The 111059-nt window shown below is 66.7% G+C and carries 111 protein-coding genes, 4 tRNA genes, 1 other RNA gene and 2 pseudogenes; 49 read left to right on the top strand and 69 right to left on the bottom strand.

What is annotated here, in order from left to right:
• Positions 1-118: 118 nt before the first annotated feature.
• A complete protein-coding gene (locus tag G9E11_RS21030; protein ID WP_246468814.1) occupies positions 119-769 on the bottom strand; it encodes an FAD-dependent monooxygenase in 651 nt (216 codons plus the stop codon).
• Positions 770-954: 185 nt separating this feature from the next.
• Here G9E11_RS21030 and G9E11_RS07580 point away from each other — a divergent pair, with 185 nt between their 5' ends.
• On the top strand, positions 955-1863 hold the full coding sequence (locus G9E11_RS07580; protein ID WP_190604444.1) for an oxygenase MpaB family protein: 909 nt from the start codon (positions 955-957) through the stop codon (positions 1861-1863).
• 69 nt (positions 1864-1932) lie between these two features.
• On the opposite strand, the gene G9E11_RS07575 is transcribed toward G9E11_RS07580, so the two are convergent.
• Positions 1933-2020, bottom strand: a tRNA-Ser gene (locus tag G9E11_RS07575).
• Between the two features lie 76 nt (positions 2021-2096).
• Here G9E11_RS07575 and G9E11_RS07570 point away from each other — a divergent pair.
• The 5 genes from G9E11_RS07570 (at position 2097) to G9E11_RS07550 (ending at position 8461) form a co-directional block, all read left to right on the top strand.
• Positions 2097-2420 (top strand): YqfO family protein, encoded by a 324-nt coding sequence (locus G9E11_RS07570; RefSeq protein WP_190604442.1) that lies wholly within the window; start codon positions 2097-2099, stop codon positions 2418-2420.
• Between the two features lie 72 nt (positions 2421-2492).
• Positions 2493-2589, top strand: an RNA gene (ffs, locus tag G9E11_RS07565) — signal recognition particle sRNA small type.
• Positions 2590-2621: 32 nt separating this feature from the next.
• On the top strand, positions 2622-6257 hold the full coding sequence (locus tag G9E11_RS07560) for a DNA polymerase III subunit gamma and tau (protein ID WP_190604440.1): 3636 nt from the start codon (positions 2622-2624) through the stop codon (positions 6255-6257).
• A 130-nt stretch (positions 6258-6387) separates the two neighbouring features.
• On the top strand, positions 6388-6987 hold the full coding sequence (gene recR / locus G9E11_RS07555) for a recombination mediator RecR (protein ID WP_190604438.1): 600 nt from the start codon (positions 6388-6390) through the stop codon (positions 6985-6987).
• 115 nt (positions 6988-7102) lie between these two features.
• On the top strand, positions 7103-8461 hold the full coding sequence (locus G9E11_RS07550) for an aspartate kinase (protein ID WP_190604436.1): 1359 nt from the start codon (positions 7103-7105) through the stop codon (positions 8459-8461).
• Positions 8462-8552: 91 nt separating this feature from the next.
• On the opposite strand, the gene G9E11_RS07545 is transcribed toward G9E11_RS07550, so the two are convergent.
• Together G9E11_RS07545 and G9E11_RS07540 are read right to left on the bottom strand one after the other, a co-directional pair.
• Entirely contained in the window at positions 8553-8738 is a 186-nt protein-coding gene (locus G9E11_RS07545) for a hypothetical protein (protein WP_194717977.1), read from the bottom strand.
• Between the two features lie 176 nt (positions 8739-8914).
• Positions 8915-9109 (bottom strand): hypothetical protein, encoded by a 195-nt coding sequence (locus G9E11_RS07540; RefSeq protein ID WP_194718022.1) that lies wholly within the window; start codon positions 9107-9109, stop codon positions 8915-8917.
• 105 nt (positions 9110-9214) lie between these two features.
• On the opposite strand from G9E11_RS07540, the gene G9E11_RS07535 reads away from it, so the two are divergent.
• Positions 9215-9721, top strand: coding sequence for a MarR family winged helix-turn-helix transcriptional regulator (locus G9E11_RS07535; RefSeq protein ID WP_190604432.1), 507 nt, complete (start codon positions 9215-9217; stop codon positions 9719-9721).
• A 92-nt stretch (positions 9722-9813) separates the two neighbouring features.
• Here G9E11_RS07535 and G9E11_RS07530 read toward each other — a convergent pair whose 3' ends face one another.
• Positions 9814-12258: a S8 family serine peptidase gene (locus G9E11_RS07530; RefSeq protein WP_190604430.1), complete on the bottom strand. Its 2445-nt coding sequence runs from the start codon at positions 12256-12258 to the stop codon at positions 9814-9816.
• A 241-nt stretch (positions 12259-12499) separates the two neighbouring features.
• Between G9E11_RS07530 and G9E11_RS07525 the strand changes: the two genes are divergently transcribed.
• From G9E11_RS07525 to G9E11_RS07515, 3 genes are read left to right on the top strand one after another with little or no spacing between them, the layout of a single operon-like run.
• A complete protein-coding gene (locus G9E11_RS07525) occupies positions 12500-13138 on the top strand; it encodes an SSI family serine proteinase inhibitor (protein WP_190604428.1) in 639 nt (212 codons plus the stop codon).
• A gap of 19 nt (positions 13139-13157) precedes the next feature.
• Positions 13158-14099: a 3-methyladenine DNA glycosylase gene (locus tag G9E11_RS07520; protein ID WP_194717976.1), complete on the top strand. Its 942-nt coding sequence runs from the start codon at positions 13158-13160 to the stop codon at positions 14097-14099.
• Positions 14096-14500, top strand: coding sequence for a serine protease inhibitor (locus tag G9E11_RS07515; RefSeq protein WP_190604426.1), 405 nt, complete (start codon positions 14096-14098; stop codon positions 14498-14500). The genes G9E11_RS07520 and G9E11_RS07515 overlap by 4 nt, the downstream gene beginning before the upstream one ends.
• Positions 14501-14760: 260 nt before the next feature.
• Here G9E11_RS07515 and G9E11_RS07510 read toward each other — a convergent pair whose 3' ends face one another.
• Both G9E11_RS07510 and G9E11_RS07505 read right to left on the bottom strand, forming a co-directional pair.
• Positions 14761-17847, bottom strand: coding sequence for a S8 family serine peptidase (locus G9E11_RS07510; protein ID WP_246468812.1), 3087 nt, complete (start codon positions 17845-17847; stop codon positions 14761-14763).
• A gap of 339 nt (positions 17848-18186) precedes the next feature.
• On the bottom strand, positions 18187-18444 hold the full coding sequence (locus tag G9E11_RS07505; protein WP_190604424.1) for a hypothetical protein: 258 nt from the start codon (positions 18442-18444) through the stop codon (positions 18187-18189).
• Between the two features lie 255 nt (positions 18445-18699).
• Between G9E11_RS07505 and purS the strand changes: the two genes are divergently transcribed.
• From purS to purL, 3 genes are read left to right on the top strand one after another with little or no spacing between them, the layout of a single operon-like run.
• Positions 18700-18951, top strand: a complete 252-nt coding sequence (gene purS / locus G9E11_RS07500) for a phosphoribosylformylglycinamidine synthase subunit PurS (protein WP_003798434.1) — start codon at positions 18700-18702, stop codon at positions 18949-18951.
• 1 nt (position 18952) lies between these two features.
• The gene (gene purQ, locus G9E11_RS07495; protein ID WP_190604421.1) at positions 18953-19723 is read left to right on the top strand and encodes a phosphoribosylformylglycinamidine synthase subunit PurQ; all 771 of its coding nucleotides are present in this window, start codon (positions 18953-18955) and stop codon (positions 19721-19723) included.
• Entirely contained in the window at positions 19723-22050 is a 2328-nt protein-coding gene (purL, locus tag G9E11_RS07490; RefSeq protein WP_190604420.1) for a phosphoribosylformylglycinamidine synthase subunit PurL, read from the top strand. The genes purQ and purL overlap by 1 nt, the downstream gene beginning before the upstream one ends.
• A gap of 72 nt (positions 22051-22122) precedes the next feature.
• On the opposite strand, the gene G9E11_RS07485 is transcribed toward purL, so the two are convergent.
• From G9E11_RS07485 to G9E11_RS07460, 6 genes are all read right to left on the bottom strand, one after another.
• A complete protein-coding gene (locus G9E11_RS07485; RefSeq protein ID WP_246468810.1) occupies positions 22123-23064 on the bottom strand; it encodes a hypothetical protein in 942 nt (313 codons plus the stop codon).
• A 117-nt stretch (positions 23065-23181) separates the two neighbouring features.
• Entirely contained in the window at positions 23182-23475 is a 294-nt protein-coding gene (locus tag G9E11_RS07480) for a DUF503 domain-containing protein (RefSeq protein ID WP_190604417.1), read from the bottom strand.
• 43 nt (positions 23476-23518) lie between these two features.
• Positions 23519-23836: a putative quinol monooxygenase gene (locus tag G9E11_RS07475; RefSeq protein ID WP_190604415.1), complete on the bottom strand. Its 318-nt coding sequence runs from the start codon at positions 23834-23836 to the stop codon at positions 23519-23521.
• A 5-nt stretch (positions 23837-23841) separates the two neighbouring features.
• Positions 23842-24492: a tetratricopeptide repeat protein gene (locus G9E11_RS07470; protein ID WP_190604413.1), complete on the bottom strand. Its 651-nt coding sequence runs from the start codon at positions 24490-24492 to the stop codon at positions 23842-23844.
• A 13-nt stretch (positions 24493-24505) separates the two neighbouring features.
• Complete coding sequence (locus G9E11_RS07465) at positions 24506-25054, bottom strand: DUF1990 family protein (RefSeq protein ID WP_190604411.1); 549 nt, start codon at positions 25052-25054, stop codon at positions 24506-24508.
• Entirely contained in the window at positions 25047-25451 is a 405-nt protein-coding gene (locus G9E11_RS07460; protein WP_190604409.1) for an MmcQ/YjbR family DNA-binding protein, read from the bottom strand. Before G9E11_RS07460 ends, G9E11_RS07465 begins: the two co-directional genes overlap by 8 nt.
• Positions 25452-25496: 45 nt before the next feature.
• On the opposite strand from G9E11_RS07460, the gene G9E11_RS07455 reads away from it, so the two are divergent.
• The gene (locus G9E11_RS07455; protein WP_190604407.1) at positions 25497-26525 is read left to right on the top strand and encodes an isopenicillin N synthase family dioxygenase; all 1029 of its coding nucleotides are present in this window, start codon (positions 25497-25499) and stop codon (positions 26523-26525) included.
• Between the two features lie 17 nt (positions 26526-26542).
• Here G9E11_RS07455 and G9E11_RS07450 read toward each other — a convergent pair whose 3' ends face one another.
• Entirely contained in the window at positions 26543-26968 is a 426-nt protein-coding gene (locus tag G9E11_RS07450; RefSeq protein WP_190604405.1) for a CoA-binding protein, read from the bottom strand.
• A 504-nt stretch (positions 26969-27472) separates the two neighbouring features.
• On the opposite strand from G9E11_RS07450, the gene acs reads away from it, so the two are divergent.
• Genes acs through G9E11_RS07430 form a run of 4 tightly spaced genes read left to right on the top strand, consistent with a single transcriptional unit; the run spans position 27473 to position 32550 of the window.
• Positions 27473-29479, top strand: coding sequence for an acetate--CoA ligase (acs, locus tag G9E11_RS07445; protein WP_190605859.1), 2007 nt, complete (start codon positions 27473-27475; stop codon positions 29477-29479).
• Positions 29480-29489: 10 nt separating this feature from the next.
• Positions 29490-30707 carry a dimethylsulfone monooxygenase SfnG gene (gene sfnG, locus G9E11_RS07440; RefSeq protein ID WP_190604403.1) on the top strand — a complete coding sequence of 406 codons (1218 nt, stop codon included), beginning with the start codon at positions 29490-29492 and terminating at the stop codon, positions 30705-30707.
• Complete coding sequence (locus G9E11_RS07435) at positions 30707-32059, top strand: O-acetylhomoserine aminocarboxypropyltransferase/cysteine synthase family protein (protein WP_190604402.1); 1353 nt, start codon at positions 30707-30709, stop codon at positions 32057-32059. The genes sfnG and G9E11_RS07435 overlap by 1 nt, the downstream gene beginning before the upstream one ends.
• Positions 32056-32550 carry a CoA-binding protein gene (locus G9E11_RS07430; RefSeq protein ID WP_190604400.1) on the top strand — a complete coding sequence of 165 codons (495 nt, stop codon included), beginning with the start codon at positions 32056-32058 and terminating at the stop codon, positions 32548-32550. Before G9E11_RS07435 ends, G9E11_RS07430 begins: the two co-directional genes overlap by 4 nt.
• A gap of 172 nt (positions 32551-32722) precedes the next feature.
• Here G9E11_RS07430 and G9E11_RS07425 read toward each other — a convergent pair whose 3' ends face one another.
• From G9E11_RS07425 to G9E11_RS07410, 4 genes are all read right to left on the bottom strand, one after another.
• A complete protein-coding gene (locus tag G9E11_RS07425; RefSeq protein WP_190604398.1) occupies positions 32723-33484 on the bottom strand; it encodes a hypothetical protein in 762 nt (253 codons plus the stop codon).
• Positions 33481-34029, bottom strand: a complete 549-nt coding sequence (locus G9E11_RS07420; protein WP_190604396.1) for an RNA polymerase sigma factor — start codon at positions 34027-34029, stop codon at positions 33481-33483. The genes G9E11_RS07425 and G9E11_RS07420 overlap by 4 nt, the downstream gene beginning before the upstream one ends.
• A gap of 103 nt (positions 34030-34132) precedes the next feature.
• Positions 34133-34681, bottom strand: a complete 549-nt coding sequence (locus tag G9E11_RS07415) for a hypothetical protein (RefSeq protein WP_190604394.1) — start codon at positions 34679-34681, stop codon at positions 34133-34135.
• A gap of 239 nt (positions 34682-34920) precedes the next feature.
• On the bottom strand, positions 34921-36210 hold the full coding sequence (locus G9E11_RS07410; RefSeq protein ID WP_190604393.1) for an adenylosuccinate synthase: 1290 nt from the start codon (positions 36208-36210) through the stop codon (positions 34921-34923).
• 315 nt (positions 36211-36525) lie between these two features.
• Between G9E11_RS07410 and G9E11_RS07405 the strand changes: the two genes are divergently transcribed.
• Both G9E11_RS07405 and G9E11_RS07400 read left to right on the top strand, forming a co-directional pair.
• Positions 36526-37737: a cobalamin-independent methionine synthase II family protein gene (locus tag G9E11_RS07405; RefSeq protein ID WP_190604391.1), complete on the top strand. Its 1212-nt coding sequence runs from the start codon at positions 36526-36528 to the stop codon at positions 37735-37737.
• A gap of 219 nt (positions 37738-37956) precedes the next feature.
• Positions 37957-38589 (top strand): uracil-DNA glycosylase family protein, encoded by a 633-nt coding sequence (locus G9E11_RS07400; RefSeq protein WP_190604388.1) that lies wholly within the window; start codon positions 37957-37959, stop codon positions 38587-38589.
• 95 nt (positions 38590-38684) lie between these two features.
• Here the strand turns inward: G9E11_RS07400 and G9E11_RS07395 are convergent, their stop codons facing one another.
• The 3 genes from G9E11_RS07395 to G9E11_RS07385 form a co-directional block, all read right to left on the bottom strand.
• On the bottom strand, positions 38685-39110 hold the full coding sequence (locus G9E11_RS07395) for a DUF3151 domain-containing protein (RefSeq protein ID WP_190604385.1): 426 nt from the start codon (positions 39108-39110) through the stop codon (positions 38685-38687).
• Positions 39111-39112: 2 nt separating this feature from the next.
• Positions 39113-40132, bottom strand: a complete 1020-nt coding sequence (gene fbaA, locus G9E11_RS07390; RefSeq protein ID WP_190604383.1) for a class II fructose-bisphosphate aldolase — start codon at positions 40130-40132, stop codon at positions 39113-39115.
• Between the two features lie 173 nt (positions 40133-40305).
• On the bottom strand, positions 40306-40992 hold the full coding sequence (locus tag G9E11_RS07385; protein WP_190604381.1) for a TrmH family RNA methyltransferase: 687 nt from the start codon (positions 40990-40992) through the stop codon (positions 40306-40308).
• A gap of 52 nt (positions 40993-41044) precedes the next feature.
• Between G9E11_RS07385 and G9E11_RS07380 the strand changes: the two genes are divergently transcribed.
• Complete coding sequence (locus G9E11_RS07380; RefSeq protein ID WP_190604379.1) at positions 41045-41875, top strand: HAD-IIA family hydrolase; 831 nt, start codon at positions 41045-41047, stop codon at positions 41873-41875.
• Here the strand turns inward: G9E11_RS07380 and G9E11_RS07375 are convergent.
• From G9E11_RS07375 to G9E11_RS07365, 3 genes are all read right to left on the bottom strand, one after another.
• Positions 41872-42921 (bottom strand): thioesterase domain-containing protein, encoded by a 1050-nt coding sequence (locus G9E11_RS07375; RefSeq protein WP_190604377.1) that lies wholly within the window; start codon positions 42919-42921, stop codon positions 41872-41874. The two genes, G9E11_RS07380 and G9E11_RS07375, sit on opposite strands and share 4 nt — an antisense overlap.
• A 171-nt stretch (positions 42922-43092) precedes the next feature.
• Entirely contained in the window at positions 43093-43674 is a 582-nt protein-coding gene (gene pyrE, locus G9E11_RS07370; protein ID WP_190604375.1) for an orotate phosphoribosyltransferase, read from the bottom strand.
• A gap of 10 nt (positions 43675-43684) precedes the next feature.
• A complete protein-coding gene (locus G9E11_RS07365) occupies positions 43685-44947 on the bottom strand; it encodes an FAD-dependent oxidoreductase (protein WP_190604373.1) in 1263 nt (420 codons plus the stop codon).
• Positions 44948-45143: 196 nt separating this feature from the next.
• Here G9E11_RS07365 and nadE point away from each other — a divergent pair, with 196 nt between their 5' ends.
• Complete coding sequence (nadE, locus tag G9E11_RS07360; protein WP_190604371.1) at positions 45144-45998, top strand: ammonia-dependent NAD(+) synthetase; 855 nt, start codon at positions 45144-45146, stop codon at positions 45996-45998.
• A 20-nt stretch (positions 45999-46018) separates the two neighbouring features.
• On the opposite strand, the gene G9E11_RS07355 is transcribed toward nadE, so the two are convergent.
• From G9E11_RS07355 to G9E11_RS07345, 3 genes are all read right to left on the bottom strand, one after another.
• Positions 46019-46933, bottom strand: coding sequence for an NADP-dependent oxidoreductase (locus tag G9E11_RS07355; protein WP_190604369.1), 915 nt, complete (start codon positions 46931-46933; stop codon positions 46019-46021).
• A gap of 104 nt (positions 46934-47037) precedes the next feature.
• Positions 47038-47994: a cupredoxin domain-containing protein gene (locus tag G9E11_RS07350; RefSeq protein ID WP_190604367.1), complete on the bottom strand. Its 957-nt coding sequence runs from the start codon at positions 47992-47994 to the stop codon at positions 47038-47040.
• Between the two features lie 356 nt (positions 47995-48350).
• Positions 48351-49133, bottom strand: a complete 783-nt coding sequence (locus G9E11_RS07345) for an IclR family transcriptional regulator (protein WP_190604365.1) — start codon at positions 49131-49133, stop codon at positions 48351-48353.
• Positions 49134-49308: 175 nt separating this feature from the next.
• Between G9E11_RS07345 and G9E11_RS07340 the strand changes: the two genes are divergently transcribed.
• Together G9E11_RS07340 and G9E11_RS07335 are read left to right on the top strand one after the other, a co-directional pair.
• Positions 49309-50040: a CoA transferase subunit A gene (locus tag G9E11_RS07340; RefSeq protein ID WP_190604363.1), complete on the top strand. Its 732-nt coding sequence runs from the start codon at positions 49309-49311 to the stop codon at positions 50038-50040.
• A 13-nt stretch (positions 50041-50053) separates the two neighbouring features.
• Complete coding sequence (locus tag G9E11_RS07335; protein ID WP_311764316.1) at positions 50054-50728, top strand: CoA transferase subunit B; 675 nt, start codon at positions 50054-50056, stop codon at positions 50726-50728.
• 68 nt (positions 50729-50796) lie between these two features.
• On the opposite strand, the pseudogene G9E11_RS07330 reads toward G9E11_RS07335, so the two are convergent.
• Together G9E11_RS07330 and G9E11_RS07325 are read right to left on the bottom strand one after the other, a co-directional pair.
• Positions 50797-51012 (bottom strand): annotated as a pseudogene (locus tag G9E11_RS07330) (ankyrin repeat domain-containing protein); the annotation flags it as partial.
• 85 nt (positions 51013-51097) lie between these two features.
• The gene (locus tag G9E11_RS07325; RefSeq protein WP_190604361.1) at positions 51098-51679 is read right to left on the bottom strand and encodes a GlcG/HbpS family heme-binding protein; all 582 of its coding nucleotides are present in this window, start codon (positions 51677-51679) and stop codon (positions 51098-51100) included.
• A 221-nt stretch (positions 51680-51900) separates the two neighbouring features.
• Here G9E11_RS07325 and G9E11_RS07320 point away from each other — a divergent pair, with 221 nt between their 5' ends.
• The 5 genes from G9E11_RS07320 to G9E11_RS07300 all read left to right on the top strand — a co-directional run bounded on the left by G9E11_RS07320 (position 51901) and on the right by G9E11_RS07300 (position 55175).
• Positions 51901-53097: a sensor histidine kinase gene (locus tag G9E11_RS07320; protein ID WP_190604359.1), complete on the top strand. Its 1197-nt coding sequence runs from the start codon at positions 51901-51903 to the stop codon at positions 53095-53097.
• Positions 53094-53720 (top strand): response regulator, encoded by a 627-nt coding sequence (locus tag G9E11_RS07315; protein WP_190604357.1) that lies wholly within the window; start codon positions 53094-53096, stop codon positions 53718-53720. Before G9E11_RS07320 ends, G9E11_RS07315 begins: the two co-directional genes overlap by 4 nt.
• An 80-nt stretch (positions 53721-53800) precedes the next feature.
• Positions 53801-54121 carry a putative quinol monooxygenase gene (locus G9E11_RS07310; protein WP_190604355.1) on the top strand — a complete coding sequence of 107 codons (321 nt, stop codon included), beginning with the start codon at positions 53801-53803 and terminating at the stop codon, positions 54119-54121.
• Between the two features lie 184 nt (positions 54122-54305).
• Positions 54306-54509 (top strand): cold-shock protein, encoded by a 204-nt coding sequence (locus tag G9E11_RS07305; RefSeq protein ID WP_003799085.1) that lies wholly within the window; start codon positions 54306-54308, stop codon positions 54507-54509.
• Between the two features lie 78 nt (positions 54510-54587).
• Positions 54588-55175, top strand: a complete 588-nt coding sequence (locus G9E11_RS07300; protein WP_190604353.1) for a DinB family protein — start codon at positions 54588-54590, stop codon at positions 55173-55175.
• An 8-nt stretch (positions 55176-55183) separates the two neighbouring features.
• On the opposite strand, the gene G9E11_RS07295 is transcribed toward G9E11_RS07300, so the two are convergent.
• Complete coding sequence (locus G9E11_RS07295) at positions 55184-56317, bottom strand: acyl-CoA dehydrogenase family protein (protein WP_246468864.1); 1134 nt, start codon at positions 56315-56317, stop codon at positions 55184-55186.
• Positions 56318-56535: 218 nt separating this feature from the next.
• On the opposite strand from G9E11_RS07295, the gene G9E11_RS07290 reads away from it, so the two are divergent.
• Positions 56536-58356 (top strand): AMP-binding protein, encoded by a 1821-nt coding sequence (locus tag G9E11_RS07290; RefSeq protein ID WP_190604351.1) that lies wholly within the window; start codon positions 56536-56538, stop codon positions 58354-58356.
• A gap of 3 nt (positions 58357-58359) precedes the next feature.
• Complete coding sequence (locus G9E11_RS07285) at positions 58360-58866, top strand: MarR family winged helix-turn-helix transcriptional regulator (RefSeq protein WP_190604349.1); 507 nt, start codon at positions 58360-58362, stop codon at positions 58864-58866.
• A 6-nt stretch (positions 58867-58872) separates the two neighbouring features.
• Here G9E11_RS07285 and G9E11_RS07280 read toward each other — a convergent pair whose 3' ends face one another.
• Both G9E11_RS07280 and G9E11_RS07275 read right to left on the bottom strand, forming a co-directional pair.
• Complete coding sequence (locus G9E11_RS07280; RefSeq protein ID WP_190604347.1) at positions 58873-59562, bottom strand: PAS and ANTAR domain-containing protein; 690 nt, start codon at positions 59560-59562, stop codon at positions 58873-58875.
• A 17-nt stretch (positions 59563-59579) separates the two neighbouring features.
• A complete protein-coding gene (locus G9E11_RS07275) occupies positions 59580-59855 on the bottom strand; it encodes a YegP family protein (RefSeq protein WP_190604345.1) in 276 nt (91 codons plus the stop codon).
• Positions 59856-60188: 333 nt separating this feature from the next.
• Between G9E11_RS07275 and G9E11_RS07270 the strand changes: the two genes are divergently transcribed.
• Positions 60189-60602 carry an ArsR/SmtB family transcription factor gene (locus G9E11_RS07270; RefSeq protein WP_190604343.1) on the top strand — a complete coding sequence of 138 codons (414 nt, stop codon included), beginning with the start codon at positions 60189-60191 and terminating at the stop codon, positions 60600-60602.
• Here the strand turns inward: G9E11_RS07270 and G9E11_RS07265 are convergent.
• The 6 genes from G9E11_RS07265 to G9E11_RS07240 form a co-directional block, all read right to left on the bottom strand.
• A complete protein-coding gene (locus G9E11_RS07265) occupies positions 60599-60862 on the bottom strand; it encodes a hypothetical protein (protein WP_190604340.1) in 264 nt (87 codons plus the stop codon). The genes G9E11_RS07270 and G9E11_RS07265 overlap by 4 nt on opposite strands.
• Before the next feature lie 147 nt (positions 60863-61009).
• Complete coding sequence (locus G9E11_RS07260) at positions 61010-61831, bottom strand: CPBP family intramembrane metalloprotease (protein WP_190604338.1); 822 nt, start codon at positions 61829-61831, stop codon at positions 61010-61012.
• Positions 61828-62607: an enoyl-CoA hydratase gene (locus G9E11_RS07255; RefSeq protein WP_190604336.1), complete on the bottom strand. Its 780-nt coding sequence runs from the start codon at positions 62605-62607 to the stop codon at positions 61828-61830. The genes G9E11_RS07260 and G9E11_RS07255 overlap by 4 nt, the downstream gene beginning before the upstream one ends.
• Before the next feature lie 57 nt (positions 62608-62664).
• The gene (gene mmsB / locus G9E11_RS07250) at positions 62665-63585 is read right to left on the bottom strand and encodes a 3-hydroxyisobutyrate dehydrogenase (RefSeq protein ID WP_190604334.1); all 921 of its coding nucleotides are present in this window, start codon (positions 63583-63585) and stop codon (positions 62665-62667) included.
• Positions 63578-64636 (bottom strand): enoyl-CoA hydratase/isomerase family protein, encoded by a 1059-nt coding sequence (locus tag G9E11_RS07245; protein WP_190604332.1) that lies wholly within the window; start codon positions 64634-64636, stop codon positions 63578-63580. Before G9E11_RS07245 ends, mmsB begins: the two co-directional genes overlap by 8 nt.
• A complete protein-coding gene (locus tag G9E11_RS07240) occupies positions 64636-66135 on the bottom strand; it encodes a CoA-acylating methylmalonate-semialdehyde dehydrogenase (protein ID WP_190604330.1) in 1500 nt (499 codons plus the stop codon). Before G9E11_RS07240 ends, G9E11_RS07245 begins: the two co-directional genes overlap by 1 nt.
• Before the next feature lie 197 nt (positions 66136-66332).
• On the opposite strand from G9E11_RS07240, the gene G9E11_RS07235 reads away from it, so the two are divergent.
• Together G9E11_RS07235 and G9E11_RS07230 are read left to right on the top strand one after the other, a co-directional pair.
• The gene (locus G9E11_RS07235; protein ID WP_190604328.1) at positions 66333-67139 is read left to right on the top strand and encodes an exodeoxyribonuclease III; all 807 of its coding nucleotides are present in this window, start codon (positions 66333-66335) and stop codon (positions 67137-67139) included.
• A 33-nt stretch (positions 67140-67172) separates the two neighbouring features.
• Positions 67173-68072: a DUF8083 family protein gene (locus G9E11_RS07230; RefSeq protein ID WP_190604326.1), complete on the top strand. Its 900-nt coding sequence runs from the start codon at positions 67173-67175 to the stop codon at positions 68070-68072.
• Positions 68073-68091: 19 nt separating this feature from the next.
• Here G9E11_RS07230 and G9E11_RS07225 read toward each other — a convergent pair whose 3' ends face one another.
• The 5 genes from G9E11_RS07225 to G9E11_RS07205 form a co-directional block, all read right to left on the bottom strand.
• Complete coding sequence (locus tag G9E11_RS07225) at positions 68092-69147, bottom strand: LacI family DNA-binding transcriptional regulator (protein WP_190605854.1); 1056 nt, start codon at positions 69145-69147, stop codon at positions 68092-68094.
• Positions 69148-69222: 75 nt separating this feature from the next.
• Positions 69223-69486 (bottom strand): hypothetical protein, encoded by a 264-nt coding sequence (locus tag G9E11_RS07220; RefSeq protein WP_190604324.1) that lies wholly within the window; start codon positions 69484-69486, stop codon positions 69223-69225.
• Positions 69483-70382, bottom strand: coding sequence for a carbohydrate ABC transporter permease (locus G9E11_RS07215; protein ID WP_190604323.1), 900 nt, complete (start codon positions 70380-70382; stop codon positions 69483-69485). Before G9E11_RS07215 ends, G9E11_RS07220 begins: the two co-directional genes overlap by 4 nt.
• Positions 70379-71416: a carbohydrate ABC transporter permease gene (locus G9E11_RS07210; RefSeq protein ID WP_190604321.1), complete on the bottom strand. Its 1038-nt coding sequence runs from the start codon at positions 71414-71416 to the stop codon at positions 70379-70381. Before G9E11_RS07210 ends, G9E11_RS07215 begins: the two co-directional genes overlap by 4 nt.
• Positions 71417-71423: 7 nt before the next feature.
• Positions 71424-72719, bottom strand: a complete 1296-nt coding sequence (locus tag G9E11_RS07205) for an ABC transporter substrate-binding protein (protein WP_190604318.1) — start codon at positions 72717-72719, stop codon at positions 71424-71426.
• A 126-nt stretch (positions 72720-72845) separates the two neighbouring features.
• On the opposite strand from G9E11_RS07205, the gene G9E11_RS07200 reads away from it, so the two are divergent.
• Positions 72846-74678: a glycoside hydrolase family 13 protein gene (locus G9E11_RS07200; RefSeq protein WP_190604317.1), complete on the top strand. Its 1833-nt coding sequence runs from the start codon at positions 72846-72848 to the stop codon at positions 74676-74678.
• A gap of 60 nt (positions 74679-74738) precedes the next feature.
• Here the strand turns inward: G9E11_RS07200 and G9E11_RS07195 are convergent, their stop codons facing one another.
• The 10 genes from G9E11_RS07195 to G9E11_RS07150 all read right to left on the bottom strand — a co-directional run bounded on the left by G9E11_RS07195 (position 74739) and on the right by G9E11_RS07150 (position 80685).
• Positions 74739-75350, bottom strand: a complete 612-nt coding sequence (locus G9E11_RS07195) for a hypothetical protein (protein WP_190604315.1) — start codon at positions 75348-75350, stop codon at positions 74739-74741.
• Positions 75347-75997, bottom strand: coding sequence for a DUF6286 domain-containing protein (locus G9E11_RS07190; RefSeq protein ID WP_190604313.1), 651 nt, complete (start codon positions 75995-75997; stop codon positions 75347-75349). The genes G9E11_RS07195 and G9E11_RS07190 overlap by 4 nt, the downstream gene beginning before the upstream one ends.
• Complete coding sequence (locus G9E11_RS07185) at positions 75994-76395, bottom strand: hypothetical protein (RefSeq protein ID WP_190604311.1); 402 nt, start codon at positions 76393-76395, stop codon at positions 75994-75996. The genes G9E11_RS07190 and G9E11_RS07185 overlap by 4 nt, the downstream gene beginning before the upstream one ends.
• On the bottom strand, positions 76392-76583 hold the full coding sequence (locus G9E11_RS07180; protein ID WP_190604309.1) for a DUF2273 domain-containing protein: 192 nt from the start codon (positions 76581-76583) through the stop codon (positions 76392-76394). Before G9E11_RS07180 ends, G9E11_RS07185 begins: the two co-directional genes overlap by 4 nt.
• The gene (locus G9E11_RS07175) at positions 76580-77035 is read right to left on the bottom strand and encodes an Asp23/Gls24 family envelope stress response protein (protein ID WP_190604307.1); all 456 of its coding nucleotides are present in this window, start codon (positions 77033-77035) and stop codon (positions 76580-76582) included. The genes G9E11_RS07180 and G9E11_RS07175 overlap by 4 nt, the downstream gene beginning before the upstream one ends.
• Before the next feature lie 110 nt (positions 77036-77145).
• Positions 77146-77613 carry a hypothetical protein gene (locus G9E11_RS07170; RefSeq protein ID WP_194717973.1) on the bottom strand — a complete coding sequence of 156 codons (468 nt, stop codon included), beginning with the start codon at positions 77611-77613 and terminating at the stop codon, positions 77146-77148.
• A gap of 259 nt (positions 77614-77872) precedes the next feature.
• A complete protein-coding gene (locus G9E11_RS07165) occupies positions 77873-79468 on the bottom strand; it encodes a glycoside hydrolase family 68 protein (RefSeq protein ID WP_190604303.1) in 1596 nt (531 codons plus the stop codon).
• A gap of 855 nt (positions 79469-80323) precedes the next feature.
• Positions 80324-80396 (bottom strand) — tRNA-Phe (locus G9E11_RS07160).
• A 48-nt stretch (positions 80397-80444) separates the two neighbouring features.
• A tRNA-Asp gene (locus G9E11_RS07155) sits at positions 80445-80518 on the bottom strand.
• A gap of 94 nt (positions 80519-80612) precedes the next feature.
• Positions 80613-80685: transfer RNA gene (locus G9E11_RS07150), tRNA-Glu, on the bottom strand.
• A 379-nt stretch (positions 80686-81064) separates the two neighbouring features.
• Between G9E11_RS07150 and G9E11_RS07145 the strand changes: the two genes are divergently transcribed.
• From G9E11_RS07145 to G9E11_RS07135, 3 genes are read left to right on the top strand one after another with little or no spacing between them, the layout of a single operon-like run.
• Positions 81065-81925, top strand: a complete 861-nt coding sequence (locus tag G9E11_RS07145; RefSeq protein WP_246468807.1) for a DMT family transporter — start codon at positions 81065-81067, stop codon at positions 81923-81925.
• A gap of 9 nt (positions 81926-81934) precedes the next feature.
• On the top strand, positions 81935-82363 hold the full coding sequence (locus tag G9E11_RS07140) for a metallopeptidase family protein (protein ID WP_190604299.1): 429 nt from the start codon (positions 81935-81937) through the stop codon (positions 82361-82363).
• Positions 82364-82373: 10 nt separating this feature from the next.
• The gene (locus G9E11_RS07135; protein WP_190604297.1) at positions 82374-83294 is read left to right on the top strand and encodes a cation diffusion facilitator family transporter; all 921 of its coding nucleotides are present in this window, start codon (positions 82374-82376) and stop codon (positions 83292-83294) included.
• A gap of 158 nt (positions 83295-83452) precedes the next feature.
• Here G9E11_RS07135 and G9E11_RS21025 read toward each other — a convergent pair whose 3' ends face one another.
• Together G9E11_RS21025 and G9E11_RS21020 are read right to left on the bottom strand one after the other, a co-directional pair.
• Positions 83453-83749, bottom strand: a complete 297-nt coding sequence (locus G9E11_RS21025) for a hypothetical protein (protein ID WP_246468806.1) — start codon at positions 83747-83749, stop codon at positions 83453-83455.
• A gap of 72 nt (positions 83750-83821) precedes the next feature.
• On the bottom strand, positions 83822-84169 hold the full coding sequence (locus G9E11_RS21020) for a hypothetical protein (protein ID WP_246468805.1): 348 nt from the start codon (positions 84167-84169) through the stop codon (positions 83822-83824).
• Positions 84170-84555: 386 nt separating this feature from the next.
• Here G9E11_RS21020 and G9E11_RS21015 point away from each other — a divergent pair.
• From G9E11_RS21015 to radA, 3 genes and pseudogenes are all read left to right on the top strand, one after another.
• Positions 84556-84675: pseudogene (locus G9E11_RS21015) on the top strand (aldehyde dehydrogenase family protein); the annotation flags it as partial.
• A gap of 141 nt (positions 84676-84816) precedes the next feature.
• Entirely contained in the window at positions 84817-85941 is a 1125-nt protein-coding gene (locus tag G9E11_RS07125) for an FUSC family protein (RefSeq protein WP_190604293.1), read from the top strand.
• Positions 85942-86012: 71 nt separating this feature from the next.
• The gene (radA, locus tag G9E11_RS07120; RefSeq protein WP_190604291.1) at positions 86013-87392 is read left to right on the top strand and encodes a DNA repair protein RadA; all 1380 of its coding nucleotides are present in this window, start codon (positions 86013-86015) and stop codon (positions 87390-87392) included.
• Between the two features lie 108 nt (positions 87393-87500).
• Here the strand turns inward: radA and G9E11_RS07115 are convergent, their stop codons facing one another.
• Both G9E11_RS07115 and G9E11_RS07110 read right to left on the bottom strand, forming a co-directional pair.
• Positions 87501-88274, bottom strand: coding sequence for a YcnI family copper-binding membrane protein (locus tag G9E11_RS07115; protein WP_190604290.1), 774 nt, complete (start codon positions 88272-88274; stop codon positions 87501-87503).
• Positions 88275-88432: 158 nt separating this feature from the next.
• Positions 88433-89074: a hypothetical protein gene (locus G9E11_RS07110; RefSeq protein ID WP_190604288.1), complete on the bottom strand. Its 642-nt coding sequence runs from the start codon at positions 89072-89074 to the stop codon at positions 88433-88435.
• 213 nt (positions 89075-89287) lie between these two features.
• Here G9E11_RS07110 and G9E11_RS07105 point away from each other — a divergent pair, with 213 nt between their 5' ends.
• Positions 89288-89977 carry a hypothetical protein gene (locus tag G9E11_RS07105; RefSeq protein WP_190604286.1) on the top strand — a complete coding sequence of 230 codons (690 nt, stop codon included), beginning with the start codon at positions 89288-89290 and terminating at the stop codon, positions 89975-89977.
• A 116-nt stretch (positions 89978-90093) separates the two neighbouring features.
• Complete coding sequence (locus G9E11_RS07100; protein ID WP_190604284.1) at positions 90094-90909, top strand: YcnI family copper-binding membrane protein; 816 nt, start codon at positions 90094-90096, stop codon at positions 90907-90909.
• On the opposite strand, the gene G9E11_RS07095 is transcribed toward G9E11_RS07100, so the two are convergent.
• A complete protein-coding gene (locus G9E11_RS07095) occupies positions 90906-92090 on the bottom strand; it encodes a beta-ketoacyl-[acyl-carrier-protein] synthase family protein (RefSeq protein WP_194718012.1) in 1185 nt (394 codons plus the stop codon). The two genes, G9E11_RS07100 and G9E11_RS07095, sit on opposite strands and share 4 nt — an antisense overlap.
• 146 nt (positions 92091-92236) lie before the next feature.
• Positions 92237-93850 carry a peptide chain release factor 3 gene (locus G9E11_RS07090; protein ID WP_190604282.1) on the bottom strand — a complete coding sequence of 538 codons (1614 nt, stop codon included), beginning with the start codon at positions 93848-93850 and terminating at the stop codon, positions 92237-92239.
• A 328-nt stretch (positions 93851-94178) separates the two neighbouring features.
• Between G9E11_RS07090 and disA the strand changes: the two genes are divergently transcribed.
• A complete protein-coding gene (disA, locus tag G9E11_RS07085) occupies positions 94179-95255 on the top strand; it encodes a DNA integrity scanning diadenylate cyclase DisA (RefSeq protein ID WP_190604279.1) in 1077 nt (358 codons plus the stop codon).
• 129 nt (positions 95256-95384) lie between these two features.
• Here the strand turns inward: disA and G9E11_RS07080 are convergent, their stop codons facing one another.
• The gene (locus G9E11_RS07080; RefSeq protein ID WP_190604278.1) at positions 95385-96110 is read right to left on the bottom strand and encodes a hypothetical protein; all 726 of its coding nucleotides are present in this window, start codon (positions 96108-96110) and stop codon (positions 95385-95387) included.
• A 161-nt stretch (positions 96111-96271) separates the two neighbouring features.
• On the opposite strand from G9E11_RS07080, the gene G9E11_RS07075 reads away from it, so the two are divergent.
• The 3 genes from G9E11_RS07075 (at position 96272) to G9E11_RS07065 (ending at position 98362) form a co-directional block, all read left to right on the top strand.
• Complete coding sequence (locus tag G9E11_RS07075; RefSeq protein WP_190604276.1) at positions 96272-96718, top strand: hypothetical protein; 447 nt, start codon at positions 96272-96274, stop codon at positions 96716-96718.
• 166 nt (positions 96719-96884) lie between these two features.
• The gene (locus G9E11_RS07070; protein ID WP_311764315.1) at positions 96885-97721 is read left to right on the top strand and encodes an A/G-specific adenine glycosylase; all 837 of its coding nucleotides are present in this window, start codon (positions 96885-96887) and stop codon (positions 97719-97721) included.
• A 254-nt stretch (positions 97722-97975) separates the two neighbouring features.
• Positions 97976-98362, top strand: a complete 387-nt coding sequence (locus G9E11_RS07065; RefSeq protein WP_311764314.1) for a hypothetical protein — start codon at positions 97976-97978, stop codon at positions 98360-98362.
• A gap of 28 nt (positions 98363-98390) precedes the next feature.
• On the opposite strand, the gene dhaM is transcribed toward G9E11_RS07065, so the two are convergent.
• The 9 genes from dhaM to lysS form a co-directional block, all read right to left on the bottom strand.
• On the bottom strand, positions 98391-99134 hold the full coding sequence (gene dhaM, locus G9E11_RS07060; protein ID WP_190604273.1) for a dihydroxyacetone kinase phosphoryl donor subunit DhaM: 744 nt from the start codon (positions 99132-99134) through the stop codon (positions 98391-98393).
• Positions 99131-99757 (bottom strand): dihydroxyacetone kinase subunit DhaL, encoded by a 627-nt coding sequence (dhaL, locus tag G9E11_RS07055; RefSeq protein ID WP_190604271.1) that lies wholly within the window; start codon positions 99755-99757, stop codon positions 99131-99133. Before dhaL ends, dhaM begins: the two co-directional genes overlap by 4 nt.
• A gap of 2 nt (positions 99758-99759) precedes the next feature.
• Positions 99760-100761 carry a dihydroxyacetone kinase subunit DhaK gene (gene dhaK / locus G9E11_RS07050; RefSeq protein WP_190604268.1) on the bottom strand — a complete coding sequence of 334 codons (1002 nt, stop codon included), beginning with the start codon at positions 100759-100761 and terminating at the stop codon, positions 99760-99762.
• Between the two features lie 235 nt (positions 100762-100996).
• Complete coding sequence (locus G9E11_RS07045) at positions 100997-101515, bottom strand: amino-acid N-acetyltransferase (RefSeq protein ID WP_194717972.1); 519 nt, start codon at positions 101513-101515, stop codon at positions 100997-100999.
• Between the two features lie 37 nt (positions 101516-101552).
• On the bottom strand, positions 101553-103688 hold the full coding sequence (locus tag G9E11_RS07040) for a S9 family peptidase (RefSeq protein WP_190604266.1): 2136 nt from the start codon (positions 103686-103688) through the stop codon (positions 101553-101555).
• Between the two features lie 191 nt (positions 103689-103879).
• Positions 103880-106372 carry an ATP-dependent Clp protease ATP-binding subunit gene (locus G9E11_RS07035; RefSeq protein ID WP_190604264.1) on the bottom strand — a complete coding sequence of 831 codons (2493 nt, stop codon included), beginning with the start codon at positions 106370-106372 and terminating at the stop codon, positions 103880-103882.
• A 409-nt stretch (positions 106373-106781) separates the two neighbouring features.
• Complete coding sequence (locus G9E11_RS07030; protein ID WP_190604262.1) at positions 106782-107108, bottom strand: histone-like nucleoid-structuring protein Lsr2; 327 nt, start codon at positions 107106-107108, stop codon at positions 106782-106784.
• A 137-nt stretch (positions 107109-107245) separates the two neighbouring features.
• Complete coding sequence (locus G9E11_RS07025; RefSeq protein WP_190604261.1) at positions 107246-107431, bottom strand: hypothetical protein; 186 nt, start codon at positions 107429-107431, stop codon at positions 107246-107248.
• A 2-nt stretch (positions 107432-107433) separates the two neighbouring features.
• Complete coding sequence (lysS, locus tag G9E11_RS07020) at positions 107434-108972, bottom strand: lysine--tRNA ligase (protein WP_190604259.1); 1539 nt, start codon at positions 108970-108972, stop codon at positions 107434-107436.
• A 139-nt stretch (positions 108973-109111) separates the two neighbouring features.
• Between lysS and G9E11_RS07015 the strand changes: the two genes are divergently transcribed.
• The gene (locus G9E11_RS07015; RefSeq protein ID WP_190604258.1) at positions 109112-110077 is read left to right on the top strand and encodes an alpha/beta fold hydrolase; all 966 of its coding nucleotides are present in this window, start codon (positions 109112-109114) and stop codon (positions 110075-110077) included.
• Positions 110078-110137: 60 nt separating this feature from the next.
• Complete coding sequence (locus tag G9E11_RS07010; RefSeq protein ID WP_190604257.1) at positions 110138-110974, top strand: alpha/beta fold hydrolase; 837 nt, start codon at positions 110138-110140, stop codon at positions 110972-110974.
• The last annotated feature ends 85 nt before the right edge of the window (positions 110975-111059 follow it).

Raw genomic sequence — 111059 nt, 5'->3', positions numbered from 1 at the left:
TTCCTGCAGCGTCCCGACGCGCGCGTCCCCCGGCGTCGCCGCCTTATCCCTGTAGACAAGAAAGACTGCCACTTCACCGGAGCGGAGACCGTAGATGCCGGCCGATCAGCCGATGCTGTCAGTAAGGATGAATCGATTCCGAAAACGAGCGTTCAGCTCGGCATCGTAAACGAAAACGAGCGTTCAGCTCTGCATCGGAAACTATGTAAGCAGCAGCGCGCATGCCCAGGGGCCGCAGATAAGAGCGTTCCGGACCGAAAACGCTGTCACGTATCCCGGAGTGGATGCCATCGGCCCCGATGAGGACATCCGCGTCGAGTTGAGCACCGGGAGCGCCGTCGACTACGACGTGTCCGCCGCTGGTATCGGTCCAGGCGCCGGAAACGCGTACTCCGTATCGGACGTGCACGCGGCCTGGTGGCACGTCGCCGAGGGCTGCCAGTGCGGCGCGTTCCATGTCGGGGCGCAGGAGGGTCAGGACTTTTCCGCCGGCCAGGCGGGAAAACTTCTCATAATCGAGGTGTGCGGTCGTTTGTCCGGCCTCGTCGACGTACTCGGCTGCTTTGACGTGATAGGCGGCCGCTGCCAGGCGGGGGTAGAGGCCGATTTTCTCAGATGCTTCCACGCCCGGTCCGAAAAAGTCCATCATGTAACCATCAGGACGGGGACCCCGGGATCTTTCCAGAAGATCAACATCCCAGCCGGCGAGGCCCAACTGGCGCGCTGCGACAAGCCCTGCAATGCCTGCCCCCACAACGATGGCCTTCATGTCCGCCCTCTATCAGCGCCAGCCGCCCCCTGTTTGCTGCCAGTCCAGGACGGGCGCTTGTTGATGACATCGTCAATATAGCTGTCACGCTACTGGATACCCGGCCCCGGGCGCGCGCGGGGCCGGAGGGAAAATGAGGCGACTCCTCCACTTAACCAGCCCGCCTCGGCGCGCGAGAATGAAATATGCGGACTTTCCTGAGGAAATGGCAGGCGGAACTGAAGCGCACGCTCACCGGCAGCCCGGACGCGCTGCCGGACTGGTCCCGGAAGTTTGCCCATGGCGACGACCCCGGGTATTTCCTCCCCGGTTCTGCGGTCTGGGCCGTCCATGGCGGCGTGCCGACCATCGTCGGCGGCATCCGGTCCCTTTTGATGCAGACACTTCACCCCGCAGTCCTCGCCGGGGTGCACGACCATTCAAATTTCCGTGCTGATTCGTTGGGCCGGCTGGCCCGGACCACTGCGTGGATCCACGCCCTCACCTACGGGTCCACGGCTGAAGCCCGGGCGGCAACCGCGAGGGTGGTCCGGCTGCATGAATCCGTTAACGGCAAGTATGTCGACGGCGACGGCAGCGTCCAGAAGTACTCCGCCAACGATCCTGAGCTGCTCCGCTGGGTGCACATCACGTTCACGGACTCGTTTCTCCGCACTCATGAGCTGTGGGACGGCCCCATTCCGGGCGGCCCGGATGCCTACGTGCGTGAATGGGCGCAGGCGGGCAGGCTCATGGGAGTGGAGTCCCCGCCGGAGAGCAAGGCCGCCCTCGTCCGGGAGCTGGCTGAATGGTCTGCCGAAGGCACTCTCCGCTGTGATGAACGGGTCTCCGAGACAGTCGCGTTCATCAGGAACCCGCCACTGCACCCCCTGCTGAAACCGGGTTACCGAGTGCTGTTCGAGGCCGCCGTCCTGAGCTTGGACCCCGACTACCGCCGGCTCCTCGGGCTGCGGACTGCCCGGATCGGTCCCCTGCCGCTGCCGGTGAGCCTGGCCGCCCGGGCGACCCTCGCCGTCGTACGCCTCGCACTGGGTCCGGCCAGTCCCAGCCAGCTGGCCGCCCGTGAACGGCTCCGGAGGCTGGGCGTGGCGTAATTCCTTCCCGCAACCGGGGCGGGAAGCAGAAAAACCCGGTCCTGACGATGTCAGAACCGGGTTTCCCAATGGCGGAGAATGGGGGATTTGAACCCCCGAGGGCGTTAACCCAACACGCGTTCCAGGCGTGCGCCATAGGCCGCTAGGCGAATTCTCCAGCTGCTCTTGAACCAAAAGCAGATACTAGAATACCTGAACTTTCCGGCATCTCCCAATCGGCCGAAAATGGTGCCATGTCCCAGCTGCATGCGCTCGTGATTTACGTTCCCGATTCCCACGTCGAGGCGGTACTCACCGCCATTGGAGACGCCGGAGCCGGCCGGCTGGGCGACTACTCGCACTGCTCATTCACGTCGCCGGGTACGGGACGATTTACCCCCTTACCCGGAGCCCGGCCTTACATCGGCGCCCCTGGTAAGCCGGAGGAAGTTTCCGGGGCACGGATCGAGTGCATCGTGGAAGAGGACGTGCTCGACGCCGTCGTGCAGGGATTGCGGCAGGCCCACCCCTACGAGGAGCCGGCATTCATGAGCTGGCCAGTGAACGGCCACCGATAGGACGACGGCGGCGCCCGCCACTGCCCCGTCGGAGCCGATTCGGGCCACGCCCAAAGTTCGGGTAAAGTATCTGACGGCCCCTCATGTGGCGTCATCCTGTTGAACTCCCCCAGGACCGGAAGGTAGCAAGGGTAGATGGGCTCTGGCGGGTGCATGAGGGGTCTCTTATTTAATGTCAGTCCCTATAGGTAGGTTTTCCCTGTGACTGTTACAACTGCCCTTTACCGCAGGTACCGCCCGGACTCGTTCGCGGACGTTATCGGGCAGGAACACGTCACGGAGCCGCTCATGACGGCGCTGCGCAAGAACCGCGTGAACCACGCCTACCTTTTCTCCGGCCCGCGCGGCTGCGGCAAGACCACGTCTGCACGCATCCTGGCCCGCTGCCTCAACTGTGCGAAGGGCCCCACGGATACCCCGTGCGGCGTCTGCCCCAGCTGCGTCGAACTTGCCCGCGGCGGAGCCGGCTCCCTCGATGTCATCGAGATCGACGCTGCCAGCCACGGCGGCGTGGACGACGCCCGCGACCTCCGGGAACGAGCCACCTACGCTCCCGTGCGGGACCGCTACAAGATCTTCATCATTGACGAGGCCCACATGGTCACCTCGGCGGGCTTCAACGCCCTGCTGAAGATCGTCGAAGAGCCGCCGGAACACATCAAGTTCATCTTCGCCACCACAGAGCCGGACAAGGTCATCGGGACCATCCGCTCGCGAACTCACCACTACCCGTTCCGGCTGGTGCCGCCTGAACCGCTCATGGCCTACCTCGAGCAGCTCTGCCACCAGGAAAACGTCCCGGTGGCCCCCGGAGTGCTGTCGCTGGTGATCCGCGCCGGTGCGGGGTCCGTCCGGGACTCGCTGTCCGTGCTGGACCAGCTCATGGCAGGCGCCGGACCTAACGGCCTTGATTACGAGCTCGCGGTGGCACTTCTCGGTTACACGCACGCCTCGCTTCTGGACGACGTCGTCGAAGCAATCGCCGCTTCCGATGCCGCCACCGTCTTCCGCGCTGTGGACCGCGTCATCCAGACCGGCCACGATCCCCGCCGCTTCGTGGAGGACCTCCTGGAGCGCTTCCGCGACCTCATCATCGTGCAGGCCATGCCGGAAAGCGCCCAGGCCATCCTCCGCGGCATGCCGGCCGACCAGATCGCCCGGATGCAGAGCCAGGCACACAATCTCGGTGCGGCTGAGCTGTCTCGCGCGGCGGATGTCACCAACACCGCCCTGACGGAGATGACGGGTGCCACATCGCCGCGCCTGCACCTGGAACTGCTCTGCGCCCGCATCCTGCTGCCCAGTTCCGAGCAGACCGAACGCGGTATCGCCGCGAGGATCGACCGCGTGGAGCGGCGCCTGAACTACGCGGGGTCCGACGCCGGTGCTCCCGCCGCGGTTGCGGTCGCGCCAGCTCCCGCTGCGGTGGCAGCCACGCCTGTTCCCGCTGGGGCTGCTCCGGTTGCGGCTTCTCCGGTTGCACCGGCTCCGGCGGCAGCTTCGGCGTCAGTTCCTGCCGCTCCGGCCGAGGCAGCTCCTGCGTCCAGCGCGCCGCAGGTGGGCCCGCCCAGCATCCCAGTCGCACCCACGGGGCAGGACGCACCCGGACGCGAAGGATCGGCGGCACCGGACGCGCCCGGACGGGAAGCCCTGGCCGCACCACGGATCACCACCGGTGACTGGCCCATGGATGACGCCACCGCGCGCCACCGCCCGGCCCCGGACGCGCACGACGGCCAGGACCGGAACTCCGTCGCCCAGCGTCCCACGCCCTCACAGGCCCCGGAGTCCACCCCACGGCCTGACCAGGCCCAGCGCCACGAGGCCCCGCGGCAACAGGCCCGAGGCCCCGAGCCGGTTGCCGCGCAGGCGGCCCCGGCGGCTTCCGCACCGCAGTCTCACACCCAGCCCTCTTCCAGCGCAGCCTCTGCGGGTGCAGCTCCCTCCGGGGCAGCTTCCGCCGGCACGGCCCCCGCCGGGGCGCATGCCGACGTCGAGGTGCTGCGCCGCGCCTGGCCCGAGGTCTTGCAGACCGTGGCAAAAATCAAGCGGAGTACCTGGGCGCTCGTGGAGCCCAACGCCCAGGTTGGCCAGTTCGACGGCCAGGTCCTGACGCTCGTCTTCACCACCTCCGGGCTGGCCGGTGCATTCGGCCGGGCAGACCACTCCGAGAATCTGCGCCAGGCCATCCACAAGACGATCGGCATCGACTGCCAGATCACCGCGGTGGCAGGCGCCGGCAGTTCAGCGAGCTCTGAACCAAACCCAAAAGCGCCTACTAGCCGGGACGTTCCGGCTACCACCACGGACGCTGACTGGGGCCTGGCCCCTGGCTCAGGGGGCTCCGGAGAGCCGGAGCCCGCCCCTACCCGCCCTGCGGCATCTGGCTCGGCTCCGGCGCCGGGTTCGTCCACCGTACCCGCGGCCGGGCATGCCCCTGCGTCTTCGCCGGAGCCCTCTGCGGTGTCCGCGCCGCAGTGGTCAGGACCGACCATCACGGCATCCCGATCGGACACCGCGCCCCTCACCGGCGCCGGCAGCGCTGCGGGAGCATCCGGCAATGAACCGTCCGCACTCCCCCAGCAGCCTGACCCGCAGCCTGTTGCCACCCAGGTGCCCGCCACGCAGAGTGTCGCCACACAGCCGTCCGGCGCCCCGTCCGCTGCCGCGCCGCCCGTTGCCGCGCAGCCGTCCGGCGCCCCGTCCGTTGCCGCCCAGCAAGAGGCGGCACGCGGACCTCAGCAGCAGGCCGGCGATTACTCCTATCCGGATGACGACTGGGGCCCTCCACTCGACGAGGACGCACCTCCGCTGGACGAAGAGCCTCCCATGGACTGGGAGCCGTCGCGCCAAGAGCAGGGCAGCCCCGCGCCATCGACGGCGCCGGAGAAAAAGGCGCCGGCGGTAAACCAGCCTGCCGAGCCCGCACCCCCGGCCGCGCAAACCCGCGGAAAAACTGCAGCCCCGGCGCGGGCAGAGCGCCAGCCTGCTCCAGACACCTCGACTGATCCGTGGTCTCGTGCTGTCGAGCAGACGCCTGGCGTATGGGCTCTAAGTTCCGAAAGCAACGTGGGCAAAAAATCGGCCGCGGCTGACATCGACCACGACGAGGAGTCGACCGGCTCCGCTGCGCCGGTGTACCCGCCCGCCGCTGCCCAGTTGCCGCGTGCCGGCGGGGACGCCGCGGGAGGCCAGCTGTCCAGCACCCCGGGCGGGAGCGCCACAGGTGAAGGCGCCCCGGGTGTGAGTGGCCCAGCTGAAAACGCCGCTGCTGAGCGCGCGCCGGAAACAGCCGAGCGCGGTGTCCCCGAGTTCGAGCCTGCCTACGCCATGGCTTCCGCCCCGGCGGCTGCCAGCCAGGAGTACGGAGCACCCACCCCGGCCCAGGGTGTCCGCGCCCCCGCCGCCACCGCTGCCACCGACGCCGCCCCGGTCCGCGTTCCCGTATTCGCCTCCGGCCCGGCAGTGCAGGCAGGACCGGCAGTTTCGGCCGGCCCCTCAGCGCAGGCCGGACCAGCGGTACAGGCCCGCCCCTCAGTTGCCGCTGCCCGCACCGCAGCACCGGCGCCGGAGCCTGTAACCGAGACGCCCGCAAGGGGCAAGCTGAGCCTCTACCAGAGGCTCTCCAACAGCCCGGAGGCCGAGGCGGGCCGGGCCAAGGCGCCCGCGCGGAGCACCGAGGAACCGGCACCGTACGTGCAGGACATCCCCAGCGCCGATGACGAAACCATCGAGGAGTCGGGCGTCTTTGGCCGTGCCGCCGTCGAGCGTATTCTGGGCGGAAAGCTCATCGAAGAACGGTCGCTGGACGGCAGCCCCCTGGTGCCCCGGTACTAGGGGGCGGCACCCGGCCCTGAAGGAGCTCCTGCCCGGAGCGAGGACCAAGGGCCGGACAGCTCGCCCCGCGACGTACCGGTACCCCGTCTGGCGGTACCGGCCATCTTTCAACCAAGCAATCGAGGAAAAAGTGTACGAGGGTGCAGTTCAGGAGCTGATCGACGAGCTCGGACGTCTTCCCGGGGTGGGACCGAAGTCGGCGCAGCGCCTGGCGTTCCACATCCTGGAGGCAGACCCCCAGGACATGAAGCGGCTGGTGGAGGCCATCACCACCGTCAAGGAACGGGTCAAGTTCTGTGCCGCCTGCGGCAACGTGACCGAGCAGGAACTCTGCAACATTTGCCGCGACCCGCGGCGTGACCCCTCCGTCATCTGCGTCGTGGAGGAGTCCAAGGACGTGCTGGCCGTGGAGCGCACCCGCTCATTCCGGGGCCGCTACCACGTGCTCGGCGGTGCCATTAACCCAATCGCCGGCGTCGGCCCGGAGCAGCTCCGGATCCGCGAACTCCTCAACCGGCTCAGCGATGGCGCCGTCCAGGAGATCATCATTGCCACCGACCCGAACCTGGAGGGCGAGGCTACGGCCACCTACCTGGCGCGCATGCTGCAGTCCATCGGCATAGCAGTAACGCGGCTCGCTTCCGGGCTGCCCGTCGGCGGCGACCTCGAATACGCGGACGAAGTAACCCTGGGAAGGGCCTTCGAGGGCCGCCGGAACGCCCTCAGCTGACCGCAACGGTCACAATTCCACAGCGGGCGGACCACAGCGATAAACTGGGTATGCCGCCGTGCCGTAAGGCCACCTGGCCTCCAGAACTCCAATTTGATCCAGTGAGGGTGCACGCATGAGTATGCCCAGTACCGATGTGAAAACCGAACCGCGGCCGCAGGAGCTGCCCGCAGATGCCGCTGCCACCACGCAGCTCATTGTGCAGAAGTTCGGCGGCTCGTCGGTGGCTGACGCTGACGGCATCAAGCGCGTGGCCAGGCGCGTGGTCGACGCCCAGAAGGCCGGCAACGAAGTCGTCGTCGTCGTCTCCGCGATGGGTGACACCACCGACGAACTCCTTGACCTTGCCGGCCAGGTCACCGACTCAGCCCCAGCCCGGGAGATGGACATGCTCCTCTCCGCCGGTGAGCGCATCTCCATGGCCCTGCTGGCCATGGCCATCAACAAGTTTGGCGCGTCCGCGCAGTCCTTTACGGGTTCCCAGGCCGGCATGATCACGGACGGAATCCACGGCAAGGCCCGGATCATCGACGTCGACCCGCACCGCATCCGCACCGCCCTGGACAAGGGGCACATTGCCATCGTCGCCGGGTTCCAGGGCATGAGCCGCTCCACGAACGAGATCACCACCCTCGGCCGCGGCGGTTCGGACACGACGGCGGTGGCCCTCGCCGCCGCCCTCGAGGCTGACGTCTGCGAGATCTACACCGACGTTGACGGCATCTACACCGCGGACCCCCGCGTGGTGCCGTCAGCCCAGAAGATCGACCGCATCTCCAGCGAGGAGATGCTGGAACTGGCCGCGTCCGGCGCCAAGATCCTCCACCTCCGGTGCGTCGAATACGCCCGGCGGTTCGGCGTGCCGCTGCATGTCCGTTCCTCATTCAGCCAGAACGAAGGCACTTGGGTCCTGCCCGGCGCCGATGACAAGATCACGACTCAAGAGGGAGTTGCCTTGGAGCAGCCAATCATCTCCGGTGTTGCGCACGACCGCTCGGAAGCAAAGGTCACCGTTGTAGGTGTTCCGGACATCCCCGGCAAGGCAGCCGCGATCTTCCAGGTCATCGCGGACGCGCACTCGAACATCGACATGATCGTCCAGAACGTCTCCACGCACGGCACCGGCAGGACGGACATCTCCTTCACGCTGCCCATCGTCGAGGGCGCCGACGCCCTTGCCGCCCTCCGTGCTGCGCAGGCCGAGATCGGGTTTGAAAGCATTGAGTACAACGAGCAGATCGGCAAGCTGTCGCTGATCGGCGCCGGCATGCGCTCCCACCCGGGCGTTTCGGCCACCTTCTTCAAGGCCCTCTCCGCAGCGGGCATCAACATCAACATGATCTCCACCTCGGAAATCCGCATTTCCGTGGTGACCCATGCAGACCTGCTCGATGACGCAGTCCGCGCCATCCACAAGGCATTCGACCTGGACAGCGAAGCCGTTGCCACCGTCTACGGGGGCACCGGCCGCTAAAGGTCCCGGTCGGGCACTGCGATTCAGTGCAGACAGAAGCCCCGGTGCGCTCACGCGCACCGGGGCTTCTTCGCTTCATTAAAAGGCGTTGTCACTTATCCAGGTCGCCCTTGCGGACAGCGTAGTGGTGCCCCTCCGAGTCGGTCTCGACTTCGAACTGGGCCAGATCGCTTTCGGAAGCATGCTCATAATCGTCATGCAGGTGAACCACCGGCGTAGCTGAGTCGCCGACGGCGGCAGGGCCGAATACGAACCGTAGCCTGTCTGTCAGGTTCATAAAGCCACTGAGCACATGTGCCACAAGTCACACCCCCTTCCCTGCGTGAAGGCGGAGAGCGTCTGCCCTTCGACTGCCAGTGCCCTTATTTTACGCCGGGACCCCGAAAAAGAACCCCGGCAGGTGCAGTCTCGCCACTGGCTAGAGTCCGGCCGCCGGGCACGGCCCGGCGGCGGCTAGCGCAGGGACTTGTCGTCGGGGTTGCGGGGCACCACATACGTGCTGCCGTCCGGGCGCCGGACCGTTTCCCACTGCTGGGTCTCGGCCTCGCGCTGGGCGAGCAGTTTGCGGTTCTCCTCGGTCATGTCGTGCACCAGCGAACTCCTGTTGGCGGGGCCAAAAACCGCCCTGAGCTTGCCCGTTGCCCGCATGAACCTCTGCGCGCCGTTCTCTTTTGCCACGGTGTCCACTCCATTCCACGACTACTGCCAGAATCAAGGATACACTGATGATTAGTGCACTAACGATCGAAAGGGATGCCCATCGCCACCCGCCCGCAACCCCCTGCCGCCGGGACTGCCGGAACAGCCGCAGTGCCCGCTTCCGAGCAGGACGACCTCCTTCTGGAACGGCAACTGTGCTTCGCCCTGACCGTCGCCTCGCGCAGCGTAGTGGGCGCCTACAAGCCCGTGCTGGACAGGCTGGGGCTCACCCACCCCCAGTACTTGGTCATGCTGTGCCTTTGGGAGTCCAGTCCGCGCTCGGTCCGCGATATCAGCCAGGCCCTCCTGCACGAGCCTGCGACCATATCCCCCCTTCTGCGGCGCCTGGAAGCGGCCGGCCTCATCACGCGCAGGCGCGTGGCGGGGAACGAGCGTTCCCTGGCAGTGGACCTGACTTCGCAAGGGGCGGCCCTCCGCCAGCAGGCCACGGCAGTTCCCGGGACCATGATGGCCAAGCTGGGCCTCAGCCGGGACCAGGTGCAGAGCCTGCATAGCTCCATGATGGACGTGATTGCCGCCACGGGCTCCGCCCGTGGCTGATTTCCTCTTTGCTTGTCAACCGGTCCACGCACGACGCCGGGACTCACCACCAGCGGTGAGTCCCGGCGTCGCCCGTCTTGGGACCAACGGCACTATGGCACCGGCCGCACCGCCACCGGTGAGCGGACGGTGTTGTCGCCTGACGTCCACGTCAGGGATCCGGTGGAGTACGCATTCAGCGGAGCCCCAGCGGTAGTGAACGTGATGGTGACCGTGGCGCTTTCACCCTCCGCCAGCGTCACTTCTGCCGGACTGACAGTGGCTGTAATGCCCGGAAGGGTGATCGCTGCCCGGTAGGTTCCCGCCGTCACCGCCGTGACCCGCCGGGTGACCGTCTGGCTGCCGGACATGGCCCCCAGTGCCACCGAGGGAAGGTTGACGTCCTTGGCCGCTATGGGGGCGACGCCAAGGTCGATTCCCTGTCCCTGGAGGAAGCCCATCCAGTCACTGATGCCGGCGTCGTAGACGAGCCCAGGGGAGTCGAACCGGGCGGGATCAACATGGCCGGCGCCCTGGGCAAAGACGTCATGCACTTTAGCGCCGGCCGCATTGACCAGGTCGTAGGCAGTGGTCATGATGGCGGATTTCACGGCCGCCGGGGACCACTTCGGGTTCTTGCCGAGCAGCAGGGCTCCCGAGCCGGCGATGTGCGGCGACGCCATCGACGTGCCGGAAAGGAAGCCGAAATTCTCGCCCTTGAACCCTATGGGAGAAACAGCGGCAAGCACCGCCACGCCAGGCGCCGCAACGTCAGGCTTGAGCAGGTCCCCGTTGGATGCCAGGGTGGGTCCGCGCGAGGAGAATTCGGCAATCTGCGGCACCGGCGGGGGTGCGGTCCCGGTGGTGTCGGTGGCTTTGAGGCTCGCTGTCATGCCAGGTGTCGCGGCCACCATGGCCTTGATCTTCGGGTTGCCCGTGTGAACCGTGGGCACGGCGTGCAAGTCGGCGTCCAACGACCCCGGCGTCAGGTTGACCAGGACCATGCCCACACCACCTGCGCGCTTGACCTCCGCGCTCTTGTCCACGCGCGCGATCACACCGCGGTCGCAGACCACGATCTTGTCGGCAACCTTGGCCGGGTCCAGGGAGTTGGCCGCGCACAGTGCCGCATCCGCAGCCGGGGCCGCCGCCGCCTTCACGTCCACGGCCAGCACGATCGGCTTGGCGTCCACCTCGCTGCTCATCACACTGGCACCGCGGAACTTGCCTCCGCCCGACAGTTCCACGGTTCCAAGCAGTGAGTTGTCGAACGTCGAGGCCGCCACGCTGGTGATCCAGGGTCCGGCATGGTTGACGGTCGAGGCCGTCGGACCGGAGTTGCCGGCGGAGGCGGCCACAAAAATCCCTGCGGCAGCGGCGTTGAGGAACGCCAACGAAACGGCATCGACGGTGGAGTTGTTGTTACCCGAAATGGAGAAGTTCAGCACGTCCACGCCGTCGAGGACGGCATCCTGGATGGCGTTGAGAATGTCCGACTCGACGCACCCGGTAGCCTCCGGAATGGCGCCTTCCCAGCAGACCTTGTAGACGGCGATCTTGGCCGCCGGCGCAACGCCTGAGCTCTTGCCAAAGTCCCGGCCGCCCACCGTCTGGGTGACGTCACTGTTTCCGGCTGCGGTGCTGCTTGTGTGGGATCCGTGGCCGTTCACGTCCAGCGGCGAGAACTTCTCGCTCGGGGACCGGAATTCCGGGGGGACCGCCGCCTTGTAGGCCTTGTCGTAGAACCTGGCACCGATGACCTTGCTGTTGCATTCCGTGCCGTCGAAACCGTCGCCGGCTACGCAGTCACCCACGAACGTTCCGCCGTTGGCCTTGCGCATCGCGATCACGTTGCCCTGGAGGCGGTACGGCACGCCGACGTCCGGGGTGCCGGACAGCGGATCGACGGGGTCGCCGGTGAAGAACGGGTTGTCGGGCGTGTAACCGGTGTCCACCACGCCCACGACGACGCCCTTGCCCGCCTCATCGGTGCCGCCGAACTGCTGGTCCCACACGCCGTCGCCGCCGGGAAGTCCAAGGAAGTCGGTGCTCGAGTAGTCCGGCTTGCGCATGCTGTCCGGGACCACGGCCAGTACGCTGCTGTCGCCGGCGAGCGCCTTGGCTTGCGCCGCGGAAAGCACAGCGCTGAAGCCGTTGAGGGCCAGGGTGTAACTCCTGTCGATGGTCACGCCCCTGGATGCCGCCGCCCGCCGCTGCTTGGCCCTGAGGTGAGTATCGTATTTGCGGGAGTTGGGGCCGGCGGGGTTCAGCTTCTTACCCTTCGGCACCGCCGTGCCCGGGATGCCCGGGACACCGCCGGAGTAGGTGGCAAGCGGCTTGTCCTTGAGCATCACGATGTAATGGCCGTCGTTGAGTGGAGATGCCGCAGGCTGGGCGGCGGTTGGCTGGAGAGCGGCCAGCTGCGCCGATGCAGGTGCCGGAGCCGCCGCCGTTGGTCCGGCGAGGCCCTGGCCAATGACCATGGCAAGGGCTACGGCGAAGATGGCCGGCAGCCTACTGCCGTGTCCGGGGCGGGTAGTGGATTGCTGAGGGATCATGGAGGATGCCTTCCTTGGTTCAGGACCTGTAGACCTTCGGTCCCACGAACTGGACGCTCTGCCCCCCATGGGCGTCATCACTATTTGGTTATGCCGCGCACCCGTTGATGTCAGAAAGATACCGCGGACGCCCTCAAGAATCGATACCCTTCCGTTAGCAATTGCCGGGTACCGTTATCCGGCCGTACCGGACGGCCCGGGGCCCCGACGGTAGAATGAGAAAAACTTGAGGAGACCCGGCATGCGCAAGCAACTGATTTCTGTGCTGCTCGCCCTCGCAGCGACGGGCGGTCTCGCGGCCTGCACCCCGAACACCGGAACCGGCCAGCCTTCGGCCACCCCCGGGACCACCACCGGCTCGCCGGGGACCTCGTCGCCCGGGACTTCTTCGCCGGGCACCGAGAGCCCGGGCACTGAAACCCCCGGCACGGGCACTCCCAGCACTCCGGCGCCCGGCTCCACACCGCCCGACGCCGAAACGACGGTCCCGGCGCCCGCACCCCCTGCCGCTGCTCCCCTGCCGTCCGGGCCCGGCGCCGGCGATGCCGAACTCTCCATCACGGTCAAAGCGTCAAAGGACGGCAAGGCCGCCAATTACACGCTGGTCTGCAAGGGCGGGGCGGCGATGGCAGAGAGCCAGCACCCCAACGCTGCAGCAGCCTGCACGTCACTGAAGGACAACGCGGCCATCGTGAACCCCGCCGCGCCGCCCAAGGGCATCTCCTGCACGCAGCAGTATGGCGGGCCGCAGGTGGCCACCGTGACGGGCGAAGTCAATGGCACCCCTGTGGAGACCTCCTTCGCCCTGCGGGACGGCTGCCAGATCGGAGCCTGGAACGCCGCCAAGGACATCCTCGGCGCTGCAGGCGGGGCCCCCTAGCACCGTGGCAGGTACCGCATTGACGATCCCCGCCGCCCAGGTCCTCCCCTCCACTGACTGGAGGGAACGGGAAGCCGCCCACGTGCGCCGGGTGCGCCGTTACGCCGATCCCTACCTTGCCCGTCGCTCCGCGGGGCGGAAGCATCCCGTGGAGGACTTCCTCTTCACGTACTACACGCAAAAGCCCGGCCAGCTGCTGCGCTGGCATCCCGGTGACGGTGTGGTCCTCTCCGGAACGGAGGCGGCTGCCCGCAAGGACTGGAAATACTACAAAGCGCTCGACGGCGGTGAGCTGGCCAGCGCGGGCCTCCCGCCCGGCAGCACCGCGGTGGCGCTCGACCGTCGGTCGTTCCTGGCCGAACGGCGCGAGGCTCTGCTGTTTGCCCGGATCATCCTGGCCGGAACAGCCGCGCGGCCGGCGCAGTTCGGCTGCTTCGGCCTGCACGAGTGGGCCATGGTCTACCGGCAGGAGAAGTTCGAGCTGCGCCACGAGTACCTTAAGCTGCGGCTGGGCGGCGCGGGCACGGACAGGGTGGTCGAGGACAACAGGATCCGCTGCTCGCACTTCGACGCATTCCGGTTCTACACACCCGATGCCGTGCCCCTAAACGAGCTTTCCCCCAGCCGGGAGAACCAGCGGACCACGGAGCAGCCCGGCTGCCTGCACGCCAACATGGACCTCTACAAGTGGGCGTACAAACTCTCCCCTGCCCTGCCCAGCGAACTTGTCATGGACTGCTTCGAACTGTCCTGGCGGGTGCGGGCCATGGACATGCAGGCCTCCCCCTATGACCTCACAGACTGGGGCTACCCGGCCATTCCGATTGAGACCCCCGGCGGCAAGGCTGCTTACGTGGAGCAGCAGCGCGCCTTCTCGGCCGAAGCCCAGGAGCTGCGCGGCAGGCTGATGGCCGCCCTCGCGCCGCTCTTCGGCAGCCTCGGAACGGAGACCGAACGATGAGCGGCACACCTGCATTGCCGGGCGCAGGCCCGGACGCGGACCTTCCTCCGGACGCAGACCTTGAACTGACCGTCGCCCTCACCCACGCCCCGGGCGGCCCGGAACACGTCTTTGTCCTGGTCAGCCGTTCAGGCGAACTGGTGGAATCAACCCTGCCGGATCCAGCGGCGGCGATTGCCGCCGTCGGACGCTTCGGCGAACGGATCTTCTTCCCCGAACCGGGCCCGCCCAGGCTGTGCACCCAGCAGTACGGCGGCCCCCAGGTGGCCGTGGTCACCGGCACCTTCAACGGACGCACTGTGAACTCCCGGTTTTCCATGACGGACGGCTGTGAAATTGCCCGCTGGCGGGCGCTGTCCCCGCTGCTGGGCGGGGTGGCCGGGTCCACCGGCGCCATCTGACCCGTGCAACATCTGAACCCCTGCGCGGTCCGGACTGCCTGTACATCCTTGGCCGCGTCCAGGAAGAGTTCCTGTCCACATATCGCGACTTCAGAGGCGTTAGCGCCCACTATCTGGACGAAAAACTCCAACCAAACGCGCGGGTGGGCTCCCCGAACAGAAGCATGGCACGGCGAAGGCCGGCGGGACCTTGGCATTTTGCGCCACGCCCGCCGGCCTTCGCTGTGGGTCCCCCTCGGGAGCCCGGTTCCGGGACCTTCCTAGATGGAGTTATCCGGTGACCGCGTCAGGTCCTGGTTCTGGACCTTTCCCCGTTCCTTCTTTTTCTTCGGATCTTCCGAAGCCGGTGCAACCGCGACGGCGCCGCCCTCCTTCACCACGACGCTCACGAACGTCGGGGCGCTGGACCCGTCGAAGGTGATCCGCCCGATGTAGGAACCCGGCGCCAGGTTCTTCCAGGTGAGGGTGAGCTTCCCGCTGAGCCCGTTCCCTAGGCGGACCGGATCAGGAGTCACGGTGGCGTTGCCCTCATTTGCTCCAAGGACCGCAGCGTCCACCGAGGCCTTGGTTGCCTGCTGGTTGGGGCTGTCGTAGAGATTCACGAACATCTGGTAGCTGCCGGCAGCAGGGTTCGGAATCGAGACAGACTCACTCGCCGAGGCCGTGGCGACCACAATTGCCTGCCCGTCCGGCGTGACCACCACCAAGTCGAAGTCCGCGTTCTCGTCCGCGGAAATCACGGACAGCTTGGCCAGGGGCACGCCGGCCGGAACTTCCACCGTCTTGACGAAGTTCGAGGCGTCGGCCTCGTACCGGAAGGGACCGGGTACGAGCTCGATGGCCGAGGAGTCCGCCTTCGACAGGCCGTCGAGCGTCACGTTCGTGCGCGAGTTCGAGCCCGAGACGATGCCGATGTTCCCGGAACCGTTGGCCCCTTGGGAGGTGAACGCAATGTTCTTGGGAGCAACCACCGACTGCGGCCGCACCGCGATCGGCGAGGTCACGGTCTTGTTGGCGCCCCGCCACGTGAGCGAACCCGCGGCGAACTCGCCCAGCTTGGCGCTTTGGTTTTCGAAGGCCACCTTGAACGTGCGCTTCTCGCCTGCCGCGCTGAAGGACAGGACCGACGGCGTCACCGTCACCTTCACTCCGGGCACGCTGGCCTTTGCGCTGTACACACCCGGGGTAAGCGCAGTCACCGTCCGGGTGACCTCGATCCTGCCGGCCAGGTTTCCGAGCGAGAAGGACGGGACGTTCATGTCGCGTGGCCGCGTGCTGCCGAGGCCGGGCATGCCCAGGTCCATGCCGGTTCCCTGGATGAACCGCAGGTAGTCGTCGGTGGTGGCGTCGTACACGAGGCCCGGATCCAGGACGCGGGCGGGGTCCACCTGCCCCGCACCGGTGGCGAGGACGTCCGTGTTCTTACTGCCGTCTGCGAGCTTGACGTCGCTGGCCGTGGTCATCATGGCCGACTTCACGGCGGCCGGGGACCAGGCGGGGTTCTTGCCCAGGATGAGGGCACCAAAACCGGCCACGTGGGGCGAGGCCATGGAGGTGCCGGACATGAACCCGAACTCGTCGCCGCCGGCACCGATCGGCGATACACCGGCAAGGACAGCCACACCGGGTGCGGCGACGTCGGGCTTCAGCAGGTCAGAGTCGGTGGCAAGGAGCGGTCCGCGGGAGGAGAAGCCGGCGATCTGCGGCTGCGCCTCGGCGGGCAGTCCCGTGGTGTCCTTGTTGACCAGGGAGACCGTGATGGCCGGGTTCGCCGCCACCTTGGCCTTGATGGTTTCCGTGGCAGGCGGATTCACGTGCACGGTGGGGACGGAGTGCTTGTCGGTGTCGAGTGATGATGCGGCCAGGTTCACGAGGATCATGCCCACCCCGCCGCCGCGCGCAACCTCGGCGCTCTTGGCCACCCGGTCATAGACGCCGCGGTCGCAGACCACCACCTTGCCGGCGATCTTGGCCGGATCGAGGGAGCCGGGGGCGCAGAGTGCAGGATCGGCGGCCTGTCCGGATGCTGCCTTGGCCGCGAGCACAACGCCTGCGCCCGCCACCTCACGGTTCATGATGCTGGCGCCGCGGAACTTGCTGCCGTCGGAGAACTCCACGGTGCCCTGCAGTTCCTGGGAGAAGCTGCTGGCCGCAACGGTGGTAACCCACGGCTCGCCATGGTTCACGGTGCTGGCTTCGGGGCCGGAGTTACCCGCGGAGGTGGCCACGAAGATGCCGGCTGAGGCAGCGGACAGGAACGCCATGGACACCGGGTCCGTCGTGGTGGAGGTGGTGCCCGAGATCGAGTAGTTCAGGACATCCACGCCGTCGAGTACGGCCTGGTTGATGGCGTCGACAGCGGCCGAGGTGTAGCAGCCGCCGGTGTTGGGATCGCTGTCCTCCCAGCAGATCTTGTAGATGGAAAGCTTGGCGGCCGGTGCGATTCCGCCGGTCAGGCCGAAGCTGCGGCCGTCGACAAAGGTTTCCACGTCGGCGTTGCCGGCCGCGGTGCTTGCCGTGTGTGTTCCGTGGCTTCCCACGTCGACCGGCGAAATCAGTTCCTCCGGCGCCCGGTCCTGCTTGGCCACGGAGTCCTCGAAGGCGTCGGAGAAGTACCTGGCACTGAGGACCTTGGAGTTGCAGGCCGTGCCGTTGAACTCTTCGCCCTTTTGGCACTCGCCCTCGAAGGTGCTGCCGTCTGCTTTCAGCATCGCGATGTTGCCGCCATCGGTGCGGTAGGGAACGCCTACCTGCGGATTGCCCTTGAGCTGTGCAACGTCATCGCCGGCGAAGAACCGGCTGCCCGGTGTGTAGCCGGAGTCGATGACGCCCACCACAACGCCCTTGCCGGCGCCGGCCTTGCCGCCGAACTGCCTGTTCCACGTGCCATAGGCTCCGCTGAGCTTGAGGAAGTCCGTGGTGGAGTAGTCCGGGGCATGCTGGGTGTCGGGTGCCACCACGAGGACCCCAGGGTTCTTGGCAAGGTTCACGGCCTGGTCGGCAGTAAGCCTGGCGGTGAATCCGTTGAGTGCCGCCGTGTATTTGCGGCGGATCTGCACGTTTTCCTTCTCAGCCAGCGCGGCCTGTTTCGCCTCCAGATGGGCCTGGTACTTGCGCACCTCTGCCCGGTCGGCATCGAGTTTGTGGCCGGACCGCGGCTTTGTGGCCTGCAGGCCCGGAGTGCCGCCCTCGTAGGTGGCGGCGGGCTTCTCGGTCAGGACCACAATGTAGCGGCCGGCCGAGTAGGCGTTGGGGTCGACGTTCTTTTGCTGAGCGGCCGTCGCCGCAACCAGCGACGGCGCCGCGGTTGCCGGCAGTGCGCCGACTGACGAAAGAAGCAAAGGCAAGCCGACAACCAGTGCCACTGCTTTCCCGGCCCCCCGGCTTCGGAATAAGCTTTTTCCTGCTGATTTCACGAGTGGTTGGAACCTTTCCTAAGGAACAGCCCCGGCTACATTGCCGGGCGCAGGCGGCAACGACACGTGAAGATGACAGGTCCTGTCGATCCCAGCAATCGTCGACCGATCACCACAGTACCTACTGAGAGCCCTATATGACATAGGGCACAATCCACCAATTTACTTTTTTGTCACCCCCTTGACAGGTGCATCAAAAAGCAGCGGCAGGCGCCCGGAAAGGGCACCCGCCGCTGGGAGTTAAAGTCTGTACTGCCGCCCCGCCGGGAGCTACTGCCGGGGCGTGCGGACCACCTCACTGATCCACTGGCGCGTCTTCTCGTCGACTGGCCCGGCCACCCGGTCACGCCCGGCAACGCCACGGCCAACACGGCGCCCAACGCGGGTCTGCCCGGCACCGCCCGACCCGGCATTGTTCTGGCGGGCTGCGCGGTCGGCTTTGATCTTCTGGAACACCATCCTCCCGAGGCCGGCGAACACGGCGACGGCCATCACAGGCAACAGGACGGATTTCGAATTCTCAGCCATTCCGCAATCCTACTGAGCGTGCCCCCGGCGGACCAGAGCCGGCGTCGCTGTTCCCTCTGCGCGGCGTCCGCCGCACCGAATACGGAGTGGTGCGCCGCGGCCGGTAGAATAGGCATGCAAGCTCGCGGAGCGCCCGTCCACACCATGCCATTTGAATGCCCTGCCATTTGAACCGGCCAGGCAATTTCAGGAATGGCGTGAGACGGCACCACTCCGCTGCGCCCTTACCCAATGCACACGCACAGGAGTTACCGGATGCCCCGGATCGTTGTCGACGTCATGCCCAAGCCCGAGATTCTGGACCCGCAGGGGAAGGCCATCGTGGGAGCACTCCCCCGCCTGGGCTTCACCAGCTTTAGCTCTGTACGCCAGGGCAAGCGTTTCGAACTGACCGTTGACGGCGAGGTGACCGAGGACATCCTGGCCCAGGCCCGCGATGCCGCCGAAACCCTGCTGTCCAACCCGGTGATCGAGGACGTCGTGAACGTCGAGGTCGTCGAGGCCTGAGATGACTGAACTTCCCCTGATCGGCGAGGCTGTCGCCGTCGCCGCCGAGCCGCGCCTGGCGGGCGCGAAGATCGGCGTCGTCACCTTTCCCGGAACCCTCGATGACCGGGACGCTTCCCGCGCGGTCCGACTCGCTGGCGGCACGCCCGTGGAGCTCTGGCACGGAGACTCCGAACTGGGCGACGTCGACGCCGTCATCCTGCCGGGCGGATTCTCCTACGGCGACTACCTGCGCGCCGGCGCCATCGCGCGCTTCGCCCCGCTGATGTCCAAGATCATCGACGCCGCCAACTCGGACGCCAAGCTGCCGGTGCTCGGCATCTGCAACGGCTTCCAGCTGCTGACCGAGTCGCACCTGCTGCCCGGCTCCATGATCAAGAACGACCACCTGAAGTTCATCTGCCGCGACCAGGTGCTGCGGGTCGAGAACAACAGCACCTACTGGACCGGGGACTACGCCGCGGGCCAGGAAATCACGGTGCCGCTGAAGAACCAGGACGGCCAGTACATCGCGGACGAGAAGACCCTCGACGCCCTCGAGGCCGAGGGCCGCGTGGTGTTCCGCTACGTGGGCTTCAACCCGAACGGCTCGCGCCGCGACATTGCCGGCATCTCGAACGCCGCCGGCAACGTGGTGGGCCTCATGCCGCACCCGGAGCACGCCGTGGAGGTGGGCTTCGGCCCCGAGTCGCTGGATGGTATCGGCGGGTCCGACACCGAAGGCCTCGGTCTCTTCACCTCGGTACTGAACAAGATTGTGGGAGTGAACTAATGACCGAGATCTCAACAAGTTCGATCACCGAGACCAAGAAGTTCAACATCGACACGGTCGAGCACGCGGCCAAGACGCCGGACACCGAACTGCCGTGGGCCGAGCTCGGCCTGAAGCAGAACGAGTTCGATGAGATCGTCAAGGTCCTGGGCCGCCGCCCCACCGGCGCGGAACTCGCCATGTACTCGGTGATGTGGAGCGAGCACTGCTCCTACAAGTCCTCGAAGAACCACCTGCGCCAGTTCGGCGACAAGGTGACCGACGAGATGAAGAAGGACATGCTGGTGGGCATCGGCGAGAACGCCGGCGTCACCAATCTGGGCGACGGCTGGGCCGTGACGTTCAAGATCGAGTCCCACAACTCGCCGTCGTTCGTTGAGCCGTACCAGGGTGCCGCCACCGGCATCGGCGGCATCGTCCGCGACATCATCTCCATGGGCGCCCGCCCGATTGCTGTGATGGACCCGCTGCGCTTCGGCGCCATCGACCACCCGGACACCGCCCGCGTCATGCACGGCGCTGTAGCCGGCATCGGCGGCTACGGCAACTCTCTCGGCCTGCCGAACATCGGCGGCGAGATGGTCTTCGACTCCGTGTACCAGGGCAACCCGCTGGTCAACGCCCTGGCCGTAGGCGTTATGCGCCACGAGGACATCCGCCTGGCCAACGCCTCCGGCAAGGGCAACAAGGTGGTCCTGTTCGGTGCACGCACGGGCGGCGACGGCATCGGCGGCGCCTCGGTGCTCGCCTCCGAGTCCTTCGACGACACCAAGCCGTCCAAGCGGCCCGCGGTCCAGGTGGGCGACCCGTTCGCCGAAAAGGTCCTGATCGAGTGCTGCCTTGAACTGTTCAAGGGTTCGCTGGTTGAGGGCATCCAGGACCTCGGCGCCGCAGGCATCTCCTGCGCCACGTCCGAGCTCGCCTCCAACGGCGACGGCGGCATGAACGTCGAGCTGACCTCTGTCCTGCTGCGCGACCCCACGCTGACTCCGGGCGAGATCCTGATGTCCGAGTCCCAGGAACGCATGATGGCCGTGGTGACGCCGGAGAACGTCGAGGCCTTCGAAGCCGTCATGGACAAGTGGGCCGTGGAGTACGCCTGGCTGGGTGAGGTGAGCGACAGCGGCCGCCTGATCATCACGTGGGAAGGCGAAGTGATTGTCGACGTCGACCCGCGCACCGTGGCCCACGACGGCCCGGTCTACGACCGCCCGTTCGCCCGCCCCGAGTGGCAGGACGCCCTCCAGGCCGACTCCTTCACCGGGTCCGACCAGGACGCCGGCCGTCCCTCCGCCCCGGCGGAACTGGCCGCGGCCGTCACCGAGCTCGTGGCCTCGCCGAACATGTGCGACAAGTCCTGGATCACCAACCAGTACGACCGGTACGTCGGCGGCAACACTGCCCTGGCGTTCCCGGACGATGCCGGCGTGGTCCGCGTGGACGAGGAATCCGGTCTGGGCGTTGCCCTGGCCACCGACGCCAACGGCCGCTACACCTACCTCGACCCGTACCATGGCGCCCAGTTGGCACTGGCCGAGGCCTACCGCAATGTGGCCACCTCCGGCGCCGTGCCGATGGCCGTCAGCGACTGCCTGAACTTCGGTTCCCCCGAGGACCCGGACGTCATGTGGCAGCTGGCCGAAGCCATCCGCGGCCTCTCCGATGCCTGCATGGTGCTGGGCATCCCCGTCACAGGCGGCAATGTCTCGCTGTACAACCAGACCGGCACCACGCCGATCCACCCCTCCCCGGTGGTGGCAGTGCTGGGCAAGCTCGACGACGTCGCCCGCCGCACGCCGTCGGGCTGGCGGGAAGACGGCGCAGCCATCTACCTGCTGGGCACCACGGCGGCCGAGCTGGACGGCTCCGAATGGTCCAACCTGCGCGGCCACCTCGGCGGTTTGCCGCCCAAGGTTGACCTCGAGGCCGAGCGTGCGCTGGGCGAGATCCTGATCAATGCGTCCCGCGACGGCATGGTGGACTCCGCCCACGACCTCTCCGAGGGCGGCCTTGCCGCGGCCCTCGTCGAAGCGTCGCTTCGCTACGGCGTTGGCGCCCGGATCGCGCTGCAGGATGTGCTGGACCGCGACGGCGTGGACCTCTTCACCGCGCTGTTCTCCGAGACCCAGGGCCGCGCCGTCGTGAGCGTTCCCCGCTCCGAGGAAGTCCGCTTCAAGGACATGTGCACCGCCCGCGGTTTCGAGCACCTGCGCATCGGCGTGGTGGACGCAGCCAGCGGACAGTTGGAGATCAACGGCGTGGACACCCTCTCGCTGGACGCCCTCCGCGAAGCCCACGAGGCCACCCTGCCGAAGTACTTCGGCTAAGGCCCCACCAATCGATTGCTCCGTAGCTGCCCTTCTGACCCGTCAGAACGGCAGTTACGGAGCACTCGTTGTTTAACGGCCGGGCCGCCAGCCGGCCTGGACCAGCGCGCTGCGGACTTTGGCAACGGCTGCCTTGCCGTCATTGAGCATGTGACGCTTGGAAATGCGGACTTCCGTCCAGCCCAGAGCGGAGTAGCATTCCGACCGCGCGATGTCGCGCTCAATCTGCAGCTCGTCACCGTGATGCTCCCCTTCATACTCGATGCCGACGCGGTACTTCTCGTAGGAGAGGTCCGGCTCATGGTGCCGCCTGCCGTCGTTCGAAAAGATCGGCACATTCAATGCCGGCTCCGGAAGCCCCGAACGCACGATCGCCAGTCGGAGCTGGGTCTCCTGCGGTGAGTCCGAGCCCACCCGAATCAGCCTGATGGCCTCCTTCGCCTTGCGGAGTCCCCGTTTACCCTTGTGCCTATCGATCATGCGCTGGAGGTCCGCCAAGGCACATAGCGGCTGGTCCCGGCCCTCCAATTCCGGACGCGGGACGCGGACACAACTGTCGCCCATGGCCACGAGTTCGTCCACGGTCAGCATTTCCGCCATGTCCAGCCAGGTGCGTTCCGGCGTGGTAACGGGGATGCCGTCGAGAACCGTGACTTCGTCATCATAGAGTTTCATCCGGTGCACGATGACGTGCGGCCGGTTCAGGTGGGCTGCCCCTTCGGGCCTGATGACGTCGTACATTTCGGATACCCCTTTTCGCCGTCGGCGCGGCAGGTTGAGGAGCTCCGCCGCGGTGAGGTGCGATGCGGCGCACCGCTCATTGACCTCGATGAAGGGCCGCACCCGGATGCTCAACGGGAGCTCCGCCGTCGGGCTTGCTGCACGGATACCCCTGCCCAACGCGGTGAGCGAGCGGTGCCGGAGCCGCTTCGAAGTAATGCCTGCACGGCCGGCCTCACCAACGGTGAAGGGCCGGTCCTGGAACTTGTTCGGCAATGGGCGTGCGGTCTTCATGGCTACATCAGAACAGAAAGGTGTCCGGCCCGCAGAAGTTATCCACAACCCCAATCGAGTGCTCCGTAGACGCCCTTATGGGGCCTCAAAAGGGCGATTACGGAGCACTCGATGGGATCAGTCCTCGCTGTGGATCTCCCGCTGCCGGGCACTCAGCAGCTCCAGCTCGGGCCGGAAGGCCACGAAGCGTTCAACGGCGGTGAGCACCTCAACGAGGTGCGCCCGGTCCGCGGCGACCAGGCCGGCGCCGATCCTCGCGCGGCGATACTGGTCGTGGTCCCCCACCTCGGCCACGGAAACGTCGTAGCGTCGTTTGACCTCTGCCAGCAGCGGCCGCACGACGGACCGCTTCTCCTTGAGGCTGTGCACGTCGCCGAGGAGGATGTCGAACTCGATCCAGCCGATCCACATGCCCTTAATGCTATCGATTGTCCCTGCCGGCAACCGGTGGGGTTTAAATCGTAAGTTCGCCCATCGCGTCCCAGCCGTCGCCTTCGAGCTGGCGGCTGATGATTCGCGGGGTCTCCGCGAGGGCCTGCGGCATGTCCGCCATGGCTTTCTTGAAGTGGGCGCTGTTGACATGGTCCCCGGCGGCATCGTCCTTGAACGCTTCGACCAGGACGAACTCGTTGGGGTCGTCCACGCTGCGGGACCAGTCGAACCACAGGTTGCCCGGCTCCTTGCGGGTGGTCTCCGTGAAGTCAGCCACGAGGCCGAGCCATTTGTCGGACCAGTCTGGCTTGACCTTGAACTTGACCACGATGAATATCACGGGATTTATGCCTTTCCTTGGGTTTGTGCGTTCTGTCCGGAGGCGAGCGCCTGCTCGCACTCCTCGATGGCCTCGCGGGCATACTTCTGCTGGGCCGGGGTTCCGACGCGTTCGGCCCACTGCTCGGCCAGCTGGAACTCCACGAGGGCCGCGGTGAGCCGGCCTGCTCCGTGCAGAGTCCAGCCCAGGTTGTTGTGCAGCGCCACCATCCAGCGCTTGGTCCGCTCGTCGTGGACCGTCGAGGCGTACTCCAGGGCGCTGCGGGTCCAGAGCTCCGCGTGGGCGGAGTCGGCGATGGCCAGCATGTGCAGTGCGTCCACGGCCAGGAACTCCTCGCCAAGATGGTCGCCGAGCTCGGCCGCCTGCTCAAACAGTGGCACCGCCATGGCCGCGTGCCCGCTCGCGTTCAGGACCCGCCCGCGCTCCAGCAGGACGCGGACACCAACCGTCGGCTCGTCCCCGTCGATCGAGTCGAGCAGGGCATCGGCCTCTTCGTAGCGACCCTGAAGCCCGATGGCCCGCCCCAGCTGCGTGGAGAGTTCTGCCCGTTCGTCGGCGTCGTATCGGGGGTCGGCCAGCGCGTCCCGGAAACGCTGCTCGGACAGCTTCGGATCCTCGAAGTTCCACAAAAGGTCAAGGCTCTTTTGGTCCAGCATGTACCTCTCCTGATCAGCTTTCACCTGCGGCGAGTTGGCGTGCACCTTCAATGTATCGGGAAGTCATGAGGCGCTGCGCGCGGCGGGCCAGCGCGCCGCCGGCAGCGTAGAACCAGTTGGACGGCCTGCTGAACGCAGTGATGCTGAGGTAGACCCTGCCCTGGGCGTCGATCTCGGCCTCAAACGACTCCTCACCGCGGACCGGGTGGCCGGGCAGGGAGCCGTAGCCGAAGCCGGCCGACTGCGGTCCGCCGCCCGGCACGGGACGGTGCACCCACACCACCTCGCAGGGCGCGCTGAGGCGGAAGGGCCCGACGCCGAAACCGCTCACCACGCGCGCGCCGGGAACAACGACGTCGGACCCGGTCCGGACGCGCAGCCCGGACCGCCGCTGCAGTTCCCAGGCCAGGATCCCCTGGGCCACCCGGTGGTAGGCGTCCGTCCCCTGTCCGAGATAGGTGCGGGACGCCACCCGGCGGTAGCCTGCCGGGGACCCGCCGCGCTCGGTGGCGCCGATCTCCGCGTAGTTGAGGGCACCGCGTGCCAGCCGCCTTTTAGCCATTGCGCACCTGCCCGGCCCAGCCAAGCTGCTCCCGCTGTTTCCGGCTCAGCGAGGCAACCACAAGGTCGTAGGAGTCCTCCACCATGTCCCGGACCATGTCGTCGGGCAGCGCCCCGTCCAGCCGGACGCCGTTCCAGTGCGTCTTGTTCATGTGCCACGCCCCGGTGATCTCGGGATGCACGGCCCGGAGCTGTTCTGCCAGGGCAGGCTCGCACTTGAGGCTCACCGACCAGTCATCAGGGTCCATGGCGGAGGCGGCGAACATCTTGGCCTCCTGCCGCGCCCCACCGGACACCGCCGCCCTGACCTTGAATACCGACGTTTCGGGCCCGAACGGGAAGTCCTCGAAGGCGCCCGGAAACGACAGGCAGATTTTTCTCAGGGCGGCTTGATCCATGCTGCGAGCCTACAAACCCTTTCCGGGCGGTGCTAGTCTGCGAATATGGCAGCTGCCCGGGACACCATACCTGTACTGGATCTCGGCTCCGCCCGCCGGGCCGACGGTTCGTTCAATCCGGAGTTCATTGAGGAGCTCCGCGATGCCACGCACCGCGTCGGTTTCTTCCAGGTCATCGGCTACGGCGGTGCACCCGGCCAGGCCAAGGAGCTGCTGGCAACGATCAGGCGCTTTTTCGACCTGCCCCTCGAGGAACGCATGAAGCTCGACAACCGGCTGTCCCCGCATTTCCGTGGCTACACCCGGATGGGAACGGAGGTCACGCAGGGCAGGGCGGATGCGCGCGAGCAGATCGACTACTCACCCGACCGGGAACCCGTGCACGACTATCCGCCCGAGCAGCCGTATTGGCTCCTGCAGGGCCACAATCTGTGGCCGGATGAGTCCATGCCGGAGCTGAAGCAGGCGGCGATGGCCTGGGCCGAGCTCATGTCCAAGGTGGGGGCCGAGCTCATGCGGGCCATCGCCGTGTCCCTGAAGCAGCCGGAGAACTATTTCGACGAGCCTTTCAGGGATTCCCCTGCCTGGATGGGCAAGCTGGTCCATTACGTCGGCGGCGTAGTGGAAGCGGCCGGAGACCAGGGCGTGGGCTCCCATGCGGACTACGGATTTGTGACCCTCCTGCTCCAGGATGACGTGGGCGGCCTTGAAGTACTGCCTCCGGGTGCGAGCGCGTGGGCACCGGTGGAACCCATCCCCGAAGCGCTGGTAGTGAACCTGGGCGAAATGCTCGAAGTGGCCACCGAGGGTTATCTGGCCGCCACCATCCACCGGGTCAAAGCTCCGCCTCCCGGCGTGGACCGTTACTCCGTCCCGTTTTTCTGGTCGCCCCGCCTTGACGCGGTAATCGATCCGGTGCCCCTCCCGGCGGAACTCAAGGCCCAGGCGCGCGGCATCTCGGACGACCCCACCAACCCGATGCTCGCCTCGTTCGGCCAGAACATGCTCAAAGGCCGGATGCGTGCCCACCCGGACGTGACCGAGCGCCACTACCCCGAGCTAATGAGGCCCTGAACTAGAGCCGGCACGGGCTAAATGCCCACGCGCCAGCCTTCGCGGGCAGGGCATGAATTCACGACGACGTCCAGCCCGGCGGCCTTCGCGCGCTCCACGGCGGCGTCATCGAACACGCCGAGCTGCAGCCACACAGCCTTGGCCCCGACGGCGATGGCCTGATCGATCACGGGTCCTACCTTCTGCGAATTGACGAAACAGTCGACGACGTCGATCGGGTGCTTTTCCGCCGGAATCTCGGAGAGGGAACGGTAGCCCTTCTCCCCGTGCACGTCGTCGCCCGGCAGGTTAACCGGAATGATCTCCATGCCCATGCGGTCGCGGACAAACAGCGAGACATCGTACGCCGAGCGCCACTCATTCCGGGTCAGACCGACGATGGCCCAGGTGCCCTTCGTTCGCATGAGTCGGTCGACAACCGCCGGATCGTTTTCGTGAGCCATGCCTCAACTCTACTCCTGCGGCAATTCGACGGTCTTTTCCGAATATCTGGATGACTGGCAGCGCCTGCGACCGTGATGAACGAATATTACAGCTCAAAAGGTGTCGATTTTGAGAAATGCTGCGACTCGGCTCTAGTAGGTAGTGACCATCCCGAGCGGCCGAGAGACCTGGATCGATGAAGCCGCAGCAACCCCGGTGACGTGAGACGACCATTCCCACGTAACTGTTTTTCCGTTCCGGCGGAGGACCAGGGGTGCTACTGCCAGGACCGATGGAGTGCTGCAATGACCCCAGAGAATACTTCTGCCCTGCCCACCCTTGCCCGGATTCCGTCCAAGGCAACCCCACAAACCACTTCGGACGCGACGGCGAACGAAGCAGGGCTGCGTGACGCGCCCGGCTCCTTCAGCGGCTCTTCGGGATGGTCCTCGACCGAGCCAACGGACGGCGCAGTGCACGGCGTCCCCACCGACGGGCCGGCGCGTCACAGCGGCACCACCCCCATGGTCGACCCGGCCCCTATTGCCGACCCCGGCAACGTGGCCTTCTGGGAGGAACAGGCGCTCCGGCTGGACTGGGCCGAGCGCGCCGACGGCCAGGAACCTGGCTCCCAGGACCCGGGCACCCAGAAACCTTGGCACACGGCGCACAGCTGGCTGCCCGCCGACGTCGAAGCCGGCCGTGGACCCGAGATCAAGTGGTTCGACGGCGGCAGGCTGAACGTGGCGTACAACTGCGTGGACCGCCATGTCACCGCCGGTCGCGGGGACAAGGTGGCGCTTTTCTTCGAGGGCGAACCGGGCGACCGCCGCACCATCACCTACGCCGAGCTGCAGCGTGAAGTGTCCAAGGCCGCCAACGCCCTGCTGGCCCTCGGCATCACCAAGGGCGACCGCGTGGTCATCTACCTCCCCGTGATCCCGGAAACGGTCATCATCACCCTCGCGGTGGCCCGGATCGGCGCCGTTCACTCCCTGGTGTTCGGCGGATTCTCCGCCGAGGCACTCCGCTTCCGCGTCGAGGACACCGGCGCGAAGCTGCTGGTAACCACCGACGGCCAGTTCCGCCGCGGCGTCGCGGTGCCGGTCAAGGACAACGCAGACGCCGCCGTCGCCGGGGACAACGCCATCGAGCGCGTCCTGGTCATCAACCGCACCACAGCCCCCGAAGATCTCGCAACGGTCCCCATGACCGCAGGCCGCGACGTCTGGTGGCACGACGCCGTCGAACCCGCCTCTGACGTGCACGAACCGGAAGCGTTCGACGCCGAGACTCCCCTGTTCATCATGTACACCTCCGGCACCACGGGTAAGCCCAAGGGGCTCGTTCACACCTCGGGCGGCTACCTGACCCAGGCATCGTGGAGCTTCGAGCACCTGTTCAGCAATCCGGACCCTGCGCTCCGGGACCAGGATGTGCACTGGTGCACCGCCGACCTCGCCTGGGTCACCGCGCACACCTACGAGATCTACGGCCCGCTCTCCAACGGCGTCACACAGGTGATCTTCGAGGGCACGCCCAACACCCCGCATCCCGGCAGGCACTTCGAGATCATCGAACGCTACGGCGTCACGCAGTACTACACGGCACCCACCCTGGTCCGCTCGCTCATGGGCTGGTTCCCGGACGGCGTTCCGGACAGCTACGACTTCTCCTCCATCCGCCTGCTTGGCACGGTGGGCGAGGCCGTGAACCCGGAGGCGTGGCGCTGGCTCCGTGACAACCTCGGCGCAGGCACCGCACCCATGGTGGATACGTGGTGGCAGTCCGAAACCGGGGCCACCATCATGTCCCCCGCGCCCACGGACAGCGAGTTCAAGCCCGGCTGCGCCGCCCGGCCGCTCCCGGGCGTCAGCACCCGCGTGGTGGACGAGGCAGGGAACCGCACCGGCCCAGGCGTGCAGGGCTTCATCGTGGTGGACCAGCCGGGCCCGGCGATCGCCCGTACAGTCTGGGGCAACCCGCGCCGCTACTTCGACTCCTACTGGAGCCAGTACGCGGAGCAGGGCTGGTTCCTTGCCGGCGACGGCGCCAAATACGACGACGACGGCGACATCTGGATCCTGGGGCGGGTGGACGACACCCTCAACGTCTCAGGCCACCTGCTCTCCACGATCGAGATCGAGTCCGCCCTCGTCACCCACCCGGACGTGGTGGAAGCGGGCGTCTGTCCGGTCGCGGACCCGAAGACGGGGCACGCCGTCGTCGCGTTTGTGGTTCTGAAGGGCAATCCGATGATCGAGCTTGTCGAGATCCAGGACGAACTTCGCAACCACGTTGCCAGGAAGATCGGCCCGATCGCCAAGCCACGCGACGTCGTCGTTGTCCCTGACGTACCCAAGACCCGCAGCGGCAAGATCATGCGCCGCCTGCTGACCCAGCTTTTCGAGGGAACCGCGCTGGGCGACACCACCTCACTCCAGAATGAACCGGCCATTGCCGGTATCCAGGATGCGCTGCACCGCCGCGCTACCGCCGTCCCCGGAAACCCCAACTCCGGGCAGAAGTAAAGGAACGATCATGAACGACATCAGCAACGTAGCCCGTCTTTCCGAACCGCTGAAGTTCGCCTACTGGGTGCCGAACGTGTCCGGCGGCCTGGTGGTCTCCACCATCGAGCAGCGCACCAGCTGGGACTTCGACTACAACAAGAAGCTGGCCCGCATCGCCGAGGAATCCGGCTTCGAATACGCCCTGACGCAGACCCGCTATGCCGCATCCTACGGCGCCGACAAGCAGCACGAGGCGACGTCCTTCAGCCTCGCCCTGCTCGCCGCCACCGAACGCCTCAAGGTGATTGCCGCCGTCCACCCTGGCATGTGGCACCCCGGCGTGCTGGCCAAGTACATCATCACCGCGGACCACATCTCCAACGGCCGCGCTGCCGTCAACATCGTCTCCGGCTGGCTCAAGAACGAGTTCACCAACTTCGGCCTCGAATGGCTGGAGCACGACGAACGCTACGTCCGCACCGAGGAATTCATCAGGGTGCTGCGCGGACTGTGGACCGAGAAGGACTACAGCCAGGCCGGCAAGTACTACAACATCACCGACTTCACCCTGAACCCCGCCCCCGTGGACGTTCCGGGGCGCGCGCACCCGGAGATCTTCTTCGGTGGAAATTCGACGGCGGCCCAGGCCACCGCGGGCCGCGTCGCCGACTGGTACTTCTCCAACGGCAAGGACCTGGAGGGATTCAAGGAAAACATCGCCGGCGTGGTCGCAGCGTCAGGCGAAACCAAGCGCGGCACCGACGGTGCGCTGGCCGCACCCCGGTTCGGCCTCAACGGCTTCGTCATCGCCCGCGACTCCGAGAAGGAAGCACGCGACACCCTCCGCGAGATCGTGGAGAAGGCACACAAGCCGGCGGTCCAGGGCTTCCGGGACGCCGTCCAGGAAGCCGGAGCGTCCACTAAGGACGGCAAGGGCATGTGGGCCGACTCCTCCTTCGAGGATCTCATTCAGTACAATGACGGCTTCAAGACGCAGCTGATCGGCACCCCGGAGCAGATCGCCGAGCGCATCGTGGAGTACAAGAAGATTGGCGTGAACCTGTTGCTTACCTGCTACCTGCACTTCCAGGAGGAAGTGGCTGCCTTCGGCCAGGACATCCTGCCGATCGTCCGTGAACTCGAGGCGGACCTGGCGCGCAAGAACGGCACGGAACTGGACCTTTCCGGGGTTTCGACAAGCTCAACCAGCGGAGCGGGCTCAACTCCCGGGCTGGTGACTGTCTAATGGCTGACCGCAAATTCGGATTCCGCACCCGCGCCCTGCACGCCGGGGGCACTCCCGACGCCGAACACGGCGCCCGTGCCGTTCCGATTTACCAGACCACGTCCTTCGTGTTCAAGGACACCCAGGATGCCGCCAACCTTTTCGCGCTGCAGAAGTACGGCAACATCTACTCCCGCATCGGCAACCCGACAGTGGCCGCGTTCGAGGAGCGCATCGCCTCGCTGGAGGGCGGCATCGGCGCTGTTGCGACGTCGTCGGGCATGGCCGCGGAGTTCATCACCTTCGCCGCCCTCACCCAGGCCGGCGACCACATCGTGGCGGCGTCCCAGCTCTATGGCGGCACGGTCACCCAGCTCGACGTGACCCTACGCCGTTTCGGCGTGGACACCACGTTCGTCCCCGGCACCGACCCTGCCGACTACGCGGCGGCCGTCCGGGAGAACACCAAGGCGATCTTCGTCGAGGTGGTGGCCAACCCGTCGTCGGAGGTCCAGGACCTGGCGGCCCTGGCAAAGGTGGCGCACGACGCCGGCATCCCCCTCGTCGTCGACGCCACCTTGAGCACGCCGTACCTCGTGCGGCCGATCGAGCACGGCGCGGACATCGTGATCCACTCCGCCACGAAGTTCCTCGGCGGCCACGGCACCACCCTGGGCGGCGTCATCGTGGAGAGCGGCCGGTTCAACTGGGGCAACGGCAAGTTCCCCACCATGACCGAGCCCGTGGCCTCGTACGGCAACGTGTCCTGGTGGGGCAACTTCGGCGAATACGGGTTCCTCACCAAGCTGCGCTGCGAACAGCTGCGCGACATCGGCCCCGCCCTTTCCCCGCAGTCCGCCTTCCAGCTGCTGCAGGGCGTGGAAACCCTCCCCCAGCGCCTGGACGAGCACCAGAAGAACGCCCAGGCCGTGGCAGAGTGGCTTGAGGCCGACGAACGCGTGGCCTACGTGAACTTCTCCGGCCTGCCCTCCCATCCGCACTTCGAGCGGGCACGGAAGTACCTGCCTCTGGGTCCGGGCTCCGTGTTCTCCTTCGGCGTGAAGGGCGGCCGGGCAGCCGGCCAGAAGTTCATCGAGTCCCTGCAGCTGGCCTCGCACCTGGCCAACGTGGGCGACGCCCGCACCCTGGTGATCCACCCCGGGTCCACAACGCACCAGCAGCTCAGCGATGAGCAGCTGGAGTCCGCCGGTGTTCCGGAGGACCTGGTCCGCATCTCGGTTGGCCTGGAGGACCTCGAGGACATCCTCTGGGACCTGGACCAGGCGCTTACCGAAGCGCAGAGCGCGACGGCCGATGACGCCGTCGTCCTCGAAGAACCTGCTGATTCCTGCACGATTGGAGCACGGGCATGAGCACCACTGAGAGAACTTGGGCCGGTCCCTCCGCGCCGGAGCGATTGAATCTGCTGCGTGAGGCGAAGTCGATTGCCATTGTGGGTGCCTCGGACAAGCCGTCCCGGGCGAGCTACTTCGTGGCCACCTATCTGCAGTCCTCGACGCGGTACAAGGTGTATTTCGTGAACCCTGTGGTCAAGGAGATCCTCGGCCAGCCGACTTACGCCTCGCTGGCGGACCTGCCGGAGAGCCCGGACATCGTGGACGTGTTCCGCAAGCACGATGACCTGCCGGGTGTGCTGGACGAGGCCGTGGCCGCAGGCGCCAAGACCCTGTGGCTGCAGCTCGGCTCGTGGCACGAGGGCGTGGCGCAGGATGCCGAGGCCGCGGGACTGAACGTGGTGATGGACCGCTGCGTGAAGATCGAGCACGCACGCTTCCACGGCGGGCTTCACCTGGCCGGCTTCGATACGGGAGTGATCTCCTCGAAGCGGCAGGTCCTGGCCTAGCGACAGGGCCTGGCAACAGGCCCGCAGGACCGAAGGCAGGAAAAATGCCGGGCTGGAATTTGATGGGGGACAACTTCCGGCCCGGCACTCTCACTTTGGTAATCGACCGGGCACCCGAAAGGGTTACGCCGATTCCAAAACTTTTCAAAAACTTTTCTGCGGTTGCTCCGCTTCAGGGCGTGCCGGGGACCGGCTTGGCCGGGACGGTCGGCATGCCGCCCGGCAGCGTGGGCACGGCCGGCAGCGGCTTGGCCGGAAGCTTGGGAGCCGCGCCGCTTCCGGGGACCGTGGGCAGCTGGCTGGGCCGGCCCGGCGTCGGGGCCTGGCCCTTCGCTGCGTCGCGGGCGGAACCGTTTGCCGCGGAGGAGTTCGATGATCCCTTCGCGGGCGCCGGGTCCGTCTGTGCGGGCGCCACGGGTGCCGACGGCGATGCAGCGGTTCCGGTAACCGATGGCTTGGGTGCGGCAACAGTTGGCGCCGGAGCCGCCGGAATGCCGGCGGGCGACGTGGGCACCGGCGTCGGCGCGGTTGTCTCGCTGGTCGGCTGGAAGATTCGGACTACGGTGTGGCCTACGTTGTTGCGGAAGTCCTCGCTGGAGGCTGCGACAGCGCCGGCCCCAAGCCCCATGGCACCGACCACTGCGGCGCCCACCACAAAGCCCATGCGCCGCTGCCGGTTGCGGCGGTGCAGTTCAAGGCTCGCCACGTTGGAGGCGGCGCGCCGCATTGCTGGGCCCTGGGCGGCTACGTCTGACGCTGATGCACCGTGTGCGAGCAGGGCGGCGAGATCGGCGCGCGGTTGGGGTGCGGAGTCCTGGGCGAGTCCGCGCAGTTCTTCGAGGGACCTGCGGAGATCGGCGTCGTCTTCGAGCCCGGAATCCAGGAGGATCGCCTGGATCTCTCCTTCTTCGCGGCCTGCCGGCGTGACACTCATGATGCTGCGTGGTCCTTTTCCTTGACGAGTTCGCGCAGGGCGATGAGCCCGCGGCGCTGGAGCTGTTTGATGGCCCCGGGGGTCTTGTCCATGATGCCGGCCACCTGTTCCACTGAAAGGTCCGCGACGATGCGCAGGACCAGCACTTCCCGCTGGTCGTCGTTGAGCATGGCAAGTGAAGAAGTGATTCCGCCCAGCGAACCGAGCACCTCGTCCTCGGCGGAACTCGACCGGCGCTCATCCAGGAGCGGGTCGAATTCGGTGAGCTGCGGCGTCCTTGCGGACCGCCGGTGATAGTCCACGAGCCGGGCGTGCGCCACGGAGAAGATGAACGTCCGCAGCCCGGAGTGGCCGCCCCTGATATTGCTGAGCCTGGGCAGGACATCCACGAAGACGTCCTGCGTGAGGGCTTCGGCGTCGTCCACACCGCGGGCCCGGAAATAACCCAGGACGGCCGGGGAAATGACGCTGTAGACGGCGCTAAAGCCGGAAGGGTCGCCAGACAGGGCTGCTGACAATTCGTCGTCGGTCAGCTGAGCTGCCAAGGAACGGTCCTTCCCTTTACTGCAGGTGTGCGGCGGCAGTAAGCCTAGCCGCCGCACACCTCACGCCCCTATTCGGGGAACGCCCTGTTTCGCGTGCTGTGGACTACTTGCCGGTGGGCAGGTCGGCAGCAGCATCAGCCTTGACGTCAGCGTCTGCGGCGACGGACGGTGCGGACGGCTTGGCCACGTGGTCCGCAACGTTCGGCACGGCCGGGCTGGCGGGAACGGCCGGGCTGGCGGGAATGGCGGGGGTGGCCGGAACGCCGGCACCACCGGGAACAGCGGGGATTGCCGCGGTAACGTCGGCGCCTGCAGCCTTGTCCCCCGCGGAGACGTTGGCGTTGGCAGCAGCGTTGTCCTTGTCGGCTTCAACTGCGGCGTCGGCTGCGTCCGAAGCTTCGCCGGCAGCCTTGGCCTTGGCGGCCGGGGCGGCCGGAACCGCCGGGGTGGCGGGTGTGGCCGGCACGGCGGGCACTGCCGGAACCTCAGGGGTGGCAGGAACGGACGGCGTGGCGGGCGTAGCGGGGGACACCTCTGCGTGCTGCGAACTGGAAACCTGGGCAGCGTTGGCCAGTCCGATGCTGGAGAAACCTCCAACAGCAACGATGGCGGCTGCGACAGCAATCTTGGTGGTCTTGCTAACACTCTTCATCAGAAAAAAATCCTTTGGTTGATTGAAGGCCGGGCCGGAGGCCGATGGGGGACAACCTCCTGCCCGGCGCTTACATATACGTAATCGAAGCCGCGGGCCGGCAGGTTACGCGATTCCGGAAACTTTTTCCGGAATGGATGTTTTCTGCCCTGAAAGCACGACGGCGGCGGGCCACCGTAAGGTGACCCGCCGCCGTCGGGAACTGCTTATTGAGTTGTTGTTGCCGGACGCTTCCGGCGTCAGTCGTTGATCAGGTCGTTGACCACGATGGTCTGGTCGCGGTCCGGTCCGACGCCGATCGCGGAGAACCGCGTGCCGGACAGCTTCTCGAGGGCCAGCACGTAGTTGCGCGCGTTCTCGGGCAGGTCAGTCAGCGTACGGGCGCCCGTGATGTCCTCGGTCCAGCCTTCGAAGTATTCGAAGATGGGCTTGGCGTGGTGGAATTCCGTCTGGGTCATGGGCATCTCGTCGTGCCGGACTCCGTCGACTTCGTAGGCCACGCACACCGGGATCTGTTGGATGCCGGTGAGGACGTCCAGCTTGGTGACGAAGTAGTCCGTGAAGCCGTTGACGCGGGAGGCGTGGCGGGCCAGGACGGCGTCATACCAGCCGCAGCGGCGCGGGCGTCCGGTGTTGACGCCGAATTCGCCGCCAGTCTTCTGCAGGTACATTCCCATCTCATCAAAGAGCTCCGTGGGGAACGGGCCTGCGCCGACGCGCGTGGTGTACGCCTTGATGATGCCGATGGACCGCGAGATGCGGGTGGGGCCGATGCCCGAACCCACCGAGGCGCCGCCGGCGGTGGGGTTCGAGGAGGTGACGAACGGGTAGGTGCCGTGGTCGACGTCGAGGAATGTGGCCTGGCCGCCCTCCATGAGCACCACCTTGCCCTCGTCCAGGGCGGTGTTCAGCACGAGGGTGCTGTCGATGACCAGGGGGCGCAGCCGGTCGGCGAAGGAGAGGAAGTAGTTGACCACCTCATCCACCTCGATGCTGCGGCGGTTGTAGACCTTGACCAGGAGTTCGTTCTTCTGGCGCAGCGAGCCTTCGACCTTCTGGCGCAGGATGGACTCGTCGAAGACGTCCTGGACGCGGATCCCGAGGCGGGCAACCTTGTCCATGTACGTGGGCCCGATGCCGCGGCCGGTGGTGCCGATGGCGCGGCTGCCGAGGAAGCGTTCGGTGACCTTGTCCAGCACCTGGTGGTACGGGGCCACAAGGTGGGCGTTTGCGGAGACCCGCAGCTTGGAGGTGTCCGCGCCGCGGGCTTCGAGGCCTTCAATCTCCTGGAAAAGTGCCTCGAGGTTGACGACGCAGCCGTTGCCGATAATGGGGACGGCGTTGGGGCTGAGGATGCCGGCCGGAAGGAGCTTGAGCTCATACTTCTCACCGCCTACGACCACTGTGTGCCCGGCGTTGTTGCCGCCGTTCGGCTTCACTACGTAGTCGACGCGGCCGCCAAGCAGGTCGGTGGCCTTACCTTTTCCTTCGTCGCCCCACTGGGCTCCGACGATCACGATTGCTGGCATGGGATCCTCCCCCATTCGTTCGGGCCTGGCCCGGCTGGATCACCGAGGTGCTTCAACCGGAGGTCGGCGCCGTTCATGAGAATGCCCCGAATTCGCCGCCCGAACCCGCGGCGCTGACCGGGGAAGGGACGCAAGAGTTCCGGGGCTCTTACCACCCAAGTTTAGCGGATGAGGGGCAAAAGTATGGCTTTTGGTGTTTCGCCCGTGCAGCAGATTCCTGCGACACATTCCACGTGCGATTTGCCTCCCCCTCTCTCGGCGGACTTGAGTGAGAGTGAACCATCCCGAGCGGCCGATGGAAAGGAAAACCCTGCCTTGTCACTGAACACCGACCACATCCGTGTCACCCACGCCGGATCCCTGCCCCGCACCCCGGAGCTCATCGCCGCGAACGCCGCCAAGGAAGCGGACGGGATCACACCGGAGTTCCTGGACCTCCTGGAAACCTCGGTGGTGGACATCGTCCAGCGCCAAAAGGATCTGGGCATCGACATCCCCAACGACGGCGAATACGGGCACGCGATGTCCAGCAGCGTTGACTACGGCGCCTGGTGGAACTACTCATTCGCGCGACTCGGCGGCCTTGAGCCCACCGGCGTGGACCGCTGGGCGGATGCCGGGGTGCACCGCTCCACGCCGGGCAACATCGTCCTGACCTCCTTCCCGGACCGCCGGGACCGGCAGAAGTTCAATGACGCCTACAACGACCCCGCCTCCGGGATCCTCACCCACCGCAAGAGCGTCGCGCAGCCCAGGATCGCCGGGCCGCTGACCTACACCGGGCAGGACCTCGTGACCTCGGACGTCACCAACCTCAAAACCGCCATGCAGGCAGCCGGCCTCACCGAGGGTTTCGTCGCGTCGCTTTCGCCCGGCTCCTGCGCACGGGTTGCCAACGACTACTACAAGACCGAAGAGGAACTGGTCTACGCCTGCGCCGACGCCATGCGGGAGGAATACAAGGCAATCATCGATGCCGGGCTGACCGTGCAGCTCGATGACCCGTCGCTGGCGGAGAGCTGGGACCAGATCAACCCGGAACCCAGCCTCGAGGACTACCTCGACTTCATCCAACTCCGCGTCGAGGCCACCAACTGGGCCCTCCGCGACCTGCCCGCGGAGCAGGTCCGGCTGCACGTCTGCTGGGGTTCCTGGCACGGCCCCCACACCACTGACATTCCGTTTGCCGACATCATCAGCTCCGTCCTGCAGATCAATGCAGGCGGCTACTCGTTCGAGGCCGCCAACGTCCGGCACGAGCACGAATGGCGCGTATGGGAAGACACGAAGCTTCCCGAGGGGAAGGTCATCATTCCCGGTGTTGTCTCGCACGCCACCAACGTCGTGGAGCATCCGGAACTGGTGGCAGACCGGATCGAACGCTTCGCCAGGCTCGTGGGACGCGAGAGCGTGATCGCCTCCACCGACTGCGGCCTGGGCGGCCGGGTCCACCCGCAGATCGCCGTCGCAAAGCTTGAGGCTCTGGGAGAAGGCGCACGCCTCGCCACCAAGCGGCTCTGGAAGTGATTTAGCCCTCATTTGCTGCCCTGCAGGCCCTTTCCCCCGCGTGTCGGCGACGGCGGCGCGCGGGGCGGGACCCTGCGGTTGGAACGCCTTGCTAAACTGGGTAGGACCGGTCAGGTACCGGTCCACACCTCATTTCTCACCACGCCGCACTCGGCATGCCAGCGGCGTGCCGGACTGCGGCGCGGCGGCGCGATCCACCTGCAGGAGACACAGCACCATATGACCGCTCTGGCTACCGAATCCTTCCATGAACAGCTTCTAGGGCGCCGTTACGAGCCCAACGTTGCCGCTGTCAATGAGCTCTGCGATATGTTGCAGAGCGCCAAGCCGGGCACCCAGGTGCCGTACGTCGACCCCGCGCACGACGTCGACGAATGCCGCATCATCAGCCTCTTCTCCAACATCGGCACGGCATCGCCCACCGGCTTCATCATGCCGGGCGACGACGACGCTGCCACCCGCATGCTGGGCCTCCAGTGGAAGCTGGGCTTGCGGCCGGAATACATCATGCCGTGGAACGTCCACCCGTGGCACACGCCGGATGAGCCGAACGGCAAGTTCACCCCCGACCAGATTCAGGCCGGCCTCAAGCCGCTGCTGAAATTCCTGGCACTGGTCCCCCGCGCCTCGGTCATCGTGGCCCACGGCACCGAGGCCAACCGCCTCGCCGGCCTGCTGCTCAAGACCGAGGTTCCGCTGCTCTGGCGCCGGGGGCTCAAGACCTACAAGGTCCGTTCGCTGAGTGGCCGCTCCTTCGCCGGAAGCCCCGAGCGGCAGAAGCAGTACCTCGACGAGATGCACGTTGCCTACGCCGACGCGATGGCCCGCACCGGCCTGGCGAAGGCCAGCTAGTCCCCACTCTTAAACACCAACGCGGGGTCACTTCGCGCCCAATCCATGGTCTGGAATGGGCCGTAAGTGACCCCGCGTTGCTGTTAATTGTCGTATCAGGCCGCGCCCTCGATGGCAGCCTTGGCCGCGGGGTCCGAGTCGTTGAGGAACTTCTCGATGCGCTGGGGCTCCTCTGCCTCGTTGATGGCGGCGGAGGCGCGGCCCAGCGAGTAAAGCGCCCGCAGGAAGCCGCGGTTGGGCTCGTGCTCCCACGGGATGGGCCCCACACCCCGCCAGCCGTTGCGGCGGAGCGAATCCAGGCCACGGTGATAGCCGACCCGGGCATAGGCATAGGAGTCGATGGTGCGGCCTTCCGACCACGCCTCCTCGGCCAGGACGGCCCACAACAGCGACGACGTGGGGTGCTTTTCCACGAGGTCCAGTGCCTCAGCACCGAGCGCGAGGTGCTGGTAGACCTCAGTCTCGGCAGGCAGGAGGGTGGGCTCAGGACCCATCAGGTTCCTGCGGAACTCGTCGGACACGACTAGAAGGTCTTTCCGGCCGAGCCGAGCTGCTTGGTGGCTTCGACCACGCGGGCTGCCAGGCCGGCTTCAGCCGAGGCGCCCCAGACGCGGGGGTCGTAGGTCTTCTTGTTGCCGACCTCGCCGTCAACCTTCAGTACGCCGTCGTAGTTGCGGAACATGTGGTCCGCCACCGGACGCGTGTAGGCGTACTGGGTGTCGGTGTCGATGTTCATCTTGATGGTGCCGAAGGAAACAGCGTCCGCGATTTCCTGGTCCGAGGAGCCGGAGCCGCCATGGAAGACGAGGTCGAACGGGTTTTCCTTGCCGATCTTCGCACCGACCTGGGCCTGGATGTCCTTCAGGATCTCCGGGCGCAGCTTCACGCCGCCGGGCTTGTACACGCCGTGCACGTTGCCGAAGGTCAGCGCGGTGATGTAGCGGCCGTTCTCGCCGGCGCCGAGGGCATCAATGGTGGCCAGGGCGTCTTCCACCGTGGTGTAGAGCTTCTCGTTGATCTCGTGCTCGACGCCGTCTTCCTCGCCGCCGACGGTGCCGATCTCGACCTCGAGGATCATCTTGGCAGCAGCGGTGCGCTCCAGCAATTCGCGGGCGATGCGCAGGTTTTCCTGCAGCGTCTCGGCCGAGCCATCCCACATGTGCGAGTTGAACAGGGGGTTGCGGCCGGCCTTGACCTCGGCCTCGGACGCTGCCAGCAGCGGCAGGACAAAGCCGTCCAGCTTGTCCTTGGGGCAGTGGTCCGTGTGCAGCGCGATGTTCACACCGTAGTTCTTGGCCACTTCGCGGGCGAACGCGGCGAAGCCCAGCGAACCGGCAACCATGTCCTTGGTGGAGGCGCCGGACCAGTACGCGGCACCGCCGGTGGAAACCTGGATGATGCCGTCAGACTCAGCATCGGCGAAGCCGCGCAGCGCAGCGTTCAGCGTCTGCGAGGACGTGACGTTAACGGCGGGAAATGCGAAGCCGCCCGCCTTTGCGCGGTCGATCATCTCGGAGTAGATCTCTGGGGTTGCAATGGGCATGCTGACTCCTAAAGTGAATTTCGTCTGCGGGTTTTGTTGACCCTGGAGTGAACCTCGTCGGCTAGGAACCATCCTAGCCATTTCTTTGCACGGGCCGTGGTTTGGGTCACCCGGCCGGGTAACACTTGCCCCAGGCGCCGGCGACGCCACTGACATGGCACCCTGGCAGAAAACTAGACGTGCTGGCCGAACACGTGCCGGCGCACCCAGGCGTGCATGGCGATCGCCGCGGCCGAGCCTGCGTTGATGGACCGGGTGGACCCGAACTGCTCGATCGACAGCGTAGCCTCCGCCGCCTCATGCACCGCGGGCGTCAGTCCGGGCCCTTCCTGCCCGAAGACCAGCACGCACTTCTGCGGCAGTTCATAGGTCTCCAGCGGCACGGAATCAGGGAAGATGTCGATCCCGATGATGGCCAGCCCCTCCCCCTGCGCCCACACCACAAAGTCCTCCACGGTGGGGTGGTGGCGGACGTGCTGGTAGCGGTCGGTGACCATCGCCCCGCGGCGGTTCCACCGCCGTCGTCCGATGATGTGGACCTCCTTGGCGAGGAACGCGTTGGCGGTGCGCACCACGGTGCCGATGTTGAGGTCGTGCTGCCAGTTTTCGATGGCGATGTGGAAGTCGTGCCGTTTGGCGTCCAGGTCCGCGACGATCGCCTCGTGCTTCCAGTACCGGTACTTGTCCACGACGTTGCGCCGGTCGCCATCCGTTAGGAGGTCCGGATCCCAGTGGCCGCCTTCCGGCCATTCACCTTCCCAGGGCCCGACGCCGACCTCCGGCTTTGGCTCCGGCGTCCCGTTGTGTTCTGGCTGGGATGGTTCTGGCTGGGGTTCGGGTGTCCCGGGCGTTTGCGTCACCCCTCAACACTAGACTGGGCTCCGAACGCAAACATCTCGGTGGAGGAAAGACATGGCAGAAGCGGACAAGGTAAAGACATCGGCGGCCGTGTACCGCAGCGGCCAGGACATTGAGTGCTGGCTCACTGACATGGACGGCGTCCTGGTGCATGAGAACCAGGCGGTTCCCGGGGCCGCGGAACTGATCCAGCGCTGGGTGGACACCTCAAAGCGCTTCCTGGTCCTGACCAACAATTCCATTTTCACACCGCGCGACCTCGCCGCCCGGCTGCGGGCCTCCGGCCTGGAAATCCCGGAGGAGAACATCTGGACGTCGGCCCTGGCCACGGCCCAGTTCCTGAAGGACCAGGTGCAGGGCTCGGATTCCGGCAACCGCGCGTACACCATCGGCGAGGCAGGACTGACGACGGCGCTCCACGAGGCCGGCTTCATCCTCACCGACCAGAACCCCGACTTTGTGGTGCTCGGAGAAACCCGCACATACTCCTTCGAGGCAATCACCATGGCGATCCGGCTGATCCTCGCCGGGGCGCGTTTCATCGCCACCAACCCCGACGCCACCGGCCCCTCGAAGGACGGTCCGATGCCCGCCACGGGCGCCATCGCCGCACTGATCACCAAGGCGACCGGACGGGAACCGTACATTGTGGGCAAGCCGAACCCCATGATGTTCCGCTCCGCGATGAACCAGATTGATGCCCACTCGGAGACCACCGCGATGATCGGCGACCGCATGGACACCGACATCATCGCGGGCATGGAGGCCGGGCTGCACACTGTCCTGGTGCTCAGCGGCATCACGCAGCGCGACGAAATCGCCTCCTACCCGTTCCGTCCCAACCAGGTGCTGAACTCCGTGGCGGACCTCAAGAACCAGATCTAGAACGGTGTCATCTTTCCGCCGCCACCGGGCAGCGGGAAGATCTCGTTCTCCAGGTCCTCGAGGATAGGCCGGTACACGAACGGGTTCCAGCCCGGGCTCGCGTGTGCCGGCAGCGCGCCCGTGGTCTGCCGGTCGGCCGAGACCATGTTGGCGGCGAACGTGTGCGCCCAGGAATCACGGGCCGTCCGGTAGTTGACGGTCTGGTCCCGGGGATTGCCGATGTAGGCCATGCGGGTGTCGCCGATCTGGCCCGCAAAGCGCGTGGCATCGAAGTGGTAGATGTAAGCGGATTCCGTCTGGACCAGCACGCTGGAGGGTGCGATCGGGGACAGCTGCTCCAGCGTCTGGTCGAGGATCTGCCGCCACGAGCGCTCGTCCTTGTGGACCACCCGCTCCCCCAGCTCGTAGCCCCCGCGCAGCACGGAGGGGATCCGGAACCCGCTTTCGTAGAGGAACACCACGCCGTCGAACCAGCTCTGGTCCAGGACGTCGAACTTGCTGTAGGGGCTGCAGTCGAGCACGATCAGTTCAACCTTGACGCCGTGCAGCTCCAGCAGCCGGGCTGCCACCTGCGTCGCCACCATCCCGCCGAAGCTGTGGCCGTAGAAGTAGAGCGTGGTGAGGTTGTGTGCCCGGACGTGCTCAATCACCGCGATGACCAGCTGGTCGATGTCCAGCCCGAGGTTCGAATACCCGGCCGCCGCGAGCTGGCCGCGCAGCCGGAGGCTCCCGCGGAGCGAGTTGAGGATCCACTGGGCCTCTTCCCAGCTTGTCTTGTATCCGGGGAACAGTATCCAGCTGGCATTCGGAAAGTAACTCTGCGCGAAGTCGTCCTCGACCACGAGGATCTTATGGACCTGCCGCTCCTCCTGCACGCGCTTCGTGAACAGCATGTCTGCGGCGAGGACAGTGGAGGCGCCGGCTCCAGTTAGGAAGGTCCGGCGGGAGAACCGTTTAAGGTTCGCGGCGCGCCGGAGAAGCCGGGCTGCGTCTGCGCCCGGCGCCTTTGGCCGGCCCGTCTGGCCGGCGGCCCCTTCATATGGCACTGAACTACCCTAGGCACAGTCCGGGCGGCTAGCACAAGCGGGCTGGGCCTACGGCCCAAAGGCTTAGGGCCCAAAACCCGAGCGAACGACGGCGGGAGGTTCCGCCGTCGTCCGCTCAAGTCGGTCCGCTCCAGGCGTCCGCGCCGGCTGCCAGAGCAGCTCAGGCGAAAATCAGTTCAGGCCGAGCTCGTCCTTGCTGAAGGCGTACAGGTACGGCACGCCCGCTTCGGCTTCGATCTTTTCCTTGGCGCCCGTGTCGCGGTCGACGATGACGGCGACAGCGACGACGTTGCCGCCGGCGTTGCGGACGCCCTCGACGGCGGTCAGTGCCGAACCGCCCGTGGTGGAGGTGTCCTCAAGCACCAGGACCTTGCGGCCATCGACGGACGGACCCTCCACCTGGCGGCCCATACCGTAGGACTTCTGCGCTTTGCGGACCACGAAGGCGTCGACCGCCCGGCCGGCGTCGGTGGCGGCGTGCATGACGGCGGTGCCCACCGGGTCTGCCCCCATAGTGAGGCCGCCGGCGCACTCAAAGCCGATGCCGGCGTCGTCGATCAGGGACAGCATGACCTGGCCAACGAGCTTGGAGGCCTCGTGGTGCAGGGTGATGCGGCGCAGGTCGATGTAGTAGTCGGCCTCGGCACCGCTGGACAGAATGACCTTGCCGCGGACAACCGCGAGTTCCTTGATCAGTTCCAGAAGTCGGGCACGGGCAGCGGTGTTGGAAAGCGAGTCCGGGGTGGAAGTCATGGGCTCCAGTTTAGTCGGTGCCGGGTGCCTTGCCGGGCCCGGCGTCAACCCGCCGGGCAAAGGCGGGCGCGTGCTCGGGCAGGGGTCCGATCGCGATCATCCGGGGCAGCAGCCGCATCAGGACGGGCACGTGCTGGGCGAGGTACATCATCACCGGCGGCGCTCCCGACCTTTTGCCCGTGAAGAGCGGGACAAAGACGCCGCGGTGCATGAAGCGCTGGACAGACTGGATGATCACGGTGGGCAACAGCCGCCGCCGCTGCACCGCTGCAAGATCCTTCACCGTGACTTTGCCGCGCAGCAACGCGGGGGCAAGCCGGGCGGCCGCGGCCACGGCGTCCTGGATGGCCAAGTTGATCCCCACCCCGCCGGCCGGGGACATCGCATGCGCGGCATCGCCGATGCACAGGAGCCCGTCGACGTACCAGCGCCGCAGCCGGTCCAGCCGGACATCGAGCCAGTGCAGGTCGTCCAGCGAAGTGATCGCACCGACCCTGTCGGCAAGGTCAGGGCGCAGTGCGGCGATGCGTTCCCGGAACCGCTCCACTCCCTCGCTCTTAATGCGGTCACCGGAGCCTTTCTGGGCGAAGTAGCCCATCTGGTAATAGGTGTCCCGGAACAGGGCGATGACGCCGGCGCGGTCACCGAAGGCCGGAACGATCCCGGCCACCTCCCCCTGTTCGGACTCGGCCCGCGGCAGCTTGAACCACCAGGTGTCAAACGGCACCGGGTATTCCTTCGATTTCAGGCCGGCCGCCTGGCGCAGCACCGAATGCCTGCCGTCCGTGGCCACCACGAGGTCCGAGCGGAGTGCACCCTCGGCGCCGTCCTTGGTGAGGTAGCGGACACCGGTGACCCGTCCGCCGTCGGACATCAGGGACGTTGCCGTGTGCTCCATCAGGAGCGTGAACGTGGGCTCCTGCTCGGCTGCCCTGGCGAGGAAGTTCAGGAAGTCCCACTGCGGCATCATGGCGATGTAGTTGTACGGCGGCCGGAGCGCAGCGAAATTGCCGAGCGTGACCAGGCCGCCGCCGGGCACCGGGAAGGCGACATTGCGCAGCCGGCTTTGCGGCAGCTCGCGGAAGTCGGCTCCGAGCCCGAGTTCGTCGATGAGCCGGATGGTGGAGGCATGGACGGTGTCACCGCGGAAGTCCCGGAGGAAGTCGCCGTGCTTTTCGAGGACGGTGACCTCGACGCCGGCCCGGGCCAGCAAGAGGCCCAGCATCATGCCGGCCGGCCCGCCGCCCACCACTGCGCACCCTGTACTCTCCATGAGCCATACGGTACGCCTCCCTGTGCACGGGAGCACAGAGCGCGAACGGACGCTTAAGCCCCCCGGGTCCGCTGGCGCGAACTGGCAGCTGATGACCCCAAACGGCGCATTTGAGGTCATCAGCTGCCAGTTCGCGCGTCCGTGGCCCGACGGAAACAGTTGAGCCCTGCCGATTCCGCTGGCTAGTGTGGACCACATGCGCACACTCCAAGCCAAGATCATCGAAGAAATGGGCGTCCAGCCCCAGATCGATCCCGCAGAGGAGGTGCGCAAACGCGTCACTTTCCTCAAGGAGTACCTCAAGGCCACCGGCACCAAGGGCTTTGTCCTGGGCATCTCCGGCGGCCTTGACTCCTCGCTCGCCGGGCGGCTCGCCCAGCTCGCGGTAGAAGAGCTGCAGTCAGAGGGCGTGGACGCTCAGTTTGTGGCGGTCCGCCTCCCCTACGGTGTCCAGCACGACGAAGATGACGCGCAGGCCGCCCTGGATTTCATCAAGGCCTCCAAGGAATGGACGTTCGACATTTCCGCCGCCGTGGACGGCTTCGAGGACGAGTTCGAAAAGACGGTCGGCAACGGGATCTCCGACTTCCACAAGGGCAACACCAAGGCCCGCACGCGCATGATCGCCCAGTACGCCCTGGCCGGGGAGCACAACTACCTCGTCATCGGCACGGACCACGGAGCTGAGTCCGTCACCGGGTTCTTCACCAAGTTCGGCGACGGCGGGGCCGACATCCTGCCGCTGTTCGGTCTGAACAAGCGGCAGAACCGGGCCCTGCTGGAACACCTGGGCGCCCCGGAACGGGTGTGGAAGAAGGTGCCCACGGCCGACCTCCTGGACGACAGGCCCGGCCGCACCGACGAGGACGAACTGGGCCTGAGCTACGACCAGATCGACGACTACCTCGAGGGCCGCGACGTCGGCGACAACGCAGCAGAGCTGATCGAGCAGAAGTACTTGCGGACCCGGCACAAGCGCACAGTTCCGGTCAGCATCTTCGACACCTGGTGGAAGCACGAGGGTCCGGAAGAGGCCAGGGCGGGTCTCTAGGCGCAGGCCTCCCGACGCGGCTAGGGCAGCAGCAGGATCTTCCCGCGGCCGTGGCCGCCGCGGCTGATTTCCAGCGCGTCGGCGGCCTCGATCAGCGGCATCCGGTGCGCGATCGTGAAGGTGACCTGGCCCTCCGCGGCGAGCGTACCCGCTTCGGCCACCCGGCCTTCCAGCTGCCGTACGGCCGCCAGCCCGGCCGCCGACGACTGCTCGCCCGGAACGGTGGTCACCGCCCGCCCGGCGCCCTGGAGCAGCTCGGCTGTTGCTGCCAGCGAATCCTCGCTCCCCACGGTGTCCAGGACTGCCGTGACTGTGCCGGCGTCGGCGGCCAGGGACCGCACCCTATCCGCCAGGCCGGGGCCGTACGTCACGGGTTCGGCGCCCAGTTCGCTGAGGTACTCCTGGTTGGCCTCCGACGCCGTGCCGATCACGCGTGCGCCGAAGGCCTGCGCGATCTGGACCGCGGCCGAGCCAACCCCTCCCGCGGCTCCGTGGATCAGCACCGTGTCCCCGGCTCCCACCATGAGCTGCTTCAGGGCCGAATACGCCGTGCCTCCTGCCACCGGAATGCACGCAGCCTGCTCGAATTCCACGCCCGCCGGCAGGGGGGTCAGCTGGTCGGCCGGCACCACGGCTTCTGTCCGGTAGCCGCCCATAAGTTTGTTCCAAATAACCTCGTCACCCACCGCAAACCCCTCAAAAGCCGGCCCGACGGCGGTCACGACGCCGGCCGCTTCGCAGCCGGGCACCGCCGGAAAGTCCAGGGGCGTCCACTTTTTCAGGTAGCCGGCCACTAGTTTCCAGTCCACCGGGTTGACGCTGACCGCCCGGAATTCCACTCGGACCAGGCCGTCACCCGGCTCGGCCAAATGCTCCGTCCCCACCTTCAGGACCTGCGGACCCCCGTATTCCTCAAAGTAGACCCGTGTGCTCATGGCCCTGGCTCCTTTGCTGCTGTCCCGCTTTCCTGCAGACAGCGCTGTAGTGCAAGGGTAGGCACGGCACTGCAGGCACCACAAGAAAGCGTCCGGGCGTCCAGTCAGCGCCGGACTTCCACCTCGCCCACCATACCCATGTAGTCATGCAGGGCGCAGATGTAGTCAAACTCGCCCACCTTGTTGAACGTCACGGTGAATTTGTTCCCGGGCTCCATCAGGCCGGAGCTGAGGTTCCCGCCTCTAAAGTCCTTGGGATTGCCCACCGGTGCGAACACATTGGCTGGCTCATGCCCGAACGTCACGGTGTGCGGTGCACCCATTCCGCTGTTCACGAAGGTCACAGTGTCGCCGAGGTGGACCACAATCTCGTGGTGGACGAACCGCATCAGCATGGCAGTTCCGTTATCCGTTCCAGCGATCACTTTGTGGTTGTTGGCCTGCTTGCGGGCAGCCTGCCATTGCTTCTCGCCGTCCCGCACGATCTTCCGTTCCTCCTTCTTGTTCTGACGGTCGTACTGCGACTGCGTGAACGGGTACCCGGTTCCGGCAGCCCGGATATGGACGGCACCCTTCATCGCCATGCCATGGACGATGCAGTAGTAGGTGAAATTGCCAGTGTGCGTGAACTTCAGGCTGTACTGCTCGACCGCTTTGAAGCCGGTGTTGGAGACATTGGCCATGATTCCGGAGTTGTAGTAGGAGTGGCCGTCGTAGCCCGTGCCGCCCTGTCGGCCCAGTTGCTTCGGGTCAAAGGGGTTGAACGGCTTGAGCGGCTGCCCTTTCGCCAGGAATGTGACCGTGTGAATTTCCGCGGAGTTTGCAACCCACTTGACGCTGTCTCCGGCGTTGATATAGATGTTCGACGGAAGGAAGGACATGCCCTGGATGGCCTGATCTGAGGACTCCGAGCCGACTTGGACAGTCCAGGTTTTCGGTGAGTCCTCATCGTCGGCAAAGGCTGCGCTGCTGACGGAGAGGGGCAGGAGCATGGCCGCCAAGGAGGCGAAGAGAAGGCGCAGCAGGCGCGGCCTTCCGTGGTTTGTTGTTTCGAGAGTCATGCGACTCATTCCTTATTGCGCTGGATGTTGGCAGCCGCTGTGCGGCCGGCCGGGAAGGTGCCGAACCGCAGATTGCGGCGCCGGACCGATGCCAGAGCGGCACGGGGGCCAGCGGGACCCTTCTGTTTTCCCTTGTCACCCAGCCCAGCGAAGGAAAAAGGCCCCGGAACCGGACCCGCCACCGGACTAGGCGACAACACGGGACTTTCCGGTTCTCGAAGGGATAAGTTGCGGTTCTGTTGAGCCGTCAGAGCCCTGATTCGTGACCGGCTTGCGGCCGTAGCCGCCCGGCCCGCTATTTCAGATACAGTCCCTATCGTGCTCCGCCTCAATGTGTTTGTCGAGGTGCAAAATGTTCAGTTGGCGTTGCGCCTCTGGAGCCGGACGGTGAGCCGATGGGCCTCCTCCAACAGAAGCCGCCCCAGCAGTTCGCGCCGGTCTCCACGGAACCGGGGCTCGATGCCGGTCAGGGACAACGCCCAGGATGGCCGGCCAGCCTGGTCGAAGACCGCCGCGCCCATCCCCCAACTGCCCTCGAGGACCAGTCCCGGGTTCACGGAGTAGCCCCGGCGGCGGGTCTGCTGCAGGTTCTTCCGGACCACCTCCTCCGGGTGCCCGGCGGCGTATCTGCCGGCGTGGGCGGCCCAATCGGCCAGGATCTGCTCCTGTTCCGCTTCGGGCAGGAACGCCATGATCGCCGTTCCTGCGGATGCCACGCCCAGCGGAAACCGGACACCTTCGTGCAGCACGAAGGAGCGGACGGGGAAGCTGCCTTCTTCCCTCAGCAGGCACACGGTCTCAGAGCCCCGGCGGATGGAGAAGAAGGCGCTCTCGCCGGTCTCCTCGGCAAGCCGGCGCAGACTGGGCCTCGCGAGGTCCTCCAGCGGGAAGCGCGCGGCAGCAACCGAGCCCATCAGCAGGGCCTCGGGGCCGAGCACCCAGTTCCCGCTCAGGGGGTCGTGGTCGAGGAGGCCCTCGGCCGCGAGTGACGTGAGCAGGCGGTGCACCGTGGGGCGTGTCAGCCCCGAGTCCCGCACAAGCTCCACGAGCGGGCTTCCTTCCGGCTTGCGTCCCACGATGCGCAGGAGGCCTGCGATGCGGCTGACGACCTGTGCGCCCTGGATCGGTGCCTGATTCACGACTTCTCCTAATGATCCATATTGTGGACAGTACTTAGCCTAGCGTCCACAGTGTAAAAACGCGACGGGAGACGGGCCGTAGAGTCTTGACGCTGCCATGCAGGCCCGCCTACGCTCCACAGTCAGAACCAGCGTCCATAAAGTGGACTGCGAGACAGCTCAACGAGGAGATGCGATGTCCAAAATGAAATCCGGAGCCGCCGAGGCCCTGCACGGTGTCCTGCGGGACGGGATGACCCTTGCAGTGGGCGGGTTCGGCCTCAGCGGCATCCCGGCGGACCTGATCGAGGCGGTACGCGATTCAGGCGTGAAGGATCTGACGGTGGTGTCGAACAACATGGGCGTGGACGGCAAGGGCCTGGGGATCCTGATCGAGGCCGGCCAGGTCCGGAAGGTGATCGCGTCCTACGTCGGTGAGAACAGGCTGTTCGCCGAGCAGTACCTCGCCGGGGTCCTGGAGGTGGAGTTCACCCCGCAGGGCACCCTGGCCGAGCGGCTGCGCGCCGGCGGCGCCGGCATCCCTGCCTTCTACACCAAAACCGGGGTGGGCACCCTGGTGGCTGAGGGCAAACCGCACGAGGTGTTCGACGGCGAAACGTACGTCCGGGAGCGCGCCATTAGGGCCGACGTCGCACTGGTCCATGCCCACACCGCCGACACGGACGGCAACCTCATCTACCGCCATACCGCCCGGAACTTCAACCCGGTGGTCGCCACCGCGGGTGCCGTGACCGTCGCCGAAGCGGAGGTCATCGTCGAACCCGGCGCGCTGGACCCGAACCACATCGTCACGCCCGGCGTCTACGTCCAGCACCTTGTCCATGCCAGCAACAGGGTCAAGGACATCGAACAGCGCACCTTTCGCCCCCGCGCTGAGCAGACCAGTCCCGAACTCGTCAACAACTAGCAAGGAGATTCCCGTGGCCTGGACCCGGAATGAGATGGCCGCAATCGCGGCCGAGGAACTGAACGACGGCGACTACGTCAACCTGGGCATCGGCATCCCCACCCTGGTGGCCAACAACCTGCCCGACGGTGTCCGTGTGGTCCTGCAAAGTGAGAACGGGCTGCTCGGCATGGGCCCGTTCCCCTACGAGGGCGAGGAGGACGCCGACCTCATCAACGCCGGCAAACAGACCGTCACCATCCTGCCCGGCGGCAGCATCTTCGACTCCGCCACGTCCTTCGGCATGATCCGCGGCGGCCACGTGAAAGTCGCCATCCTCGGCGCCATGCAGGTCTCCGGCAACGGCGACCTCGCCAACTGGACCATCCCCGGCAAGATGGTCAAGGGCATGGGCGGCGCCATGGACCTCGTCGCCGGAACCCCGCGCGTCGTGGTCCTCACCGAACACAACGCCAAAGACGACAGCCCCAAAATCGTCACCGACTGCACCCTCCCCCTGACCGGCGTGAGCGTCGTGGACCGCATCATCAGCGACCTCGCCGTCTTCGACCTCCACAAAAACGACGACAGCGGCCGCCAACTCACCCTCACCCGCCTGGCCCCCGGCGTTACGGAGGCGGAAATTCGTGAGAAGACCGACGCAGAGTTCACGGTTGCCCCGGAGCTCGCCGAACCGGCCCAGATTTGACGCTGCGGGCACGGTGAAACGGCCGAACCTGGCGGCTGGCAGTCCCAAAGCTGGCCAGTTCAGCACCGTCAGCTCCGCGACCGGATAAGCCGGGCGATCTCGGCAAAGCCCAGACGCTCGGCGTTCTCCACAGCCGTCCTGCCCTGCGGGTCCCGGATGTTGGGGTCCGCTCCGGCGTCCAGCAGCTGCCGCACCACGTCCTGCTGCCTCGGGCCTCCATTGTTCAGGAGGATGGCTTCCTGAACAGCGGTCCAGCCGAGCTTGTTGACGCGGTTCACGGGGACACGCAACGAGCAGCGCCAGGCCGGCGAGCGAAAGACCCTGGCCGCCCGGCTGCCGTCGTGCCCGTCATCAACCACAGCGCGGAACCTACTTGGCGGCGATCACGGCGGCGCCAGCCTCGGCGCAGGCTTCATCCAGCTTGCCGTCGGGGGCGCCGCCAACGCCGATGCCCGCCACGGAGACGCCGTTCACCTTCAGCGGGACACCGCCCGGGAGGAACAGAGTGCCGGGAAGGTCCGCGATGCTCGGCCCGTTGCCGGAGATGCGCTTGGCAAGTTCGCTGGTGGGGCTGCCGAGCGCTGCGGCAGTGTACGCCTTGCGCTTGGCCGACTCGATGGTGTGCTCGGCTGCATTGTCGCCACGCAGGAGTGCCTGGACGGTGCCGAACCGGTCCACCAGGGCCACCGTGACGAAAGGCAGCTTGTCGGCCTGGCACTTGGCGAGCGCAGCGCCCACTGCCTTCGCCGAGGCGCCAACGGTGATCCGGTTCTGGGCGACGACGTTGTCCGCACCCGGCTGGACATCCGCGGCGGGAACAGCCGCCGCGGGCTCTACCGAAGCCGCTGCGGGGGAAGGCCCTGATCCCGAATTGGTGAGGGCGGCGGCACCGGCGGTGAGGGCGAGCGCTCCGGCCGCCGCGGCGGCAAATATCTTCTGGGACTTCTTCACGTGGTTCTCCTTCGATAAGGGGGGCGCAGCCCATGTTTGCGGGCGCAGCCAGGCGGCTACTTTTCCATCGTGGACCTGTGCCGCCGCTGGCGCATCAGGCCATCAGTTGGGACTGGCTGGTACTTCCGGCTGGCGGTATCAGCCGAAAGACTGAGAGACCAGCAACAGTGCGGGCAATAGCATGGTTCGTAGCACGTCTCCCACCGGAACCGGACCCGCCCATGCCCTTCACCGCCCCCACTGCACCGGAACTACTTCCCGCACGCACGGGCCCTATAGCGGGCAGCCGGCTGGGACGGATCGACGCTGCGGTCCACCTCGGGTTCGCCGTGCTCATCGTGGCTTCGGTGGTGCGCTACGTGATGCGGCACAGCGCCCAGGACAACCTGCTGGTCCTCGCGCTGGCGGCCGCCGCCTGCGCCCTGTACGCCGTCATCGCCGTGCTCGCCCAGCGCCGGCGCCCCTGGGCCGTGTGGATGTTCGTCCTGGTCGCCGTCTGGGCCGTCCTGGTGGTCTCCGCACCCAGCTTCGCCTGGTGCTCGTTTGCGCTGTTCTTCCTCTGCCGCATCGCCTTCACCGGGGCGGTCGCCTACGCGGCGGCGGGGGCGACGGCGGCAGCAACCGCCGCGGGCTTGTTCCGGCTCAGCGACGGCACTGATCTGGCGATGCTCCTGGGACCGCTCGCCGCCGGCGTCCTGCTGACGCTGATCTACGACCGCATTGAGCACGACGCCGCCGAGCAGCGGCGCCTGCACCGTGAAGTGTCGCTGGCCCAGGGGCAGCTGGCGGCCAGCGAGCGCCGGGCGGGCACCATCGCGGAGCGTGAGCGCGTCTCCCGGGAGATTCACGACACCGTGACCCAGGGCCTCGCCAGCAGCCTGCTCCTGCTCGAGGCCGCGAACCGTGCCTGGCCGGAGCCGGCGTCCCGGCAGGATCTCCGGCAGGCCAGCGAATTGCTGCGCCGGAACCTCTCCGACACCCGCAGCCTGGTCCACGAACTCGCGTCCCCCGGCCTCGACGCCTCGCCGCTGCCGGACGCCCTGCTGCAGGCCGCCTCGCAGTACGTGCCGGACGCCAGGCTGCTGGTCACCGGCGAACCCCGGGAAGTGGCCGGCGAGGTCCGCCATGCCCTCCTCAGGGTGGTGCAGAGCGCCACCTCGAACATCAAGCTGCACGCCTCCGCGGACACCACCACCATCACCCTCGGCTTCCTGCCGGATGCGGTCACGCTGGACATTTACGATGACGGCGCGGGCTTCGATCCGGCGGCGGTAGCACCGCCGTCGGACGCCGGTGGATACGGACTGCGGGCCATGCGGCAGCGGGTGGAGCAGCTGGGCGGCGCCTTCTCGGTGGAAAGCGCCCCGGGCGAGGGAACTGTTGTGGCGGCGCAGCTGCCGGCAAGGGGGGAAGAATGAGCGCCATCACTGTGCTCCTGGTCGACGACCATCTCGTGGTCCGCAGCGGACTAAAGGCCCTGCTGGGGACGCAGCCGGACATCGAGGTGGTGGCGGAGGCCTCCTCGGGCGAGGAAGCCCTGGCCGCTGTGGAAGGGCACGCCCCCGACGTCGTGGTGATGGACCTGGCCATGGGCCCGGGCATGGACGGGATCGAGGCGATCCGGAAGCTCCGCGAACGCAACCGCAGGCAGGCCGTTCTGGTCTTCACCACCTATGATTCCGACGCCGACATTGTCCGGGCCGTGGATGCCGGGGCCATGGGCTACCTCCTGAAGGACGCCGCGCCCGAGGAGATCTTCGCCGCCGTCCGGGGCGCCGTCCAGGGCAAGAGCGTCATGAGCCCGCCGGTGGCCTCCCGACTCTTCCAGCAGCTACGCAGCCCTGACGAGGTGCTGACACCGCGGGAGGCCGAGCTGCTGAGCCTCCTCACCGAGGGGCTCAGCAACAGGGAGCTGGGGCAACGGCTGTTCATCTCCGAGGCCACCGTCAAGACCCATCTCGCCCACATCTACGCCAAACTGGGCGTGGAAACGAGGGCCGCGGCCATCGCCACCGCCATCCGCCGGGAGGGGATGCGGTAGCAGCCGCATAACGGTTGCGCTGGCCCGACGCCGGGTCTACCGTGAGCGGCATCAGTCACCACCGCCGTCAAGGAGCCGTCATGGCCGGGTTTGTGCAGATCATTGAATTCCAGACCTCACGCATCGAGGAGGTCGAAGCGCTGGGCCGCCCGTCGAGAACGGAGGGAGCCACCACACCGACGTTTCGCCGCATCACCGCCACGGCGGACCGCGACCGTCCGGGGACCTACTTCACCATCGTGGAATTCGACTCCTACGAGTCGGCGATGGAAAATTCCAACCGGCCTGAGACGTCAGACTTCGCCGCGCAGATGGCGGCCCTGTGTGACGGACCCCCGGTTTTCCGCAATCTCGACGTGCAGTGGGAGGACACCGGCCAGGAGCCGGGGAGCACACCCTAGACCCGGAAACAGCCTCTCGGAATGACGTTTGTGGACAGAATCTCCCGTTACAGGTGGGACTCCTGATGACGGCAACTATTGCACGCCCGGCGTATGGCCCATAGGTTGGAGACAGCGGAGAACAATTTCCGCGTCTGCCTGCTGTCGGAGCAGGACCAGAAAAAGGGTTACAAAGGAAGTAGCAATGGCAACAGGCACAGTTAAATGGTTCAACGCCGAAAAGGGCTTCGGCTTCATCGCTCCGGATGATGGATCAGCAGATGTATTCGCCCACTATTCAGCAATTGCCAGCAGCGGTTACCGCTCCCTGGATGAAAACCAGAAGGTCGAGTTCGAGGTGACCCAGGGCCCCAAGGGTCCGCAGGCAGAGAACATTCGCCCGCTGTAACGGCTTTCCAAAGACTCCCCTGTCCGTGCCTGGCACGCACAGGGGAGTTTTTTGTTTCCGGCCCGGTAGAGTGCCGCCATGGATGAAAAAGCGACCCTCCACCATTACCTCCGGACACGGCGCGCCCAGCTCCTCGCCAAGCTTGACGGCCTGGGCGAGTACGACGTCCGCCGGCCGATGACGCCCACCGGCACCAATCTCCTGGGCCTGGTCAAACACGTGGCCAGCGTGGAACTGGATTATTTCGGCGAGGTGTTCGGCCGGCCGAGTGGCCGGGTGCTGCCCTGGTTCGCCGACGGGGCCGAACCGGACGCAGACATGTGGGCCACCCGGGAGCAGACGCGTGCCGAGATCGTCGAGCTGCACCACTTCTCGGCGGCGCACACCGATGCCACCATCGAAGCGCTGCCCCTGGACGCTCCGGGCGTGGTGCCCTGGTGGCGGGAAGAACGCAGGAACGTGACCCTGCACCAGATGCTGGTACACATGTGTGCCGAGACGGCGCAGCACCTGGGGCACGCTGACATCATCCGCGAACTCATCGACGGCTCCGCCGGACAGGGCCCCAACGACCCCAACCTCCCTCAGCGGGGCGCGGCGGAGCAGGCCGCCTACGTGCAGCAACTGGAGGCCGCAGCGCGGGAAGCTGCAGCGCTGGCTGGTTAGAACGCTCCTTAGACGAAGGCCGATTTTCCTGTCACGGCCCGGGCCACAATCAGGGAATTGATCTCGTAGCTGCCCTCGTAGGTGTAGAGGATCTCGGCGTCACCGAAGAGTTTCCCCATCTCGAAGTCGCTGCTGATGCCGTTGCCGCCCAGCAGCGACCGGCCCAGGGCCACGGAAGCGCGGGCCAGCCGGGTGGTGGTGGCCTTGGCCATCGCCGCCTGGGCCATTTCCAGCCTGCCCTCCTCCTGGATCCGGGCCAGCTGTGCCATCAGGGCCAGCGAGGCCGAGGCGTTGCCCAGGATCTCGGCAAGCTGCTGCTGGATGAGCTGGAAGCGTGCCAGCTCCTTGCCGAACTGGCGGCGCTGCAGCGAATAGGAACGGGCAACGTCAAAGGCCGCGAGCTGAATGCCTGCTGCCTGCCAGCCCACCCAGGCCCGGGAATCCCTGAGCAGTTCGTTGGCCTTGGTGAAATCCGTGGCGCCGGGGAGCATATTGGTCTCCGGAATGCGGACGCCGTCCAGCTGGATATCGGCGTTCTGCATGATCCGGAGCCCGATCTTGTTGCTGATCTTGGTCGCCGTGTAGCCGGGGCGGTCCGTCTCGACAATGAAGCCCTTGATCTGCTGGTCGGCAGCGTCCCGGGCCCACACGAGCGCAAAGTCGGCGATGGTTCCGGCGCCTATCCACCGCTTGGCCCCGTCGATGACCCATTCGCCGTCCTCCAGCCGGGCCGTGGTGGCCAGCCCGCCAGCGATGTCCGAGCCGTGCTCCGGCTCGGTCAGCGCGAAGGCCCCCAGCTGGGTGAAGGCGGTCAGTCCCGGCAGCCACCGCTGCTTCTGCTCCTCCGACCCCAGAGCGTCGATCATGCCGACGATCAGTTCGTTGTGGATGCCAACCAGAGCCGACAGGGAGACATCGGCGCGGGCCACCTCAACGTACATGAGGCCCTTGAAGAGCGTGGATGTCCCGTCCGTCTGCAGCCCGCCAAGCCCGTGCTTCCCGAGCTCCGCGAGCAGCCCGAACGGGAACTCTTCCCGGTTCCAGTATTCGATGGACTGGGCCCGGACCCTGGACTGCAGGAAGTCCCGGATTTCGAGATAGCGGGTCAGCTCAGCAGGCGGAAGCATGTCCGCAACATACATGAGATCGGCATCGGCAAACGGCGGCGCCACGGTCCCCGCTTCCCCCGCTGTGGCTTTCCCCGTTTCCCCCGTTGTAGCCTCTGCGGGCTGTCCGTTGTCACGTCCTTGTGGCTGCACGGGCATAGGTCCCTTCACTCTTCCAAACCGTTGGATGTCCTAGTATATTGCACAGTGATGTGGATCACTAGGACGTGAATCCCCAGGCGAAAGGTGCCCCCTTGACAGTCACCGACGACTTCCGTGCCGCACGTGACCAGCTGCTCGCTTTGCGCCAGGACTACCTCCAGGCGAGGGCCAGCTTCGAATGGCCGCGGCCCAAGGAGTTCAACTTCGCACTCGACTGGTTTGACGCCATCGCTACCGATCCTGCCAGCGCCGCCAACCCGGCGCTGGTGATCGTGGAACAGGACGGCTCGGCCACCCGGCGCAGCTTCGCCGAACTGTCGGGCCGGTCAAACCAGGTGGCCAACTGGCTCCGCAGCCAGGGCGTGAAGCGCGGCGACCGCATGATCATCATGCTGGGCAACCAGGTGGAACTGTGGGAACTGGTGCTGGCCGGCATCAAGCTTGGCATCGTGCTGATCCCCACCACTACGCTCATGGGTCCCGCGGACCTGAAGGACCGGGTGGAGCGCGGGGAGGCGGGCTGGGCCGCCGTCGGCAGTTCAAACCTCGGTAAGTTCGCCGAGGTGCCCGGCCGCTACCGGCTTATCGAAATGCCCGACGCCGGCACGAGCGGCATCGCACGCACGACTGGCGGAGCAAGCACCACTGGCAGCGCACGCGCCGGCAGCACTGAGGCCGGCGCCGCCAATGCGCAGGCGCTGCAGTACGCGGATTCCACCGCCTCCACCAGCGAGTTCACCCCCGACGCACCCACTCTGGCGGACGAAACCCTGCTTCTCTACTTCACCTCGGGCACCACCTCGAAGGCCAAGCTCGTGGAACACACCCACACGTCCTACCCGGTGGGCCACCTGTCAACGATGTACTGGATCGGCCTGGAGCCGGGCGACGTGCACCTCAACGTGGCCTCTCCGGGCTGGGCAAAACACGCCTGGTCCAACCTGTTCGCCCCGTGGATAGCCGAGGCCTGCGTGTTCGTCTACAACTACGAACGCTTCGATGCCAGGGCCCTGATGGAGCAGATGGAACGGGAGAAGGTCACCAGCTTCTGCGCTCCGCCCACCGTCTGGCGGATGCTCATCCAGGCCGATCTCAGCCTCCTCAAAAATCCGCCCACCAAGGTTGTTTCTGCCGGCGAGCCGCTCAACGCGGAGGTCATCGGCCAGGTCCAGCGCGCCTGGGGCCAGACCATCCGCGACGGCTTCGGCCAGACCGAGACCACGGTACAGGTGGCCAACACCCCCGCCCAGCCCGTCAAGATCGGCGCCATGGGCCAGCCCCTGCCGGGGTACGACGTGGTCCTCGTCGATCCCGTGACGGGAAAAGAAGCGGACGACGGCGAGCTGTGCCTGCGCCTGGATCCCCGCCCCGCCGGGCTGATGAAGTCGTACTACGGCGACCCGGAGAAGACGGCCGAAGCGTTCCGCGGCGGCTACTACCACACGGGCGACATGGCCAGCCGGGACGAGCACGGCGTCATAACGTACGTGGGCCGGGACGACGACGTCTTCAAGTCCTCCGACTACCGGCTCTCCCCATTCGAGCTGGAGAGCGTGCTCATCGAGCACCCGGCGGTGGCGGAGGCCGCCGTCGTTCCCTCCCCTGATCCGCTAAAACTGTCGGTGCCCAAGGCATTCGTGGTGCTGGCTGCCGGCCACGAACCGGGACCCGAGCTCGCCGAGGAAATCCTGCGCTACTGCCGCGACCACCTGGCGCCGTTCAAGCGCATCCGCAGGCTTGAGTTTGCCGAGCTGCCGAAAACCATTTCGGGAAAAATCCGCCGCGTCGAGCTGCGGCGCAGCGAGGAGCTTCGCCACTCGGACGGCACCCAACACGGGGCGGCCGGCGTTCCCCTCGGTCTGGGCACGGAATACTCCGAGACGGATTTCCCGGGCCTGAGAAGCCAGGGCTGAGCCGTGAGCCCTCCGCTGCCCCGCGACCCGATTGCCGATGCACAGCGCAACTGGGAGAGCCACGGCTGGAGTGACGTGGCCGCACCGATGGCAGCCATCACGGCAATCATGCGCACCCAGCAGATCCTGCTGGCCCGCATCGAGGGGGTTCTGAAGCCGTTCGGACTGACCTTCGCCCGGTACGAACTGCTGGCGCTGCTCAGCTTCGCCAGGAGCGGCGCCCTGCCGATGAACAAAGCGAGCGCCCTGCTGCAGGTCCATCCCACCTCGGTGACCAACGCCGTGGACCGCCTCCAGACAGCGGGACTGGTGGTCCGCTCACCGCATCCCACGGACGGGCGCACCACGCTGATCGAGCTCACGGCTGAGGGCCGTACGTTGGCGAAAAGGGCGACGGCGGTACTCAACGCCGAGGTTTTCGGCCAGTCCGGTTTCGGCGAGGAGGACGTGAACCAGCTCATCCGGATCCTGGGCGATTTCCGCCGTGGCGCCGGGGACTTCACGGGCTGACGGACTTTACGGACTGACGGGCTTCACCGACTGCCCGGCAGCACGGACCGCCAGGCCGTCCGTGCCCCGCTGGAGCTCCTGGACGAACGTGTCAAGCAATGCCGCCTGCTGCGGGTTGTTGGCCAGCTGTACCAGGTCTGCAGCCGTGCTGGCCACCTTGATGTTGGTGGCCTGGCTGTACTTGGCCAACAGGTCGAAAGCGGCCTGGGAACCAATTCGCAGGATGCCCACCAGGATGCCCTTCGCCTGTTCTATGGTGCTTCGCGTGCCAAGGGCACCTTCAACCGCCTCACGTGCCGCCCTTTCCGTTTCCCACTGCAGGGTGCTGGTCAGGTCAACGATGAACCCCTCAACAGCAATGAGCCTGCCGTCCTCCATGAGCGCCTCGCCGGCGGTGAGGACACGGTGTTCCCGCATGCGGGCATCGAGGATGCGGTGGTAGCTGCAGAAAAATCCGCCCGCTTCGCAGGCCGCCGTGAAGATGTCATGGCAGCGGTCCCTGTCGTCCGGATGCTTGTGGGCGTAGAGAAGCTCCACGGTGGGCACGATCTCGCCCCGGCGGTAACCGTGGAGCGTGTACAGCTCATCGGACCATTCAAGCCGCCCCGAAATGGCGTCGTAATTAAACGTGCCGGCAACACAGCCTGCCGGCCCGAGGGCGCTCGAGTACGCCCGTACGGTTTTCGGAAGGCTCATCGCGGCTCCCTGCCGCCCTACCCGGCCATCCCCCGGCACTGGAGGGGCACCCGCATGTACAGGGGTCGAACGGCAGCGTGGGGGCGGCATCCGAGGAAGCGGCCCACGGGGGCCTTTGGCAGCTCCTTCACATGTCCCATCCCGGCGTACTCACGAACGGCAGCGATGCCTTCGACCGCGGCAGCCTTGCTGGGAAAAGGGCGGGATACTGCCATCACGGTGCCGTCCGGGGCGGTGAGCTGGAATCTGAAGGAATCCTCTGCGTCAATGAAGAGTTCGAACATGCCAGCCATTTAGCCCTCCTGGATACGGGAACACGGCGTCCGGGACGTCGTCGTCACCGGAAGCAGCTGAGGTTTTTTCTCCTTACCGCTCCCGCGGATGAGCCGGGGCGGTAATTGAGGAATTTATGAAATTGTGAACTAGTTCCGGGCTCTTGGCAAGGGCGGTCCGCGGCCGCAGCACCCCTCTCCCCGGTCCGCCGGCAAAAGTTCTCCCCCCAGTCGTCGGGGACAGACCGTTCTGTCTCTATACTTGGGTCTATACGCCTTTGGGGGCACCGAGGTTGGCGGGCCGGCAAGACCGGCCGAGAAGCATGCGGCAAGTAACAGTGGAAGGAATCCAGAATGGGCGACATGCCCGACGGCGTGATCCACACCGGGGTAAAGGCCGACCTGTTCAAGTCCATGGGCCACCCTGCACGCATCCTGGTCCTGGAGATGCTCGTCAACGGCCCCGAGACCGTGAGCAACTTGCGGGACTGCACCGGGCTTGAGGCCTCCAACCTCTCCCAGCACCTCGGCATTCTGCGGCGCCAGCGGCTGATTGTTCCGTCCCGGAAGGACGGCCGCCTGTTCTACGAACTGACGTCACCCGAAGTAAGCGAGGTCCTCGAAGCGGCCCGCGGCCTGCTGGGCACGATCCTCGACGTTGGCGTCCTGCGGCAACCTAACGGCGCAGCGGATGGCAACGGCTCCAACGCGGACCGCAGCCCTGCGCCGGCGTCCGCTCTGGCACCGGCAGCACAGGCCGCAGGCTAAGCGGGGTCGGAGACAGCGGCCGGCGCGGCATGCCCGAAAAGCCAGGCCGCGACGTCGCTCCTCAACACAACGTGGGGGCTGCCTGTTCCGCTGACACTTCCGGCCGGCACGTAGTAGCCGCGGCCGCCGCCCGGACCGCCGGCAGCCCGGTCCAGCGCCTCCACGATCCTGCGGCTCAGGTGCCCCTGCGGGCCTGTGGCGTGGATTTCCTCAAGCTCGGCCGCGGTGAGCCGTCCCAGTACAGCAGCGATGTCGGCCACGATCGTTCCCCTTTTCGCACGTTTGCCGGAATAAACACTTTTGCCTGAAGTGCAAGGCTAGGGCATCGCGATTAACTGCGGGTGAAATCCCGGCGGCCATTTCAGAATCCCGCTGTGGAGTTTGCCGGGTGGAATGGGACCCGGGAGTCAGTACAGGAAGATGTCGATCCACGTCCGGTTGTGCGCGTGGAGCAGCACCAGGAACAGCACGAAGTCGAAGAGCAGGTGCACGCTCACGATGTACGACAGCGACTTGGTCACCGTGAAGATGCGGGCCTGCAGCAGGGCGAAGGGATAGATGAAAAACGGCGCCCAGGACTTGAATCCCAGTTCCCACAGGAACGACGTGAACAGCACGGCCTGCAGCAGGTTGGCCTGCCAGTCGGGCAGGTGGCGGCGCAGCAGGGCGAAGCAGGTGCAGATGAAGAACAGCTCATCCCAGATGCCCAGGGCGTTGGTGCCGACGAAGAGCCGCGCGATACCCTCGGGGTCGTGCACGGCGGGCCAGTTCGTGTAGACCCCGGTCCGGATCATGTACACGGGCAGCAAGGCGTAGCCGATCACGACGACGGCGGGCAGGTACCACTTCTCCGCACGCGTCCATTTCTGCCCGGTCCGGACCGGAAACACCACCGCATGCTCTTTGGTGACGAAGCGCGACACAGCATAGGGGATCCCCACGGCCGCGATCATGGCGGAGCCCATGACCAGCATGTGGGAGGTGCTGACGTCGGTGGTGATCGGCACGGCACTGATGATGGCCACTCCGGCCGCAATCAGCGCGAGGTCGCGGAACAGCAGCCGGTCCACCAGGGCCGCGAGCATAAGCGCTGAAGCGAGCAGGGCATACCCGAACAGGCTCTGGTCCAGCGCGAACAGGACAAAGCCGGCCAGCGAGACCATGGCCGCCGGGACAACGCGCAGGGAAGTCCCCTTCACGGTGCGCTCCCCGGTCAGCCGGGTGCTCACCGGTGCCTGAACTCCGGCTGGCGCTTCTCCGCGAAAGCAGCCATGCCTTCCTTCTGGTCCTCGGAGGCGAAGAGCGAATGGAACAGCCGCCGTTCAAACAGCACGCCCTGCGCCAGCCCCGTTTCGAAGGCCGCGTTAACGGCTTCCTTGGCCAGCATGGCGGCCGGCTTCGACTTGGACGCGATGACCTCCGCGGCCTTCAGCGCCTCCTCCACGGTGTCCGCGGTGGGCACCACCCGTGCCACCAGGCCTGAGCGCTCCGCCTCGGCCGCGTCAATGAACCGGCCGGTGAGGATCATGTCCATCGCCTTGGCCTTGCCCACGGCGCGGGTGAGCCGCTGGGACCCGCCCATGCCCGGCACGACGCCGAGGTTGATCTCGGGCTGGCCGAATTTGGCGTTGTCGCCGGCGATGATGAAGTCGCACATCATGGCCAGCTCGCAGCCGCCGCCCAGCGCGAAACCGGACACGGCCGCGATCAACGGAATCCGCAGCCTGGTGAGGTCTTCCCACCCCCGGAACCAGTCGGCGTCGTACATCTCCAGGTAGCCCTTGTCCGCCATCTCCTTGATGTCAGCGCCGGCAGCGAAGGCCTTCCCCGAGCCGGTAATCACGACGGCGCCAACGCCGGGGTCCGCGTCCATCTCCGAAACCGCCGCCACCAGTTCTTCCAGGGTGGTCCTGTCCAGGGCGTTCAGCGCCTCGGGCCTGTTCAGGGTGACGAGCCCAACGCGCCCGCGGCGCTCCACCAGAATGTTTCCGTACTCGTGCGTCATCCATGCCCCTCACGTGGTTGGTACGTCCTTAAACGTTGGTACGTCCTGAAACTAAGCCTACTGTCCTGATTTGTCCCGGATATCGGTGATGATGCCGGAGAAATCCCGGCCGGCCCCGCCTTCCGCGGCGAAGGCGTCGTAAATCTCGGAGGCCAGGGGGCCCATCCGGGCGGCCACGCCGGTGGATTGGAGGGCGTTCAGCGCCAGTCGCAGGTCCTTGGCCATCAATGCGCCGGCGAACCCGGGCTGGTAGTCGCGGTTGGCCGGGCTGGTGGGCACCGGTCCCGGGACCGGGCAGTTGGTGGTGAGGGCCCAGCACTGGCCCGATGCCGCGGACGCGACATCGAACAGCGCCTGGTGAGTCAGCCCCAGTTTCTCCCCGAGGACGAACGCCTCGCTGACCGCGATCATCGAGACGCCCAGGATGAGGTTGTTGCATACCTTGGCGGCCTGGCCGGAGCCGTGCTCTCCGCACAGCACCGCGCGCTTCCCCATGACATCGAACAGCGGCCGCACTGTTTCGAAGTCCTCCGGCAGCGCACCGACCATGAACGTCAGGGTCCCGGCTTCCGCCCCCACCACGCCGCCGGAAACCGGCGCGTCCACGGAGCGGTGCCCGGCCTCGAGGGCCAGCCGGGCGGCTTCCCGTGCCTCGTCCACATTGATGGTGGAGCAGTCCAGGAACATGGTGTTCGGCGCCGCGGCGGCCAGCAGTCCCGGCTCCCCGTCGTTGCCGCGGTAAGCGTCCAGCACATGCTGCCCGCTCGGGAACATCGTGAGCACGATCTCTGCTCCGGGGATGGTTTCCGCGGCAGTCGAAGCGACGGGGATGCCGTGCTCGCGCGCGGCGTCCAGCGCGGCTGGCACCACGTCGAACCCGATGACCTCGTAGCCTGCCTTGACCAGGTTGACCGCCATGGGTCCGCCCATGTGACCCAATCCCAGGAACGCGACGCGCGGTTTTACTTCATCAGGCATGGTCCGACTCCCTTTCCCACAGCACCAATTCCCGGTCCCCCAACGGCGCAAAGTACCGCTCGACGTCGTCCGCGTGTACCTCCTGCAGCGTTTCCGGCTGCCACTGCGGGTTGCGGTCCTTGTCCACCACCTGCGCCCGGATCCCCTCCCGGAAGTCCGGTCCGGCGAGGCAGCGCAGTCCCACCCGGTATTCCTCGGCGAGCGCCTCGTCGAGCGTCAGCCCGCGCGACCGGCGGAGCGAGGCCAGGGTCACCTTGACGGCGGTGGGCGACTTCGCCTCGATGGTGTCGGCGGCGGCCGCTGCTTCCCCGCCCCCGGCGCGCAGCCGCCGGACGATTTCCTCGGCGTCGTCCGCTGAATAGCACGCGTCGATCCAGTCCCGCTGCGCCTCCAGCGCCGAGGCGGGCGGCTTTTCGGCATAGCGTACGACGGCGCCTTCCGCGCTTTCGTTTTCCAGCGCCGCCGCGAGGTCCGCGAGGCTGCCGGACGGGACAAAGTAGTCGGCGAGCCCCAGGAACAGCGCATCCGCACCGCTCAGGTGGGCGCCGGTGAGGGCGGCATGCGTACCCGTCTCCCCCGGTGAGCGCGACAGCAGGAGGGTCCCGCCGACGTCGGGCACGAACCCGATGGTGGTCTCCGGCATCCCGGTCCGTGTGCGCTCGGTGACGATGCGCAGGGAGCCGTGCGCGGAGATGCCCACGCCGCCGCCCAGCACCAGGCCGTCCATGAAGGCGACGTAGGGTTTGGGGAACCGCTCGATCAGTGAGTTCAGCCGGTATTCGTCCGCCCAGAAGCCGGCCGTTTCGTCGCCGCCAGCGAGGATGTCGCGGTAGATGGCCACGATGTCCCCGCCCGCGCACAGGCCGCGGTCGCCGGCACCCTGGACCAGTACGGTGGCAACGCTGTCGTCACCTGCCCAGGCAGTGAGTTGTTCCAGCACGGCGGTGACCATGCCGGCCGTGAGCGCGTTGACTGCCTTGGGCCGGTTGAGCGTGACCACCCCCAGCTTGCCCCGTTGTTCGAACAGCACCTGTTGTTCAGGTTCAGTCATCAGCTTCCTTCCGGCATGATGAAGCTGGCACCCTGCCGGATACCGGAGGGCCAGCGCGAGGTCACGGTCTTGGTCTTGGTGTAGAAGCGGAAGGCGTCGGCGCCGTGCTGGTTGAGGTCACCGAACCCGGACGCCTTCCAGCCGCCGAAGGTGTAGTAGGCAATGGGCACCGGGATGGGCACATTGATGCCCACCATGCCCACCTGAACCCGGCTGGCGAAGTCGCGGGCCGCATCGCCGTCGCGGGTGAAAATGGCCACGCCGTTCCCGAACTCGTTCTCACTGCAGAGCCGCAGCGCCTCGTCGTAGTCGGACGCACGGAGGACACTGAGCACGGGCCCGAAGATTTCCTCGCGGTAGATCTTCATGTCCTTGGTGACGTTATCGAACAGCGTGGGGCCCACCCAGAACCCGCCGTCGTAGCCGTCCACGGCCAGGCCGCGGCCGTCCACCAGGAGCGAGGCACCCTCCTCCTCGCCGGACTTGATGTAGCCCTCGATCCGCTCCTTGGCCGCGGGCGTCACCACCGGCCCGAAGTCGGAGTCCTTGGCCAGGCTGTGGCCCACCTTGAGGGACTTGATCCGCTCCTGCAGCCGCGCCACCAGGCTGTTCGCGGTCTCCTCCCCCACCGGAACGGCAACGGACACTGCCATGCAGCGCTCGCCGGCCGAACCGTAGCCGGCCCCGATCAGGGCATCGGCAGCCATGTCCAGGTCCGCGTCCGGCATGATCACCATGTGGTTCTTGGCGCCGCCGAAGCACTGCGCCCGCTTGCCGTGGGCCGCCGCCGTGGCGTAGATGTACTGGGCAATCGGGGTGGAGCCGACGAAGCCGATGGCCTGCACGCGCTCGTCCTCGAGCAGCGCGTCCACGGCTTCCTTGTCGCCGTTGACCACGTTGAAGACGCCGTCCGGCACGCCCGCCTCGGAGTAGAGCTCCGCCAGGCGCAGCGGAACGGACGGATCGCGTTCGGACGGCTTGAGGATGAACGCGTTGCCGGCGGCGAGCGCAGGTCCGGACTTCCACAGCGGAATCATCGCGGGAAAGTTGAAGGGCGTAATGCCTGCAACCACGCCCAGCGGCTGGCGCATGGAGTGCACGTCGATGCCCGCTCCGGCGTCGTCGGAGAACTCGCCCTTGAGCAGGTGCGGGGCGCCGGCGGCGAACTCCACCACCTCGATGCCCCGCTGGATGTCGCCCCTGGCGTCCGCGAGGGTCTTTCCGTGTTCCGAGGACAGGAGTGCAGCGAGCTCGTCCATGTTCTCGTTCACGAGGTCCACGAATTTGAGCAGGATGCGGCCACGCCGCTGGGCGTTCATGGCGCCCCACTCCGGCTGGGCTTTTTCGGCGTTCGCGATGGCGTTCCGGACTTCTTCCGCGCCCGCCAGCGGCACCTTGGCCTGGACCTCGCCGGTGCAGGGATCAAAGACGTCGCCGTACCGGCCGGAGGTGCCGTCTACCCGCCGGCCGCCAATGTAGTGGGTTAGTTCGTGAACCATGGATGCTCCTTTGCATGACCCCGGTCATCTTTGGTGCTGAATCTACTCGGACTTCCTACTAAATTCCAGAGTCCTCCAAATGAGGCGGGCAGCAGGTTCGGACCCGGCTTGGACGCGGTGCGGGCGGGGCCTGGGGCAGAAGCGGGCCGCCATCCGCCGGGAGTCCCATCCGCGTCCAAGTTCGGTAAGTTAGGACTGTGAAGATAGCTACTTGGAATGTGAACTCGCTGCGTGCCCGTGCCGACCGTGTGGAGGCGTGGCTGCAGCGCTCTGACTGTGACGTCCTGGCCATCCAGGAAACCAAGTGCAAGGACGACAACTTTCCGTGGGAGCTCTTCGAGCGCATGGGCTACGAGGTGGCACACTTCGGCGTCAACCAGTGGAACGGTGTGGCCATCGCCTCGCGGGTGGGCCTGGACGACGTCGAACGCGGCTTCACCGACCAGCCGCATTTCGGCAAGGCGGGCAAGGATCCCGTCCAGGAAGCACGTGCCATGGCCGCCACTTGCGGCGGGGTACGGGTGTGGAGCCTCTACGTCCCCAATGGCCGCTCCCTCGACGACGAGCACATGCCCTACAAGCTCAAGTGGCTTGATTCGCTGAAGAACCACGCGGCCGGCTGGATCTCCGAGGACCCGTCCAAGCAGGTCGCGCTGATGGGCGACTGGAACATCGCCCCCACGGACGACGACGTCTGGGACATCGACCTGTTCCTCACCCAGGGCTACACCCACGTCAGCGAACCGGAGCGGGCGGCGTTCCACGCCTTCGAGTCGGTGGGCTATTCCGATGTCGTGCGCCCCTACACCCCCGGCCCGGGCGTCTACACGTACTGGGACTACACCCAGCTGCGTTTCCCCAAGAAGGAGGGCATGCGGATCGACTTCGTGCTCGCCTCGCCGGCCCTCGCCTCGCGCGTTTCCGGCGCGTCGATCGACCGCGAGGAACGCAAGGGCAAGGGCGCCTCCGACCACGCACCGGTGATTGTGGAACTGACCGACTGATGGAGGCTGACGGCTGATGACAGGCAGGCATTCATGACGGGCAACCTCTACCGGGGCCAGGCCGGGCTCCCGTTTTCCTCAACGTTGCGCGTCTATGAACCTCTGGATGCGTTTCCCGAGGATCAGCAGGCCGCCATCAAGTCAGCCGGTGAGCGGGCGGTGTCCCGCGCCGCCGTCGAAAACGCGGAGCTGCAGGCTTCCCTGGGGCGGATCACCCGCCCGGGCGGCGATCCGTTCCCTACCGGTCGGACCGACCTGGTGCGCGTCACCCGCGCCCCGGGTGTCCCCGTGGAGGATGCCGGCAAGGAAAGCGCTGAGGAGGAAACGGCCGACAGCGTTGGGCTGCTTTACTGTCCCAGCCAACTGGTGCTGCGGGCCGGGCTGGCGGCAAACGCGCTGATCGAGGGCATCCACGGGCCCCTGGCCGAACTGCTGATTCCCGAGGAGCAGCGGGACAGGCACCAGGAACGCATCGACCTGGTCAACGCACGCGACGGCATCACCCGGGTGCACACCCGGGCCTCCACCTGGGGCATCCCCTTCAGCTGGTTCTCACTGTTCCTTGAGTCCGACCCGCAGGACGTCGTGGAGGCCGGCGGCAGGATCCTCACCGTGCGCGTGTGGGCGCCCATCTCCGACGCCCTTGACCGGGTGCGCTACGCCGTGGCGAACCTGGCCCTCGCGGCGCCCGACCTTGACATGCTGGACGACCTCACGCAGCTCACCGAATGGCTGGAGCTCTTCCACGCGGGCTCGATGGTGGAACTGGACTACGGCGCGGTGGCGGACAAGGTCTACCCGGACGACTCCCCCATGGACGTGCGGCTGGGGATCGAGTGCCTCGCAGAGGGTGACATGACCGGCGCGGCCGCCGCCTACCGCCGGCTGGCTTCCCGCTGGATCCCGATCCGCCAACTGGCCCGGGCCTCGTAACCCGCACCCAGCTGCGCTGCTAGGAGGACCGGGGCGGCGCCGTCGTGCGTCTGACGATCAGGCGGTGCGGCGCGACGGAGGACTGCACCGAACCGGGGATCCCCAGGAGTTCGTCGAGCAGCATCTTGGTGCCAAGCTCGGCTTGCTCGTCGGGCCGCTGCCCTACTGTGGTGAGTCCAATGGCGTCGGAAAAATCGTGGTCGTCTATGCCGATCACCGACAGGTCCTCCGGCACCCGGACGCCGACGCGGTTGGCTTCGAAGATGACGCCCATGGCCATTTCATCTGAGGCACAGAAGATGGCGGTGGGTTTCTCGCCGGGCTGGGCCCACAGCCGCCGGAACGCCTCCTGGCCGCTGCGGACGGTGAAGTCGCCCCACTCGTCCCACTCGGGGCGGACTTCCAGGCCGGCAGCTGTCATGACGTCCTGGAAGGCCAGGATGCGGACCCGGGGAACATCGAAGTTGAGGTCGGTTTCATCGTCGCCGTGCAGCAGCGCGATGTCCCGGTGGCCGAGTTCGATCAGGTGCTTGACGGCGGTGGAGGCTGCCGCGTAGTCGTCGATCCCGATGTAGGCACATTCCTCCACGTGGCCGCCCACCACCACCAGCGGGATGTCGATCTTCTGCAGGTGCTCCAGCTCGTCCCGGGTCAGCGCCATACACAGGACCAGGAGGGCGTCGATCTGCTTGTAGACCATGGTCTTGCTGAACAGCCGCTCGCGGTGGCTGCCGTGGCCGCCCAGGTTGAAGAGTGACAGGTTGTACTGCCGGGCATGGAGTTCGCGGTCCGCACCCTCGATGGCCTTCGAGAAGAACCACCGGCTCACAAACGGGGCCAGCACGCCAATGGTCTTGGTGCGTCCCGTGGCAAGGCCCGACGCGGAGGATGAGGCAACGTAGCCCAGCGCCGCTGCCACCTCCAGGATTTTTTCCCGGGTTGCCGGTGAGACCCTGGGCAGTCCCCGCACGGCGCGGGACACGGTTGCCGTGGAAACTCCCGCGGCCGCGGCGACGTCCTCGATACTGACTCCTGAGTGGCCACCGCGCTGTGCCCTTTCAGTAGTGCGCGCCACGATGTCCTCTCCAAGCCTCATACATTCCGCCGTGCAGTTTCCCGGCGGCAGGAATCCATTTTAGTCCCGCAGGTTTTACTTGCGCCGCGTGGCCGTGCGCGCCGGCAGGCGCCTGCGGAGCCTGACCATGCCATACAGTGCCAGCAGCGTGGCCAGCAGCCCCAGCGCCCAGAAGACGGCGGGCTGCGCCGTCACCTCCATCCAGACGGTGACGACGAGCAGCACCACGGCCCAGAAGCCAAGGAATCCGATGATGATGTCGAAGTCCTCGCCGGACCGGACGCGCTTGGGCGCGATCGGTTGCGGCTTCCTGCCCTGTGGTGCTGCTCCGTGCGTCACTTGACAGCGCCCGCCGTCAGGCCGGCCACGATCTTGCGCTGGAACACCAGCACCAGGATGACCAGCGGAATGGTGACGATGGTGCCCGCCGCCATGATGGCCGTGTACGGAACCTGGTTCGGCTGGGCCCCGGCGAAGTTGGCGATGGCCACCGTTACCGGCTGGGTTGCATCGCTGGACAGCTGGCTGGCGATCAGGAATTCATTCCAGGAGGAGATGAACGCCAGGATCGCCGTGGTGAAGATGGCCGGCGCGGCGAGGGGCATGATGACCTTGCGGAAGGCCTGGCCCTGCGTGCAGCCGTCCACCCGGGCCGATTCCTCCAGCTCCCATGGCATCTCCCGGAAGAAGGAGGTCATGGTGTACACCGTCAGCGGCAAGACGAATGAAATGTTCGGGATGATCAGCGCCTGGTACGTGCCCATCCAGCCGATGTTGGTGAACAGCTGGAACAGCGGGGTGATCAGGGCAACGCCCGGGAACATGGATGCACCCAGAATGAAGCCGAGCACCAGGTACTTGAACCGGAAGTTCAGCCGCGCTAGCGCATACGCCGCGAAAACGCCGATAATCAGCGACACCAGCGTGACGACGCCGCCGATGAAGACGCTGTTGAGCAGCGCCTGGCCGAACCGGTTGCCGAACGAGGTGTCGAACGCGGTGTTGAAGTTGTCCAGCGTGACATGGCTGGGCAGGATCGAGGTGTCGTAGGTGAAGCCCACCTCGCGGAACGCCGTCACCACCATCCAGTACGCCGGTGCCAGGCACCAGATCAGGATGACGGCGGCGCTGATGTATGTCCTGCCCTGCGCCCACTTTTCCTTGTTCTGTGCGTTGCGGCGGCCTCGGTCCTGCTCCGCCCGCAGGCTTGTGGCGGAGGATGTCGCGGCGGTCATTTCTTCCCCTTACCGGTGGCGCCGCTCTGTTCAACAACATTTGCCCCCAGGAACCGGACAAAGATGAACGCGACAAGAAAAATGATGATGAAGGTGATGGTCGACAACGCCGCGGCGGCATTGAACCCTTGTCTGATCTGGTTGATCACCAGGATGGACAGGGTAGTGGTGTTGTTTGCGCCGCCGGTCAGGATGTACGGGAGGTCGAACATTCGCAGCGCGTCCAGGGTGCGGAACAGGATGGCCACCATGAGGGCGGGCTTCACCAGTGGCAGCGTAATCAGCCGGAAGCGTTGCCAGGCAGTGGCACCGTCGACCTTGGCGGCCTCATAAACCTCGGCCGGGATCATCTGGAGTCCAGCGAGGATCAGCAGGGCCATGAAGGGGGTCGTCTTCCAGACGTCCGCGATGACCACTGCCCACTTCGCCGGCCATTCGCTGCCTGTCCACAGGATCGAGGTGTTGAACAGCTTGTTGGCGATGCCTTCAAAGGCAAAGATGAAGAACCAGAGCTTCGCGGTGACGGCGGTGGGAATGGCCCAGGGCACCAGTACAGCAGCACGGACCATGCTCCGGCCCCTGAAGGTGCGGGCCATGATCATTGCCATCCAGAAGCCCAGGACGGTCTCGAAGGTTACGGTAACCACGGTGAAGAAGAACGTTGTTGCCGTGGCCGACCAGAACTGCGCACCCAGCGTACCCGGCGGGCACGCCACCGTTCCGCCTGCCGGGGCGGCACACTGCTGGGCGAGCCAGTTGACGTAGTTCTGGACGCCTGCCGATCCGCCTGCCGTAAAGAGGCCGGTGGCCGGATCCAGGCCGGCATCCTTCTGGAAGGACATCACGATTGCGCTGATGATCGGGTACACGATCACCACGGCAAGGGCGATGACGGTCGGGGCGAGGAGCCACGAGGCCCACTTTCCCTGACTCAGAATCTTGTTGTCCTCACCTACGCCCTTGGGGCCGTGGTGGATCGGGGTGCCGCCCGACGCCGGTGCCTTGACCGGCGTCGGGCCTACTTCGGTTGCCATGGCAGAACTACGATCCTGCACCGGCGGATTCAATGGACTTCTGCATGTCAGACAGTGCAGCGTCCACCGGCTTCTCGCCCTTGATGGCAGGGTAGGCGTTGTCCTGGATCGCCTTGGTGACCGCCGGGTAGAACGGGCTGACCGGTCGCGGCACGGCGTTCTCGATCGAGGTCTTCAGGACGGGCAGGTACGGAAGCTTCTTCACCAGGGTGGCGTCTGTGTAAAGGCTGCCCAGCACGGGAGCCAGCGAACCCTGCGTGGCGTAGAACTTCTCGGTCTCTTCAGACGTCATGAACTTCAGGAAGTCCAAGGCAGTTGCTTTGTTCTTGGAGTAAACGCTGACAGCCAGGCTGTGACCGCCCAGCGAGGAGGCACCGGGGCCGTCCTTGCCGGGAATCGGGGCGATGCCCAGCTTGTCCTTCACCTTGGATGATCCTTCGGTGCTGGCCAGGTTGTAGACGTAGGGCCAGTTGCGCAGGAAGAGGAGCTTTCCGTCCTGGAACGCCTGGCGGCTCTGCTCCTCCTGGAAGGTGATGCCCTCCTTCGGGATGTTGCCGTCGGCGTAGGCCTTGGCCAGGTTCTCCAGGCCTGCTTTCGCCTGGTCGGTGTTCAGGCTGGGCTTGCCATCTGCATCCAGAACGGAGCCTCCGGCGGAGTTGATGGCCTCCGAGGCGTTCACGGTCAGGCCCTCATACTTGCTGAACTGCCCGGCGTAGCAGCCGATCTTGTTCTGCTTGGCGATGGAGCACATGCCCATCATCTCGTCCCACGTCTTGGGCGGGGTGGGAACCAGGTCCTTGCGGTAGTAGAGCAGGGCACCGTCGGAGGTCTGCGGGGCTGCGTACAGCGTTCCCTTGTAGGTGGCGCTGTCGACGGTCGGCTTCAGCATGGCGCTGGTATCGAAGGCCATCTTGTCCTTCAGCGGCTGGAGCCATCCCTTGGCGGCGAATTCTGCGGTCCACACGACGTCAACGTCCACGACGTCGTAGCTGGCATCCTTGGCCTGGAAGTGCTGCACGATGTCGTCGTGCTGCTGGTCCGCCTGGTCCGTCTGCTCCTTGAACGTCACCTTCTCGTTCGGGTGGGCGGCGTTCCACTTCTCGATCAAGGGGCGGACGACGTTGCTGTTGTCCTTGCCCTGAACGTAGGTAATGGGACCGCGGCCGTCGAGGTTGTTGGCGGCGTCACCGCCCCCGGCACCGCCGCCGCCAGTGGTGCCGCCCCCGCCGCCCCCGCAGGCAGACAGGGTCAGGGCGAGCACGCCGGCAGTGGCAACCGGGAGTAAGAACTTAGGGGTTTTCATTGGTTGGAGACTCCTCGCTGAGTGACATGGAAATCATTCGTGCGGTTGATGTGGTGACTGTCACACTAGTAACGTTGCCCGAAGATATGCAAGCGTTTACACCTAATTGTTACCGGAGAGGCAACCATGACCCACCGCCCCATCAGCACGCCGGCTTCCGAGAAAACGGCGTGGTGGGCCCACGCAGCTGTTTACCAGATCTATCCCCGCTCCTTTTCCGACGGGAACGGTGACGGCATGGGTGACCTGCCCGGCGTCACGGCACGCCTGCCCTACCTGCAGCAGCTCGGGGTCGACGCCGTCTGGCTTTCGCCGTTCTACCGGTCCCCTCAGGCGGACGGCGGCTACGACGTCGCCGATTACCGGCAGGTGGACCCTATGTTCGGTACGCTGGCCGACTTCGACGCCATGCTGGAGGAGGCCCACGCCCGCGGGCTGAAGGTGATCGTCGACTTGGTCCCCAACCACACCTCCGATGAACATGTGTGGTTCCAGGAGGCCATCGCGGCGGAACCCGGCTCGGCCGCCCGTGAGCGTTACATGTTCCGGCCGGGGAAGGATGAGGTCCCCGGCTCCGGCGACGGCAACCTCGCGCCGAACAACTGGAAGTCCATCTTCGGCGGACCGGCCTGGACGCGGACCACAAACGCCGACGGCTCCCCCGGGGATTGGTACCTGCACCTTTTCGACACGAAGCAGCCGGACCTCAACTGGGAAAACCCCGAGGTCTGGGAGGAGATGCGCTCCGTGCTCCGCTTCTGGCTGGACCGGGGCGTGGACGGCTTCCGGGTGGATGTGGCCCACGGTATGGTGAAGGAGGCCGGGCTTCCGGACTGGGAAGGTGTCGCCGCCATGGTGGAAGGCTCCGCCGAAGCCGCCCATGTGACGGATCCCCCGGGCGCCCACGGAGAGGCAGTTGAGCCGCATACGGCGCACACCGCCGTCGGGGACGCCGCCGAGGGCGCGGAACACGAACCAGTGTCGCCGCTGTATCCGCCGTCGCCGTTCTTTGACCAGGACGGCGTCCATGAGATTTACCGGGACTGGAACCGGGTCCTGGCCGCGTACGACGGCGACCGCATGCTGGTGGCCGAGGCGTGGGTTGAACCGGCAGAACGTCTCGCGCGGTATATCCGGCCGGACGAGATGCAGCAGGCCTTCAACTTCGACTTCCTGCTGGCCGGCTGGGATGCCCGGCGGATGGCCGTGGCCATCGAGGATTCCCTCGAGGCTGCCGCGTCCGTGGGCGCACCGTCCACCTGGGTCCTGAGCAACCATGACACGGTGCGCCATCCGAGCCGCTTCGGTTTGCAGGATCCCACCACCTTCCCGAAGGGGATTGCCGCCGAGGACGAGCAGCCCGATGCAGCCCTGGGCCTGGCCCGTGCCCGGGCCGCCTCGCTGGTGTCCCTGGCCCTCCCCGGCTCCGCGTACATCTATCAGGGCGAGGAGCTTGGCCTCCCGGAGCACACCACGCTGCCCGCCGAAGCCCGGCAGGACCCCACGTTCTTCCGGACCAACGGCATTGAGCGCGGGCGCGACGGCTGCCGGGTGCCGCTGCCCTGGAAATCCGCAGCACCTGGGTACGGCTTCGCAGAGGCGTCCACTATGCAGGACCCGGCCGCGCCCTGGCTGCCCCAGCCCGAATCCTTCGAAGGTCTGGCCGCGGACCGGCAGGACGGCGTCAAAGGCTCCACATTGGAGCTGTACCGCGCCGCGCTCACCGCACGCCGGAACCACGGTCTGGGATCCGGAACCTTCTGCTGGGCGGACAACCACGACCCAGTACTGGGTGTCCTGGCATTCCACAACCGTGATCTCCTGGTGGTCGCCAACACCGGAGCGGACCCCACTCCGGTCCCCGACGGTTACCGGGTGGCGCTGTCGAGCGCTGCAGAATCAGGCACTGATGAAGCCGTGGTTGCGCCCAACAGTGCGGCATACCTCGTGGCCGGATAGGCGGCACGGACGGGTTCTGGCTAACCGGTTTCCGGCTAGCCAGAGCTCTGGATGACGGAGCTAGCGGACCCGCTCGGCGCGGCTGAAGCGGGTCCGCGCGCCGGCCGCGATGTGCACCAGAACCGGCGTCTGCAGGCCCACCACAGCGCTCAGCGCGTCAACCAGGTCCGCCGCTTCGGCCGCGACGGCCTGCGGAGCCACACCCGGCCGTGGGTGCAGCCGGAGCTTCAGCGCCGGCTGGCCCTTGACGTCGTAGATCGAGACCGTGGCACCGGCGAGGTCGGGGCGGTCGGCCAGGGCGTTCTTCAGTGCCTGCTCGGCCACTCCCCCGCCGATCCTGATGTCGCCGGGAACGCCGCCCGCATCCTCGGCCGCCAGCAGAAGGTCGGTGCGGCCCTTGCCCTGCTGCGCGATCCACGCAACCATGAGGCCGATCAGCAGCACCACTGCGAGGGCCAGGACCACCCACAGCCAACTCCCCTGCCGGCCGGGGAACTGTGTGCCCTCGAAGGCCGCACTGACGTTGTCCGACACACCTCTGGACCAGGAGGGCCACCACGCCGCGACAGCGGGGACGGCCGCCAGGAGTACAAGCAGCACGCCGATCACCAGCAGCTTGAAGCCAAGAATGCCGAGAAGGATCCGGTTGAGAAGCCTGGGTGTGCCGTTCACGCGCCCACCACCCCGGAGGTCGATAGGTTGACGGTTACCTGGGGCATGGGCGACAGTTCCATCGCCGCCAGTTCGTCCTCCACCGCCTGCAGGATGGCATTCTCGCTGGTCGGAACTCCGGATGTGGGGCGGACATTGACCGACACCTGCCGCTGGGAAACCACCACCATCACCTGTTCCTGCGTGACGTTGGCCGCCACGCGAGCCCTCTGGGCAAGGGCGGCCGCGATGACCTCATCATCAACCACCACGGCAATCCGCCGGTCAGCCAGCAGATGCCTGGCCCGGCGCCCGGGCAGGACCGCGCTCAGGAAAAAGAAGAGACCTACGGCAGCGGTCACGGCTCCGGCAGCACCCAGCAGCAGCGGCGGCAGACCGGCCGGAAGGGCTACGATCCGTTCGGCTGCCGTCTGCGGATCGATGAGCCAGGGCGGCTGCCCGATGGCGCGCACCGCGGATTCCAGGAGTGCGTAAAGGCAGAGCAGGATGACCAGGGAACCGGCGATGACTGCTGCCACGGCGCGTGAGGAGTGGGTCTCACGGTGCAGGACGCGGCGCATGTCGATGCCGGCGGCGTGCGCCGCACCGGAACTGCCCTGCGCCGGGTCCCCGCCGGCCTCATGCTGCTGTTCGACGACGGAACTCACCGCACCCTGCCCCCTTCCGTGACGTGGGCTCCGCTGATGCGGATGTCCACCCTGCTCAGACTCGCACCGCTGAGTTCGGTGACCTTGGTCAAAATGTCGGTCTTGGCGTGCACGGTCCTGTCCCAGATGGAGCCGCCCAGCGCCGGGACACGTCCCGGGTCGCGGAGGACGGCAGTCAGGCTGGGAATCCGGATGGGGGCGACGAGTGACAAAGCCAGCAGGCCGCCGTCGTCCGTCCAGTCGGCACGCACGTCGTGGGCATGAATGCCCAGGGCATCGGCAGCGGCAGCCTTGGCCAGGCTGGTGAGCGCCTGGGTGCTGATCCTGTTATGGCCGCTGTACTGCCGGCCCGGCGTCGCTGCTTCGGCTGCCTGGCTCGTGTCGCCTGCCCCGCTCATGAGGATGAGCGCCGCCCGCTGATGGCGTCGATGACGCTGCGAAGGTCCAGTTTCCCTTCTGCGGCGCGGCCCAGGAGCGCACCGATTCCCATGAACAGCAGGGAAATCAGGAAGCCCCAAAGGCCGAACTGTAGCGACATGAACGCCACGAAGGCGCCCGCCGCGATTCCAACGACAGTGGGGCTCACAGGACCGCCTCCCTCTCGGTGACGGCCGGCGCACCCGTCGGCTTCACCGGCGGCGCAATGTAGACGTCGTTAATCTCGACGTTCACCTCGATGACCTGCAGGCCCACCAGTTTTTCGACGGCCTCATAAACGCTTGCGCGTACCTGGTTGGCCAGGGCATGCAGCGGAGCGCCGTAGACCGCCACCAGGGTGATGTCTACTGCCACCTGGGTTTCGCCGACCTCGGCGTGCACGCCTGCGGCGTGATCGGAGCTGCCCACCGCGTCCCTGATGGCACCGAGTGCCCGGGAGGACCCCGTCCCCAGGGAGTACACGCCGGGCACGGCCCGGGCCGCGATCCCGGCGACTTTGGCCACGGCGGTCTCGGAGATCACGGTCCGCCCGCCGGCTGCAGCCGGCGTCAGGGCAGGGTCCACGCGAACGGCGGCGGTTTGTGGATTCTGGTATTCCATCAGCACTCCCCTTCTGTTGAACACAACCCTATCCCCTGGGCCGGACAACGTCAGGGGCCTCGCGCACCGCGTCCCCGCGGGCCCGTGCGCAGCGCAATCCCCGTGGAGCCTTAGTGGCAGTTCGCAGACAGCCAGCCGGTCACCGGGGCCATGGCGACCTCGAACTCGCCGTTTGAATACACGCTCTGGTCGGAGAGCCCCGCCAGCGCCACCTCGTTGAACCGCGCGAAGTCCGCCTTCAGCGCCTCCGGCACCCGCTGTGCCGTCTCCGCAAGCTCCGCTTTCTTCTGCTCCAGTTCCGCGGTCTTGCCCTGGGCGGCGGAGAGGGGCAGCAGGGACGCCCCCGTGGTTTGCGTGGAGATGGCGTCACAGGCTTCAGCCGGCGAGGCGTAGCCGCCGTACGGACCGGAAGCGGCTCTCGCGGACGCGGTCGGAGCGGCGCTGCGGGCCGGCGTCGTGGATGTTGCAGACTCCGACGGCGCACTGCCGGAGGCAGGCGCGGAGCAGGCGGTAAGTGCCACTACGGCAAAAAGGGCAGCGGCGTACAGCGGGCGGGCAAGATATTTCACGGTTTCCATTCCTGGCGTGGTTTTGCCGCCTGAGGCGGCCTGGCTGGGCAGCCGAAGAACGCCTGCCCGGTCCCCCGGCGTGCGAGTCTAGCCCGGCCGGCGCGCCTCTTTCCAAGTTGACAGGCCAGGTGCACTTTGCAGTCGTGCCTCAGACGGCTCTGTATATATAGGGATTCGATATACAGGTATTCACGGGCAGCAAAAAGGCGCCCGGACCCGGCAACACTCACCAGGTCCGGGCGCCTCCCGATTATTGCAACAGTGACGGCTACTTGTAGAGGCCGTTGCCGCCAACGTGGACGTTGGTGGGCAGGTAACCGAACGGGCCGAGGCCGTTCTTGCCGAAGCTGCGGTCAACCTTGGACACGCCGTCGCGGAAGTTGAGCTTCACGGTGGGCGACAGGGAGCCGCCGCGGACGCCGTTCACGTTGTCGATGAAGGACTGGACCAGGCCGCCCGGCTGCACGTAGTGCGAGTAGGCCTGGAACTGTCGGCCGTTCTGGTTCGGCGTCGGCGCTTCCGGGGACTCGGACGGCAGGTTCAGGTCGGTCGGGGAGCCGAGGGCCAGGCCGCTGTTGTTCATCGGCTGGTAGTCGGAGCGGACGCCGTTGCCCACGAAGCCGTAGACGCCGTCGGGTCCGCGCATGCCTGCAGCGTAGGTGAACTGGTGGCTGATGGTGAACAGGTAGTACTTGTTCTTGCCGCCTTCATTCTGGATGAAGATCTGCGGACGCTCGGTCTGGTCGTTGACGCAGTTGGCGGAGAGGATCGGCGGCAGGAAGTGCCACTTGGTCAGATCCTTGTTCTCAGCCACGGCGAGGCCAACGTTGGCCGTCTGGTAGTAGGCACCCTTGCTGTTGACCTCGGAAAGGTTCTCGGCGTTGGGGTCACCCTTGGCGTAGCCCAGGTCCTCGTTCTCGCAGCGGTAGTCGCCGCGCTTGCCGCCGGTGTTGCCTTCGAACACCATGAAGGTCTTGCCGGGGTGTGCCGGGTCAGCGAAGGTGTACGGGTCGCGGAACGCGAAGCCCGGGTTCTGCGCCTTGTTCTGGTACATCTTTCCGTCCGGTTCGAGCAGCTTGGTGTGCTGGAAGCCGTCGAAGGTCACGCCGTTCTTGTCCGCATGGATGTTGCCGAGCGCCTTGGCGATGGCGGCGTCGGGGGCGATGCCGCCGCCTCCGGCGTTGCGCTCCTTGACGTCGTAGAACGTGGTGGCCGTGTAGAAGACGTTCACGTGGTTGCCCTGCATCAGGCGCGTGGAGCCAGACCATTCGGTGTTGCCGATGGACGTGTTGTCCAGGAACAGGTGTCCGCCGTAGTTCCACTTGTCCTTGGCCGGGTCGGCGTTGGTCTTGCGGAAGAAGTAGCCGATGCGTGCGTTCCAGTGGCGCTGGTCGAAACCGTAGCCTGCGTGCCGGTCAGCGACCAGCGAGAAGATCACGTCGTAACCCTTGTAGCTGATCTGGTTCGCGTTCTCGTCGGTCAGCGACCAGGTGTCCCAGACCCACACGTCGTCGTTCATGGCAGGGAAGTCCTCGGGGATCTCCGGCATGGTGACGTCGGGGCTCATGGAGTTCTGCCCCGGCTTAACCTTGGAATCGCTCTGCGCCATGATCTGCTTGGCATCCGCACGGGTCCACTTTGAGGTGAAGTCCGACGCCGGATCGTGTGCCGTCTGGGTGTGCGGCGTCGGCAGGGGGAAGCCCGGAGTCGGGGCCGGCATCTGAGTGCTCGCCGGCGGATCCGACGGCTCGTTTGCCTGCGCCGAGGGCACGGCGAGGAACGCCGTGGCGGCGACAGTTGCCACCAGAGCTGCGGCGGCGGGGCGCCACCGCAGCATCCGGGGGGTGTTGGGGTGCTTGTGCATGTTTTGCTCTTCTCGCGGAGTTACGTTCGTGGAAGACGGGCAGCTGCCCTTGTCCCCGCACTCCGGAGACCCTCGGTGACACGGCATGCGTCATCGAGGACGCCGTTGTGTCGAGGGAGAAGCGGGGTTTGGGTGGGACCCCGCGGTGGGCGATCGGAAATGTCATACATTTCGCGGCCCACACTCCACGCTAGACAACGTTGTCAGCCGAGTTCAACACGGCTTTCGGTCATCATCCTTGGCCGGGCCCGCAAAGGGTGCAAGCGCTTACATCTCGTTAGCGCGCGCGTGCCCCACTTCAGCGCCGCAATCAAACTTGTCTTCATATTTGCGTCATCAATGGCGTTGCTCACATCGCCAGCACGGGTCCGGCCGACCAAAACGGGGCATATTGAGACGGGACGCGCCGGCCGTCTTCGTGATGTACGACGCCGAAGCCCCCAAAGTGCCCCACAACGGCTGGCGCCCAGTGAGCCAGGCATGGATCTTCGATGGGGACCGGGCTGATATGCCGGCTTCCCTGCCGCTCCCCAGACGCCGGGCGTGTGACAGTCGGTGGGGTGCAGTGGCGCACCCGGAGGGCACACCTCCGCACCTTTTGCAGGACCTGAGGACGCGTGGCCGGAAAGGCCGCAGGACCTGAGGACGCGTAGCCGGAAAGGTTGCAGGACCTGAGGACGCGTTACCAGAAAGACCGCAGGACCTGAGGAAGCGTTACCAGAAAAGCCGCAGGAGCAAGGAGCAAGGAGCAAGGAGCAAGGAGCAAGGACAGCAGACCCCCTGGGAACGAAAAAACCCCGCTGTTCCTAATGGAACAGCGGGGTTTAAGCTGCTTGCGTTGAGCTTGCCGAAACGTGGCTCCGACCGGCGTCGATCCGGTGACCTTTCGATTTTCAGTCGAACGCTCTACCAACTGAGCTACAGAGCCTAGGTGACATGTCACCATGAATGCCGGAATCTCTTCCGGCAAACAAAGCGACCCTGACGGGACTTGAACCCGCGACCTCCGCCGTGACAGGGCGGCGCGCTAACCAACTGCGCTACAGGGCCTTGCTATTTCTTGCTTTCCGCAGTATCACTACCGCGTTTTTTCAAGGACTCCAGCCTACCAGACTTTTTTGCCTGCCTTGACCACTTCCTTGCGTACCCCCAACGGGATTCGAACCCGTGCCGCCGCCGTGAAAGGGCGGTGTCCTAGGCCGCTAGACGATGGGGGCCTGGACTCAATCTGGTTGAACAAGGGCAAAAATAAAGGGCCGAAGCCTTTCGTTCTTGTCCCTTCGCGTTCCTCCGAACTGGACCTGTAAAACTATAGAGCCTCTCCCCGGAATATCCAAAATCGGCCCGGAGCGCACCCAAACGGCAGGCAAATCGAAGGCCGCCACATTGGCAGTTTCTTGGCTAGACATGGCCGATTTCCGCCAGCCACCGTGCGGGGAACGGAGCTAGATTGGCACCATGGCATCCAGCGCCGGCACCAGCCCCCTCCAGCCCCACTCCCCCGACGGCCCTTCCCCTGAAGGATCGGCGCCGGAAGGATCCGCTCACGAAGGACCCGCTCACGAATTACCCGCTCTCTGGAAGCCCGCTCCCTCCATGAACGCGCTGGGGGTCGCCGCTGTCGTGGTGACGGTGGTGCTCTGGGCCTCCGCCTTCGTGGGCATCCGCGCCGTCGGCCCAAGCTTCTCCCCCGGAGCCCTGACGCTGGGACGGTTGGCGATTGCCGCCGTCGTGCTCGGCGCGGTGGTGCTGCCCAAGCTGCGGGCGCTGCCGCGGGGCCGCGAGTGGTGGCCGATCCTCGCCTATGGCGTCATGTGGTTCGGCGGGTACAACGTGGCACTCAACGCCGCGGAGCATTCGCTCGACGCCGGAACCAGCGCCCTGCTGATCAACGTGAACCCCATCCTGGTGGCGGTGATGGCAGGCGTCATCCTCAAGGAGGGCTTTCCGCGCTGGCTGATCATCGGCAGCCTGGTGGCGTTCGGCGGCGTCGCGGTCATCGCGTTGGGTTCGGGGACGCGGTCGACGGCGGACGTGGCAGGCGTGCTGCTTTGCCTCCTCGCTGCTGCACTCGCCGCGGTCAGCGTCATCATCCAGAAGCCCGTGCTGCGGAAGTTTCCGGCCGGTCAGGCCACGTGGTTCGGGATCATGGTGGGCCTGGTCTGCTGCCTGCCCTTCGCCGGCCAGCTGGGGCAGGAACTGCAGGCGGCGCCGCTGCCGGCCACCCTTGGCCTGGTCTACCTGGGCATCTTTCCCACCGCCATCGCCTTCACCACGTGGGCCTACGCCCTCTCGCTGATCGATGCCGGCAAGCTGGCTGCCACCACCTACCTGGTGCCGGGCACCACGGTGCTGATCTCATGGCTGGTGCTCAGCGAAATCCCGACGGTCTGGGGACTCGTCGGCGGCGCCATCTGCCTCCTCGGTGTGGGGCTGACCCGGCGGAGATCCCGCTAAAGTTTGGGTATGCCCGCAAACCTGCCGCCCGGCCTCCCGATCGTGCCGGACGGAGCCGGCGACTCTCCGGGTTTCGACATGTCCGAGGCCGACTTCGAAGCGGCCGTCAGCGACGCCTTGGACCAGCTTCCGGCCGAGGTGGCGCGGGCCATGGACAACGTGGCGGTGTTCATCGACGACGACTACGTCCCGCAGCCCGGCGAGGACCCGGACACGGTGCTACTGGGGCTCTACGAGGGCGTCCCGCTGACCGAGCGTGACTCCTGGTGGGATGCCGGATCGCTTCCGGACCGCATCACCATCTACCGCCAGCCCATCCTGGACATCTGCTCCTCGCGCGAGGACGTGGTGGAGGAGGTGGCGGTGACGGTGATCCACGAGATTGCGCACCACTTCGGAATCGACGACCAGCGGCTTCACGAACTCGGGTGGGACTAGCCTTGTAGGCATGGGACACGACCACAACCATGCCCACGGCCTCACGGCAACGGGCAGGCACCGCAGCAGGCTGATCGCGGTTCTGGCCATCACTCTCTCCGTGATGCTCATCCAACTGGTCGGTTCCCTGCTCTCCGGCTCGCTTGCCCTGCTGGCCGATGCGGGCCACATGCTTTCTGACTCGGCCGGCGTCTTCATCGCCTTGATGGCAGCATGGATCGCAGCACTGCCGGCCAGCGATCTGCGGACCTACGGCTACCAACGCGCGGAAGTCCTGGCCGCCCTCGCCAACGCCCTGATCCTGGTGGTGGTAGCGGCTGTCATCTTTACCGAAGCCATCCGCCGCATTGGCTCCGCACCCGAGGTGCACACCGACATCATGCTGTACGCCGCCATCCTCGGTGCGGCCGCCAACCTCGTCTCGCTCCTGATCCTGCGCAGGGCCCAGCAGGAAAGCCTTAACGTCCGCGGCGCTTATCTGGAGGTGCTGGGCGATCTCCTCGGCTCGTTCGCCGTGATCGCCGCGGCGCTGGTCATAAAGTTCACCGGCTATCTCGCGGCGGACACCATCGCCTCCGTGATCATCGCGCTGATGATCCTTCCGAGGGCCTGGCACCTGCTCCGCGACGTGGTCGATGTCCTGCTGGAGGCCACTCCGAAAGGCGTGGAAGTCAGCATGATCCGCGAACACATCCTCTCGGTGGCGGGCGTGGTCGCCGTCCATGACATCCACATCTGGACCATCACATCCGGCGTGCCGGTGTTTTCCGCCCACGTGGTGGTGGAGGACGACGTGCTGAGCGCGAAGGGCGCGGACCAGGCCCTGGACAAACTCACCACCTGCCTGGGCTCGCATTTCGACACCGAGCACTGCACCTTCCAACTGGAACCGGCCAGCCACTACGAGCACGAATCGCCTCAGCACGCCTGACGGCGTTTCCTGGTCCTGTTGGTTACTGCCGCGGGTGACGGCGACGCGACACGCCCCCGCATCTCCACCCAAATGACACTGGTGTTGTTTATGTTATTGATGTGACCAGTGTTGCCAATGTGGCAATCCGGGCCCTAACCTCAGAGGGCTGGGCATCTTCAGAGGAGCACTTCCGTGCTGCCTCCCGACTCGTTCGCCCCGCCCTGACTTGCGAGGTTATGAATGAGTTTGACCGGCCCCGGCCGCACAGCGGCAGTCCTATGCACCGCCGTCGTCCTCTTTGGAACCCTCGCGGCACCTGCGACCGCTGACCGGGCGGTCGCGGTCAGCCCACCAACATCGGTCTTCGGGGCAACAGCCCTGACGGTTCCGGCGTCGCGGGATATCCCCTCCCCCGCGGACATCGCTGCCGCCAAGTCCAGTGAAAGTGCGACGGCGGCAAAGGTTGCCGACATTGAGGGCATCCTGGCCGACGCCGCCACGGCCCAGGAAGCCACGTTCGAACGCACGCTCGAAGCCAACAACGCCTACAGCAACGCCCTCGTGGAGCTGAACACGAGGGCGGACGCGGCCGCGGTGGCCACGGCCAGGGCTGCTGCCGCGGACAAGGAACAGTCCAAGAGCCGCAAGGCCGTGGGCCAGTTGGCCGGGGACCTGTACCGGAACGGTGGCCTCAATCCGGAGCTGAGCGGGCTGGTTACGGGTTCGGGCGACGTCCTCGCCAAGGCGGCAACGCTGCAGGCGCTCACAGACGGCCGGAGCAGGGCCTTCTCCGCAGCAGAAACCACTGCAGCAGCCGCCGAATCCCTCACCGCTGCTGCCGCCGATGCCCGCCGCGCTGCAGACGACGCCGCGAAGACCGCCGAGACGCTCAAGGCACAGGCCGATCAGGCCAATGCGGCCCAGGTGAAGGCGGTGGCGGACGCGAAGGCGCAGCGGACTGTCCTCGTGGGGCAGCTTGCCTCGCTGCGGAACACGACGGCGGCGCTTGAGTCCGCCCGCGTGGATGGCCTGGAACGCCAGCGCCAGCAGGCCCTCCTCGCCGCCGTAACTGCGGCAGCTGAACGTGCCGCCGCGGCCCAGGCGGCCGCAGACCAGGCAGCAGCGGCGAATGCTGCGGATGCAGACCAGGCACCGGCGGCGAACGCTGCGGCTGCAGGCAGGGCGAGTGCGGCCTCCGCGGAGCAGTCCGCTTCCGCGCCGTCCCGGACGCCGGCCCAGGCCGCTCCTTCACAGGCATCGCCCGCGCCTGCGGCCCCGGCAACACGGCGCCGTGGACCCCCGCGTCCCCTTCGGCGGGGCCAAACAATCCGGCTACGGCCTCGAATTCGGCGTCGAAGGCCTCAAACACCTCGGCATCCCCCAGGTCATCAACGGCTAACCCAACCACCCGAACGTAATGGCCGCCGTCGCCGCATAGCGACGGCGGCCTTTTCTTTCGCGGTTCCGGGGCGGGTCACCCGGGCTTGTAACCGGTCCGTTGGTTCCCGGTCCGTGCCATCTCCCGCCATAGACTGAAGCCATGCCCCAGACCGGACTCTCCGCCAGCAGACGTTTCCTTCGCGGCCGGATCAGGACTGGAATGGTCCGGAGCCGGAATTCGCTGGTCCCCGGTATCCAGATGACCTTTGGCGCCGTGGGAGCCTACGCATTCGCCGAGTACGTCTTGGGCCATACCGGCCCGCTGTTCGCCGCCACGTCCGCCCTGATCGCCCTCGGTTTCTCCCGCGATCTGCGCATGCGGAGGGTGATGGAGGTGGGCCTGGGCTGCACCATTGGCATCGCCGTGGGCGACATGCTGCTCCACTGGCTCGGGGCCGGGATCTGGCAGGCCGCCGTCGTGCTTTTGACCTCCATCCTGTTGGCCCGCTTCCTGGACAGCGGCAACATCTTCACTACCCAGCTGGCGCTGCAGTCGCTGCTGGTGGTGCTGCTGCCGGCGCCTGCCGGCGGCCCCTTCACCCGCAGCATCGACGCCGTGGTGGGCGGTGTGGTCGCGCTGCTGGTCACCATCCTGGCGCCCAAGGATCCCCGCCGGGAACCGCGCAAGGACGTCCAGAAGCTGCTCCATGAACTCGCGGAAGTGCTGCGGGAATGCGCTGCGGCACTGGTTGAGAGCGACTCCACCCGGGCCTGGCATGCCCTGGTCCGGGGCCGGAACAGCCAGCCGCTGGTGGACGCCATGCGGCACTCGCTGCGGGCATCCGGCGAGGTGGCCACGCTGGCGCCCGCCCACCGGCGCCACCGGGATGAGCTGGACCGGCTGGAGCAATCGCTCGAGTACATCGACCTTGCCCTGCGCAACAGCCGTGTCTTCGCGCGGCGGCTCACCAGTTCCATCAACCACGCCGCGCTGTCCGACGAAGCCACGGAGAACATCGCCGAGGTGTTGCTGGAGACAGGGGCGGCCGTGGATGAGCTCTCGCTCGGCCTCGCTGAAGTGCAGGAGGGCGCCCGCCATGCCCACCTGCGCAGCGCGCGGCAGGACCTGGGCGAGATCGCCGGGCGGCTGCATCCGAGGATGCTGAAGGTGCAGAAGCTCGAGGGCGAGACCGTGGTGATGCTGTTCCGTCCGCTCATGGTGGACCTGCTGGAAGCCACCGGCATCGATTCCGGCGAGGCGCGCGACCTCCTGCCCCCGCTGTAGGAACTCCGCTGGTTGAGCTGGTCCAGACCCGCCGGCCAAGTTTTGTCAGACCGGACGGTTAGTGTGGAGCAATGGCTACAAAGACTTCCCGGGTTGCCAAGGCGCCGGGCTATAAATGCGCGGAATGCGGCTGGACCACGGTCAAGTGGGTGGGCCGGTGCGGTGAGTGCCAGGCGTGGGGCACCGTTGAGGAAACCGGCGCCGCGGTGGCACGTACGACGGCGGCCACTACAGTTCTGGAGCCAGCCCGCCCCATTGCCGATATTGACGCCACCACCGCCGCCTACCTGCCCACCGGGGTAGACGAACTGGACCGCGTGCTCGGCGGCGGAGTGGTGCCCGGCGCCGTCATCCTGCTGGCAGGCGAGCCGGGCGTCGGAAAGTCCACGCTGCTGCTGGACGTGGCCGCCAAGTTCGCCCGGACCGGGCAGAGCGTCCTGTATGTGACAGGCGAGGAATCGGCTGCCCAGGTGAAGCTGCGGGCGGAGCGGATCAGCGCGATCGCAGACACCCTCTACCTCTCAGCGGAGACCGACCTTGGCCAGGCGCTCGGCCAGGTGGAGAAGGTGGAACCGAAGCTGCTGGTGGTGGACTCCGTGCAGACGCTCAGCAGCGCGGACGTGGAGGGCAGTTCCGGCGGCGTCTCCCAGGTCCGCGAGGTGGCTGCTTCCATCATCTCGGCGGCCAAGCGCCGGAACATGACCACGCTGCTGGTGGGACATGTGACCAAGGACGGCTCCATCGCCGGGCCCCGCCTGCTGGAGCATCTGGTGGACGTCGTGTGCCAGTTCGAGGGCGAGCGCCATTCCCGTCTCCGCTTGCTCCGGGCGGTCAAGAACCGCTACGGGCCCACCGACGACGTGGGGTGCTTCGACCTCACCGAGGACGGCATCCTGGGCCTCGCCGATCCGAGCGGACTGTTCGTCACCCGCACCAAGGACCCGGTATCCGGCACCTGTATCACCGTGACCATGGAGGGCCGCAGGCCGCTGCTTGCCGAGGTGCAGTCCCTGCTCGCCGACACCCAGAACTCACAGCCCCGCCGGGCAACCAGCGGCCTGGACAGTTCCCGGGTGGCCATGCTCCTGGCAGTGCTGCAGCAGCGTGCCGGGTGCCAGTTGCAGAAGGACGATTCCTACGTGGCCACGGTGGGCGGCGTGAAGCTCAGCGAGCCGGCCACCGACTTGGCGGTGGCACTGGCAGTGGCGTCCGCGAAGCACAAGAAACCCCTGCCGCAGCGCCTGATCGCCTTCGGCGAGGTGGGCCTGGCCGGCGAGGTGCGCCCGGTCCCGGGCATCAACCAGCGTATCCATGAGGCCCATCGGCTGGGGTTCACGCACGCCGTGGTTCCCGCCAGCCCCACCGGTCCCGGCCCGGTCCCGGCAGGCTTCAACGTGAAGGAGGTGGGCCACCTGACCGAGGTCCTGGAACTGCTCATCACCAAGCCCTGAGCACTAGCTAGATTGGCGCATTCGTTCGCGGTTCAGCAAATGCGGCCCGCGCCGTTCCCCTGTTAGCTCCAGGAGAAGGCACGGGCCGCTGCTGTTGGTGAACTTGGTCTACTTCTTGACCGCCCGGGTGCGGACCAGGGCCGTGGCCCCTGCAGCGAGGCCAAGGAGACCCGCCACCAGCCCGATCCAGCCCGCGGTCTGGCCGCCGTTGGAACCTGTTGCCTGCGTTTCCGATGCCGGCGCGGCCTCCGGCGTGGCCGTTGCGGAACCATCAGCGGCTTCCGCCGTGGTGACCACGAAGGAGGGCGCGGGGTGGTGCTCCTTCGTTTCAGCGGCCGGAGCAGAAGCTGCGGCCGAGGAGGTTGCGGACGCGTGGTCGTGTTCGGCCTCGGCCGCGTCGGCCCAATTGACGGTGGTGCCGTCGGTGTAGCCCTGGGCCGCGGGCAGCATCAGGGTGGTCCCCGCTGCGGGGAGCCGGCCGACGGACAGAGTGAAGGTCTGGAATTCCTTCTGCCCGATCTGGTGGGCCGCATCGGCGGTCCAGATCACACTGGTGGGGGCCTTGGTGACCGTTGCGCCCGCAATTTCGACCGGCTTCGGCAGGGTGGAGGTGATCACCTGCGCCTTCCAGCCGTCCATGGGCTTCACGGAGACCGAAGTCAGCGGGGTGTCGGTGGGGAGCTTAACCTCCAGCCGGTTGGTCTTGGCCGTCTCCGATTCGTTCGGAACGCTGAACGTCAGCTTGGTGAAGCCGCCCTCGGCAGTTGCGGAGGGGTCCACCGTGACGTGCGCGGAGGCGGCGGCGGCACCGGCGGCGAGGAGCCCGGCCGTGAGCGAGGCAGCTGCTGCGGTCTTGAGGGTACGGCGAATGGAGGTGTTCATGAGGGTAATGCCTTTCAAAGAAAAAAATCAGTCAGGGCCCGTGCACCGTCGATGCGCCATCAAGGCGACACGGGCAGGTAGCTGCAACGCCGCCGTCGGGCCCTGCCTGAAAAGCGGAACCGTCCGTAAAGGACCAGCCCGTTCTGAAAGGAACCTGTCTAGGCGGCCAAAGGCACCGGCGGCCCGCGCCGGGTTGGCAGCCGGACGCCCAGGCGCGTCCGCGGGAGGAGAGCCGGGGCTGGAAATGGCGCGGGGATGCGGGCGGGAAGGATAACTGCCGGTTCGGGCAGGCGGATAAGCGGCTGCAGCCAGGAAGCAAGGGCTGACAGCACGCGTTCCCCGCGCGCCAGCAGGACTGCGGTGCACAGGGTGGCCACGGCGTGCGCGGCGAACATGACGCCGTCGGATGCCCCGGGATGGACGCTTCCGGCGGCTGCCGAGCCTGCGGCGGCCAGCGCCTCTGGAGGTATGGCACCCGGACCTAAAGCATCCGCGTGGCCGGCATGGCCCGGCATCAGGGCCGCGGACTCCGGTGCGGCCGCACCCGCGCCGCCCAGCGCATCGAGGGCCCAGTGCAGCCACAATTGGCCGGCACCCAGCAATGACACCAAGGCAGGGGCGGAGAGCCGGAACCGCGTCAGTGCAGCGACGGGAACCAGTGTCACGGCGAACAGCGCCGCCAGGATGGCCATTGAGGGAAGCTGGCCGCCGCCCGCAAGGTGCCCGCCGGCGGCAAACCCGATAATGAGCGAGCCGATCAGCCCAGTACGGAAAAGCCGGAACGAGGCACGGGGCATCATCAGCGGTCCTTTCCGTAAGATCGACGGGCACAGCGGGCGTCACAGCAATTCTACGGGCCGGCCCCTGCCGCTGCCCTGTCCCCATCATCCGGACCACCATTCCTGGCCGCCCAAACCTGTAACAAACCGGTTCTGGACCCAAGGTTTTCCCACGCTGCCGCGTTTACGGTCGGGGTGTCACAGCAGCTCCGGGCCCGGCGGAGGGAGGCACCGATGGAACTACAAGGTCCCCTGCGCCACTTCCGCGCCGCCCTGGTCACCGCCGTAGCGGTCTCCCTGGCCGTAGCAGGCCACTTGCTGGGCGGCGGGCAGCTTCCGGGCATCCGAACTGTTGCCGTGGCTGCGGCAGTCCTGTTGGCCCCGGCCGCCTGGCTCGCGCGGCGGCAGCTGTCGTTCGCTGTCCTTTTCGCCCTGCTCGGCGCCGGCCAGCTGACGCTGCACACGGCCTTCGCAGCTTTCTCGCCCGGTGCTTCCTGCCTGCCCCAGCTGACCATTGCCCCGCCGCTGGCCCCGCCGCTTGCCCAGCTGCCGTTCGCCCAGTTACGCAGCGGCCTGACGCCGCCGACGGGCGGGTTTGCGCACTACGGGCATGCGGGCCCGAACTGCACCCCGGCAATGGGAACCCTGGCCATTGACGATGGCGCCAATTGGCCCGCCATGCTGGCAAGCCACCTCCTCGCCATGCTGGCAACCGCCTGGCTGTTGCGGCGGGGCGAGGCGACACTGTGGCAGCTCCTGGCATGGCTCCGTCCGCTGGTGCGGCTCCCCCGGCCCGCCGGGCTCACGCCCGCCCGCCACCGTCCTGTGGCCTGGCCAACGGTCTTCGTCGCTGCCCAGCGCCGCAACCAGCGGCACGACACCCTTCGCGGTCCGCCCATGGCCGCCCTCCCGCGCACCATCTAATAACCTTCCTGCGCATGGCCAACGAGCGTGCGGAGGGGTGCCGGGACGCCGCCTGACCATCCCTCACCCCGCTGCCCCTCGACACGAGCGCGGCAGCACCCGCGAAAGGCCCTGTCATGACCACCTCAACCACCCGTGCAACGAAGTCCCGGACACTGAAAACTTCCGCCCTGAAAACCGCCACAGTCGTCACCGCGGCAGCCGGCCTCATGGTCTTGGGGGTGGGCTCGGCATCTGCCCACGTCCATGTGGACCCCGCCTCCACCTCGGCCGGCGGCTTCTCGCAGCTGACCTTCCGGGTTCCCAACGAGTCCGATACCGCCAAGACCACCAAGGTCACCGTCACCCTGCCGACGGCGACGCCGTTCACCTCCGTCTCGGTCAAGCCCATGGACGGCTGGACGGCGAAGATCACCGAGGCGGCCCTGCCCGCACCCGTCACGGTGGAAGGCGCCAAGATCACCAAGGCAGCGGCCACGGTCACCTGGACCGCCGATGCGGCTCACCAACTCGGCCAGCATGAGTACCAGACGTTCTCCATCTCGGTCGGCCGGCTTCCGGAGGCCGGGACCACTGTGGCCTTGCCTGCGGCACAGACCTACTCGGACGGAACGGTGGTGAAGTGGAACCAGCCCGAGACTGCCGGCCAGCCCGAGCCCGAGCACCCGGTCCCCTCATTCGTCACCACCGCGGCGGCGGACGAGCACTCGCATGCGGCACCGGCTGCTGCGGCGGCTCCCGCCGCAGGCAGCACGACAGACGCCGTAGCTGCGGACACCGCAGCTACGGACACAGCCGCGGCAGCGTCGACAACCCCGGTCGCGGCCGCGCCTGACAACACGTTCGGCATCGTCGGCCTCGGCGCAGGCCTGCTCGGCCTGGCCGTCGGGACGGCGGCCCTGCTGCGGACCAGGAAACCGCAGCGGAACTAGGCGCGGGTGACCACGAGCGCCGCGCTGTGCCCACCGAACCCGAAGGCATTGACGAGTCCCGCCGTCGCGGTGCTCCCGCTGACGGTGCCGGTGATGACGTTGAGGTCCACCTCGGGGTCAAGGGCGTCCACGTTGTAGGTGCCGGGCAGGTCGCCGGTCCGGAGAGCCTGCAGCGTGGCGATGGCGGCGAGCGCTCCCGCTCCGCCGAGCAGGTGCCCGGTGAGCGACTTCGTGGAGGTCACCGGGACCTGGTCACCGGCAATGGTCTGGATGGCCTGTGCCTCCAGCCGGTCGCCCACGGGGGTCGAGGTGGCGTGCGCGTGCACGAATCCGATGTCCGTCCCGCGGAGGCCGGCGGAGGCGAGGGCCTTCTCCATGACCCGTACCTGCATGTCCGGATCTGCTGCCACGATGTCGTTCGCGTCCGAGGTCACGGCTGCCCCGGCGATGCCGCCCAGCACTTCTGCGCCCCGGGCACGTGCATGGTCCTCGCTCTCCAGCACCACGATCCCCGCCCCTTCTGACAGGACGAACCCGTCGCGGTCCCGGTCGAACGGCCGCGAAGCCCGCTCCGGATCGTCGTTGCGCGTGGAGAGCGCGCGGATCTGCGAGAAACCGCTGATGATCAGGTCGTTGACGGCGGCATCAACGCCGCCGGCAATTACGACGTCGGCCGCCCCGGACCTGATCATTTCGGCACCCTGGGCTATCGCCTCGGCCCCGGACGCACAGGCGCTGACCGGAGTGTGTGCCCCGCCCTTGGCTCCGAGGTCGATGGAAACCCACGCCGACGGCCCGTTCACCATGAGCCGGGTCAGGGTGTGCGGCGAAACCTTGCGCGGGCCGCCGTTGTCCAGTTCCCTGACCTGTGCGAGCACGGTGTCCATGCCGCCGTAGGCCGAGCCGATGACGACGGCCAACCGCTCCGGTTCAACGCCCGGCTTCCCCGCCTGCTCCCAGGCTTCGCGGGAGGCAACGAGCGCCAGCTGCCCGCAGCGGTCCATCCGCTTCAGCTCGCGGGTGCTCAGGAACGCGCCCAGGTCCGCAGTGACCCGGCCGGCGATGCGCACCGGCAGGGCTTCAGCCCAACCGTCTTCCAGCGCCGCGATGCCCGACCGGCCGGCCAGCATCGCCTCCCAGGTCCGGGCCACGGTTGCCCCGAGCGGGTTCATGGAACCCATGCCGGTCACGACGACACTGGTTGATCCCGAAGCGCTGGGTGATCCTGTAACTGGTGTTGCGGCAGACGGCTGGTTTGTGGGCACGGCGATACCTTGCTTCGTTGGTTGGGAGACCGTTCGGGAGCCGGAGCCCCGCGTTGGCGCGGTTACTTTGCGGGGTTGTGCGTCCCGATAGGCACCAGTGTGAGGTCCGGATGGTTCTTCTCGATGCGGCGCAGGGCCCAGACGTCGTTGAAGAGGGCCAGGTATTCGCCGTCGGACCGCAGCAGCACCTCGGCGCCCGGCACGTTGGCCAGCGCCGGCATGGCGTCCGCCGTCGAGATCCTGGCCATGGAGTACGGAAGGCGCTCCAGCCGCATCGGCGCGCTGAAGTCGTGCGCCATGCGGTCCTCCACCACTTCGAACTGCATGGGCCCGACGGCGGCAAGCACGGGAGCCTGGTCGCCACGGACGTCCGAGCGCAGCACCTGGATGACGCCCTCGTGCTCAAGCTGCTCGATGCCGCGGCGGAACTGCTTGAAGCGGCTGGGGTCCTTGGACCGGGCAACCTGGAAGTGCTCGGGGGCGAACAGCGGAATGGCCGGGAACTCCACGGCTTCCTCGAGGAACAAGCTGTCCCCAACGCGCAGCGAGGACGCGTTGACCAGGCCCACGACGTCGCCGGGGTAGGCCTCGTCGATGACCTCGCGTTCCCGCCCGAAGACCTGCTGGGCGTACTTCGTGGCGAACGACTTTCCGGTGCGGGTCTGGGTGACCACCATGCCGCGCTCGAACACGCCGGAGCAGACGCGGATGAAGGCCACGTGGTCGCGGTGGGCCTTGTTCATGCCTGCCTGGACCTTGAACACGAAGCCGGAGAACGGCGATTCGACGGCACGCGGCCTGCCCTCGATGTCAGGCCGGGGCGCAGCCGGCGGGGCGAAGTCCACCAGGGCGTCCAGAAGTTCCTTGACGCCGAAGTTCAGCGCCGCGGAGCTGAACAGGATGGGAGTGGCCTTGCCAGCGTGGAAGCTTTCGACGTCGAAGGCGAGGTTGGACTCGATGACCAGGCCAGCCTCGTCGACGGCGTCCGTCCAGTTGCCGCCCTGGCTTTCGGCGGCCTCTTCGGGAGTGAAGTACTCGGTGAGGGCAATGCTGGCGCCGGCGTTGTTCCGCTGGAAACGCGCGAACCTGTCGTTGCGCAGGTCCCAGACGCCGCGGAAATCACCGGAGATGCCCACGGCCCAGGTCAGGGGCATGGGCTGCAGCCCGGTGCGCTCCGTAATCTCGTCCATGAGGGCCAGGGCGTCCAGGCCCGGGCGGTCCCACTTGTTGATGACCGTGATGATGGGGAGGTTCCGCTGCTTGCAGACTTCGAACAGCTTCATGGTCTGCGTCTCAAGGCCCTTGGCCGCGTCCACGAGCATCACGGCGCAGTCGACGGCGGCGAGCACGCGGTAGGTGTCCTCGGAGAAGTCGGCGTGCCCGGGGGTGTCCAGCAGGTTGATTACGGTGTCCCGGTAGGAGAACTGCAGGGCGGCCGAGCTGATGGAGATGCCGCGGTCCTTCTCCATCTGCATCCAGTCCGAGACCGTCTCCTTGCGGTTGGCCTTGCCGCTGGAAGCGCCAGCGGTGCCGATCACCTTGGCGTGCAGGGCGAGGGCCTCGGTAAGCGTGGACTTGCCGGCGTCCGGGTGGGAGATGACGGCGAACGTCCGGCGGCGGGAGGCCTGCTTGTGGATCTCGTGCACTCGGGCGGGGCTCTGCACTTCTTGGGACACGGTGCTACTTTCACTGCGATCCGCGGGGGATCCTGATTGGAAAAGGTGGCGGCGGAACCTGCCAGCCAAGGCTTCAAGTTTATCGCAGGGGCGGAATCCGTATTGAAGGCGGGCCAAAAGTGCCCCTCGGCCAGCCGCCGTCGGACGCACTCCGGATGCCTGTTCCGCACGCCCCCGACGGGGCACTTTAAGGCTTGCCCGTGCGGTTGCTGGGGTAATCTACCTCTAGGATGGTGCATGCGGGAAACCGAGTACTTTTGATCCTGCCGGCGGACTATCGGAAACCGGTAAACCTGCAGGCCCGCCTGCACCTTTGAAGGGAATATCTATGGCTCGCAGCCCTGAAGAATCGCTCAAGGCGACTTTGGGGAGGGTGGCCCCGGGGACCGCGTTGCGGGACGGCCTGGAACGCATTCTCCGCGGACGCACCGGCGCGCTGATCGTGTTGGGCTCGGACCGGACCATCGATTCGATCTGTTCCGGCGGCTTCGACATCGGCATCGACTTCTCGCCCACCCGGCTCCGCGAACTGGCCAAGATGGACGGCGCCATTGTTTGCGACAAGGATGCCAGCAACATCCTGCGCGCGGCAGTTCAGCTCGTCCCGGACTCGAGCATCGAAACGCAGGAATCGGGCACCCGGCACCGGACCGCGGAACGCGTGGCCATCCAGACAGGCGTCCCGGTCATATCGGTGAGCCAGTCCATGCAGATCATCGCGCTGTACGTCAACGGGCTGCGGCATGTGCTCGAGGGCTCCGAAAAGGTCCTGGCCCGCGCCAACCAGGCCCTGGCCACGCTGGAACGCTACCGTTCCCGCCTGGACCAGGTGACCAGTTCGCTCTCTGCCCTGGAGATCGAGGCCATGGTGACGGTCCGCGATGTGGCCGTAACCCTGCAGCGTCAGGAGATGGTGCGCCGGATCTCCGAGGAAATCTCGCAGTATGTTCTGGAGCTTGGCGAGGACGGCAGGCTCCTGTCCCTCCAGCTGGACGAGCTCACGGTGGGCCGCGGCCCGGGCAGCGACATCATCATCCGCGACTACGCCGGGCCGAAAGCATCTCCGGAGGACATCGACGGCGCGGTCAGCGCGCTCCTCAACCTCGGTCCCACCGAACTGATCGACCTCAGCAAGATCGCGGGGATCATCGGATTCGCCGGCGGCGTGGACACCCTGGACGCAGTGGTGCAGCCCCGGGGCTACCGGCTCCTGTCCGGGCTCAAGGCCGTGCCGAAGGCCGTCGCGGACAGGTTGGTGGACCACTTCGGCGGGCTGCAGTACCTCATGGCCGCAACCATTGACGACCTGATGACCGTGGACGGCATCGGCGACCAGCGCGCCCGCACGGTCCGTGAGGGCCTCAGCCGCATGGCCGAAGCCAGCCTGCTGGACCGGTTCCTCTAACCCCGTCGAGTGCTCCTCCCCACCGGCACCCTCGCCTCGCAAGCTCGGCCAGGGAACCCTGCCGGCGTGGGCCAGCCCTCTTGGGCGCCCAAAAGGGCACTTGTGGAGCAACCGATGGAACAGGCAGCGTCAGCTGAGCTGGAAGACCGTCGGCGGGCTGACCTTGGCGCCAAGCTTTGCGATGAACACGTAGTACCCGCTGCCGGCAACCGAACCGTCCGGCACCGTCTCGCAGCCCTGCACCGAACGGTTGCGCGGCCACGGGAAGTTCGCCGTTTCGCTCTTACCGGGCGCGATGGTCTTGACCAGGTCAGTGCTGGCGGCCTGGCAGTCGGCGGATGAGAAGACGCGGTCCGAGCCGCTGGTGACCAGGAAGTCCATCTGCGACGTGCCGATGTTCACCTTGCAGGGAAGCTTCCCGCCGTTGGTGACCGTGAGGCTCAGCACCGGCTTCTCATCTGCGGCGTAGGACGTCTTGTTGGTGGCCGCCTTGACCGTCACGAGCTTCTGGTCGCACGTGGGCGAGGCGGAGGGGGTGGCAGAAGGGCTGGCCGACGGCGTTGCGCCCGGCTGCGCGGTGCTGCCCGGCGTTGCGGAGCCCTGCGCGGAGTCCTGCGCGGAGACGGCCCGCTCGGCGCCGCCGAGGAGGCTGGAAACCGTTGCGACACCGCCGGCGATCAGGCCCAGGACCAGCAGCAGCGCCACGCCGGCAAAGAGCCGACGACGGCGGTACACGGCGGGGCTCGGCTTGCGGCCCGCGCGGGGCACCGTTTTCCCGGGTGCCGTTTTCTGTGCCGCCGGTTTCGGCGACCGGTTCCGGCCCGCGCCGGAGTTCGGAGTGTCTTGCCTGCCCATCCTTCTAGGCTAAGGAACGGCCAGGCTTCTGCTGCACCACCACGCCGCCACAGCCCCACCATGTCCAATTCGTGACTCAAATTCGGGTGACAACTGTCAGCACGCTTACTAAAATTGAATCCCGGATACCACTTACCGGGCCGAGTTGGAGAGGACCACTGATGGTAGATCACGTGTCTGGCGGTCACCTCGAACGCGTTCTACTGCCGCTGACGTTTGGCAAACATCAGAGCCAGGGCACTGCGTTCACGGTGCTTGCGGTTGAGATCTGGGACACCGGGATCGTGGTGAACCTGCATCTCGCCTCAGTCAATAACGAAGAGCCGCAAACCCCCGAAATCGTTATCCATGACCATTTCGGCACAGAGTACAAGCTGGATGAGGTGGCCACCGTCGGCTCCCGCCAGCTGCAGTTCTTTGCGCCGTCAATACCGGAAGGAACGCGCAGCCTGACCATCCGCTCAGTGGACCCGAACAGCGCCAGCTTCGTAGTGGCCCTTGCTGTTCCGGCGCCCAACGGCCGCGGCGGCGAAACCCTGCACGGCCATGTCAGGCGGCTGCCCGCGCGGCAGGAAGGACTGCCTCCCGCGGAGCAGGAGGCCAGCTGACGGCGCAGGGTCGGGAACCGCCGTCGCGGTTTTCAACTAGAGTGTTGGCATCAAAACCACAGCTGATTGCCCCGACCTGACGGACGTCCACTCCTCACTGGAGGACTGGTTCGACGCCGAAGCCCGGGATTTGCCGTGGCGCTCGCCCGACTGCCCGCCCTGGGGCGTGCTGGTCAGCGAGATCATGCTGCAGCAGACCCCCGTGGTCCGTGTGCTGCCGGTCTGGGAAGAGTGGCTGCGCCGGTGGCCGGAGCCTGCAGCGCTGGCACGGGAACCCGCCGGCGAGGCGGTCCGGGCCTGGGGCCGGCTGGGCTATCCGCGGCGCGCGCTCAGGCTGCATGCTGCCGCGGCCGCCATCGAACGAGACCACGGCGGCAGGGTCCCGCAGGACTACGCCGAGTTGCTCGGACTGCCGGGGGTGGGCAGCTACACGGCGGCCGCCGTCGCCGCCTTCGCCTTTGGGCGTCGCGAGACGGTGGTGGACACCAACATCCGCCGTGTCCACGCGCGGCTCTTTTCAGGCTCCGCCCTGCCCGCCCCGGCCCTGACGGCCGCGGAGATGCGGCTTGCCGCGGAACTCCTGCCGTCCGACGCCGGCAGTTCCGTCCGCTGGAACGCTTCGGTCATGGAGCTGGGGGCGCTGGTATGCACGGCCCGCGCACCCAAGTGCGCCGTCTGCCCCGTACGCGACCGGTGCGCCTGGCTCGCCGCCGGTGAGCCGCCGCCGTCGTATACGCCCAAGGGCCAAGCGTGGCACGGCACCGACCGCCAGGTCCGCGGCGGTGTGATGGCCGTCCTCCGGCTGGCGGACTCGCCGGTGCCGGCGGAGATGTTCCGGCAGGCCCCCGCCGACCTCGGGTTCGAAGCCGCCGGCATCGGCGTGCCGCTGGCCGCCCTGCACCGGTTGAACTGTGCCCCGGAGCAGCTGGAACGGGCTCTGGCGGGCCTCCTCGAGGACGGCCTGGCCGAACTGCACCAGGGCGGGTACCGGCTGCCCGCCTGACAGCCTCGCCCCGGACCGGCTGGCACCTGCCACGCCGGGTTTTGGTCTCAATTAGGCACCCACGGCACGGACCCGGGTAACGATGAGGGCGCCAGTTTTGGCCGGCCCGGTTCCCCTTCGGGACACCGGATCTACCCTGAAGTATGGGCAAGACAGGGGTACTTTTGGCCACAATCACGACGACGGCACTCCTTTCGGGGTGCCATGCATTCGCGGCGGCGTGCCCGGCAATGGGCCCGGCGTCAGGGGTCGCGGTGACGGTGGCCGCAGGCTACGCGCCCGAAGTGAAGACGCTGCATGTGAAGGCCTGCCAGGACGGCAAATGCAAAGAGGAGAATCTCGAGCTCGTAGCGGGCTCCGTCCCCGTGGATCTGGGCTGCGCCGATGATTCCAAGCCCGACGGCACGTGCTCGGCAACGTCCAAGCCGGACGGCACGCAGCGGGGAATGCTAAATCTGGACACGCTGGGCGAGTCCCCGGTCGACGTCACGGCCAGCGGGCGGTACACCGACGGCGAGCCGTTGCCCGTCCGCACGCTGCGCTTCGCCCCCAGGGCCAGCTATCCGTTCGGCGAGCAATGCGGGCGGTTCATCTCCGCCTCAGTGGTGCTGGATGCGGCAGGCCTCAGGCAGGACAGGTAGCTGCCTGAACCAGCCTGCCTGAACCCTCTCAGGGTTCCCCGAAACCGTCCCGTACCAGCCCCGCCACATACTCCACGGCGCGCTCGGCGTCGGGTCCGTACGCTTCCACGTGCAGTACCGATCCCTTGCCGGCACCCAGTGTCATCAGCCCCGTCATGGAGGCGCCGTCCACCCCGTTCACGGTCACGTCCGCATCCAGCGCTGACAGGCCGCCGGCTAACTTGGCGGCCGGCCGGGCATGCATTCCTGCGAGGTTGACGAGCTCGAAGTCGCCGCTGGCATCCGGGGCCAGAGGTTCCGGCTCACCTGCGGCCTGGCCGGCAGCGGTCTGCGTTCCGGGCTCCTTTCCGGCGGTGGCAGCGGCCGCGTAATTCTCTGCCTTGGGCCGCGGCGCGGGATAGCCGTGGGTCGCCTCGGCTGCACGCCGGACAGCGTGAACGCTGGCTCCCCCTTGGGCCGCCACCGCTGCCGCCACGAGGCCCTCGATGATGGGGGCGTCGGCGAGGAGCACGGTGCCGCTGCCCTCGGCGAATTCCATGGCCGATTCCGCGGTCATCACGGCCGAGCCCAGATCGGTCAGCACCACCACACCATCGGCTCCGGCAGCGGTTTCCAGCGCCGCCATCACCTTTTCCATGCTGGTGCCGATCCGGCCGTCCGACGTTCCACCGGCCGGAACCATCATCACGTCCGGTGCCATCTGGGCCGCGAGCTCCACGGCGCCGTCGGCAATCTTGTCACTGTGCGAAACCACCACGATCCGCACCGTCATGCGGCGGCTCCCGCAGCGGCGCGGAGGATGAGGGCACTTGAGGCGGCTCCGGGGTCCCGGTGGCCGGCGCTTCGCTCCCCGAGGTAGCTGGCCCTGCCCTTGCGCGCCACGAGCGGATCAGTGGCCATGGCGCCGGCCTCGGCAGCCTCCGCCGCGGCGATCAGGACCGCGAGCGTGTCGCCGTCGGCCGCTGCCGCTGCGGCTGCGTCAACGGCAGGGGTCCAGGCGTCAACCATCGTCTTGTCGCCCGTCTCGGCCTTCCCCCTGGCCACGATGCCGTCCCGCGCCGCTGCGAGTGCTGCAGCGAGCGATGCAGCGTCAATGTACGCGGCATCGCCCAGCGTGGTTGCGGCCCGCAGGAATGCAGTGCCGTAGAGCGGACCCGCAGCCCCGCCAACCTTCGACATCAACGCCATGGCCGTCAGCTTGAGCGCTGCGCCGGGGGTTTCGGGAGGAGTCTCGGCCAGCTTGTCGAGCACCGCCTGAAAGCCGCGGTCCATGTTTTCGCCGTGGTCAGAGTCGCCGATGGCCCTGTCCAGCTCGATGAGCTCCACCCTGTGCTCCGCCATTGCCTGGGCCGAGAGCGTCAGCCATTTGACGGCCCAGGTCACGTCCAGCCCCACCGCTACACGCCCCAACGCAGGGCCGGCGTGTGCACGGGCGCATCCCAGAGGACCGTCATCTCGTCGTCAAGCCGCAGCACCGAGATGGAACAGCCCTGCATTTCGAGGGACGTGATGTAGTTCCCCACCAGGGAACGCTCCACCGTGAGGCCCCGCTCCGCCAGGATCTGCGCGGCCCGGCGGTAAACGATGTACAGCTCGCTCAGCGGCGTTCCGCCCATGCCATTGACGAACAGGAGCACTTTCTCCCCCGACGCCGTTCCGAGGTCGCTGAGGATCGGTTCCAGCAGGCGGCCGGTGATGCCGTCGGCGTTTTCCATGGCGATCTTGTGCCGGCCCGGCTCGCCGTGGATCCCGATGCCGATTTCGATCTCGTTGTCCGCGAGGTCGAAGCTCGGGGTGCCGGCGTGGGGCACCGTGCAGGCCGTGAGCGCAACGCCCATGGTCCGCACGTTCTGGTTCACGCGGTCGCCGATGACCGCCACCGCGTCGAGGTCGTCGCCGCGCTCGGCCGCGGCTCCGGCGATCTTCTCCACCAGGACCGTGCCCCCCACGCCCCTGCGGCCGGCCGTGTACAGCGAATCCTCCACCGCGACGTCGTCGTTGACGAGCACTGTGCGGACTTCCACGCCCTCGGCCTGGGCCATCTCGGCCGCCGTTTCGAAGTTCAGGACGTCGCCGGTGTAGTTCTTCACGATGTGGACCACCCCTGCACCGGAGTTCACGGCGAGCGTGGCCGGAATGATCTGGTCGGGGGTGGGTGAGGTGAAGACGGCGCCGGGGACAGCGGCGTCGAGCATGCCGCGCCCCACAAATCCGGCGTGGAGCGGTTCATGCCCGCTGCCGCCGCCGGACACCAGGCCGACCTTGCCGGCAACGGGGGCATCCTTGCGGGTGACGTACTTCGGATCGGCACTGACGGTCACTAGGTCTGCATGGGCTAGGCCGAATCCCTCCACGGATTCATCCACAACAGCGCGGGGGTCATTGATGAGCTTTTTCACGGCCGGCTCCTGGGCTCTCGGTCCTTTATTGGCATCCGTCAGGATGTGCTTTGACCCTACTACCGGCACCTGCTGCGCGGTAGTTCGGAAACGGCGGAAGGGACAGCCCCCAATGCTGCCCCTTCCGGCCTCCACGAGTTTATCCAGCAAATTTATAAAAGAAAAGGAGTGCTACGGGGCCACTTTGAGCGGCTCTTACCCGCTGAGTTTCACCACGCGGAGATCGGGGCAAACCCTAGAGAGCCTTGATCATCCGCGTGTTGCCCAGCGTGTTGGGCTTCACGCGCGCAAGGTCCAGGAACTCCGCCACGCCTTCGTCATGCGAGCGCAGCAGCTCGGAGTACACCTGCGGATCGACTGCCGACTGGTCCGCCATGACCTCGAAACCGTGCCGCTTAAAAAAGTCCACCTCGAAGGTCAGGCAGAACACCCGCGAAACGCCCAGCGCGGCGGCCTGCTTCAGGAGACTCTCGACGAGTACGTGTCCCACTCCCCTGCCTCGCCAGGCATCCGAGGCGGCAAGGGTCCGGACTTCTGCGAGGTCCTCCCACATGACGTGCAGGGCGCCGCAGCCGATGACCTCGCCGGCTGCCGACTCGGCTATCAGGAACTCCTGCAGGCTCTCGTAATAGGCCACCGTCTCCTTGGCCATCAGTATTCGCTCTTCCGCCAGCGGCGCCACCAGTTTCTTGATGGCAGCCACATCGCTGGTCCGGGCAGGGCGAACGGTGAAGGAGTCAGTCACAGCCCCCATCTTACGGCGACGGTCGCGGTCGCTTCCGGCCCGGAGGTCAGAGGCCCAGATCCGCCGGCAGCTCGGTGTCCTTACCTAAGACGTTCCTGGCCAGGAAGTGTTGAACCACGCCGTACCAGACCTTGGCGTGCTGCGGCTGCAGGATCCAGTGGTTCTCGTCGGGGTAGAAGAGGAACCTGTGGCTGGTCTGCCCGTTCTCGTCGGACGCGAGCTGGGACTTGGAGAGCAGCTCGTACCAGAGCCGCAGGCCCTCCCCAATGGGCACCCGGTAGTCCTTGTCACCGTGGATGACCAGCATGGGCGTCCGGATCTTCTCGACGTGCAGGTGCGGAGAGTTCTCCAGCGCCATCTCCGCCGTCATCTCCTTGAGCCAGTACTGCGACGCGTCGGTGGTGGGCCCGAACTGGTCCAGCGCCCAGAGGCTGGCGTGGGTGACGATCGCCTTGAAGCGGTCCGTTTGCCCGGCCACCCAGTTGGCCATGTAGCCGCCAAAGGAGCCACCCATCGCGGCCGTGCGGGTTTCGTCAATGTCCGGCCTCTGCACCACCGCATCCGTGGCGGCCATGAGATCCGTAAACGGCGCCTTGCCCCAGCCGCCCCAGCCCCGCTGGATGTACTCCTGGCCATAGCCCGTGGACAGGCCGGGGTCCGGCAGCAGGACAGCGTACCCCCGGGCGGTGAGCAGCCACGGGTTCCAGCGCCAGGTCCAGGCATTCCAGGAGCCCAGCGGGCCGCCGTGGATCCACAGCAGCAGCGGCGCGGGGCTCTCCGCGGAGGCGCCGGCCGGCAGGGCCAGGTAGGCGGGCACGCGGGTACCGTCGGCCGCCGTCGCCTCCACCCGCTCCAACGACCCCTCGGTTTTCGGCCGTTCCGCCGGGGACGGCAGCCGCGTGACGTCCCCGCTGGCGAGGTCGATCCGGACAGGCTCGGCGGGGAACTCGTACGAGCTCCGCAGCGCATAGGCACTGCGGCCGTCCGGTGAAACGACGACGTCGGTGTAGGCCGCTGCGTCCGGCGTCACCCGGGTGACACTCCCCAGGGCGGCGCTCTCCCGGGCGGCACCTGCCGCAACGCTGACGCTGAATACCGGCGACGCGCCGTCGTCGTCTGCCGTGACCAGGAGGGCAGAGCCGTCCGGGAGCCACGCTTCCGGGTGGGGCCAGCGGTCCCATTCCTGCGCCAGGGGCTGCAGGTCCTCCGGACCGGCTTCCCCGGAGACATCGAGGAGATGCAGCTTGACCTGCGGTGCCTGCTGCGGCGTTGTGTCGCTTTCACTGACGACGGCGAGCAGGCCCCCGTCGGGGCTGACCGGCCCGGGGAAGTAGTTCACGCCCTGCTCGTCGAGGAGGACCCGCTGAGTGCCGGTGGCGACGTCAACGGCGGCGAGCACCGAGCGCAGGTCCGCCTTCGGCAGCGGCCTCAGCAGGCTCGTGTAGATGGTCTTACCGTCCGGGCTGACCACCGAGACGGCCTCCCGGAGGCGGGAGCCTGCCTCCGGGGTGAGGTTGCGAAGGGTGAGCGGCGCGGCGCTGTCCACGGTGGCGGGCTTGCCGGGTTCCGGCTCGGGCCCCGGCTCCACCGCGAAGAGCCGCGGCTGGGCAGGGCCGAGATCCGCGTCCCAGTACCGCACCGGATACTCGCTGTGCAGTATGGCCGCCACCTTGTTGTCCTTGCGGCTCTTGCGGCGTTCGGCGTCGGCCTCCTCGTCGGCGGAGCCGGCAAGAACGGACGCGGTGACGAAGGCCGCGTTGGCGTCCCTGGCCGCCATGACCTTGTCCACGCCGCCGGCCCGCGACAGCACCACGCGGGCCTCGCCGCCATCTGCGGGGAGAACCCAGAGCGCACTGACGGGATCGCCGTCGGCCTCCCGGTCCGGATCCGGCCGGGCGGACGTGAAGTAGACGTCGCCGTTGGCCGCGAACGCGGCGCCGGCTTCGCCCTTGGCGCTGCGGGTGATCCGGCGGGCCTGCTTCCCGCCCGCCGGGTCCAGCTCCCATAGCGCCGTGCCGTATTCGGTGCCCTTGCTGTTGAGCGTGGCGACCGTGGTTACCAGCCGCTGGCCGTCGGGGCTGAGGGCCAGGCCACTGACGCGCGGGATCGCCAGGTAGTGGTCGAGGTCGTGGAAGGGGGTCGCCGGTTGCTCACGCAGGATCGCTGCATCTTCAGTTGACATGTGCCGATTCAACACCTCATGTGCGCTGGATCACAAAAGGGTTCACTGTTGGTGAACCAGTACTTTCAGCACCTCTTGTGCCGGCGGGAGGGCAAGCAAGAGGCCCCGCCTGCTCCCTTTCGGGGGCTGGCGGGGCCTCTTGGCGCTGGAGTGCGGCTGGATGCCAGGCGCTGGGTGCCGGGCGCCCAGTGCTAGGCGCTGGGGGCGATTTCCGGGATGCGCGGCTTGGCGTTGCCGGCGAAGGTGAACTTTGCGTCGTCGCCTTCGCCGTCCACATCCACCACCACGATGTCGCCGGGGTGCAGCTCGCCGAAGAGGATCTTCTCGGAGAGCTGGTCCTCGATCTCGCGCTGGATGGTACGGCGCAGCGGCCGGGCACCCATGGCAGGATCGTAGCCGCGGGTGGCCAGGAGCACCTTGGCTGTCTTGGTCAGCTCGATGCCCATGTCCTTGTCCTTGAGGCGCTTCTCCAGGCGCGTCACGAACATGTCCACGATCTCGATGATCTCGTCCTGCGTCAGCTGCGGGAACACCACGACGTCGTCAACACGGTTGAGGAACTCGGGGCGGAAGTGCTGCTTGAGCTCCTCCGTGACCCGGGCGCGCATCCGGTTGTAGCCGGTCTGGGTGTCGGTGCCGGACTGGAAGCCGGTGGCAACGCTCTTGGAGATGTCCCTGGTTCCGAGGTTCGTGGTCATGATGATCACGGTGTTCTTGAAGTCCACCACGCGGCCCTGGGAGTCGGTCAGGCGGCCGTCTTCCAGGATCTGCAGCAGCGAGTTGAAGAGGTCCGCGTGGGCCTTCTCCACTTCGTCGAACAGGACCACGGAGAACGGACGGCGGCGGACCTTCTCGGTCAGCTGCCCGCCCTCTTCGTAGCCGACGTAGCCCGGAGGGGCACCGAAGAGACGCGACACCGTGTGCTTCTCGGAGTACTCGGACATGTCCAGCGTGATGAGGGCGTCCTCTTCACCGAACAGGAACTCCGCGAGGGCCTTGGCGAGTTCGGTCTTGCCGACGCCGGTGGGGCCGGCGAAGATGAACGAACCGCCCGGACGCTTCGGGTCCTTCAGGCCTGCACGGGTGCGGCGGATGGCCTGGGACAGCGCCTTGATGGCCTCGTTCTGGCCGACGACGCGCTTGTGCAGCTCGTCCTCCATCTTCAGCAGGCGCGAGGACTCTTCCTCGGTCAGCTTGAAGACCGGAATGCCCGTGGAGTTCGCGAGGACTTCGGCGATCAGGTCCTCGTCCACCTCCGAGATGTCGTCCATGCCGCCGGTCTTCCAGTGGCGTTCCTTCTCGGAGCGCTCGGTGATGAGCTTCTGCTCCTTGTCGCGCAGCGCGGCAGCACCCTCGAAGTCCTGCGCGTCAATCGCGGACTCCTTCTCCATCTTCAGCTCGGAGATGCGCTCGTCCATCTCCTTGAGCTCCGGCGGAGCGGTCATGCGGCGGATGCGGAGCCGGGCTCCGGCTTCGTCGATGAGGTCGATCGCCTTGTCCGGGAGGAAACGGTCCGAGATGTAGCGTTCGGAGAGGTTCGCGGCCGAGGCGAGGGCGCCGTCGGTGATGGTGACGCGGTGGTGCGCCTCGTAGCGGTCCCGCAGGCCCTTGAGGATTTCGATCGCGTGCGCAACCGAGGGCTCCTTGACCTGGATGGGCTGGAAGCGGCGCTCGAGGGCGGCGTCCTTCTCGATGTGCTTGCGGTACTCGTCCAGCGTGGTGGCACCGATGGTCTGCAGCTCGCCGCGGGCCAGCATCGGCTTCAGGATCGAGGCCGCGTCGATGGCGCCTTCGGCGGCACCGGCACCCACGAGGGTGTGGATCTCGTCAATGAAGAGGATGATGTCGCCGCGGGTGCGGATTTCCTTGAGGACCTTCTTCAGGCGCTCTTCGAAGTCACCGCGGTAGCGGGAGCCGGCCACGAGGGAGCCAAGGTCCAGCGTGTAGAGCTGCTTGTCCTTGATGGTCTCCGGCACGTCGCCGCGCACGATCGCCTGGGCCAGGCCCTCGACGACGGCGGTCTTGCCGACGCCGGGCTCGCCGATCAGCACGGGGTTGTTCTTGGTGCGGCGGGAAAGGACCTGCATGACGCGTTCCATTTCCTGCTCGCGTCCGATCACAGGGTCCAGCTTGTTCTCGCGGGCAGCCTGCGTCAGGTTCCGGCCGAACTGGTCCAGCACAACCGAGCCGGCGGGGGTACCCTCTGCCTGGCTCTGGCCGACGCCGGCACCGGTGGTCTCTTTGCCCTGGTAGCCGGAGAGCAGCTGGATGACCTGCTGGCGGACCCGGTTCAGGTCGGCACCGAGCTTCACCAGCACCTGGGCTGCCACGCCCTCACCCTCGCGGATGAGTCCCAGCAGGATGTGCTCCGTGCCGATGTAGTTGTGGCCCAGCTGCAGGGCTTCGCGCAGCGAAAGCTCCAGCACCTTCTTTGCACGCGGCGTGAAGGGGATGTGGCCCGAGGGAGCCTGCTGGCCCTGGCCGATGATCTCCTGCACCTGCTCGCGGACGCCGTCGAGCGAAATGCTCAAGGACTCAAGAGCTTTGGCGGCAACGCCCTCACCCTCATGGATCAGACCCAAGAGGATGTGTTCGGTACCAATGTAATTGTGGTTCAGCATGCGTGCCTCTTCTTGGGCAAGCACAACTACGCGACGGGCACGGTCCGTAAATCGCTCAAACATTTCGCCACACTCCTAGCTACGACGTACTTTGATGCTACGTGGGGGAACCCTGACTTGGGGAGCTTGTTCGCCACAGGGGAAACCGGGGGCCTTGCGCAGGTCCACGCAGCTGCCGCACCAGCCTCGCGGCGCAATGCCGCTGCAGGCTTTGAATACCATCAGGCTGCCGCCCGGCGGGCAATTACCGTTTCCTTTGACAGCGTGTTGGAAATCACCCGGGACGGAATGTTCCCAAGGCCACGGATTAGCGCGCGCATCGATAACCCGCTTGGCGGGCGGTCCTGAATAACGGCGGTTCCGTTTATTGCGGACGGCAACGGCCCGTTAAAGCGCAGCGCCCCCGTCAACCGGGGGCGCCGCACATACGTTCAGGACGTTTTGTGCACTAACTGGCTGTCAGGGCACCGAGTTAGGAATTGGCCTTTTGGTAGGCTTCCTGGATTTCTGCCTGAATACGGCCGCGCGCGTTTACGGTGTAACCGTGATCCCGCGCCCACTGGCGTATCTGGGCCGAGTCCTGGTTGCGGCCGCCCGATGCCTTGGCACGGGCAGGCCGGCCGCCTGACGTTTTGCGGGCCGATGAAACAAAGCGTTCCAGTGATGACCGCAGTTCTGAAGCATTGGCCGAGGACAGGTCAATTTCATAACCGACGCCATCCAGGCCGAAGCGAACGGTTTCGTCCGCAGATCCCCCATCCAGATCGTCCACAAGGACGATATTGACTTTCTGTGCCATCAAAAATCTCTCTTTTGGAAAGGACGTGTAATCAGATAAGCAGGATGTATCCACGTGAAGTATCTCCCCCAATAAGGCAACGCGTCAAAACACGCAATGGTTCCTTGGGGATAACTGGGGGCATTAAAAGTCGCCTGCTATTTGTCTGATTTACTCGGCGGCTCGGGAGAATCATCCCCGGCTGCCGCCTGCGCGTCAGCTTCAGCCTGTGCGCGGGCTTCGGCCTGGCGTTCGGCCTTGTCCGCGTTAAAGATCGACTTCATGGCGAACCAGAAGATCAGGCCAACCACCAGCGAGGGCAGCAGCACGGCGACATAGTCCATCATCAGTGGCCTTCGGGCTTGAGGAGCGGGAAGAGGATTGTTTCGCGGATGCCGGCGCCGGTAAACAGCATGACCAGGCGGTCGATGCCCAGGCCGATGCCGCCCATCGGCGGCGCACCGTATTCCAGGGCGCGGAGGAAGTCCTCGTCCAGCTGCATGGCCTCGACGTCGCCGGCGGCGGCGTGCCTGGACTGCTCGGTGAGGCGTTCGCGCTGGATGACAGGGTCAATGAGCTCCGAGAACGCGGTGCCGCGTTCCATGCCACCGATGATCAGGTCCCAGGCCTCGATCAGGCGGCCGTCTTCCCGGTGCGGCCTGGCCAGCGGCTGGGCTGAGGGCGGGTAGTTGTAGACAAACGTGGGGTTCAGCAGGGTGGGTTCCACGATTTCGCCGAAGAGTTCCACGGCCAACTTCTCGGCGTCCCACTTGGGATCGACCTTGACATCGTGCTTCCCGGCAACGGCGCGCAGCTCTTCAAGCGTGGTGTCCGGGGTGATCTCCTGGCCCACGGCCTCGGAAAGCCCCGGGTACACGGCCACCCAGGCCCAGTCGCCGTCGAGATTAATCTCCCCGGCTTCGGTCTGCAGCACGCGTCCCGCACCCACGGCGTCCGCGGCGTCCAGGATGATCTCCTTGATGCGCTCGGCCATGACGAACTGGTCTGCCCAGGCCTCGTAGCACTCAAGCGTGGTGAACTCCGGGCTGTGGGTTGAATCCACGCCCTCGTTCCTGAACACGCGGCCCATGTCATAGACGCGGTCGATGCCGCCCACGACGGCGCGCTTGAGGTACAGCTCGGTGGCGATGCGCAGCGTCATCTTCTGGTCGAACGCGTTCATGTGCGTCTCGAACGGCCGGGCGAGGGCGCCGCCGTGGACCAGCTGCAGGATGGGCGTTTCCACCTCGACGTAGGTGTGGCGGAACAGGGTCTCGCGGATGGAACGGGTGATGGCGGCGCGGGTGTACACCATCTCGCGAGCCTCGTCGCGGACCATCAGGTCCACGTAGCGCTGGCGGACGCGGGTCTCCTCGTTGAGTTCGGCGTGCAGCACCGGCAGCGGGCGGAGCGCCTTGGAGGCCATGGACCAGGACTCAGCCATGACGGAGAGTTCACCGCGGCGCGAGGAGATGACTTCGCCCCTGATGAAAACGTGGTCGCCCAGGTCAACCAGGGCCTTCCAGTCGGCCAGGGCCTCTTCGCCCACGTTCGCCAGGCTGAGCATGGCCTGCAGCCGGGTGCCCTTGCCGTCCGTGCCGCCTTCCTGCAGCGTGGCGAAGCACAGCTTGCCGGTGTTCCGTACAAACACCACGCGGCCGGTGACGCCGACGACGTCGCCGGTGGTCTCGTCGGCCTGCAAATGGGCGTACTTTTCGCGGATCTCGCCGAGCGAGTGCGTGCGCTCAACACCCACCGGGTACGCCTCCGACCCGCGCTCGATCAGCTTGGCGCGCTTGTCCATGCGGATGCGCATCTGTTCGCTGGCGTCGAGCGGTTCTGCGGCGTTCTTGGGGGCGGGGGTGTTTTGGGAAGTCACAATCATCAAGTTTACCGGGACTTCCCGCATCGGAGTTCGGGACTTCCCACCTTGAAGTTTTTGTCCGGATATTCGGACTTCCGGGGCCATTAGGGCACGATATCTGGACAAAAACTCCAAAGGGGGTGGGGCATAGACTCGGGCTGTGGAGACCTGGACAGTTGAGACGGACGACGACGGCAGCCGGCTTGAGGTGCACTCCTTCAGGCCCGCGCAACCCACCTGTGCCGAAGGGAATAATTCTGCCGGCGACTCCGCCGATAACACCGGCAACGGCACCTCCGCGAAAGGTGACCCGGCCACGGTCACGGCGCCCGGCGTCGTCGTTATTCACGGAACACTGGTGACCGACGCGCTGTACCGGCCGTTCGCCCGCAACCTGAGCCTCTTGCTGAGCCGGCCGGTGCACTGCTACAACCGCCGGGGCCGCGCCGGTTCCGCGCCGCAGCCGGACGACTATTCGGTCAAGACCGAGATCGGGGACTTGGCCGCCGTGATGAAGGCGACGGGTTCTGAGGACGTGGTGGCGCACAGTTTCGGCGGCTTCGTTGCACTCCAGGCTGCACGCGACATGCCGCTGCGCAGGCTCGTCACCTACGACGCCGCGGTGTCCCTTTCCGGCAACCTGCACCACCGCTGGCGGCCGGAACTGGAGCAGGCCGTGACGGATGGGCAACTCAACCACGCGTGGGCGCATTTGGTGCAGGGGCTGGCCACGGCCGGGCCGCTGTCGTACCTGCCCCTCGGCGCGCTGCGGATGCTCAGCATCATGTCAGCCCGGACCAACGTCGGCGCGGAAATGCGTGAGCTGCTGCCCACGGCCGTCAAGGAAATGCGGGCCGTGCTCGACGCCGACGCGGAGCTCGCGGATTTCACGCACCTGGCCACCCCCACACTCATGCTCAGCGGCGGCTGGAGCCCGGGATACTTCGCCGACACCGGCCGGCAGCTGGCGTCGGCCGTGCCGGCGATCGACTTCGCGGTGGTCCCGGGCCAGCTGCACGAGGGGCCGATCCGGCCGGGCAAACGCCTGGCCATTCGGATTGCCCGCTTCCTGAACGGCACCGACGGGACCATCACCCCCCAGGGCAGGAAGCGCCGGCGCGGGTAGCCGCCGCCGCTCGGCCATGGCCGGCTGTCGGCACACGCCGGCCTCCGATAGGCTCGGAGCATGACTCGCGAGATCATCAGCACACCCGACGGCGGCAAGCTCGAGCTGTTCAGCACGGGCGCTGAGTTGGCCACGGCCGGCTCCGGCGTGGTTGTGGTTACGGCCTCCATGGTGACGGCGGCGGACTACACCCGCTTCGCGCAGAAGCTCAGCGCCTCCCTCGGCCGGCCCGTGCACACGTTCAACCGCCGCGGCCGGGGCGCCTCCTCGGAGCAGGCCGGCGACTACACCCTGGACGTTGACATCCGCGACCTCGATACGGTTATGAAGCACACGGACAGCACCGACGTCTTCGGCCACAGCTTTGGCGGGGCCGTCGCCCTGCACGCGGCCAGGACCCTGCCGGTGGAGCGGCTCGCCGTGTACGACCCCGCGGTCTCCGTCAACCACAGCGTCACGGCCAACTGGACCACGGAATACGAACGGGCGACGGCCACCGGCGACGACGACCGCGCCCTCGCCGTCCTGCTCCGCGGGCTCGAGGCCGAAAGCGCCTTCTCCTCCCGCATGCCGCTGTCCATGATGACCCTCGCCAACAAGCTCACGGCGGGCACTTCGGTTGGCAAGCAGATGCGCGAAATGATGCGCACCGGCGTCCGGGAGATCAAGGCAATCATCGCCGCGGACATGCCCGCCGAACCGTTCCTGGCCCTGCCGCTGGAGACGCTCATCATCGTCGGCGAGAAAAGCCCGGCCTACTTCGGCGTGGCCTGCGGCCAGATCCACGACGTCCTCTCCGGCTCCAGCTACACCATCCTGCCCGGCTTCGGGCACGACGGCGTCAACCGCGCCCCGGACAGGCTCATCACCGAGCTCAGCGAGTTCTTCGCCGGCTAACAAAGCAACGCGGGGTCACTTCGCGCCCAATAAACCCTCCGGATTGGGCGCGAAGTGACCCCGCGTTGCTCTTGATGGTGGGCTT

This window comes from Arthrobacter ipis (genome assembly GCF_014694315.1).
In the GTDB taxonomy this organism is placed as follows: Bacteria; Actinomycetota; Actinomycetes; order Actinomycetales; family Micrococcaceae; genus Arthrobacter; species Arthrobacter ipis.
Note: the sequence above shows the minus strand (reverse complement) of the source record. Positions and strands in the feature narration are given on the sequence as shown.

Bases quoted from the DNA above. Each gene is read 5' to 3' on its own strand.
- G9E11_RS07200 (WP_190604317.1), top strand. From the start codon at position 72,846: ATGACCCACCGCCCCATCAGCACGCCGGCTTCCGAGAAAACGGCGTGG.
- G9E11_RS07075 (WP_190604276.1), top strand. From the start codon at position 96,272: ATGGTAGATCACGTGTCTGGCGGTCACCTCGAACGCGTTCTACTGCCG.
- G9E11_RS07300 (WP_190604353.1), top strand. From the start codon at position 54,588: ATGGATGAAAAAGCGACCCTCCACCATTACCTCCGGACACGGCGCGCC.
- G9E11_RS07540 (WP_194718022.1), bottom strand. From the start codon at position 9,109: ATGCGGGCAACGGGCAAGCTCAGGGCGGTTTTTGGCCCCGCCAACAGG.
- G9E11_RS07340 (WP_190604363.1), top strand. From the start codon at position 49,309: ATGTCCAAAATGAAATCCGGAGCCGCCGAGGCCCTGCACGGTGTCCTG.
- G9E11_RS07205 (WP_190604318.1), bottom strand. From the start codon at position 72,719: ATGAAAACCCCTAAGTTCTTACTCCCGGTTGCCACTGCCGGCGTGCTC.
- G9E11_RS07035 (WP_190604264.1), bottom strand. From the start codon at position 106,372: ATGTTTGAGCGATTTACGGACCGTGCCCGTCGCGTAGTTGTGCTTGCC.
- dhaM (WP_190604273.1), bottom strand. From the start codon at position 99,134: ATGACGGTGCGGATCGTGGTGGTTTCGCACAGTGACAAGATTGCCGAC.
- G9E11_RS07550 (WP_190604436.1), top strand. From the start codon at position 7,103: ATGAGTATGCCCAGTACCGATGTGAAAACCGAACCGCGGCCGCAGGAG.
- G9E11_RS07165 (WP_190604303.1), bottom strand. From the start codon at position 79,468: ATGCACAAGCACCCCAACACCCCCCGGATGCTGCGGTGGCGCCCCGCC.
- G9E11_RS07210 (WP_190604321.1), bottom strand. From the start codon at position 71,416: ATGGCAACCGAAGTAGGCCCGACGCCGGTCAAGGCACCGGCGTCGGGC.
- G9E11_RS07215 (WP_190604323.1), bottom strand. From the start codon at position 70,382: ATGACCGCCGCGACATCCTCCGCCACAAGCCTGCGGGCGGAGCAGGAC.
- G9E11_RS07505 (WP_190604424.1), bottom strand. From the start codon at position 18,444: ATGGCTGAGAATTCGAAATCCGTCCTGTTGCCTGTGATGGCCGTCGCC.
- G9E11_RS07430 (WP_190604400.1), top strand. From the start codon at position 32,056: ATGAGCACCACTGAGAGAACTTGGGCCGGTCCCTCCGCGCCGGAGCGA.
- fbaA (WP_190604383.1), bottom strand. From the start codon at position 40,132: ATGCCCATTGCAACCCCAGAGATCTACTCCGAGATGATCGACCGCGCA.
- G9E11_RS07310 (WP_190604355.1), top strand. From the start codon at position 53,801: ATGGCCGGGTTTGTGCAGATCATTGAATTCCAGACCTCACGCATCGAG.
- G9E11_RS07450 (WP_190604405.1), bottom strand. From the start codon at position 26,968: ATGGCTCACGAAAACGATCCGGCGGTTGTCGACCGACTCATGCGAACG.
- pyrE (WP_190604375.1), bottom strand. From the start codon at position 43,674: ATGACTTCCACCCCGGACTCGCTTTCCAACACCGCTGCCCGTGCCCGA.
- G9E11_RS07380 (WP_190604379.1), top strand. From the start codon at position 41,045: ATGGCAGAAGCGGACAAGGTAAAGACATCGGCGGCCGTGTACCGCAGC.
- G9E11_RS07545 (WP_194717977.1), bottom strand. From the start codon at position 8,738: ATGAACCTGACAGACAGGCTACGGTTCGTATTCGGCCCTGCCGCCGTC.
- G9E11_RS07480 (WP_190604417.1), bottom strand. From the start codon at position 23,475: ATGTGGATCGGCTGGATCGAGTTCGACATCCTCCTCGGCGACGTGCAC.
- G9E11_RS07315 (WP_190604357.1), top strand. From the start codon at position 53,094: ATGAGCGCCATCACTGTGCTCCTGGTCGACGACCATCTCGTGGTCCGC.
- G9E11_RS07305 (WP_003799085.1), top strand. From the start codon at position 54,306: ATGGCAACAGGCACAGTTAAATGGTTCAACGCCGAAAAGGGCTTCGGC.
- G9E11_RS07410 (WP_190604393.1), bottom strand. From the start codon at position 36,210: ATGCCAGCAATCGTGATCGTCGGAGCCCAGTGGGGCGACGAAGGAAAA.
- nadE (WP_190604371.1), top strand. From the start codon at position 45,144: ATGCGCACACTCCAAGCCAAGATCATCGAAGAAATGGGCGTCCAGCCC.
- disA (WP_190604279.1), top strand. From the start codon at position 94,179: ATGGCTCGCAGCCCTGAAGAATCGCTCAAGGCGACTTTGGGGAGGGTG.
- G9E11_RS07040 (WP_190604266.1), bottom strand. From the start codon at position 103,688: ATGTCAACTGAAGATGCAGCGATCCTGCGTGAGCAACCGGCGACCCCC.
- G9E11_RS07435 (WP_190604402.1), top strand. From the start codon at position 30,707: ATGGCTGACCGCAAATTCGGATTCCGCACCCGCGCCCTGCACGCCGGG.
- G9E11_RS07115 (WP_190604290.1), bottom strand. From the start codon at position 88,274: ATGAACACCTCCATTCGCCGTACCCTCAAGACCGCAGCAGCTGCCTCG.
- G9E11_RS07025 (WP_190604261.1), bottom strand. From the start codon at position 107,431: ATGGACTATGTCGCCGTGCTGCTGCCCTCGCTGGTGGTTGGCCTGATC.
- G9E11_RS07365 (WP_190604373.1), bottom strand. From the start codon at position 44,947: ATGGAGAGTACAGGGTGCGCAGTGGTGGGCGGCGGGCCGGCCGGCATG.
- G9E11_RS07135 (WP_190604297.1), top strand. From the start codon at position 82,374: ATGGGACACGACCACAACCATGCCCACGGCCTCACGGCAACGGGCAGG.
- G9E11_RS07230 (WP_190604326.1), top strand. From the start codon at position 67,173: ATGACGGGCAACCTCTACCGGGGCCAGGCCGGGCTCCCGTTTTCCTCA.
- G9E11_RS07455 (WP_190604407.1), top strand. From the start codon at position 25,497: ATGGCAGCTGCCCGGGACACCATACCTGTACTGGATCTCGGCTCCGCC.
- G9E11_RS07280 (WP_190604347.1), bottom strand. From the start codon at position 59,562: ATGAGCCTTCCGAAAACCGTACGGGCGTACTCGAGCGCCCTCGGGCCG.
- G9E11_RS07355 (WP_190604369.1), bottom strand. From the start codon at position 46,933: ATGAGCACACGGGTCTACTTTGAGGAATACGGGGGTCCGCAGGTCCTG.
- G9E11_RS07175 (WP_190604307.1), bottom strand. From the start codon at position 77,035: ATGGAATACCAGAATCCACAAACCGCCGCCGTTCGCGTGGACCCTGCC.
- G9E11_RS07125 (WP_190604293.1), top strand. From the start codon at position 84,817: ATGCCCCAGACCGGACTCTCCGCCAGCAGACGTTTCCTTCGCGGCCGG.
- purS (WP_003798434.1), top strand. From the start codon at position 18,700: ATGCCCCGGATCGTTGTCGACGTCATGCCCAAGCCCGAGATTCTGGAC.
- G9E11_RS07350 (WP_190604367.1), bottom strand. From the start codon at position 47,994: ATGACTCTCGAAACAACAAACCACGGAAGGCCGCGCCTGCTGCGCCTT.
- G9E11_RS07525 (WP_190604428.1), top strand. From the start codon at position 12,500: ATGCGCAAGCAACTGATTTCTGTGCTGCTCGCCCTCGCAGCGACGGGC.
- G9E11_RS07400 (WP_190604388.1), top strand. From the start codon at position 37,957: ATGACCGCTCTGGCTACCGAATCCTTCCATGAACAGCTTCTAGGGCGC.
- G9E11_RS21025 (WP_246468806.1), bottom strand. From the start codon at position 83,749: ATGTCGGCAACCTTTGCCGCCGTCGCACTTTCACTGGACTTGGCGGCA.
- G9E11_RS07095 (WP_194718012.1), bottom strand. From the start codon at position 92,090: ATGGGTTCCATGAACCCGCTCGGGGCAACCGTGGCCCGGACCTGGGAG.
- G9E11_RS07465 (WP_190604411.1), bottom strand. From the start codon at position 25,054: ATGGCTAAAAGGCGGCTGGCACGCGGTGCCCTCAACTACGCGGAGATC.
- sfnG (WP_190604403.1), top strand. From the start codon at position 29,490: ATGAACGACATCAGCAACGTAGCCCGTCTTTCCGAACCGCTGAAGTTC.
- G9E11_RS07245 (WP_190604332.1), bottom strand. From the start codon at position 64,636: ATGACTGAACCTGAACAACAGGTGCTGTTCGAACAACGGGGCAAGCTG.
- G9E11_RS07045 (WP_194717972.1), bottom strand. From the start codon at position 101,515: ATGGGGGCTGTGACTGACTCCTTCACCGTTCGCCCTGCCCGGACCAGC.
- G9E11_RS07470 (WP_190604413.1), bottom strand. From the start codon at position 24,492: ATGCTGGACCAAAAGAGCCTTGACCTTTTGTGGAACTTCGAGGATCCG.
- G9E11_RS07580 (WP_190604444.1), top strand. From the start codon at position 955: ATGCGGACTTTCCTGAGGAAATGGCAGGCGGAACTGAAGCGCACGCTC.
- G9E11_RS07515 (WP_190604426.1), top strand. From the start codon at position 14,096: ATGAGCGGCACACCTGCATTGCCGGGCGCAGGCCCGGACGCGGACCTT.
- G9E11_RS21030 (WP_246468814.1), bottom strand. From the start codon at position 769: ATGAAGGCCATCGTTGTGGGGGCAGGCATTGCAGGGCTTGTCGCAGCG.
- G9E11_RS07030 (WP_190604262.1), bottom strand. From the start codon at position 107,108: ATGGCACAGAAAGTCAATATCGTCCTTGTGGACGATCTGGATGGGGGA.
- lysS (WP_190604259.1), bottom strand. From the start codon at position 108,972: ATGATTGTGACTTCCCAAAACACCCCCGCCCCCAAGAACGCCGCAGAA.
- G9E11_RS07100 (WP_190604284.1), top strand. From the start codon at position 90,094: ATGACCACCTCAACCACCCGTGCAACGAAGTCCCGGACACTGAAAACT.
- G9E11_RS07185 (WP_190604311.1), bottom strand. From the start codon at position 76,395: ATGAGCGGGGCAGGCGACACGAGCCAGGCAGCCGAAGCAGCGACGCCG.
- purQ (WP_190604421.1), top strand. From the start codon at position 18,953: ATGACTGAACTTCCCCTGATCGGCGAGGCTGTCGCCGTCGCCGCCGAG.
- G9E11_RS07240 (WP_190604330.1), bottom strand. From the start codon at position 66,135: ATGGTTCACGAACTAACCCACTACATTGGCGGCCGGCGGGTAGACGGC.
- G9E11_RS07425 (WP_190604398.1), bottom strand. From the start codon at position 33,484: ATGAGTGTCACGCCGGCAGGCCGCGAAGAAGGAGAGATCCAGGCGATC.
- G9E11_RS07275 (WP_190604345.1), bottom strand. From the start codon at position 59,855: ATGGCTGGCATGTTCGAACTCTTCATTGACGCAGAGGATTCCTTCAGA.
- G9E11_RS07320 (WP_190604359.1), top strand. From the start codon at position 51,901: ATGCCCTTCACCGCCCCCACTGCACCGGAACTACTTCCCGCACGCACG.
- G9E11_RS07110 (WP_190604288.1), bottom strand. From the start codon at position 89,074: ATGATGCCCCGTGCCTCGTTCCGGCTTTTCCGTACTGGGCTGATCGGC.
- G9E11_RS07140 (WP_190604299.1), top strand. From the start codon at position 81,935: ATGCCCGCAAACCTGCCGCCCGGCCTCCCGATCGTGCCGGACGGAGCC.
- G9E11_RS07170 (WP_194717973.1), bottom strand. From the start codon at position 77,613: ATGGAAACCGTGAAATATCTTGCCCGCCCGCTGTACGCCGCTGCCCTT.
- G9E11_RS07145 (WP_246468807.1), top strand. From the start codon at position 81,065: ATGAACGCGCTGGGGGTCGCCGCTGTCGTGGTGACGGTGGTGCTCTGG.
- G9E11_RS07010 (WP_190604257.1), top strand. From the start codon at position 110,138: ATGACTCGCGAGATCATCAGCACACCCGACGGCGGCAAGCTCGAGCTG.
- acs (WP_190605859.1), top strand. From the start codon at position 27,473: ATGGTCGACCCGGCCCCTATTGCCGACCCCGGCAACGTGGCCTTCTGG.
- G9E11_RS07105 (WP_190604286.1), top strand. From the start codon at position 89,288: ATGGAACTACAAGGTCCCCTGCGCCACTTCCGCGCCGCCCTGGTCACC.
- G9E11_RS07485 (WP_246468810.1), bottom strand. From the start codon at position 23,064: ATGAAGACCGCACGCCCATTGCCGAACAAGTTCCAGGACCGGCCCTTC.
- mmsB (WP_190604334.1), bottom strand. From the start codon at position 63,585: ATGCCTGATGAAGTAAAACCGCGCGTCGCGTTCCTGGGATTGGGTCAC.
- G9E11_RS07570 (WP_190604442.1), top strand. From the start codon at position 2,097: ATGTCCCAGCTGCATGCGCTCGTGATTTACGTTCCCGATTCCCACGTC.
- G9E11_RS07080 (WP_190604278.1), bottom strand. From the start codon at position 96,110: ATGGGCAGGCAAGACACTCCGAACTCCGGCGCGGGCCGGAACCGGTCG.
- G9E11_RS07415 (WP_190604394.1), bottom strand. From the start codon at position 34,681: ATGAAGAGTGTTAGCAAGACCACCAAGATTGCTGTCGCAGCCGCCATC.
- G9E11_RS07460 (WP_190604409.1), bottom strand. From the start codon at position 25,451: ATGGATCAAGCCGCCCTGAGAAAAATCTGCCTGTCGTTTCCGGGCGCC.
- radA (WP_190604291.1), top strand. From the start codon at position 86,013: ATGGCTACAAAGACTTCCCGGGTTGCCAAGGCGCCGGGCTATAAATGC.
- G9E11_RS07535 (WP_190604432.1), top strand. From the start codon at position 9,215: ATGCCCATCGCCACCCGCCCGCAACCCCCTGCCGCCGGGACTGCCGGA.
- G9E11_RS07255 (WP_190604336.1), bottom strand. From the start codon at position 62,607: ATGACGCACGAGTACGGAAACATTCTGGTGGAGCGCCGCGGGCGCGTT.
- G9E11_RS07270 (WP_190604343.1), top strand. From the start codon at position 60,189: ATGGGCGACATGCCCGACGGCGTGATCCACACCGGGGTAAAGGCCGAC.
- G9E11_RS07295 (WP_246468864.1), bottom strand. From the start codon at position 56,317: ATGTATGTTGCGGACATGCTTCCGCCTGCTGAGCTGACCCGCTATCTC.
- G9E11_RS07530 (WP_190604430.1), bottom strand. From the start codon at position 12,258: ATGATCCCTCAGCAATCCACTACCCGCCCCGGACACGGCAGTAGGCTG.
- purL (WP_190604420.1), top strand. From the start codon at position 19,723: ATGACCGAGATCTCAACAAGTTCGATCACCGAGACCAAGAAGTTCAAC.